This window comes from Photobacterium sp. DNB23_23_1 (assembly GCF_052873815.1).
Map to the genome: position 1 here is coordinate 56993 of NZ_JBNNXT010000003.1, position 115343 is coordinate 172335.

Annotated in this window: 111 protein-coding genes (1 of these 111 cut by a window edge); 60 read left to right on the forward strand and 51 right to left on the reverse strand. The window is 51.5% G+C overall.

The annotated features are described in order from the left end of the window. Positions 1-591 carry a YhgN family NAAT transporter gene (locus ACVA53_RS03160; protein WP_255040275.1) on the forward strand — a complete coding sequence of 197 codons (591 nt, stop codon included), beginning with the start codon at positions 1-3 and terminating at the stop codon, positions 589-591. Between the two features lie 54 nt (positions 592-645). On the opposite strand, the gene ACVA53_RS03165 is transcribed toward ACVA53_RS03160, so the two are convergent. After that, a complete protein-coding gene (locus ACVA53_RS03165; RefSeq protein WP_255040276.1) occupies positions 646-912 on the reverse strand; it encodes a DUF1145 domain-containing protein in 267 nt (88 codons plus the stop codon). Next, positions 909-1514 (reverse strand): 16S rRNA (guanine(966)-N(2))-methyltransferase RsmD, encoded by a 606-nt coding sequence (gene rsmD, locus ACVA53_RS03170; RefSeq protein WP_255040277.1) that lies wholly within the window; start codon positions 1512-1514, stop codon positions 909-911. Before rsmD ends, ACVA53_RS03165 begins: the two co-directional genes overlap by 4 nt. A 144-nt stretch (positions 1515-1658) precedes the next feature. On the opposite strand from rsmD, the gene ftsY reads away from it, so the two are divergent. The 9 genes from ftsY (at position 1659) to glpD (ending at position 11661) form a co-directional block, all read left to right on the forward strand. Continuing rightward, positions 1659-3074, forward strand: a complete 1416-nt coding sequence (ftsY, locus tag ACVA53_RS03175; protein WP_446504476.1) for a signal recognition particle-docking protein FtsY — start codon at positions 1659-1661, stop codon at positions 3072-3074. A gap of 3 nt (positions 3075-3077) precedes the next feature. After that, on the forward strand, positions 3078-3749 hold the full coding sequence (ftsE, locus tag ACVA53_RS03180; RefSeq protein WP_255040280.1) for a cell division ATP-binding protein FtsE: 672 nt from the start codon (positions 3078-3080) through the stop codon (positions 3747-3749). After that, entirely contained in the window at positions 3736-4662 is a 927-nt protein-coding gene (gene ftsX, locus ACVA53_RS03185; RefSeq protein ID WP_255040281.1) for a permease-like cell division protein FtsX, read from the forward strand. Before ftsE ends, ftsX begins: the two co-directional genes overlap by 14 nt. Positions 4663-4784: 122 nt before the next feature. Then, positions 4785-5645, forward strand: a complete 861-nt coding sequence (gene rpoH, locus ACVA53_RS03190; protein WP_255040282.1) for an RNA polymerase sigma factor RpoH — start codon at positions 4785-4787, stop codon at positions 5643-5645. A 471-nt stretch (positions 5646-6116) separates the two neighbouring features. After that, complete coding sequence (gene glpE / locus ACVA53_RS03195) at positions 6117-6446, forward strand: thiosulfate sulfurtransferase GlpE (RefSeq protein WP_255040283.1); 330 nt, start codon at positions 6117-6119, stop codon at positions 6444-6446. 80 nt (positions 6447-6526) lie between these two features. After that, positions 6527-7357 (forward strand): rhomboid family intramembrane serine protease GlpG, encoded by an 831-nt coding sequence (glpG, locus tag ACVA53_RS03200; protein WP_446504477.1) that lies wholly within the window; start codon positions 6527-6529, stop codon positions 7355-7357. Positions 7358-7625: 268 nt separating this feature from the next. Next, positions 7626-8996: a glycerol-3-phosphate transporter gene (gene glpT, locus ACVA53_RS03205; RefSeq protein ID WP_107349721.1), complete on the forward strand. Its 1371-nt coding sequence runs from the start codon at positions 7626-7628 to the stop codon at positions 8994-8996. Between the two features lie 166 nt (positions 8997-9162). Further along, positions 9163-9924, forward strand: a complete 762-nt coding sequence (locus ACVA53_RS03210) for a DeoR/GlpR family transcriptional regulator (RefSeq protein WP_446504478.1) — start codon at positions 9163-9165, stop codon at positions 9922-9924. Positions 9925-10149: 225 nt separating this feature from the next. After that, the gene (glpD, locus tag ACVA53_RS03215; protein WP_446504479.1) at positions 10150-11661 is read left to right on the forward strand and encodes a glycerol-3-phosphate dehydrogenase; all 1512 of its coding nucleotides are present in this window, start codon (positions 10150-10152) and stop codon (positions 11659-11661) included. Between the two features lie 83 nt (positions 11662-11744). On the opposite strand, the gene ACVA53_RS03220 is transcribed toward glpD, so the two are convergent. Continuing rightward, entirely contained in the window at positions 11745-12158 is a 414-nt protein-coding gene (locus tag ACVA53_RS03220) for a flagellar basal body-associated protein FliL (RefSeq protein ID WP_255040289.1), read from the reverse strand. A 169-nt stretch (positions 12159-12327) separates the two neighbouring features. Between ACVA53_RS03220 and ACVA53_RS03225 the strand changes: the two genes are divergently transcribed. Together ACVA53_RS03225 and ubiA are read left to right on the forward strand one after the other, a co-directional pair. Next, positions 12328-12873 (forward strand): chorismate lyase, encoded by a 546-nt coding sequence (locus tag ACVA53_RS03225; RefSeq protein WP_255040290.1) that lies wholly within the window; start codon positions 12328-12330, stop codon positions 12871-12873. Then, positions 12870-13724 carry a 4-hydroxybenzoate octaprenyltransferase gene (ubiA, locus tag ACVA53_RS03230; RefSeq protein ID WP_373689526.1) on the forward strand — a complete coding sequence of 285 codons (855 nt, stop codon included), beginning with the start codon at positions 12870-12872 and terminating at the stop codon, positions 13722-13724. Before ACVA53_RS03225 ends, ubiA begins: the two co-directional genes overlap by 4 nt. A 232-nt stretch (positions 13725-13956) precedes the next feature. Here ubiA and plsB read toward each other — a convergent pair whose 3' ends face one another. Then, positions 13957-16407 (reverse strand): glycerol-3-phosphate 1-O-acyltransferase PlsB, encoded by a 2451-nt coding sequence (plsB, locus tag ACVA53_RS03235; RefSeq protein WP_446504480.1) that lies wholly within the window; start codon positions 16405-16407, stop codon positions 13957-13959. Between the two features lie 276 nt (positions 16408-16683). Between plsB and lexA the strand changes: the two genes are divergently transcribed. The 6 genes from lexA (at position 16684) to ACVA53_RS03265 (ending at position 22745) form a co-directional block, all read left to right on the forward strand. Beyond that, a complete protein-coding gene (gene lexA / locus ACVA53_RS03240; RefSeq protein WP_255040293.1) occupies positions 16684-17301 on the forward strand; it encodes a transcriptional repressor LexA in 618 nt (205 codons plus the stop codon). An 84-nt stretch (positions 17302-17385) separates the two neighbouring features. Continuing rightward, positions 17386-18186: a class I SAM-dependent methyltransferase gene (locus ACVA53_RS03245; protein ID WP_446504481.1), complete on the forward strand. Its 801-nt coding sequence runs from the start codon at positions 17386-17388 to the stop codon at positions 18184-18186. Between the two features lie 285 nt (positions 18187-18471). Beyond that, on the forward strand, positions 18472-19617 hold the full coding sequence (coxB, locus tag ACVA53_RS03250) for a cytochrome c oxidase subunit II (protein WP_446504482.1): 1146 nt from the start codon (positions 18472-18474) through the stop codon (positions 19615-19617). A gap of 15 nt (positions 19618-19632) precedes the next feature. Next, positions 19633-21249: a cytochrome c oxidase subunit I gene (gene ctaD, locus ACVA53_RS03255; RefSeq protein WP_255040296.1), complete on the forward strand. Its 1617-nt coding sequence runs from the start codon at positions 19633-19635 to the stop codon at positions 21247-21249. 14 nt (positions 21250-21263) lie between these two features. After that, positions 21264-21833 (forward strand): cytochrome c oxidase assembly protein, encoded by a 570-nt coding sequence (locus ACVA53_RS03260; protein ID WP_446504483.1) that lies wholly within the window; start codon positions 21264-21266, stop codon positions 21831-21833. A gap of 9 nt (positions 21834-21842) precedes the next feature. Continuing rightward, entirely contained in the window at positions 21843-22745 is a 903-nt protein-coding gene (locus ACVA53_RS03265) for a cytochrome c oxidase subunit 3 (RefSeq protein ID WP_255040419.1), read from the forward strand. 15 nt (positions 22746-22760) lie between these two features. Here ACVA53_RS03265 and ACVA53_RS03270 read toward each other — a convergent pair whose 3' ends face one another. Next, the gene (locus ACVA53_RS03270; protein WP_446504484.1) at positions 22761-22967 is read right to left on the reverse strand and encodes a DUF2909 domain-containing protein; all 207 of its coding nucleotides are present in this window, start codon (positions 22965-22967) and stop codon (positions 22761-22763) included. Between the two features lie 50 nt (positions 22968-23017). Here ACVA53_RS03270 and ACVA53_RS03275 point away from each other — a divergent pair, with 50 nt between their 5' ends. The 6 genes from ACVA53_RS03275 to ACVA53_RS03300 all read left to right on the forward strand — a co-directional run bounded on the left by ACVA53_RS03275 (position 23018) and on the right by ACVA53_RS03300 (position 28239). Beyond that, positions 23018-23695, forward strand: coding sequence for an SURF1 family protein (locus ACVA53_RS03275; protein ID WP_446504485.1), 678 nt, complete (start codon positions 23018-23020; stop codon positions 23693-23695). Next, positions 23692-24240 carry a cytochrome oxidase gene (locus ACVA53_RS03280; protein ID WP_255040300.1) on the forward strand — a complete coding sequence of 183 codons (549 nt, stop codon included), beginning with the start codon at positions 23692-23694 and terminating at the stop codon, positions 24238-24240. The genes ACVA53_RS03275 and ACVA53_RS03280 overlap by 4 nt, the downstream gene beginning before the upstream one ends. 11 nt (positions 24241-24251) lie before the next feature. Next, positions 24252-25280, forward strand: coding sequence for a COX15/CtaA family protein (locus ACVA53_RS03285; RefSeq protein WP_446504486.1), 1029 nt, complete (start codon positions 24252-24254; stop codon positions 25278-25280). A gap of 31 nt (positions 25281-25311) precedes the next feature. Next, positions 25312-26232: a heme o synthase gene (gene cyoE / locus ACVA53_RS03290; RefSeq protein ID WP_446504487.1), complete on the forward strand. Its 921-nt coding sequence runs from the start codon at positions 25312-25314 to the stop codon at positions 26230-26232. 161 nt (positions 26233-26393) lie between these two features. After that, positions 26394-27743, forward strand: coding sequence for an MATE family efflux transporter DinF (gene dinF, locus ACVA53_RS03295; RefSeq protein ID WP_446504526.1), 1350 nt, complete (start codon positions 26394-26396; stop codon positions 27741-27743). 139 nt (positions 27744-27882) lie between these two features. Further along, positions 27883-28239: a 3D domain-containing protein gene (locus tag ACVA53_RS03300; protein WP_373689528.1), complete on the forward strand. Its 357-nt coding sequence runs from the start codon at positions 27883-27885 to the stop codon at positions 28237-28239. Between the two features lie 184 nt (positions 28240-28423). Here the strand turns inward: ACVA53_RS03300 and nfuA are convergent, their stop codons facing one another. Further along, a complete protein-coding gene (gene nfuA / locus ACVA53_RS03305) occupies positions 28424-29002 on the reverse strand; it encodes a Fe-S biogenesis protein NfuA (protein ID WP_255040422.1) in 579 nt (192 codons plus the stop codon). A gap of 129 nt (positions 29003-29131) precedes the next feature. Further along, the gene (locus ACVA53_RS03310) at positions 29132-29821 is read right to left on the reverse strand and encodes a phosphoribosyltransferase family protein (RefSeq protein WP_446504488.1); all 690 of its coding nucleotides are present in this window, start codon (positions 29819-29821) and stop codon (positions 29132-29134) included. Positions 29822-29857: 36 nt separating this feature from the next. Here ACVA53_RS03310 and bioH point away from each other — a divergent pair, with 36 nt between their 5' ends. From bioH to ACVA53_RS03325, 3 genes are all read left to right on the forward strand, one after another. Then, the gene (gene bioH, locus ACVA53_RS03315) at positions 29858-30622 is read left to right on the forward strand and encodes a pimeloyl-ACP methyl ester esterase BioH (protein ID WP_446504489.1); all 765 of its coding nucleotides are present in this window, start codon (positions 29858-29860) and stop codon (positions 30620-30622) included. Between the two features lie 150 nt (positions 30623-30772). After that, complete coding sequence (locus ACVA53_RS03320; protein ID WP_446504490.1) at positions 30773-31141, forward strand: hypothetical protein; 369 nt, start codon at positions 30773-30775, stop codon at positions 31139-31141. 74 nt (positions 31142-31215) lie between these two features. Then, positions 31216-31674: an ATP-dependent Lon protease gene (locus ACVA53_RS03325; RefSeq protein ID WP_446504491.1), complete on the forward strand. Its 459-nt coding sequence runs from the start codon at positions 31216-31218 to the stop codon at positions 31672-31674. Positions 31675-31799: 125 nt separating this feature from the next. Here ACVA53_RS03325 and ACVA53_RS03330 read toward each other — a convergent pair whose 3' ends face one another. Both ACVA53_RS03330 and greB read right to left on the reverse strand, forming a co-directional pair. Continuing rightward, a complete protein-coding gene (locus ACVA53_RS03330) occupies positions 31800-34142 on the reverse strand; it encodes a Tex family protein (protein ID WP_446504492.1) in 2343 nt (780 codons plus the stop codon). Positions 34143-34255: 113 nt separating this feature from the next. Further along, the gene (gene greB / locus ACVA53_RS03335; RefSeq protein ID WP_255040310.1) at positions 34256-34726 is read right to left on the reverse strand and encodes a transcription elongation factor GreB; all 471 of its coding nucleotides are present in this window, start codon (positions 34724-34726) and stop codon (positions 34256-34258) included. 327 nt (positions 34727-35053) lie between these two features. On the opposite strand from greB, the gene ompR reads away from it, so the two are divergent. Together ompR and envZ are read left to right on the forward strand one after the other, a co-directional pair. Continuing rightward, positions 35054-35773 carry an osmolarity response regulator transcription factor OmpR gene (gene ompR / locus ACVA53_RS03340; protein WP_107349746.1) on the forward strand — a complete coding sequence of 240 codons (720 nt, stop codon included), beginning with the start codon at positions 35054-35056 and terminating at the stop codon, positions 35771-35773. Positions 35774-35776: 3 nt separating this feature from the next. Continuing rightward, positions 35777-37141: a two-component system sensor histidine kinase EnvZ gene (gene envZ / locus ACVA53_RS03345; protein WP_255040311.1), complete on the forward strand. Its 1365-nt coding sequence runs from the start codon at positions 35777-35779 to the stop codon at positions 37139-37141. A gap of 86 nt (positions 37142-37227) precedes the next feature. Here the strand turns inward: envZ and recG are convergent, their stop codons facing one another. From recG to ACVA53_RS03380, 7 genes are all read right to left on the reverse strand, one after another. Continuing rightward, on the reverse strand, positions 37228-39309 hold the full coding sequence (gene recG / locus ACVA53_RS03350) for an ATP-dependent DNA helicase RecG (RefSeq protein ID WP_446504493.1): 2082 nt from the start codon (positions 39307-39309) through the stop codon (positions 37228-37230). A gap of 41 nt (positions 39310-39350) precedes the next feature. After that, positions 39351-40064: a tRNA (guanosine(18)-2'-O)-methyltransferase TrmH gene (gene trmH / locus ACVA53_RS03355; RefSeq protein WP_446504494.1), complete on the reverse strand. Its 714-nt coding sequence runs from the start codon at positions 40062-40064 to the stop codon at positions 39351-39353. A 78-nt stretch (positions 40065-40142) separates the two neighbouring features. Then, a complete protein-coding gene (spoT, locus tag ACVA53_RS03360) occupies positions 40143-42245 on the reverse strand; it encodes a bifunctional GTP diphosphokinase/guanosine-3',5'-bis pyrophosphate 3'-pyrophosphohydrolase (protein WP_255040314.1) in 2103 nt (700 codons plus the stop codon). Positions 42246-42263: 18 nt separating this feature from the next. Next, a complete protein-coding gene (rpoZ, locus tag ACVA53_RS03365) occupies positions 42264-42539 on the reverse strand; it encodes a DNA-directed RNA polymerase subunit omega (protein ID WP_107349751.1) in 276 nt (91 codons plus the stop codon). A 53-nt stretch (positions 42540-42592) separates the two neighbouring features. After that, positions 42593-43219: a guanylate kinase gene (gene gmk, locus ACVA53_RS03370; protein ID WP_107349752.1), complete on the reverse strand. Its 627-nt coding sequence runs from the start codon at positions 43217-43219 to the stop codon at positions 42593-42595. Positions 43220-43428: 209 nt separating this feature from the next. Beyond that, entirely contained in the window at positions 43429-44967 is a 1539-nt protein-coding gene (locus ACVA53_RS03375) for a bifunctional GNAT family N-acetyltransferase/carbon-nitrogen hydrolase family protein (RefSeq protein ID WP_255040315.1), read from the reverse strand. A gap of 221 nt (positions 44968-45188) precedes the next feature. Next, the gene (locus ACVA53_RS03380) at positions 45189-46052 is read right to left on the reverse strand and encodes a YicC/YloC family endoribonuclease (RefSeq protein ID WP_255040316.1); all 864 of its coding nucleotides are present in this window, start codon (positions 46050-46052) and stop codon (positions 45189-45191) included. Between the two features lie 269 nt (positions 46053-46321). On the opposite strand from ACVA53_RS03380, the gene rph reads away from it, so the two are divergent. Next, positions 46322-47038 (forward strand): ribonuclease PH, encoded by a 717-nt coding sequence (rph, locus tag ACVA53_RS03385; RefSeq protein ID WP_255040317.1) that lies wholly within the window; start codon positions 46322-46324, stop codon positions 47036-47038. A 122-nt stretch (positions 47039-47160) separates the two neighbouring features. Further along, complete coding sequence (gene pyrE / locus ACVA53_RS03390; protein WP_107349756.1) at positions 47161-47802, forward strand: orotate phosphoribosyltransferase; 642 nt, start codon at positions 47161-47163, stop codon at positions 47800-47802. 75 nt (positions 47803-47877) lie between these two features. Here the strand turns inward: pyrE and slmA are convergent, their stop codons facing one another. Both slmA and coaBC read right to left on the reverse strand, forming a co-directional pair. After that, entirely contained in the window at positions 47878-48495 is a 618-nt protein-coding gene (gene slmA / locus ACVA53_RS03395; RefSeq protein ID WP_446504495.1) for a nucleoid occlusion factor SlmA, read from the reverse strand. A gap of 193 nt (positions 48496-48688) precedes the next feature. Further along, positions 48689-49906: a bifunctional phosphopantothenoylcysteine decarboxylase/phosphopantothenate--cysteine ligase CoaBC gene (gene coaBC / locus ACVA53_RS03400; RefSeq protein WP_255040319.1), complete on the reverse strand. Its 1218-nt coding sequence runs from the start codon at positions 49904-49906 to the stop codon at positions 48689-48691. Between the two features lie 281 nt (positions 49907-50187). Here coaBC and radC point away from each other — a divergent pair, with 281 nt between their 5' ends. From radC to ACVA53_RS03430, 6 genes are all read left to right on the forward strand, one after another. Then, positions 50188-50862, forward strand: coding sequence for a RadC family protein (gene radC, locus ACVA53_RS03405; RefSeq protein ID WP_446504496.1), 675 nt, complete (start codon positions 50188-50190; stop codon positions 50860-50862). A gap of 173 nt (positions 50863-51035) precedes the next feature. Then, complete coding sequence (gene rpmB / locus ACVA53_RS03410) at positions 51036-51272, forward strand: 50S ribosomal protein L28 (protein ID WP_107349761.1); 237 nt, start codon at positions 51036-51038, stop codon at positions 51270-51272. A gap of 13 nt (positions 51273-51285) precedes the next feature. Further along, positions 51286-51453 carry a 50S ribosomal protein L33 gene (gene rpmG, locus ACVA53_RS03415; protein WP_004405486.1) on the forward strand — a complete coding sequence of 56 codons (168 nt, stop codon included), beginning with the start codon at positions 51286-51288 and terminating at the stop codon, positions 51451-51453. 186 nt (positions 51454-51639) lie between these two features. Then, positions 51640-52125 carry a hypothetical protein gene (locus ACVA53_RS03420; RefSeq protein ID WP_446504497.1) on the forward strand — a complete coding sequence of 162 codons (486 nt, stop codon included), beginning with the start codon at positions 51640-51642 and terminating at the stop codon, positions 52123-52125. Between the two features lie 37 nt (positions 52126-52162). Next, positions 52163-52972, forward strand: a complete 810-nt coding sequence (mutM, locus tag ACVA53_RS03425) for a bifunctional DNA-formamidopyrimidine glycosylase/DNA-(apurinic or apyrimidinic site) lyase (protein WP_255040323.1) — start codon at positions 52163-52165, stop codon at positions 52970-52972. Positions 52973-53151: 179 nt separating this feature from the next. Then, positions 53152-54159, forward strand: a complete 1008-nt coding sequence (locus tag ACVA53_RS03430) for an NAD-dependent epimerase (RefSeq protein ID WP_274124987.1) — start codon at positions 53152-53154, stop codon at positions 54157-54159. Between the two features lie 69 nt (positions 54160-54228). On the opposite strand, the gene coaD is transcribed toward ACVA53_RS03430, so the two are convergent. Together coaD and ACVA53_RS03440 are read right to left on the reverse strand one after the other, a co-directional pair. Further along, positions 54229-54714, reverse strand: a complete 486-nt coding sequence (gene coaD, locus ACVA53_RS03435; RefSeq protein ID WP_446504498.1) for a pantetheine-phosphate adenylyltransferase — start codon at positions 54712-54714, stop codon at positions 54229-54231. 27 nt (positions 54715-54741) lie between these two features. Continuing rightward, on the reverse strand, positions 54742-55779 hold the full coding sequence (locus ACVA53_RS03440) for a glycosyltransferase family 9 protein (RefSeq protein WP_446504499.1): 1038 nt from the start codon (positions 55777-55779) through the stop codon (positions 54742-54744). 91 nt (positions 55780-55870) lie between these two features. Between ACVA53_RS03440 and ACVA53_RS03445 the strand changes: the two genes are divergently transcribed. Further along, entirely contained in the window at positions 55871-56575 is a 705-nt protein-coding gene (locus ACVA53_RS03445; RefSeq protein ID WP_446504500.1) for a 3-deoxy-D-manno-octulosonic acid kinase, read from the forward strand. 35 nt (positions 56576-56610) lie between these two features. Here the strand turns inward: ACVA53_RS03445 and waaA are convergent, their stop codons facing one another. Then, complete coding sequence (gene waaA / locus ACVA53_RS03450; protein ID WP_446504501.1) at positions 56611-57897, reverse strand: lipid IV(A) 3-deoxy-D-manno-octulosonic acid transferase; 1287 nt, start codon at positions 57895-57897, stop codon at positions 56611-56613. 140 nt (positions 57898-58037) lie between these two features. Here waaA and ACVA53_RS03455 point away from each other — a divergent pair, with 140 nt between their 5' ends. Both ACVA53_RS03455 and ACVA53_RS03460 read left to right on the forward strand, forming a co-directional pair. Then, a complete protein-coding gene (locus ACVA53_RS03455) occupies positions 58038-59093 on the forward strand; it encodes a CDP-glycerol--glycerophosphate glycerophosphotransferase (protein ID WP_446504502.1) in 1056 nt (351 codons plus the stop codon). 77 nt (positions 59094-59170) lie between these two features. Further along, a complete protein-coding gene (locus ACVA53_RS03460) occupies positions 59171-60274 on the forward strand; it encodes a glycosyltransferase (RefSeq protein ID WP_255040330.1) in 1104 nt (367 codons plus the stop codon). A gap of 233 nt (positions 60275-60507) precedes the next feature. Here the strand turns inward: ACVA53_RS03460 and ACVA53_RS03465 are convergent, their stop codons facing one another. From ACVA53_RS03465 to rfaD, 4 genes are read right to left on the reverse strand one after another with little or no spacing between them, the layout of a single operon-like run. Then, a complete protein-coding gene (locus ACVA53_RS03465; protein ID WP_446504503.1) occupies positions 60508-61347 on the reverse strand; it encodes a glycosyltransferase family 2 protein in 840 nt (279 codons plus the stop codon). Positions 61348-61349: 2 nt separating this feature from the next. Then, entirely contained in the window at positions 61350-62600 is a 1251-nt protein-coding gene (locus ACVA53_RS03470) for an O-antigen ligase family protein (RefSeq protein WP_446504504.1), read from the reverse strand. Further along, entirely contained in the window at positions 62572-63522 is a 951-nt protein-coding gene (lpxM, locus tag ACVA53_RS03475; RefSeq protein ID WP_446504505.1) for a lauroyl-Kdo(2)-lipid IV(A) myristoyltransferase, read from the reverse strand. Before lpxM ends, ACVA53_RS03470 begins: the two co-directional genes overlap by 29 nt. Next, positions 63523-64479, reverse strand: a complete 957-nt coding sequence (gene rfaD / locus ACVA53_RS03480; protein WP_446504506.1) for an ADP-glyceromanno-heptose 6-epimerase — start codon at positions 64477-64479, stop codon at positions 63523-63525. A gap of 112 nt (positions 64480-64591) precedes the next feature. On the opposite strand from rfaD, the gene ACVA53_RS03485 reads away from it, so the two are divergent. After that, positions 64592-65236, forward strand: coding sequence for a TetR/AcrR family transcriptional regulator (locus ACVA53_RS03485; RefSeq protein ID WP_255040337.1), 645 nt, complete (start codon positions 64592-64594; stop codon positions 65234-65236). Here the strand turns inward: ACVA53_RS03485 and ACVA53_RS03490 are convergent. The 3 genes from ACVA53_RS03490 to gpmM are packed head-to-tail and all read right to left on the reverse strand — an operon-like array spanning position 65233 to position 68724. Next, positions 65233-65973 (reverse strand): divergent polysaccharide deacetylase family protein, encoded by a 741-nt coding sequence (locus tag ACVA53_RS03490; RefSeq protein ID WP_255040338.1) that lies wholly within the window; start codon positions 65971-65973, stop codon positions 65233-65235. The two genes, ACVA53_RS03485 and ACVA53_RS03490, sit on opposite strands and share 4 nt — an antisense overlap. Positions 65974-66019: 46 nt before the next feature. Further along, entirely contained in the window at positions 66020-67174 is a 1155-nt protein-coding gene (locus tag ACVA53_RS03495) for a peptidoglycan DD-metalloendopeptidase family protein (protein WP_255040339.1), read from the reverse strand. Between the two features lie 8 nt (positions 67175-67182). Next, entirely contained in the window at positions 67183-68724 is a 1542-nt protein-coding gene (gpmM, locus tag ACVA53_RS03500) for a 2,3-bisphosphoglycerate-independent phosphoglycerate mutase (RefSeq protein ID WP_446504507.1), read from the reverse strand. A 421-nt stretch (positions 68725-69145) separates the two neighbouring features. Between gpmM and ACVA53_RS03505 the strand changes: the two genes are divergently transcribed. The 4 genes from ACVA53_RS03505 to cysE all read left to right on the forward strand — a co-directional run bounded on the left by ACVA53_RS03505 (position 69146) and on the right by cysE (position 72187). Continuing rightward, on the forward strand, positions 69146-69595 hold the full coding sequence (locus ACVA53_RS03505) for a rhodanese-like domain-containing protein (protein WP_255040341.1): 450 nt from the start codon (positions 69146-69148) through the stop codon (positions 69593-69595). A gap of 130 nt (positions 69596-69725) precedes the next feature. Continuing rightward, positions 69726-70196 carry a protein-export chaperone SecB gene (secB, locus tag ACVA53_RS03510; protein WP_255040342.1) on the forward strand — a complete coding sequence of 157 codons (471 nt, stop codon included), beginning with the start codon at positions 69726-69728 and terminating at the stop codon, positions 70194-70196. A gap of 17 nt (positions 70197-70213) precedes the next feature. Next, positions 70214-71230: an NAD(P)H-dependent glycerol-3-phosphate dehydrogenase gene (gene gpsA, locus ACVA53_RS03515; protein ID WP_446504508.1), complete on the forward strand. Its 1017-nt coding sequence runs from the start codon at positions 70214-70216 to the stop codon at positions 71228-71230. A gap of 135 nt (positions 71231-71365) precedes the next feature. Beyond that, on the forward strand, positions 71366-72187 hold the full coding sequence (gene cysE, locus ACVA53_RS03520) for a serine O-acetyltransferase (protein ID WP_255040423.1): 822 nt from the start codon (positions 71366-71368) through the stop codon (positions 72185-72187). Between the two features lie 209 nt (positions 72188-72396). Here cysE and trmL read toward each other — a convergent pair whose 3' ends face one another. From trmL to ACVA53_RS03535, 3 genes are all read right to left on the reverse strand, one after another. Then, positions 72397-72861 (reverse strand): tRNA (uridine(34)/cytosine(34)/5-carboxymethylaminomethyluridine(34)-2'-O)-methyltransferase TrmL, encoded by a 465-nt coding sequence (gene trmL, locus ACVA53_RS03525; protein WP_255040344.1) that lies wholly within the window; start codon positions 72859-72861, stop codon positions 72397-72399. 117 nt (positions 72862-72978) lie between these two features. Next, a complete protein-coding gene (gene cpxA / locus ACVA53_RS03530; RefSeq protein WP_255040345.1) occupies positions 72979-74340 on the reverse strand; it encodes an envelope stress sensor histidine kinase CpxA in 1362 nt (453 codons plus the stop codon). Further along, positions 74340-75032 (reverse strand): response regulator, encoded by a 693-nt coding sequence (locus ACVA53_RS03535; protein WP_255040346.1) that lies wholly within the window; start codon positions 75030-75032, stop codon positions 74340-74342. The genes cpxA and ACVA53_RS03535 overlap by 1 nt, the downstream gene beginning before the upstream one ends. A 189-nt stretch (positions 75033-75221) precedes the next feature. On the opposite strand from ACVA53_RS03535, the gene ACVA53_RS03540 reads away from it, so the two are divergent. Together ACVA53_RS03540 and pfkA are read left to right on the forward strand one after the other, a co-directional pair. Then, on the forward strand, positions 75222-75725 hold the full coding sequence (locus ACVA53_RS03540) for a CpxP family protein (RefSeq protein WP_255040347.1): 504 nt from the start codon (positions 75222-75224) through the stop codon (positions 75723-75725). 572 nt (positions 75726-76297) lie between these two features. Then, a complete protein-coding gene (pfkA, locus tag ACVA53_RS03545; RefSeq protein ID WP_255040348.1) occupies positions 76298-77260 on the forward strand; it encodes a 6-phosphofructokinase in 963 nt (320 codons plus the stop codon). Positions 77261-77401: 141 nt separating this feature from the next. On the opposite strand, the gene tpiA is transcribed toward pfkA, so the two are convergent. Further along, positions 77402-78172, reverse strand: a complete 771-nt coding sequence (tpiA, locus tag ACVA53_RS03550; protein WP_255040349.1) for a triose-phosphate isomerase — start codon at positions 78170-78172, stop codon at positions 77402-77404. Between the two features lie 444 nt (positions 78173-78616). Between tpiA and ACVA53_RS03555 the strand changes: the two genes are divergently transcribed. Beyond that, complete coding sequence (locus tag ACVA53_RS03555; protein ID WP_255040350.1) at positions 78617-78964, forward strand: 5-carboxymethyl-2-hydroxymuconate Delta-isomerase; 348 nt, start codon at positions 78617-78619, stop codon at positions 78962-78964. Here ACVA53_RS03555 and ACVA53_RS03560 read toward each other — a convergent pair. The 7 genes from ACVA53_RS03560 to ACVA53_RS03590 all read right to left on the reverse strand — a co-directional run bounded on the left by ACVA53_RS03560 (position 78954) and on the right by ACVA53_RS03590 (position 85285). After that, on the reverse strand, positions 78954-79295 hold the full coding sequence (locus ACVA53_RS03560) for a DUF3135 domain-containing protein (protein WP_446504509.1): 342 nt from the start codon (positions 79293-79295) through the stop codon (positions 78954-78956). The genes ACVA53_RS03555 and ACVA53_RS03560 overlap by 11 nt on opposite strands. Positions 79296-79511: 216 nt before the next feature. Beyond that, entirely contained in the window at positions 79512-80255 is a 744-nt protein-coding gene (locus tag ACVA53_RS03565) for a ferredoxin--NADP reductase (RefSeq protein ID WP_255040353.1), read from the reverse strand. Between the two features lie 13 nt (positions 80256-80268). Continuing rightward, positions 80269-80886: a helix-turn-helix transcriptional regulator gene (locus tag ACVA53_RS03570; RefSeq protein WP_446504527.1), complete on the reverse strand. Its 618-nt coding sequence runs from the start codon at positions 80884-80886 to the stop codon at positions 80269-80271. Positions 80887-81074: 188 nt separating this feature from the next. Beyond that, positions 81075-82082, reverse strand: a complete 1008-nt coding sequence (gene glpX / locus ACVA53_RS03575; RefSeq protein WP_255040354.1) for a class II fructose-bisphosphatase — start codon at positions 82080-82082, stop codon at positions 81075-81077. A gap of 217 nt (positions 82083-82299) precedes the next feature. Further along, on the reverse strand, positions 82300-83817 hold the full coding sequence (gene glpK, locus ACVA53_RS03580) for a glycerol kinase GlpK (protein WP_255040355.1): 1518 nt from the start codon (positions 83815-83817) through the stop codon (positions 82300-82302). A gap of 111 nt (positions 83818-83928) precedes the next feature. After that, positions 83929-84777, reverse strand: a complete 849-nt coding sequence (locus ACVA53_RS03585) for an MIP/aquaporin family protein (RefSeq protein ID WP_255040356.1) — start codon at positions 84775-84777, stop codon at positions 83929-83931. Positions 84778-84940: 163 nt separating this feature from the next. Then, a complete protein-coding gene (locus ACVA53_RS03590) occupies positions 84941-85285 on the reverse strand; it encodes a hypothetical protein (RefSeq protein ID WP_446504510.1) in 345 nt (114 codons plus the stop codon). A gap of 149 nt (positions 85286-85434) precedes the next feature. Between ACVA53_RS03590 and zapB the strand changes: the two genes are divergently transcribed. Continuing rightward, positions 85435-85677 carry a cell division protein ZapB gene (gene zapB / locus ACVA53_RS03595; RefSeq protein ID WP_107349797.1) on the forward strand — a complete coding sequence of 81 codons (243 nt, stop codon included), beginning with the start codon at positions 85435-85437 and terminating at the stop codon, positions 85675-85677. A 94-nt stretch (positions 85678-85771) separates the two neighbouring features. Here zapB and rraA read toward each other — a convergent pair whose 3' ends face one another. The 7 genes from rraA to priA form a co-directional block, all read right to left on the reverse strand. Continuing rightward, complete coding sequence (rraA, locus tag ACVA53_RS03600) at positions 85772-86257, reverse strand: ribonuclease E activity regulator RraA (protein ID WP_255040358.1); 486 nt, start codon at positions 86255-86257, stop codon at positions 85772-85774. Between the two features lie 134 nt (positions 86258-86391). Then, positions 86392-87303 carry a 1,4-dihydroxy-2-naphthoate polyprenyltransferase gene (locus ACVA53_RS03605; protein WP_255040359.1) on the reverse strand — a complete coding sequence of 304 codons (912 nt, stop codon included), beginning with the start codon at positions 87301-87303 and terminating at the stop codon, positions 86392-86394. 144 nt (positions 87304-87447) lie between these two features. Continuing rightward, positions 87448-88779: an HslU--HslV peptidase ATPase subunit gene (gene hslU / locus ACVA53_RS03610; RefSeq protein ID WP_255040361.1), complete on the reverse strand. Its 1332-nt coding sequence runs from the start codon at positions 88777-88779 to the stop codon at positions 87448-87450. A gap of 9 nt (positions 88780-88788) precedes the next feature. Next, positions 88789-89313 carry an ATP-dependent protease subunit HslV gene (gene hslV / locus ACVA53_RS03615; RefSeq protein WP_107299002.1) on the reverse strand — a complete coding sequence of 175 codons (525 nt, stop codon included), beginning with the start codon at positions 89311-89313 and terminating at the stop codon, positions 88789-88791. A gap of 134 nt (positions 89314-89447) precedes the next feature. Further along, positions 89448-90047, reverse strand: a complete 600-nt coding sequence (locus tag ACVA53_RS03620) for an SPOR domain-containing protein (protein ID WP_255040425.1) — start codon at positions 90045-90047, stop codon at positions 89448-89450. 152 nt (positions 90048-90199) lie between these two features. Beyond that, positions 90200-91204, reverse strand: coding sequence for a DNA-binding transcriptional regulator CytR (cytR, locus tag ACVA53_RS03625; protein WP_255040362.1), 1005 nt, complete (start codon positions 91202-91204; stop codon positions 90200-90202). A 171-nt stretch (positions 91205-91375) separates the two neighbouring features. Next, the gene (priA, locus tag ACVA53_RS03630; RefSeq protein WP_446504511.1) at positions 91376-93577 is read right to left on the reverse strand and encodes a primosomal protein N'; all 2202 of its coding nucleotides are present in this window, start codon (positions 93575-93577) and stop codon (positions 91376-91378) included. Positions 93578-93809: 232 nt separating this feature from the next. On the opposite strand from priA, the gene rpmE reads away from it, so the two are divergent. After that, positions 93810-94022: a 50S ribosomal protein L31 gene (gene rpmE, locus ACVA53_RS03635; RefSeq protein ID WP_008988141.1), complete on the forward strand. Its 213-nt coding sequence runs from the start codon at positions 93810-93812 to the stop codon at positions 94020-94022. Between the two features lie 294 nt (positions 94023-94316). Then, positions 94317-95567, forward strand: a complete 1251-nt coding sequence (locus ACVA53_RS03640) for a malic enzyme-like NAD(P)-binding protein (protein ID WP_255040364.1) — start codon at positions 94317-94319, stop codon at positions 95565-95567. A gap of 99 nt (positions 95568-95666) precedes the next feature. Here the strand turns inward: ACVA53_RS03640 and metJ are convergent, their stop codons facing one another. Beyond that, positions 95667-95984 (reverse strand): met regulon transcriptional regulator MetJ, encoded by a 318-nt coding sequence (metJ, locus tag ACVA53_RS03645; protein WP_068330548.1) that lies wholly within the window; start codon positions 95982-95984, stop codon positions 95667-95669. Positions 95985-96161: 177 nt separating this feature from the next. Here metJ and ACVA53_RS03650 point away from each other — a divergent pair, with 177 nt between their 5' ends. The 3 genes from ACVA53_RS03650 (at position 96162) to metF (ending at position 100975) form a co-directional block, all read left to right on the forward strand. Next, the gene (locus ACVA53_RS03650) at positions 96162-97328 is read left to right on the forward strand and encodes an O-succinylhomoserine (thiol)-lyase (RefSeq protein ID WP_446504512.1); all 1167 of its coding nucleotides are present in this window, start codon (positions 96162-96164) and stop codon (positions 97326-97328) included. Next, a complete protein-coding gene (locus tag ACVA53_RS03655; RefSeq protein WP_446504513.1) occupies positions 97329-99752 on the forward strand; it encodes a bifunctional aspartate kinase/homoserine dehydrogenase II in 2424 nt (807 codons plus the stop codon). A 332-nt stretch (positions 99753-100084) separates the two neighbouring features. Further along, on the forward strand, positions 100085-100975 hold the full coding sequence (metF, locus tag ACVA53_RS03660) for a methylenetetrahydrofolate reductase (RefSeq protein WP_255040367.1): 891 nt from the start codon (positions 100085-100087) through the stop codon (positions 100973-100975). Between the two features lie 71 nt (positions 100976-101046). Here metF and ACVA53_RS03665 read toward each other — a convergent pair whose 3' ends face one another. Both ACVA53_RS03665 and ppc read right to left on the reverse strand, forming a co-directional pair. After that, complete coding sequence (locus ACVA53_RS03665) at positions 101047-101610, reverse strand: PadR family transcriptional regulator (protein WP_255040368.1); 564 nt, start codon at positions 101608-101610, stop codon at positions 101047-101049. Between the two features lie 417 nt (positions 101611-102027). Next, positions 102028-104658 (reverse strand): phosphoenolpyruvate carboxylase, encoded by a 2631-nt coding sequence (gene ppc, locus ACVA53_RS03670; RefSeq protein WP_255040369.1) that lies wholly within the window; start codon positions 104656-104658, stop codon positions 102028-102030. A gap of 629 nt (positions 104659-105287) precedes the next feature. On the opposite strand from ppc, the gene argC reads away from it, so the two are divergent. From argC to argH, 4 genes are all read left to right on the forward strand, one after another. After that, positions 105288-106301, forward strand: a complete 1014-nt coding sequence (argC, locus tag ACVA53_RS03675; RefSeq protein ID WP_255040371.1) for an N-acetyl-gamma-glutamyl-phosphate reductase — start codon at positions 105288-105290, stop codon at positions 106299-106301. A gap of 17 nt (positions 106302-106318) precedes the next feature. Next, positions 106319-107104, forward strand: coding sequence for an acetylglutamate kinase (gene argB / locus ACVA53_RS03680; protein WP_255040372.1), 786 nt, complete (start codon positions 106319-106321; stop codon positions 107102-107104). A gap of 94 nt (positions 107105-107198) precedes the next feature. Then, positions 107199-108407, forward strand: a complete 1209-nt coding sequence (locus tag ACVA53_RS03685; RefSeq protein WP_255040373.1) for an argininosuccinate synthase — start codon at positions 107199-107201, stop codon at positions 108405-108407. A gap of 59 nt (positions 108408-108466) precedes the next feature. Further along, positions 108467-110344: an argininosuccinate lyase gene (gene argH, locus ACVA53_RS03690; protein ID WP_255040375.1), complete on the forward strand. Its 1878-nt coding sequence runs from the start codon at positions 108467-108469 to the stop codon at positions 110342-110344. A 71-nt stretch (positions 110345-110415) separates the two neighbouring features. Here the strand turns inward: argH and ACVA53_RS03695 are convergent, their stop codons facing one another. Continuing rightward, a complete protein-coding gene (locus ACVA53_RS03695) occupies positions 110416-110682 on the reverse strand; it encodes a DUF3624 domain-containing protein (protein ID WP_255040376.1) in 267 nt (88 codons plus the stop codon). A 289-nt stretch (positions 110683-110971) separates the two neighbouring features. On the opposite strand from ACVA53_RS03695, the gene oxyR reads away from it, so the two are divergent. Continuing rightward, positions 110972-111871 carry a DNA-binding transcriptional regulator OxyR gene (gene oxyR, locus ACVA53_RS03700; RefSeq protein ID WP_255040377.1) on the forward strand — a complete coding sequence of 300 codons (900 nt, stop codon included), beginning with the start codon at positions 110972-110974 and terminating at the stop codon, positions 111869-111871. Positions 111872-111948: 77 nt separating this feature from the next. Here oxyR and ACVA53_RS03705 read toward each other — a convergent pair whose 3' ends face one another. Next, positions 111949-114477: a penicillin-binding protein 1A gene (locus ACVA53_RS03705; protein ID WP_255040378.1), complete on the reverse strand. Its 2529-nt coding sequence runs from the start codon at positions 114475-114477 to the stop codon at positions 111949-111951. Positions 114478-114625: 148 nt separating this feature from the next. Here ACVA53_RS03705 and pilM point away from each other — a divergent pair, with 148 nt between their 5' ends. Continuing rightward, positions 114626-115343 carry the 5' portion of a type IV pilus biogenesis protein PilM gene (gene pilM / locus ACVA53_RS03710; protein ID WP_255040379.1) on the forward strand. 281 nt of this gene lie beyond the right edge of the window, so 718 of the gene's 999 nt are visible here — the first part of the coding sequence; it begins with the start codon at positions 114626-114628; its stop codon lies beyond the right edge, outside the window.

Below are 115343 nucleotides of genomic sequence, written 5' to 3' on the forward strand. Positions count from 1 at the left end.
GTGGAAATTATTTCTGCGGCGGTCATGCTATTTCTGATCATGGATCCGCTCGGCAATTTGCCGGTTATGTTGTCTATCTTGCGGCATATTGAGCCTAAGCGTCGTCGCTTTATTATGGTTAGGGAGCTGTTGATTGCTTTGGTGATCTTGCTGTTGTTCCTGTTCGGTGGCCAGAAAATGCTGAACTTCCTGCATGTCTCGACAGAGACCGTCAGCATCTCCGGCGGTATCATTTTATTCTTGATAGCGATTAGGATGATTTTCCCACAGCCCGGTGGGGTAACTGGACTTGCCGCGGGTGAAGAGCCATTTATTGTGCCGATGGCGATCCCGATGATTGCCGGACCGTCAGTGCTGGCATCGCTGCTGTTGTTATCGAATCAGGATCCAGGCCGTACTACGGATTGGGTGATTGCCGTGTTGTTGGCGTGGGGAGCATCATTTGTGATTTTGATGTTCTATGAAGTGTTCAACCGCTTACTTGGCGAGAAGGGACTCAAGGCCGTTGAGCGCTTGATGGGGTTGTTATTGATCATGATATCGACCCAGATGTTCCTGGATGGGATCCGAAAATTTTTCATGATGTCTTAATGGAAAAAGAGCGAGGTTATTAATCTCGCTCTTTTTTTTCAATTTTTGCTGGTTTTACATCATATGCTTGCGTCGGATATCAAGCAGGGCAAAAATGCCGAAGATCAATATTGACCACTTTTCCCAGCGGGTCATGGTAATTTTGTCACCGAAAGCACCGATGAAAATCAGCATTTGCAGGCCATGCATCATGAACAAGAACCCGGTCATGATATAGAGTGCCATTGCTGCGACCCCTGGAAACGGGTGAAAAATGTTGATTAGCAAAATCAGCCAGACAAAGCCGATCGCCGCTTTAGCAAGTAAAATCAGTGCTTTCATGCTCCCTCTCTTTCGAATAAGCGGTAACAGACCTGTCCCGCTGTTTTTTCCCTGTGAAGTTGCCAGTGGGCTGGCGTCACTGGTTCTCCGAATTCTTTTTCTGCTTCAATGTAAATAACGGCATGGGGCGATAGCCAGTTATTTAGTTCAAGCAGAGCTATCGCTTCATCAAGCAGGCCTTTGCGAAAAGGAGGGTCGATAAACACCACATCATGCGGGGTGCCAGACTGCTTTAAGAACGCCAGGCTGTCGGTATTGAGTACCTTGGCGTTGTCGGCATCGAGCGTTGCTCGGTTTTTTTCTAGCTGTTCAGCGGCTTTTTTGTCGAGCTCTAGCATGGTGACATGGCTAGCTCCTCGGGAAAGGGCCTCAAAGCTTAAACTGCCGCTGCCGGTGAACAGGTCAAGGCAGCGGGACTCAATAATGTCTTGCGCCAACCAGTTGAAAACGGTCTCTTTGACTCGATCTGTGGTCGGGCGAAGGCCTTCAACGTCGTGAACGGGCAGTTTACGCCCGCGCCAGCGCCCGCTGATGATCCTTACGAACCCGTCACGGCCACTGTTTGGCGTATTTTGCCCTGATTGTTGTCTGCGTCTTGTCATAGATTTCTTCGACCGTTTAGAAAATGATAGTATACCTAAACCCCTCGGCAGTATGCGAAAACAAGCATGCCGAAATTATGCCGCTGAGGGAATACACCTGTGTTTAGGCCGCAAATTGTACCAATCAAGCTCTAGGATTTGCCAATGGCAGAAAAAAAGAAACGCGGATTATTTTCGTGGTTGGGTTTTGGCTCTGAGGAGCAAACCGAACAAAATCAAGAACAATCAACTGTTTCAGCTGAAGCTGACGCGGTAAAAGAACAATCGAATGAACAGCTAGATGTTGAGGCCGCAGCGAAAGCAGCGGCGGACGCCGAAGCCGAGGCGGCAGTGAAAGCAGCGGCGGACGCCGAAGTCGAAGCGGCAGCGAAAGCAGCGGCGGACGCCGAAGCCGAGGCGGCAGCGAAAGCAGCGGCGGACGCCGAAGCCGAGGCGGCAGCGAAAGCAGCGGCGGACGCCAAAGCCGAAGCGGCAGCGAAAGCAGCGGCGGACGCCGAAGCCGAAGCGGCAGCGAAAGCAGCGGCAGAAGCCGAAGCCGAAGCTCAAGTGACTGCTGAGGAAGAAGCCAAGGCACAAGAAACCCGGTTGCAAGAAAATCAGTTACAAGATGCTGAGGCCCTGCAAGAAAAACCGAAGAGCGAAGGCTTCTTCGCCCGCTTGATGCGTGGCCTGAAGAAAACTAAGAGTAATTTCGGCTCGGGCTTTGCCAGCTTGTTCCGTGGCAAGAAAATTGACGATGATTTGTTCGAGGAGCTGGAAGAGCAGCTGCTGATGGCTGATGTCGGTATGGACACGACGCTTAAGATCATCGAAAACCTGACCGAAAAAGCTGATCGCAAATCATTGAAAGATGGTGATGCCCTGTATGGCCTGCTGAAAGAAGAGTTGGCCGACATGCTGGCCAAGGTCGAGCAGCCGTTGCTAATTGATGATGCTAAGAAGCCCTATGTGATCTTGATGGTTGGGGTGAACGGTGTCGGTAAGACCACTACCATAGGTAAACTGGCCAAGCAGTTCCAGAGTCAGGGTAAATCAGTGATGCTGGCCGCCGGTGATACCTTCCGTGCCGCGGCGGTTGAACAGCTGCAAGTTTGGGGTGAGCGTAACAATGTCCCCGTTGTTGCCCAGCACACTGGGGCTGACAGTGCCTCGGTGATTTACGATGCAATCGAGTCGGCCAAGGCGAAAAACGTTGACGTGGTGATCGCCGATACTGCCGGACGCCTGCAAAACAAAGGCAACCTGATGGAAGAATTACGCAAGATTGTCCGCGTGATGAAGAAGGTTGACGTGCATGCGCCGCATGAAATTATGCTAACCGTCGACGCCGGTACTGGACAGAATGCGATCAGCCAGGCCAAGTTGTTCAGCGAGGTGGCACCGGTGACCGGTATTACCCTGACCAAACTGGACGGCACCGCTAAAGGTGGTGTGATCTTTGCGATTGCCGATCAGTTCAATATTCCAATCCGCTACATCGGTATCGGTGAAGGGATCGAGGATTTACGCCCGTTTGCGGCGGATGAATTTATCGAAGCGCTGTTTAGTGACGAGGATTAAAGTGTGATTCGGTTTCAGCAGGTAAGTAAGGCTTATCGGGGCGGACGCCAAGCCCTGCAAAAGGTCGATTTCCATCTGCAACCAGCAGATATGGCGTTTCTGACCGGGCATTCGGGTGCGGGTAAGAGTACCCTGCTGAAACTGATCTGTGCCATCGAGCGTCCAAGTGACGGCAAGATCATATTCAATGGGCATGATATAACTCGTCTTGAGAATAAGCAGATCCCGTTCCTACGTCGCAATATCGGTATTATATTTCAGGACCATAAGTTGTTGATGGATAGGACTATCTACGACAACGTAGCGCTGCCGCTGCGGGTAGAACTGGCCACTGAGAATGAGATCAAGCGCCGAGTATCGGCGGCACTCGACAAGGTCGGCCTGCTGGACAAGGCCCGTTGTCTACCGGTCCAGCTCTCCGGGGGCGAGCAACAGCGGGTGGGTATTGCCCGGGCGATAGTCAACAAGCCGATGTTATTACTGGCCGATGAGCCGACCGGTAATCTTGACGCGGCGTTATCACGCCAGATCATGTCATTGTTCGAAGAATTCAACCGGGTCGGAGTCACGGTGCTGATGGCGACCCACGACACTTCATTGCTGACCACCCATCACTACCGCCGGTTGGATCTGCATCAGGGACAATTGAGGGAGTTAGCCAGTGGCGCAAAATAAAACCGGCTTTTTTGCCTTGCACAAACAGCAATGTAAGCAGTCACTCGCTGACATGATACGCCGTCCGCTGGGCAACATCCTGACCTTGGCAGTATTGGCTTTTGCCTTGACCCTGCCGACCAGCTTCTATCTGTTTGCCAAGAATGTCACTCTAGTGGCGCAGGTGTGGCAGAACCCGACTCAGATGACGGTATATGTAGAGCCGGGTACGTCGGCAGGACGGGTTAAGCAATTGCATGATGAACTGGTCCAATGGCCAGAGATCGAATCGCTGGAATCTATTTCTCCTGAACAGGGACTGGTTGAATTTCGCCAGCAGGCGGGGTTTGAACAAGCCCTGAGTCTGCTTGATGACAATCCGTTGCCTGCAGTGTTGATAGTCAAGCCGACCGAGGCTTGGCAACTGGATGCCAAGGCGACCGAACTCGCCTCGCGTCTGCGCCTCGAGAACGGGGTGGATGAAGTGCGTCTCGACAGCGATTGGCTCCAGCGTTTGGCTGCGATTAAGCAACTTGTGGTTATTCTGGCTATGATTATCTCCGGGCTGATGCTGTTTGCGGTGTTCTTGATTGTTGGAAATACCCTGCGTTTGCAGGTACTTAACCAGCGTGATGAAATTCAGGTCATGAAGCTGGTCGGGGCTACCGACAGTTTTATCCTGCGCCCTTATCTCTATACCGGTGTTTGGTATGGTTTGATCGGCGGTGTGGCGGCATGGGTCCTGACTGCATTGGTTGCGATGCTGCTGGATGGCGCAGTAGCCCACTTGGCTAATTTGTATGACAGCCCGTTTAGAATGGTCGGTTTTAGCTGGGATGAATCATTGATTTTGTTGATGATATCGGTTTTTCTTGGCTTATTGGCTGCGCGTTTGTCTGCCGGGCGTCATTTGAAAGAAATTGAACCTATCTGACATTTTTAACTCTACAAATAGTGTAAATTACGCGGCTTACTTGCAATGGGGCCTATTTTACAGGCATCATTGGCGGTTCATGCAATTTCGCATTGGTACAAAAAATAAACGAGGTTTGTTGAATGACAAAAGAGATGACTTCAATGGCTCTGGTTACTGCAGATAGTCTGGATAGTTATGTCCAGAGCGTTAACGGCTATCCTATGCTGTCGGCGGAGCAGGAGCGCGAGTTAGCTGAGCGTCTTCATTTTGATGGTGATCTTAATGCTGCGAAAGCATTGGTTATGTCTCATCTGCGCTTTGTTGTTCACATCGCTCGTGGCTATTCTGGCTACGGCTTGCCAATGGCTGATTTGGTTCAGGAAGGCAATATTGGCTTGATGAAAGCCGTCAAGCGATTCAATCCGGAAGTCGGGGTTCGCTTGGTGTCATTTGCTGTTCACTGGATCAAAGCTGAGATCCATGAGTATGTTCTACGTAACTGGCGTATTGTTAAGGTTGCGACAACCAAAGCCCAGCGCAAATTGTTCTTTAACCTTCGTAAGGCCAAAAAGCGTCTTGGTTGGTTCAACAATGATGAAGTCGCGATGGTCGCCGAGCAGCTCGGTGTTGAGGCGAACGAAGTTCGTGAAATGGAGTCCCGCCTTGCAGCCCAAGATCCGGCTTTTGAAATGCCAGCCGAAGATGATGATCGCGGCATTAGCTACAGTGCTCCAGCGTATTATCTTGAAGATAAGTCATCGGATGTAGCCTTGAGCGTTGAGGAAAACAACTGGGAAGCCCACGCGAATAACCGTTTATCCAACGCCCTATCTGGCCTTGATGAGCGAAGCCAGCACATTGTGCGCTCGCGTTGGTTGGAAGATAGCAAGTCGACCTTGCAAGAGCTGGCAGAACACTACCAGGTTTCAGCCGAGCGGATCCGCCAGCTAGAGAAAAATGCGATGAAAAAGCTTAAGGAAGCAGTGGGGGATTTTGCCTGAGGATCTTCGGCAAACTATCCACAAATCGCGAAGAGATAAAACCAGCCATAGGCTGGTTTTTTTGTGCCTAAAATCCGGGAGATACCTCACAAAAACAAGGCGAAATGTGAAGTTAAAAGGGTTTTATCCACAGCTTTTTGCATGATCCGATCTACATGTAGTGGATCCAATTTTCACAAAACACATTATCAACGCAATCCACAGCGTTGTCCACAGCTGGTGGTGTTTTAATCATCTTGAGGTCGGGGGATTGGCTGCTCTTATTGTCAGCCCTTGCCATACGCGGCTTCAGCTTCGTTTTTCGTTTGGCTGATATCCCTATTTATTCGATGGGGTTGTGAGTAACTTGATCGGTTACAATGGAAAAATAAGATGGTGTGAGAGGGTTTCAGCCAAAACGGACGATCGTCACATTTTTCCTGGGCGGGTGTTCCCGCCTGTTGATCAATACCAATAAGAGTCAGCGTAATTATGGATCAATTTGAACATATTTCTGCCGAGCAGGCCCATGTCTTGCTTACGAAGGATGGCAGCGAAGCGGTGCTGGTGGATATCCGCGATCCTCAGTCCTATGCCCTTAGCCATCCTGAAGGCGCGTTCCATCTAACTAATGATACAATGGTCGCGTTTATGGATGAGGTTGATTTCGAGCAACCTGTGATTGTGATGTGTTACCACGGTGTCAGCAGCCAAGGGGCAGCCCAGTACTTGCTTCATCAGGGCTTCGATTGTGTCTACAGCCTCGATGGTGGGTTTGAGGCCTGGAAACGCAGCGCATTTCCGTGTATCCAGATGGCCTGATCCCAAAGACGGCGGCGGGACAGGTATCGCTTGGCTTCATCACTTGATGTAGCCGAAAGTCTTTCACTGTGGAGATTGATATGCACCGCTTAGCCGGATTGAACAACCCCCGCCAGGCGCAGGCGTTTATTGATTATATGGCCTCGCGTGGTATTTCGCTGGTAATGGCACCCGAACCCGAGGGGCTGTTTGCCTTGTGGCTGGAAGACGGACAGCATTGGGTGGAAGTAGAGGCTGAGCTCAACCAGTTTCTTTCCAATCCCTCTGATCGTAAGTACCAGGCAGCATCATGGGAGGTGGCTGAAAGTCGGACCGCCAAATTCCATTATCGCAGCCCTAGTTTACTCGGTTTGGTACGCGCCCAAGCCGGGCCGTTCACGCTCTTGGTGATGGCTGTTTCGGTCGTGATTTACCTGCTTTGGCTACTGGGATTGCAACAGCCCGTTTTTGCCCTGATGCACTTTCCGTTGATGGAGGGAGATGAGTGGCAGCTGTGGCGCTTTTTCTCCCATGCGCTGATCCACTTCTCGACCCTGCACGTGATCTTCAATTGTCTGTGGTGGTGGATCCTAGGTGGCCAGCTCGAACGGCACAGTGGCAGTGCTAAGCTTCTTCAGGTTTTTCTGATCTCGGCGTTGATCTCAGGGTTTGCCCAATTTTGGTTCCATGGCCCGAACTTCGGCGGCTTGTCTGGCGTGGTCTATGCCTTATTGGGTTATATTTGGTGGATGGGGTGGCTGGCGCCGCAACGCGGCTTATCCATTCCCAAGCCTTATGTCGTCTTTATGATCGCCTGGTTGGTGTTGGGGTTTGCCGATGTACTGGGCATGTCCGTAGCCAATATGGCCCACCTCTTTGGCTTGCTCAGTGGCTGTGCCCTGGGGTGGGTGGATGCGAAGTTACGCCGATAGGTCTATGTTGGCGCTAAAAGAAGGTGAATATCTGTAATAGGGTGTTCACCTTTTTTGTTGATATATCAAGCTAGTCCATACTTTCAGTAAAATCCCCCGCATATTGCTCCCAAGGCAGCGATTTAATCTGCATATTTGACATCATTCACATTTTCTTACCTTCATTAGAGCAATAATTTGCATACGTTGAGTGAAATTGATTACTTTCGCTCGCCTGGTATTCGTTTGTACCCATACCATCGAAAAAAATTATAAAAAGGAATATTCTATGTTTGGTCTTTTCAAACCGGCAATGCATCGGGCGCGTCTTCCTGATGGCCAGGTCGACTCCACCTACCAGCGTCTGCGTTGGCAGCTTTTCGCGGGTATCTTCTTTGGCTATGCCGGCTACTACCTTGTTCGTAAAAATTTCAGCCTGGCCATGCCTTACCTTATCGAAGAATACGGTTACAGCCGCGGTGACCTGGGTGTAGCACTGGCTGCCGTTTCAATTGCTTATGGCTTGTCGAAATTCTTGATGGGGAGTGTGTCTGACCGCTCTAACCCACGCTACTTCCTTGCAGCTGGCTTGAGTATGTCGGCGATTGTGATGTTGTGCTTCGGCTTTATGCCTTGGGCAACGAGCAGTATTGCGGCCATGTTTATTCTGCTGTTTTTGAACGGTTGGTTCCAGGGGATGGGCTGGCCTGCTTGTGGCCGTACCATGGTGCATTGGTGGTCGCGTAAGGAAAGGGGGGAAGTCGTTTCGGTCTGGAACGTTGCTCATAACGTGGGCGGTGGTTTGATTGGTCCGATGTTCTTGCTTGGTCTTTGGGCATTCAATGATGATTGGAGATCGGCGTTCTATGTACCGGCTTTCTTTGCCTTGCTGGTGGCCGTATTTACCCTGTTGGTAATGCGCGATACGCCGCAGTCTTGTGGCCTGCCTTCAATCGAAGAGCATAAAGACGACTACCCGGATAGCTATGACGCTTCCCACGAAAAAGAGATGACCGCCAAGGAAATCTTCTTCAAGTATGTATTTAACAACAAACTATTGTGGTTTATTGCGATTGCCAATGCCTTCGTTTATCTGATCCGCTACGGAGTATTGGACTGGGCGCCGGTGTACCTGAGCGAAGTGAAACACTTCACTGTCGACAAATCATCTTGGGCTTACTTCCTGTACGAGTGGGCAGGGATCCCGGGTACATTATTGTGTGGTTGGATGTCGGATAAATTCTTTAAGGGCCGTCGTGCACCTGCTGGTATTCTGTTCATGGCATTGGTGACCGTTGCGGTACTGGTTTACTGGTTCAACCCAGCAGGCAACCCAACCGTGGATATGGCAGCATTGGTTGCTATCGGCTTCCTGATTTATGGCCCTGTGATGCTGATTGGTTTGTATGCACTTGAACTGGCACCGAAAAAAGCAGCGGGTACTGCGGCAGGTCTGACTGGCTTGTTCGGTTATCTCGGTGGGGCGGTAGCCGCTAACGCTATTTTGGGTTATACCGTTGACCACTTCGGTTGGGATGGCGGCTTTATGGTACTGACGGCATCTTGTGGCATGTCTATCTTCTTCCTGACTTTGGCATTGATTGGTGAAAGCCGCTTGCACCGTGAGAAAGAAGCGGGTCAGCTGGAACAAAATGCATGATTGGGAGCGCCATCATTGGCATCTTGATTAGACCCTAGGTAAGATGACAAGGCTTCGCATTGTGCGGAGCCTTGTTGTTTTACAAGCTGAACTTGGCTTATTGATATCGATTGCATAAGACAGTTTGTTAGGTACCAGGCCATAGCGAAAGGGAGCCGCGTCAGTCGTGAAGCAGAGTAAACGTCACCAGGAAATAATTGATCTTGTCAAAACCCAAGGCTACGTCAGCACCGATGACTTGGTTGAGCGGTTTAATGTGAGTCCGCAGACTATCCGACGGGATCTCAACGAGTTGGCGGAAGACAATAAGATCCGCCGTCACCATGGTGGAGCGACTATCCCATCGAGCTCAGTTAATACCTCATACAGCACCCGTAAAGTGATGCAGCTGGCTGAAAAAGACAACATTGCCCAGGCCATGGTTGCCCATATTCCAGATGGTGCGACCTTGTTCATTGATATCGGCACAACGCCGGAAGCCGTCGCCCGTGCATTGCTCGACCATAATGATCTACGCATTGTGACCAATAACCTCAATGTCGCGAGCATTTTGACGGGTAAGGATGACTTCCGGGTGATCCTTGCTGGTGGCGAAGTGCGTAACCGTGATGGCGGCATCGTGGGTGAAGCAACGTTGGACTTTATTTCCCAGTTCCGCCTCGACTTTGGCATTTTGGGTATAAGTGGCATTGATCTTGACGGCTCGTTGCTTGACTTTGATTACCACGAGGTACGGGTGAAACAAGCGATCATCGAAAATAGCCGCTGTGTGATGCTTGGGGTCGACCATACCAAGTTCGGTCGAAATGCGATGGTTAACCTGGGTGATATCAGCCAGATCGATATGTTGTTTACCGACCATACTCCGCCAGAAGAATTGGCCAAGCGCCTGGCCGAGCATGAAACGCACATTGAAATTATTTGTTAATCCATCAATGTCATTGGCTTAGAGGCCAACTCACCCCTTCTGTACGAACGGGCTGCTGAATAAGCAGCCCGTTTTTTTTCACTAAAGTTCCATGTTGATCATAATTAGTTAAACATTCGAGCATAATAATGATGATCTCAATCAATTATTTGTCTATAGTGCTCGATATCGAGCATTTATGCGCGAAAAAGAATATTTGGCGAAAGTCGTAGTCGAGGTGGGGAAATGGCAGCAAATAACGAAGTGTTGGATCTGATTGTCGTCGGTGGCGGTATCAATGGAGCGGGGATTGCCGCTGATGCCGCTGGACGTGGCTTGCGTGTCGGCCTTTATGAGGCGCAAGATTTTGCTTCGGCGACATCGTCGGCCAGTTCGAAGCTGATCCATGGTGGCCTGCGCTACCTTGAGCACTACGAGTTTCGTTTGGTTGGTGAAGCGCTGGCCGAGCGAGAGGTACTGCTGAAAAAAATCCCTCACATTGCCCGTCCGATGCGCTTTCGTTTGCCGCACCGCCCACATCTGCGTCCGGCTTGGATGATCCGTGCGGGCCTGTTTCTGTATGACCACCTTGGCAAGCGCACTACGTTGCCAGCGAGCTGCGGTCTGAAATTCGGTGCCGATTCGGTACTGGTACCGGAAATTACCAAAGGGTTTGAGTATTCAGATTGCTGGGTGGATGATGCGCGTTTGGTGATCCTGAATGCGATGGAAGTCGCCCAGCGCGGAGGTGAAGTCCGTAATCGCTGTATGGTCGAAGCGGCTGAGCGGGACGGCGAGATATGGCGCGTCACGGTGCGCAATACCTTGACGGGCGAAGTATTCGAGCGTCGTTGCTATGCACTGGTCAATGCAGCTGGCCCATGGGTGAAAGCGTTTTATGATCAGAGCTTGTCGCTGCCATCACCGCGTAATATTCGTTTGATCAAAGGCTCGCATATTGTGGTGCCGCGGGTTCACGGCGAGGAGCAAGCGTATATTCTGCAGAATGAAGATAACCGTATTGTGTTCGTGATCCCGTATCTTGACCGGTTCTCGATCATCGGTACCACGGATGTGGAATACAACGGTGATCCGCGCGAAGTGGCGATTGATGAGAATGAAATCGGCTACCTACTTGAGGTCTACAACAATCACTTCGTCAACAAGCTTGGCCGTGATGATGTGGTGTGGACCTACAGCGGGGTACGTCCGCTGTGTGATGATGAATCTGACTCGCCGCAGGCTATTACCCGGGATTACACATTGGAGCTAGAGCAGGAAGGCCAACAGGCTCCGCTATTGTCGATTTTCGGTGGTAAGTTGACGACCTACCGTAAATTGGCCGAGACGGCGATGGTCAAATTGGCACCTTTCTTCCCGCAGATGCAGCCGCCGTGGACGGCGGATGCCTATTTACCGGGTGGGGCCGCGGGCTTTGATGCCAAAGCGCAGGCCGCTGATTTGCAGCAGCGCTTCCCGTGGTTACTGGCCGTAGCCGCCGAGCGAATGGCGACCAATTACGGTAATCTCAGCACGCAGCTGTTTGAGGGCGTCGCCAGCGAGGCAGATATGGGGCTGCATTTTGGGGCTGGTTTCTATGCCAAGGAGCTGGATTACTTACTGCGAGATGAGTTTGTCCAACAGGCTGATGATGTTTTGTGGCGCCGCAGTAAGCTCGGGCTGTATTTGGATCAGGAGCAGCAGCAGCAGATCGCCGACTACATTGCAAATTGGCTATCGGTTCAAAATGCGGCTTGATCAGTAAACCGTTACCCAACCAAAAAGGCGCCTTAGGCGCCTTTTTGGTTTTAGAAGAGTGTTTGCATCTAAAGATACCGGGCTTACTGGTAGAGATACTTGGTAAACAGCAATTCGGTCAGTAACCGTTTGTTGGTCTCGATAAGTAGTAGCTCGTTAACTTTGTTCAAGCAGGCCTGGCGGATTTCTTCTCGTCCAGCCAGTGATTTGATCCTAGCTTCTGGCTGCTGACCAATGATGCTGATGATAGCATCACGGATCAGCGGAGCATGGTGCTCAACTTCGGGGATCAGCGAAGGGTCAGCGACCATGAGGTCAACCTGCAAGCGGAGGTAACCGATCCGCTTGCCTTGGCTTACATAATTGGTCGTAATGTCTGGGGCCAAGGTGTAATAGGTATATTGTGGATTGGCCGTGGCCGCATCGTTGGCGTTGGCTGACATTGGCACCAGTAAACTCGCCAAGAGGAAAAGTAGTCTAGGTAAAGTTAATTTCATTATCATGCTCATAGAGTTATTGGTTTTTATGGCTGCAAATGAGTTTCTTTCGATCGTAACGATATTCGTACTGGTTACAGCTTGCTACAATGGTGTTTATTCATGGTAATAAATTAACCTTGATCTACCAAGCCCTTGTCGGTAATTGGGTAGAGATTTTGTTGGAAAGATGTCGAAATTCAAACAGTTGTACAAGCCCTTGTTAGATAGCGCCCAATGGCTGGCACCGGAAGATACCGTCATTGAAGGAACTGAATTTGGGCATTGGTTGTTGGAGTTGGACTCCTTGTCCCGCCGGTTTGAGCGTCACTGCCGGGCATTTACTGTCTCTCTGGAAGAGCAGGGACAGATCCACCGTGAGCGTTTGACCGACGACGAACGTGCCCTGATCGGTGATGTTGACTGCCTGCTACGCAAGGTTGTACTCAAGGGGGATGGTGTGCCGTGGGTATTTGCCAGAACCTTGATCCCGCTGACTACCCTAACAGGGCAAGAGCAGGATCTGGCCCAGCTGGGGGAAATGCCACTCGGGTTCCGCGTGTTTACTGATCGCAGTGCGCGTCGTGATGCGCTGGAGGTTGCCAATGTCGGGACTGAAAATAAACCGGTTTGGGCCCGCCGTTCGCGATTGTGGCTGAATAATAAGCCACTGCTGGTGGCGGAATTATTTTTGCAGGAAGCACCTATATATAAGGAGACCCTAAGTTGGAAATGACCAAGATGAAAGCGTTCTGGCAGCTGGCGCGCTTCGATCGTCCTATTGGTAGCCTGTTGCTATTGTGGCCGACACTGTGGGCGTTGTTTTTGGCCGCCGAAGGCATGCCCAATCCTCATGTGATGTTGGTTTTTGTACTTGGGGTGATTTTCATGCGGGCGGCAGGATGTGTGATCAACGACTTTGCAGACCGTAATTTCGATGGCCACGTCAAACGCACAGCCAAGCGGCCGATGCCGTCGGGCAAGGTATCAGAGCGTGAGGCGCTGGCCTTGTTTGGCCTGTTGGTGTTGGTGTCATTCTTGTTGGTTCTGACAATGAATACCCTGACTATCATGTTGTCGGTCGTGGGCGTGGTATTGGCCGCAGCTTATCCGTTCATGAAGCGTTATACCCACCTGCCTCAGCTGGTGTTGGGGATGGCATTCGGCTGGTCGATTCCGATGGCCTACGCGGCGCAGGCCGGGGAGCTGCCAGCGGTGGCATGGTTGCTGTTTGTTGCTAATATCCTATGGACTATCGCCTATGACACCCAGTACGCTATGGTGGACCGTGATGATGATCTCAAGGTCGGGATCAAGTCTACTGCCATCCTATTTGGTCGGTTCGATAAGATGATCATTGGCCTGCTGCAGCTGGGAACCTTGGTATTGCTGATTGCTGTCGGGGCGATTGAAAATCTGTCACAGGTGTATTACTGGTGTCTTTTGCTGGCCTCGTCATTGTTCGTCTATCAGCAAAAGCTGCTGCGAGGCCGTGAACGTGAGCCATGTTTCAAGGCTTTCTTGAATAACAACTATGTCGGCATGTTGATTTGTGTCGGTATCTCGGTCAGTACCTATTTGACATAAAAGCAGACAGTACAAACCAACCTGAGAAAGCGCCGTTAACGGCGCTTTTTTGTTTTTGTGTGCATATGATACCAACCTACATAAATATTTGATCAGCCTTGCACTGGAAAAATACTTGATCAACGACTTATCCTGATTGGTATGAAAAGTGGTACGGTTTGGTCGCTGGGCAGTAGATCGATATAGAAAAGGGCCGCAAATTGCAGCCCTTTTGGTGTGGTGGTGAGTGTGATTACTCGCCGCTGTTGGTCTCTTCGCCCCGGTCTTCGCGGTTCATGACGGCTTGGATAGTCAGCTTCACTTCCGGTGACACCAAGGCAGCCAACTGTTCGGCAAGTTGCTCGACCGGTTGTGATACTGCGTGGCACTCCTCATTGAGGTAGCCTTCGCTGCGCAGGGTTTTCACCAAGATCGCAAATACGCCCTTGTCGAAAAATTCTGGTGCATTAATGCCATGTAAGCGGCTCAGGCGCTGGGCCATCATCTGGCTTTGCTGCTCAAGGTCGCTTCTCATCAGCTGCGGCTCGGAGTTAAGCAGGGTCAGGGAAATCGCATAACGCTGCAAGGTTTCAGATATCGTGCGTGCCAGCAAATGCAGCGGGCCGATACGGGCGCTGTTAAGGCTTATTTGATCACCATTGCGTAATACCAGTCGCTGGCGAACCAGCTCGTCGACTTGTGCCTCAATTACTGTTTCCAGCTCTTCTTTGCTAAAGCGCAGGAACAGCTCGGCTTGAAGGAACGGATATAAGCGAGTGACCTGCTCGACAATTTTATCCACGCTTAGCTTTTGGTGGTGGATCATGATATTGGCGATCAGTGATGGCATCGCAAACAGGTGGATGATGTTGTTGCGGTAGTAGGTCATCAGGATCGCCTGCTGGCGGTTCAATGAGACCATTTCACCCAGGCTATCACGCTCGACAACGAACTTGTCCATGTCGATAGCGTGCTTAACCATCGCCTGGGCATTTTCATCCGGAACGGTGAATTTTTCCGAGTATGGCACGTTACGTAGCAACTGTAGGTAGCAGTCTATTTGCTGCTCGAGATCTTTACGGCTAAGGGCGCGCTGGCGTGCTGCAAGCAGTGCGACACCACATAACGTTAGGGCGTTAGTAGCGGCTGCATCGTTGATGTGGGTCATCATTTTCACGGCTAAGTCGTTCACTACCGGGGTCAACCATTGTGGGCGTTGAGGTTCGATAGGGTCGATATCCTTGTGCCATTCAGGTACATGCTCGTTGAGGTAGTGATTGAGTGGGATCGGCTCACCGAAATTGACATAGCCTTGGCCGAGGTTACGCAGTTTACGCAGGGTACGAATCACCTGACCGATGTTTTCCTTCTCTTTGCCCTTGCCGCGCAGCTCGTTGGCATAGGTCGCTACTTCCATCACGTGTTCGTAGCCGATGTAGACTGGTACTAGGGTAACCGGGCGGTTCAGGCCGCGCAGCATCGCCTGAATAGTCATTGACAGCATACCGGTTTTGGCTGGTAGCAAACGGCCCGTTCGTGAACGGCCACCTTCGCTGAAGTACTCGACCGAATAGCCCTTGGCAAACAATTCAGCCAAGTATTCGCGGAATACTGTCGAGTAAAGGCGGTTGCCCTTGAAGCTACGACGGATAAAGAAGGCACCGCCGCGGCGGAAAATCTGTCCGGCCGGGAAGAAATTGAGGTTGATGCCTGCGGCAACATGCGGCGGCACTAAGCCTTCTCGGTATAGTACGTAAGACAGCAGCAGGTAGTCCATGTGGCTGCGGTGGCAGGGTACATAAACAATCTCATGGCCGTCTTGGGCCAACTTACGAACCTGCTTGGCATTGTGGATGTTCAGCCCTTGGTAGAGCTTGTTCCACAGCCAGCCAAGGAAGCGCTCCCCGCGTTTGATCAGTGAGTAGGAGAAGTTGGCGGCAATTTCTTCCATCATGTCGACGGCTTCTTTGCGTACCTTTTCAACAGGTACATCACGGCTTGCGGCTTCTTCTGCGACGACTTTTTCAATCGCTTTGGAGTTAAGCAGGCGGTTAAATAGCACTTGGCGGTCAGGTAATTTCGGCCCTGACGCAGCCAACTGCTGGCGTGAGAAGTGGATACGGGCCACCCTCGCCAGTTTATTGGCAATTGAATCGTCGGTACCGTGGTGATCGGCCATGTAGCGTAGAGAAACCGCCGGGCTCAGGCGTACCATACAGTCGCGGCCATGACCGAGGATAGTGAAAAACTTTTCCGGGCCATTGAGCGGGCGCAGTACCGGTTTGTGATTCTCTTCCTTGCCGGGTTTGCGGCCCCAGAGAATAGAAGCCGGAACCACCTGGATATCCAGTTCACTATCTTGTGTGTGGTGCTCGAGCAGGGCGGTAAACAGGTTGATAGATTCCTGTGGTAACGCGTTCTTATCACCAAAGACACTCGGTCCATCGGAAATATAAACATAGCGGACAAATTGCTGCCCGTTAATCTCCAGTGGGGACAAGGGATCAGGCAAACCTAGCGCCTTAGTGCTGCTGCGCAGTGTCATCAAATCGGTGTTGGAGCGGAACGGCAGGATGTAAACAATCGGGCGTTCTAGGTCCAGTTCCAGATCCGCTGCAGGATCGGAAGGGATTGAGTGGGTTTTAACCAGCAGAGAAAGCGGCAAATCCAGTATTTTTTGATAGATTTTCTGCCAACTTGACATATCTTTTACTAGCCTCGAATTCTTAATGCGTGGAAGGATAGCAGAAAAAAACCAGTTATAAGCAGCGAAATAGCACAGACGAGTCTTTATATGACATTTTTATTGATTTCCCAACGTACTTTGACTGAACAACAGAGTATGAAAATGCTAAGACCACGATCGGTTACTTGCTGGTGAATTTGCGGCAAAATTGTTGTTTTCCTAAACAATAACCTTTTCAAGCGTGATAACACTGGATATACTCACAGTGAACTGTATAAAAAGACAGGGTGAGCTATGAAGCCGTTAACGCCGCGCCAACAAGAAGTCTTTGATTTGATCAAAGCAAAAATTGAAGATTCTGGAATGCCGCCAACACGTGCTGAAATAGCCCGTGAACTCGGCTTCCGTTCTGCTAATGCTGCTGAAGAACATCTCAAGGCATTGGCCCGTAAAGAAGTGATTGAAATTATTCCTGGCGCTTCGCGTGGGATCCGCTTGCTGGGTAACCGCGAGGAAGAAGAGAGCGGCCTGCCGTTGATCGGCCAGGTTGCTGCTGGTGAGCCTATTTTGGCTCAGGAACATGTTGAAACCCATTACGAGGTAGACCCATCTCTGTTCAAGCCGCGTGCAGACTTTCTGCTGCGGGTGAACGGTATGAGTATGAAGGATATCGGGATCATGGACGGCGATTTGCTGGCTGTGCATAAGACCCAGGATGTCCGCAATGGTCAGGTGGTTGTGGCCCGGGTTGAAGATGATGTGACCGTCAAACGCCTTGAGCGTAACGGTGCACAGGTCCTGCTGCATGCCGAGAACGAAGAGTTTGCCCCAATTGTGGTTGACCTCAATACTCAGCACTTGTCGATTGAAGGCATTGCCGTCGGTGTGATCCGCAACACCGACTGGATGTAACGCGCCCCGCTTAAAAAGATCCATTAACGCTTTACAAGTGTTAATGATAGTCATTATCATCTTTGTATTCAAAAGGAGATGATAATGACTGAGACTGTCCGCCATGATATTCCTGCTGATCTGCTCCAACCGCTTTGGCTCCGTAGCCGTGAAAGCCTGGCCGATGATCGCTTGATTTATGATCCCGTCGCTGCCGCAGCCTGCACCCAATGTAGCCTCAAGCCTGAATGCCTCCAGGGCAATATTTCCCAGCAGCAACGGCTGCATGCTAGCCTTACGTTGATTTGTGATCGCCAAATTCAACAATTTCTTCGTCGTCACCCCGATGGGCGGATCATCAATCTAGGTAGTGGCCTGGATACCCGTTTTTATCGGGTCGATAACGGTCGCTGTCGTTGGTTCGATATTGATGTCGGTGAAAACTTGCTGTGGCGACAACGCCTGTTTCATCGTAGCGAGCGATATCAGATGCTACCTGGCTCAACCACTGATTTGTCCTGGCTGCAGGCTTTACCGCCAATGTCCGGGGCGCCGATCATAGTGCTGTGCGATCACGCTTTGCTGGCATCAAGCGAGGTCGAGTTGGCCCATGTTGTCCAGTCATTAGCCTGTCACTTTGGCCGTTTTGAGCTGTGTTTGGTTGTTGCCGGGGATCTGTGTCATTCGCCTTTGTCTGGTGAAATGGGCGTCGATAAACCTTTCGGTCATGCCATGCGTGATCCGCGTCGTAAGCTGCTGCAATGGTTACCTTGGGCGTCGGCGGTTGGTCGCTATAGCCCGATGGATAGTACTTGTTCCCGTTGGCGAGGCTGGCAGCGTTGGTTAGCGCGGATCCCTGGATTGAAATTCCGCATCTTGCCGGTATTGCTGCATATTCATCTGTAATTCTTTACAAAGGCACGCTGTTGCTGCTAGTCGGTTTCCTCTTTGTGTCTAGCATGCAATATGCCAGTTTGGTTTTTTTCCCCACTTTTCCTGCCTATTTTTTTGCGTAATTTCACGATCCTGTCCTAAGTTAAATGTAAATAAACTGTTAACCATGTGACTGCGGGTGACACCTCATCTGCAATGTATGCAGGGAAGACTCTGACTCATTTTGCGCTGTCCCCATGAGCTATTTCGTGTTCATTGGGGGTATTTGATAGGAAAAGGATAGGAGGGAGCCGGGTGATGATTCGCCATCTGATGTGCTGTCTGTTTGCTTTGTTGGTTATGCCAGCACAGGCAGACGTTCAACCCATGCCGCTGAATATGACCCAGGGAGTGACCGAGGTCAGTCAGCGGGTGTTTGATCTCCATATGACGATTTTCTACATCTGTGTAGTGATCGGCTTGGTGGTTTTCGGGGTGATGTTCTGGTCTATCATCCATCACCGTAAGTCAAAAGGGGCGGTCGCCGCTTCCTTCCACGAAAGTACCAAGGTTGAAATCCTCTGGACGGTGATCCCGTTCGTTATTCTCATCATCATGGCAGTCCCAGCCACCCAGACACTGTTGGCAATGGAAGATACTACCCAGGCGGACATGACGGTTCAGGTCACCGGCTCGCAGTGGAAGTGGCATTACCGCTATTTCGATGAGGATGTCGAATTTTACTCCTTGTTGGCAACCAGCCAAGCCCAGATCACCAATGAACGTGAAAAACGCAGCAATTACTTACTGGAAGTTGATCGGCCACTGGTACTGCCGGTTGGCAAAAAAGTGCGCTTTTTGATCACCTCGCAAGACGTCATTCATTCTTGGTGGGTTCCCGATTTCGCGGTGAAGAAAGATGCCAATCCCGGTTTTATCAACGAAGCCTGGACCCGTATCGATGAGCCTGGGATCTACCGTGGTCAGTGTGCCGAGCTGTGCGGCAAGGATCACGGCTTTATGCCGGTGGTGGTGATTGCCAAGTCTCAGGCAGATTATGAAGAATGGCTGCAAACAACTAAGGTCACCCAGCAGCAGGCGCGGGAAGAAGAGCAGCGCCTGTTGGCGATGCAGATGGATATGGATGAACTGATGACGCTGGGCGAGCAGGTCTACAACACCCGTTGTGCGATGTGTCATCAGGCCAATGGCCAGGGTTTACCAGGGGCATTTCCTGGCTTGGCAGGACAGGGGCTATCGGTTGACCCCAACGCCAAGCTTGAGCACATCAGTATTGTGGTCCACGGCAAGCAGGGAACAGCGATGCAGGCATTTGGCCCACAGTTGAGCCTTAAAGAATTGGCAGCGGTGATCACTTATGAGCGCAATGCCTGGGATAACAATACCGGAGACACCATTCAGGCTGCCGAAGTGCAGGCTGTGATGGACGGTCAGGACCTATAAAGGGAGAGAGTGACGATGACGGATATGTTGCGTGAGCAAAACGAGGTCGAGGGTACCCAGACCGAGCATGAGCAGCATGAGCATCATGAACACCACCAGACCGGTCTCAAGCGCTGGCTGTTTACCACCAACCACAAGGATATTGGCTCGCTGTATTTGATGTTCAGTTTTGCCATGTTCCTGATTGGTGGGGCAATGGCGATGGTGATCCGGGCCGAGTTGTTTCAGCCTGGGCTGCAACTGGTAGAGCCTAATTTCTTCAACCAGATGACCACAGTCCACGGCCTTATCATGGTATTTGGTGCGGTGATGCCGGCGTTTACCGGGTTGGCTAACTGGATGGTACCACTGATGATCGGTGCGCCAGATATGGCCTTGCCGCGGATGAACAACTGGAGTTTCTGGATCTTGCCTTTTGCGTTCTCCATGCTGCTGGCTTCGCTGTTCATGGAAGGGGGCGGCCCTAATTTCGGTTGGACCTTTTATGCGCCGCTGTCGACAACCTATAGCCCGGAGAGTACCGGCCTGTTTGTCTTTGCCATCCATATCATGGGGATCAGCTCGATTATGGGGGCGATTAACGTCATCGTCACCATCGTCAATATGCGTGCGCCGGGCATGACCTACATGAAGATGCCGCTGTTTGTCTGGACATGGTTGATCACCGCATTCCTGTTGATTGCGGTGATGCCGGTGTTGGCTGGGGCGGTGACTATGGTACTGACCGACAAATACTTCGGCACCAGCTTTTTTGATGCGGCAGGCGGGGGCGATCCGGTGATGTTCCAGCATATATTCTGGTTCTTTGGTCATCCGGAAGTGTACATTATGATTTTGCCGAGCTTCGGTATTATTTCGGCGATAGTTCCGGCCTTTTCTCGCAAGAAACTCTTCGGTTACAGTTCGATGGTGTATGCCACGGCGTCGATTGCCGGACTGAGTTTCTTGGTTTGGGCCCACCATATGTTCACCACCGGGATGCCGGTGGCTGCCGAGCTGTTCTTTATGTATTGCACCATGCTGATCTCGGTGCCAACCGGGGTCAAGGTGTTCAACTGGGTGGCGACCATGTGGCGTGGCTCGTTGACCTTTGAAGTCCCGATGCTGTTTGCGATTGCTTTCATCGTATTGTTTACCATCGGTGGCTTCTCCGGGTTGATGCTGGCCATTACCCCGGCTGACTTCCAGTACCATGATACGTACTTTGTGGTGGCCCACTTCCACTATGTGCTGGTATCGGGGGCGATCTTCTCCATCATGGCGGCTGCTTACTATTGGTTGCCGAAATGGACCGGGCACATGTTCGATGAGAAGTTGGCCAAGTGGCATTTCTGGTGCTCGATTATCTCGGTCAATATCTTGTTCTTCCCGATGCACTTTTTAGGCCTTGCTGGTATGCCACGCCGGATCCCTGACTATGCGCTGCAGTTTGCCGATATCAATGCGGTGGTCAGTGTAGGGGGGTTCTTGTTTGGCCTGTCTCAACTTATTTTCCTTGCGGTGGTGATCAAGTGTGCCCGTGGTGGCGAGAAGGCGGCGGCTAAGCCGTGGGATGGTGCTGAAGGGTTGGAGTGGACGGTGGCTTCACCAGCACCGCACCATACTTTTTCCACGCCACCTAAAGTGGATTAAGCGGAGGGTTGCCTATGGATAAGCCTCAGACTGAATCAACTTCCGTTGCAGGTAACAAAAAGCAGCGCTCTATCTGGTCTTTGACCCTGATGGCCGTTGCGATGTTCGGCTTTGCATTTGCCTTGGTGCCTCTGTACGACGTGTTTTGCGATATCACGGGTATCAACGGCAAAACGTCGGACACGCAGGCCGAAGCCAGTGATCGGGTTGATACCAGCCGCGAGATCACGGTGGAGTTTGTCTCGTATATCAATCCCGGGGTGCAGTGGACATTTGAACCGGAGCTTAAACAACTGGTGGTTCATCCCGGTCAGACCCATACCATTACCTACCGGGCCAAGAACCTGACCGGGCAGGAAACTGTCGGCCAGGCCGTCCCCTCGGTCAGCCCGGGGATGGGGGCCCGCTACTTGAATAAAATCGAATGCTTCTGTTTCAACCGCCAGCCGTTGGCGGCTGGTGAAACGGCCAGTTTGCCTTTGGTGTTCTATGTTGATCCGGAGTTGCCGGATGATATCAACACCTTGACCCTGGCCTATACCCTTTACAACGCCCAGCCGGATGCGCCGGCACAAACGCAATGAGGTTGAATGATGGCGAATCCCTATTCTGAACATGATCAATCTGTGACTCCTCCCCACGAGAACTATTATGTGCCCGAAGCCAGTGGCTGGCCGATCATCGGTGCTGTAGCCCTGTTCCTGATTGCCATGGGGGCTGGGGCGACGGTCGGGGATCTCTTTGGTGGTCAGGGGCCGTGGATTTTGCTGGCCGGGGTTGGCTTGTTGCTGATCATGCTGGTGGGGTGGTTCCGCGATGTGATCACTGAGTCGATGGGGGGGCTCTATAGCAGCCAGATGGACCGATCATTTCGTCAGGGCATGAGCTGGTTCATTTTCTCTGAGGTGATGTTTTTCGCTGCCTTCTTCGGCACCTTGTTCTATGCGCGGATGATTGCGGTGCCATGGTTGGGGGGGGCTGGCAATAATGCCATGACCCATGAAGTATTGTGGCCTGAGTTCATTGCCCAGTGGCCTTTGGTCATGACGCCGGGTGGCGCTGAGACAACGGCGATGGGCCCGATTGGTTTGCCGCTATATAACACCCTGATCTTACTCGTGTCGTCAGTAACGGTACATATCGCTCATACGGCGTTGGAGCAGGACAACCGGCCCAAACTTAAACTGTTCCTATTGTTGACCGTGTTGCTCGGCTCGTTGTTTGTTTACTTGCAGGGGGTGGAGTATGTCCACGCCTATGAAGATATGGGCTTAACGCTCGATGCCGGGATCTATGGCAACACCTTCTTCATGCTGACAGGCTTCCATGGTCTGCATGTCACGCTCGGGACCCTGATTTTGTTTATTGTGTGGCTACGGGTATTGCGTGGTCATTTTACCCCCGAGAAGCATTTTGCCTTCCAGGCTGGGGCGTGGTACTGGCACTTTGTCGATGTGGTTTGGCTCGGTCTGTTTGTGTTTGTTTATATCCTGTGAGGCTAGAAGTGGCCTCTAGTAAGGCCTCGGATTCGGTGTTATGTAGCCGCTGGCCAGTGCGATAAGCAGTAGGGCAAATAGGAAGACGGAGAACAGTATCCGACGTCCAAGGTGACGTGACATCGGTTGGCTTTGCTTGCCTTTGAGCATAGCTGGCAGGGCACGGAACAGATTCAGCACGATAAACATCAACAAGCAAACAATCAGGGCTTTCAGCAACATAGGGGCTCCGGTTAGATATAGGTAGGTCTCCGGTCAGGACTGGGTGAATCATGCGTCGGATAGGTTTTATTCTTTTTACTGTGGCGGTACTGATGACATTGGTCAAGTTGGGATTTTGGCAAATGACCCGCGCTCAGGAAAAAGAAAGTTTGGGCCATGCGCTGAAATTTCGCAGCGATCAGATGTATTACAGCTTGGCGAGCTTACCGTCGGATCCGCGCTGGTACAGTTTGACCTTGAGAGGAGAATTTGATCACAGCAAGGCGGTACTGCTGGATAATCAACTTTACCAAGGTCGCCCGGGCTACCACGTGCTTTACCCTTTTGCTGTCGATGAGGGATGGATACTGGTGAATTTGGGCTGGATAGCGGCACCGGTATACCGGGAGCAGATCCCGGTACTACCGGAGCATCACGGTGAGGTGATGGTCAGCGGCATTATCGCCCCGCCATCTTCCCTGCTCGAGTTGGCGGCCGAGGTGATGGGACAGGGGTATCCACTGAGGGTACAGAACATCAGTATGGCGGACTTGAGTCAACACATGGATTTGTCCCTTCCATCCTGGGTGTTGCAGATAGACCCGGACAGTCCGCTGGCACTCAATCAGACTTGGATCCCGGTGGTAATGGGACCGCATAAACATTATGCCTACGCGCTGCAATGGTTTTTGATGGCGCTTGCGGTATCAGGACTTGCATTTTGGTGGCTGAGACGGAGTAAACCATGAAGAAACAGGGAACGTTGCTATTACTTTTCGGCGCCTTCGCCTTGCCGGTTATTTTGGCCAAGCTGGTGCTGGATCTCAACTGGTACCAAGGCGGGGTGACAAACCGTGGTGAACTGCTGGGCTCACCGATGGCATCTGAATGGCTGGGGGAGAACAAACAGTGGCAGTTGATCTACCTGCTGCCAGCGCAGTGCGATGAGCAGTGCCGAGGAGCCTTGTTCAATCTGCGTCAGGTGCCGCAAGCCGTCGGAGCTGACCAAGGCAGGCTCAATAGCGTATTGCTGATTGATGGTGACATGCTTGATGGGCAGCCCTCTGATGTTAAAAAGCAGCTTTCCGGCCTCGATCAGCGGCAGGTACCCGATTACGTGGTTAACCAGCTCAAGACGCTGGAGTACGGTGCCAAAGCAATCTATATTGCCGACCCGCTCGGTAATGTGATGATGGCCTACCCCTTGGTCAAGGGGCAGGTCGCGGTGTTGGCACAGGGCAAGGATGTGCTGAGGGATCTCAAGCGGCTGCTGAAAATTTCCAAAATCGGCTAGGGAGAGCGTGGATGAAACAAGATCATTATCGATTGTGGGTCGCTCTGACTTTTGCGTTGTCACTGTGTGTGATTGCCCTCGGTGCCTACACCCGTCTTACCGAAGCGGGTTTAGGTTGCCCGGATTGGCCGGGGTGCTATGGCTTTACCGGGGTGCCGAAGGATGAAACGCAGCAGGCGCTGGCGGCATCTCGCTTCCCTGATACGCCGCTGGAAGCTGACAAGGCCTGGAATGAAATGCTGCACCGCTATGTCGCCGGTAGCTTGGGGTTGATGATTTTAGCGCTCAATATTCTGGCGTGGCGTAAACCTTCCCGACCCAAGGGGCTGCCAGCCTTGCTGTTGGTAACCGTTATCTTCCAAGCATTACTTGGGATGTGGACTGTCACTATGGTGTTGATGCCGGTGGTGGTGATGGGGCACTTACTGGGTGGGTTTACTACCGCCTCCCTTTTGTTCCTGCTCTGGCTACGGCTGGGCAGGACATCGTTACACTCTTCTTCAGCTCAGATCAGCAGTGGCTTGCAGGCCTTTGCCCTGCTCGGCTTGCTGGTTGTTTTCGGTCAGATCGCGCTCGGGGGCTGGACGGCAGCCAATTACGCGGCCGTGGTATGTACCCAGCTGCCGTTGTGTGAAGTAGATTGGCAGCAGGGGTTTGACGCCTCGGCCTTTGCCTTGATCCAGCCAGAACATGATACCTATCAATATGGAGTGCTGGATTACCAGCAGCGGGTCACAATCCATGTGACCCATAGGATCGGGGCGATGGTCACAGCAGGCGTGTTGCTTGTTCTTGCTGGTTTTTTATGGCGGCAGAGAGCCCTTAGAGGGGGGACGGCGGTGATGCTGCTGGTATTGGCCGGTCAAATTAGCTTGGGCGTTACGAATGTAGTAGCCAGTCTGCCGTTGTCGGTTGCTGTAGCCCATAACATAACCGGTGTATTGCTGCTGTTGTCGCTAGTGGCGTTGAATGTGCAGGTTTACCGGATACGGCTGGCTGGCCGTTATCCCCATCGAATGGCATCCCGGATGGGTAGCTAATAGTAACGAATAGCCAAAGGAGGGCCTGAACATGGCAAAGAGTCAGGTTGTAGCAAAAGGGGGGTATAAGCCCCTGTCATCGGCTAAGGTGTGGCAGGATTACCTGACCATGACCAAGCCCAAAGTGGTTGCCATGTTGTTGCTAACAGCATTGGTTGGGATGTGTCTGGCAGTACCGGGGATCCCACCGCTCAAGGCGGTAGTCTTCGGTTTGGTTGGGATCGGCCTGCAGTCGGCAGCGGCGGCGGCTTTTAATCATGTATTGGATCGCCGCTTTGATGCCAAGATGGCAAGGACATATCACCGCCCGTTGGCAAAAGGCCGGGTCGAAACCCATAAAGCCGTCTTTTTTGCCTGCGTGCTGATGGTGGCAGGTTTTGTGGTGTTATGGCAACTCAACGCCTTGACTGCCTGGCTGACGTTTGCCAGCTTGATTGGCTATGCCTTGGTGTATACCGTTTGGCTCAAGCACGCGACACCGCAGAATATCGTCATTGGTGGATTGGCCGGGGCGGCGCCGCCCTTGCTTGGCTGGACGGCTGTAACCGGTGAGCTGCACTCCCATGCATTGCTGCTGGTGATGCTGGTGTTTACCTGGACCCCGCCGCATTTCTGGGCGTTGGCTATCCATCGTCGTGACGATTATGCCAAGGCCGGGATCCCGATGCTGCCGGTGACCCACGGTATTGGCTATACCAAGACCATGGTGCTACTGTATACCTTGATGCTGGCCCTGGTGGGCTTGCTGCCCTGGCTGACCGGGATGAGTGGTGGGTTGTATTTGGCTGGCAGCAGTGTGCTGAATCTTGGTTTCATCGGTTATGCGCTGAAGCTGAAATTTGCCGATGAACCTGGCCATGCATGGGCAACCTTCAAGTATTCGATTTGGCATTTGCTGGCGCTGTTCGTGGTCTTGTTGGCCGATCACTGGTTGGTAGCGCTGCTGGTTTAGCTGTGGGCTTAATGACTGCTTAGCTGCAGCATTGGCCCGCTCCCTGAATATTCCCATCCTGCAGACTGGGAATAGCCCCTGTGGATTTTGTCCATGGGGGCTTTTTATTTGCGCCTGAACACCAGATAATCGCTGGTCGGGTATCGAGAGTTGAGGTTGTTGTGCTGCAAGCGTTGCGAGATAGAACATTGCACCGTCAGGTGTTTGCCCTGGCGCTGCCGATGGTGCTGTCGAATATTACGGTTCCCTTGCTGGGCCTGGTCGATGCGGCGGTGATCGGGCACCTAGAGCATGCCTGGTATCTTGGCGGGGTTGCCGTAGGCGGGACCATGATCAATGTGACGTTCTGGTTGTTGGGCTTCTTACGGATGGCCACAACCGGGCTCAGTGCCCAGGCCTACGGTGCTTCTGATCGCGATGCTCAGGCAACGGTTTTTATCCAGGGTATCGCCTTGGCGTGGTTGATGGCGCTGGTGCTGATTGTGTTCCACCGACCGGTTGCCGATCTGATCTTCCATTTCAGCTCGGCCAGCGGTGAAGTAAAGCACTATGCCGAGCAGTATTTCTCCATCCGAATTTGGGGGGCACCTGCAGCGTTGGCAAACTTTGTCATTATGGGCTGGTTGCTGGGTAGCCAAAACGCCAAGTTACCGATGTGGCTGCTGATTGTGACCAACGTGGTCAATATCAGCATGGATGTACTGTTTGTCCTCGGTTTTGGCTGGAAAGTGCAGGGAGCGGCGGCGGCGTCGGTACTGGCCGAATATAGCGGCCTGGTGTTGGGGCTATGGTTTGTCTCCCGTCAATGGCTGAGCCAAGCGCTGCCGGCATGGCGAAGCAAATTGCGCAGCATGCGCAATGGCACTGGTCGGTTGCTCAAGCTCAACCGGGATATCTTCCTGCGCAGCCTGTGCCTGCAATTAACTTTCACCTTCATGACATTCCAGGGGGCCACACTTGGCGATAATGTGGTGGCTGCTAATGCGGTGCTGATGAGTTTTCTGATGCTGGTCTCCTATGCCATGGATGGGTTTGCCTATGCCATGGAGGCGATGGTAGGCAAGGCGATTGGTGCCCGTAACCGTGCCGAGCTTGGTCGCAGTTTGGTCGGCACGACGTTTTGGAGTTTGATGATATCTCTGATACTGACTATGGCGTTTACCGTTTTTGGCAGTGACATCATCGCCCTGATTTCTGATATTCCTGCCGTACAACATGAAGCGGCCCTGTACTTACCATGGTTGGCGGCAGTGCCGCTGGTGGCGATGTGGTGCTTCTTGCTCGATGGCATCTTCATTGGGGCAACAAGGGCTAGGGAAATGCGCAACAGCATGTTCGTTGCTACCTGTTGCTATTTTGCTTTCTGGTGGTTGCTGGCCGATTTTGGCAATCATGCACTATGGGGAGCCATGTTGGGATTCATGGCAATGCGGGGAATGGGTTTAGCCGTGGTATTTGCTTATCAATGGCAAAAAAATATTTTCCTGCAACCTGCCAGTGCAAACAAATAGTTAGGATGACATGACTTATTTTGCTCATTTTTTCGACTAAAAATGCTACCCATGTGGCAAAGTGCTGGTTAAAATGTAACCTTTTTGCCACCTGGGAGGACAAATGAGAAAAGCAGTACTGGTGTTTTTTTTAACGATAATGACGGTCAGCTGGGGCGTGCCGGCCATGGCAGCAGGCCAAGGTAAGTCATACAAGGTTACGGCAACGGCGTATAATTCGGTGAGGGGCCAGACCAACTCTAATCCAACGATTGCAGCTTGGGGCGATCGGCTTAAACCGGGGATGAAAGCCATCGCGATTTCCCGAGATTTTCTGGGAAGGGGATTCAAGCGCGGCACCATCGTTAAAATCTCCGGCCTGCCGGGTGAGTATGTGGTGCTGGACAAGATGAACAAGCGTTGGAGCAACAAGATTGATATCTACATGGGGCAGGATATCAAAGCGGCAAGGAACTGGGGGCGTCGCAATGTGACCATTACCGTTGTGAAGTCATAACAACGGCATCAAAAACCTGAAAATATAACTGTTCTAGCTAATCGAATAGAACCGCTATCTTTTCAGATTCGAGAGAATACCAAGCGTGTAACCTTTTTTTGAGCGGCACTATTCAGTTTGGTATACAAAAAAGCGAGAGCCTTGGCTCTCGCTTTTTTATGTATGTTACTCAGCAGGGAAGCGGCTAGTAGTAAGAGTGCTCACCACGTGCGTGCTCGGTGATATCGCGTACACCAGTTAGCTCGCCGGCAAATTGGGCCAGTAGCTCTTTTTCGATGCCTTCTTTCAAGGTCACGTCGACCATTGAACAGCCGTTACAGCCACCGCCAAACTGAAGGATAGCGACGCCATCTTCGGTAATTTCAGCCAGTGATACATTGCCACCGTGACCAGCCAGCTGCGGGTTAACCTGCGTTTGGATCACGTAGTCGACACGTTCCATTAGCGACGCGTCGTCAGACACTTTGCGTACCTTGGCATTGGGTGCTTTCAGTGTTAGTTGTGAGCCCATTTTGTCAGTGACAAAATCAACTTCCGCATCTTCGAGGAACGGTAGGCTAAGCTCATCAACGAAAGCTGAGAACAGGTCGAATTTGATTTCGGTGTCACTAGCTTCCACAGCTTCCGGTGGACAGTAGGACACGCCGCACTCTGCATTTTGGGTCCCAGGGTTTACCACGAATACACGGATGTTTGTCCCTTCCGGCTGTTGGGCCAGAAGTTTGCCGAAGTGCTGTTGAGCATTCTCAGTAATAGTAATCATAGACACGACGTAATACCTGACTTATTTAGTAAGATTAATTCTATTCTACTCTTTGCTGCCCTTTCTATCACCCATTAATATTTGCAACCATGATTTCGACACAGATCTCGGTGATTTTCTTGAAAATTTTCACGCCGGGGTATAGCACAGGCAATAGATATCGACTCGCTCCACTCCGTGATTGTGTAGTAGGGTCGCCGCTGAAGCAACGGTACTGCCGGTGGTGACGACATCATCGACAAGGGCGACATGGGAAGGCAGCGCCTTATCGGTAAGTATAAATGCCCGCTCAAGATTATGCTGACGCTGGACCTTGTTGAGGCGATGCTGGGGAGGCGTATAGCGCTGGCGCTTTATTCTCTGGGTATCAAGGTGACTGCCGGTATGCTGGGCGACGACTTGGGCGATAAGGCTGCTTTGGTTGAAACCACGCTTAAGGCGGCGAAGCGGATGCAGCGGGATGGGCAGCAATAATGGAGCGGGATCATCGATTTGTTGCGCCAGCAGCTCGCCGAGAGGATTGGCCAGCCAGAATTTTCGTTGGAATTTGAACTGGTGGATCACATGGCGTAAAGGGAATTGATATTCGCCGGCGCGGTAGAAGCGCTGCCATGGCTGAGGAGCGTTGAGGCAATGACCGCAGTGATCGGCATCCTCCAAGAGGGTGTGGCCGCAGTGATGGCAATATGGCGGGCATGGAAAGCGAGCCAGACAATGCTGGCACCATATTGAGTGTGGGCCCGCGGCAGGAAGGTGGCATAACTGGCAGCGGTGGCCGCGGCGGAGAAAGTTGGTGAATTGAGTAATAAACGATACCATCCGTGTGATCCCTAGGCGTAAATAAAGGAAATATAGATGACCGCAGAGCTGCATTGGCAAACCCAAGGGCAAGGTTCCGATCTACTTCTCATTCATGGGTGGGGAATGAATGGTGCTGTGTGGCAGCAAGTACTTCCTATGCTGGCTCAGCATTACCGGGTCCATGTGGTTGATCTGCCGGGTTATGGTCACAGCCAGCACTGCTCGGTTGCCGATGTTGATGAAATGGCCGGTATGCTGCTGGAGCAAGCGCCAGAGCAGGCGACGTGGCTGGGCTGGTCTTTGGGGGGCTTGGTCGCCACCAGCGCCGCGCTTCAGGCACCAGATCGGGTCGAGCAGTTGGTGACTGTCGCTAGCTCGCCGTGTTTTGCGGCTGAAAAAGCGTGGCGGGGGATCAAGCCGGAAGTCTTGGCCGATTTTCGCCGTCAGCTTGATCTGGATTTTAGGACTACGATAGAGCGTTTCATGGCCCTGCAGGCGATGGGAAGCCCGTCGGCAAGACAGGATATCCGCCATCTCAAGGAAGCTGTATTGTCCCGACCCGAGCCCGAGCCGGAAGCACTGGCTTTGGGGCTAGATATGTTGGCTCAGGTGGATTTACGGCCAGAGCTTGGTGCTATATCCCAACCATGGTTGAGGCTCTATGGCCGACTCGATGGCTTGGTGCCAGCCAAGGTCGCCCGCGATCTCGACAAGCTCGCCCCGCAGTCGCAGCAACATGTATTTGCGGCTGCCTCCCATGCGCCGTTTATCTCCCATCCTGATGAATTTATCGATACGCTAAAAGCATTTACAGGTTAGTATGATTTTACAGGCTAGCAAGCGTGGATGTTTATGATGTTCGTGACGTGTTCGGCCTAAACTTTTTGGCGTTTGTGCCGATAGCACTATTAGAGCAATTTTTCGATATTATTCCTGGCTTTAGCGCTATGGTGGAAAGGGAAAACCAACATGACAATCGGTACTATCAATACTTCGTCAACCTATACCCCAGCAAGTCTACAGGCTGCAGCACAGCCTGATATTCGTGCGGCAATGGATAACGCAGCCAAGCAAAGTCAAGATATGCCGGCTAGCCAGACTAAGGTGTCGATTTCAGACCAGGCTCGCCAGTTGCAGGCTGATGATGCCATGGCGCAGAAGACAAAACCGCAAGAGACGGAAAAAGATATGGGAGATAAGGCCGAAGCTTTTGCCTATGGTGCATTGGGAATGGATCATCCTGATGAGGTCAAATCCAATAGTGACGGCTTTTATAACGCCGGACAGTGGTTGGCTGCAGCGGGAACGGTCGCGACCGTTCTATTGGCTGTCGCCTGACAGCTTGAAAAATTACGCCCTACTTCAATACCGCCCGCAGCCTGATGCGCAGATGACAGGAGAGATGTACCAACATGTTAGTCACTCCCGTACAGGTGGGCGCGCCTGCCGTTGCCCCGACGATTAATCCGCCAACCGAGCAAACCGCGCGGGATAATCGTGTACGCGAGAAAATTGTCCCCACGACAGAAATGCAGTCATCAGCCCAAGAGCGGGCGCTGAGTAGCGAAGAAAAACAACTCAAGAAGCCGTCATGGGATCCTGCCGAACACCCCAACTACCAGCAAGCCGTTGAAGAAAAGCATTACGGCTATCAAGAATCAATGGAAATGTTGGTTAAAGTCCTGTCGGCTGACAGTTATTTAGCGGATGTCAATGATCTGGGGTATTCCATGCACATCAAGCTCCCCCGAGAACTACTTGAAGCGCTGGAGCAGATCAGCCAGTTCGCGCGCACCAAAGGCGTCGTTGCCCACAAATACGCGCAGGCAACAGTGCCGAACCCGCCAACGGAATATTTGGTGGTATTGTAACCGCGATCCTAGAGTCTAAAAAAAGAGCCAGCATGAGAATGCTGGCTCTTTTTTATATCCAGAGGTTATACCAACCGACATAAATATTTGATCAACTACTTATCCAGATTGGTATTAGCCTCTGGTTATTTCTTCTTGGCGTTGGCAAATGCGGCAGCGAATGCACCGCCCATCGCGTTGTTGCCATTGTCAGCCGGTTTGTTCTGGCGCTGACGTGGCTGGTGATTGCTCTGTGGACGGTTGCCTTGTGAACGCTCGCCCTGAGGCTTGCGAGCAGGCTTGTTGTCTTGGCCTGGCTCGTCGCTTAGGCGCATTGACATGCCGATCCGTTTACGTTGCAAATCCACCTCCATCACCTTGACCTTGACGATGTCGCCGGCCTTAACCACTTCACGCGGATCGGACACGAACTTGTCCGACAGGGCAGAGATATGCACTAAGCCATCCTGGTGGACACCGACATCGACAAAGGCACCGAAGTTGGTGACATTGGTGATCACCCCTTCAAGTACCATACCCAGGATCAGATCTTTGACCTCGTTGACCCCTTCGGCGAAAGTTGCGGTCTTGAACTCAGGGCGTGGGTCACGGCCTGGTTTGTCGAGCTCGCTGATAATATCAGTCACGGTTGGCAAGCCGAATTTATCATCAGTGTAGTCTGCGGCTTTGACTGTGCGCAGGAACTCGCTGTTGCCGATGATAGCATCGAGTGCCTTGTCGTTGGCGGCGGCAATGTTCTTGACCACGGCATAGGATTCCGGGTGAACTGCTGAGCTATCAAGTGGGTTCTTGCCTCCCATAATACGCAGGAAGCCAGCACACTGCTCGAATGCTTTTGGCCCAAGACGAGAGACTTTTTTCAGCGTAGTGCGGCTATCGAAGCGGCCGTTCTCATCACGGTAGCTGACAATGTTCTGGGCTATGGTGCTATTCAAGCCAGCTACGCGGGTCAGCAGGGCAGGTGAAGCCGTGTTGACATCGACACCCACGGCATTTACACAGTCCTCGACCACCGCATCCAGTCGTTTGGCCAGCATGCTCTGGCTAACATCGTGCTGGTACTGGCCCACACCGATGGATTTCGGATCGATTTTCACCAGCTCCGCCAGCGGATCTTGCAGGCGGCGGCCGATAGATACCGCGCCACGCAGTGACACGTCCAGATTCGGGAATTCATTGGCGGCCAGCTCGGAAGCCGAGTAGACCGATGCCCCGGCTTCGCTCACCATTACGCTTTGGATCTTGAGGTTGTTGTCTTTGAGCAAGTTGGCAACAAAACTGTCTGTTTCACGTGAAGCAGTGCCGTTGCCGATCGCAATCAAATCGACATCATGCTTGTTAAACAGTGCCAGCAAGGTTGCTTCGGCTTCGGCAACACGGGATCGGGCGGTGTGTGGATAGATAGTGGCAGTATCAAGGACTTTGCCGGTGCTATCGACAACCGCGATCTTACAGCCAGTACGCAAGCCCGGATCCAGCGCCAGCGTCACGCGCGGGCCGGCCGGTGCGGCCATTAGCAAGTCCTTGAGGTTGTCGGCAAACACCTGCATCGCGCCGTCTTCAGCTTTTTCCTTCAGTGCCGCCATGAGCTCGGTTTCCAGGTGCATGGCAATTTTGATCCGCCATGTCCAGCTAATGACTTGTTTGCGCCAGGTATCGGCCGCTTGGGTACCCAAGGTCACCTTAAGGTGGTCGGCAATCATCACTTCGCAGTAGGAGCCGCGAACGCCTTCGTCCTGATTCGGATCGGCATTGAGGCTAATTTGCAAGAAGCCTTCGTTACGGCCACGGAATAAGGCCAAAGCACGGTGGGAAGGGATATTCTTGAACACTTCGCTGTACTCGAAGTAATCCTTGAATTTGGCACCTTCCTGCTCCTTGCCTTCCACAACTCGAGAGGTGAGCTCGGCTTGAGATAGCAAATGGCGGCGAATTTTCTCCAGTAATGTGGCATCTTCAGCAAAGCGCTCCATCAAGATGGCGCGGGCACCGTCGAGCACGGCTTTGCTATCGGCAAAGCCTTTGTCGGCATCGATATAGGTTGATGCGCTTTCTTCCGGCGTTTGGCTTGGATCGGCCCATAACGAGTCGGCCAGAGGCTCAATACCGGCTTCAATGGCAATTTGCCCTTTGGTACGGCGCTTGGGCTTGTAAGGCAGGTAGAGATCTTCCAGGCGGGTCTTGCTGTCGGCATCGTTGATAGCCGCTTCGAGCACGGCTGTTAGTTTGCCCTGCTCGGTAATGGATTTGATGATCACCTGGCGGCGATCTTCGAGCTCGCGCAGGTAGCCAAGGCGCGATTCGAGGTTGCGGAGTTGGGTATCGTCCAGTCCGCCGGTCACTTCCTTACGGTAACGGGCCACGAAAGGCACGGTGTTACCATCATCGAGCAAAGTGATTGCCGCTGTGACTTGTTCCTGGCGAACATTCAGCTCGTTGGCAATCAACTGGTTGATCGTATTGCTCATCCGTTCATTTCTCTTGTTGTCTTGTATAAGCCCATTCTACGGGCGATTGGAAGGCAGGCAAGGCATTGTGTGTTAGCGATCTGTCAGTATCTGACAGCGTTATCAAACCGCCACTATTGATAGCGGATACTGTTGACAAACCACTCTTTTTTGCCTGCAGGTGTGTTGACCTCCACCTCGTCATCGACTTCTTTTTTCAACAGGGCACGGGCCATGGGGGAGTCAATCGAGATGTAGTCGTTGCGGCCGTAGATCTCATCCGGGCCGACAATACGGAAAGCCTTAGTCTCGCCTTCGTCGTTTTCGATCTCGACAAAGGCACCAAAGAAGATCTTGCCGTCTTGTTGTGGTGAGTAATCGACAACCTGTACTAGCTCCAGACGCTTGCGCAGGTAGCGCACTCGGCGGTCGATTTCACGCAGGCGCTTTTTATTATACTGGTAGTCGGCATTTTCGGAGCGATCACCGAGGCTGGCGGCCCAAGTGACTTTCTTGGTGACCTCTGGGCGTTCTTCCTTCCATAGGAAGTCGAGTTCACGTTTAAGCTTGTCATAGCCCTCGCGGGTAATGAGGTTGGTTTTCATTGCAGGGTCCGGTTATCTATCGGGTTGCTGAAACTGAATGTCTCACTTGTTTCACATAGTCGTTCGGTGCGAGTCACAGATCAAGTGTCAGCGACTCAGAATGCGTATTGTTTTGGATAGTTCATTGGATTTAGGTTAGTTTAAAAGGTAAGTAAACAAAGGGTGTCGTTGCGGTAACAGAGCAAAGCACCAGAAAACTGGCGTTTTTGACATAAACGGTAACAATTTAGTGGTTATTTTAGCTGCATTTTTCAGCTAACCGCTGGGTGCGTCGAGTAAAATACGGCCAAAGCACGATAACTTTGGTCGATGCAAGTAAGGTGAGATATGCAGGAAAATTATAAGATTCTAGTTGTTGATGATGACATGCGTCTGCGCGCGCTACTGGAGCGTTACCTGTCAGAGCAGGGATTCCAAGTGCGTAGCGTGGCCAACGGTGAGCAAATGGACCGCTTATTGTCCCGTGAAACTTTCCACCTGATGGTATTGGATTTGATGCTGCCGGGTGAAGATGGCCTATCGATTTGCCGCCGTTTACGTAATGCCAACAACATGCTGCCGATCCTGATGCTGACTGCCAAAGGTGACGAAGTAGACCGCATTGTCGGCTTGGAAGTCGGTGCGGATGATTACCTGCCTAAGCCATTCAACCCGCGTGAATTGCTGGCTCGTATCCGTGCAGTACTTCGCCGTCAAACTGTTGAAGCGCCTGGTGCCCCGAGTGTGGATAGCAAGGTTATCGAGTTCGGTGAGTTCCGCCTGAACTTGGGTACCCGTGAAATGTTCCGTGGCGAAGAGTCAATGCCGCTGACTTCGGGTGAGTTTGCAGTATTGAAAGCCTTGGTGACCAATGCTCGTGAGCCGATGTCCCGTGACAAGCTGATGAACATGGCCCGTGGCCGTGAATATTCGGCGATGGAGCGCTCGATTGACGTTCAGATCTCGCGCCTGCGCCGGATGATTGAAGAAGACCCAAGCCGCCCGCGTTACATCCAGACCGTTTGGGGACTGGGTTACGTGTTTGTTCCGGACGGCAGCGAGGCGTAAGCCATGCGACTGTCGCCACGCAGTACTTTTACCCGGACACTGATCCTTCTGGCTGGCTTGTTGATAGCCAGCCAGATTTTTTCTTACCTGGCTGTCCTCAACTATGCCTTGCTGCCGAGCTTACAGCAGTTCAACCGGATCCTTGCCTATGAAGTGCGCTTGATGCTTAAGGAGGATGTGGAGCTGGCCGACGGTAATACTTTCCACCTTGATACGCCACTGCGCCGTCAGTTGCTCGAGCAACTGGGTGTGACTTTGCATTCTGAAGACGGGACCGATCCGATCCATGATGAGGAGCTGAAGGAGTTTTCCAAGGCGACGGTGATTGAGTATCTCAGTGAGGAGATGACCCAGGAGCTGGAATCGCCGACGGAAGTACGTTTGGTTCTGGGGGCGGACAGTTATGTACTGTGGTTGAAAAGCGAGTCGATACCCGGCTATCTGATGCGGATCCCACTTTCTGAATTGCAGGAAGATGATTTCTCGCCGCTGTTCCACTACAGCCTGATCATTGCCTTTATGGTGATTGCGGGTGGCTGGTTGTTTATCCGGATCCAGAACCGACCTTTGGTGGCACTGGAGCAAGCGGCCTTGCAGGTTGCTAGGGGCGAAACGCCACCGGTGTTACCTGAACGTGGGGCATCGGAGATTCGCGCTGTAACCAAGGCGTTCAACAGGATGTCGGCGGGTATCAAACAGCTTGAAGATGATCGTGCCCTGCTGATGGCTGGGGTGAGCCACGACTTGCGTACCCCGTTGACCCGGATCCGCTTGGCGACCGAAATGATGTCACCGGAAGATGGTTACTTGGCCGAGAGCATGATTAAGGACACCGAGGAGTGTAACGAGATCATCAGCCAGTTCATGGACTACCTCAAGTCAACCAAGAAACAGGCAGAGGAAGAGCTGGAACTTAACTATCTGCTGGAAGAAGTCGCGGAAGCCGAAGGGGGCTATGAGCGCCAGGTTGAGCTTGAGCTGACTGAGATCCCCGGTGTCGTTACCGGTAATGGGGTGTCAATTAAACGCTCTATTGCCAATTTGGTGGTCAATGCCCAGCGTTATGGTAATGGTTGGGTTAAGATATCTAGCGGTACGGCTGCGGATCGCAAGAGTGCGTGGTTTTGTGTCGAGGACGATGGTCCCGGTATTGCGCCCGATCAGGTGGCTAGGATGTTCCAGCCGTTGACCCGTGGTGACACGGCACGTGGCACGGATACTGAAGGTACCGGTTTGGGACTGGCGATAGTCAAACGTATCATCGACCAGTACGAAGGGGTCATTCAGGTATCTAACCGCCGAGAAGGTGGCCTGCGGGTACAAATTAGCTTGCCCTTGCTCGTCAAGAAATTACCGGTCAAAAAGTAATAGTTGTTCGTCTGAACCAAGGCCGCGTGGCGTAAAAAAAGCGAAGGTGATATCACCTTCGCTTTTTTATTGCCTGTTGCTGGATATTAGGCATTAGAATAATTTTCTCGTTGGCCGAGCCAGCGGTCGATAATCGCCTTGGCGTTGTCCGGGTAGTTGTCGTGCAGGTAGCGGGCCAGTTTCTGGACTTGCGGGATCAGGTGCTGGTCACGGATCAGATCGGCAACCTTGAAGTCAGCAACACCGGTCTGCTTGGTGCCGAGCAATTCGCCGGGACCGCGGATTTCCAAATCGCGTTGGGCTATCACAAAGCCATCGCTGCTTTCACGTAATACCCCAAGTCGTTTCTGCGCCGTTTTAGATAGCGGGGCATGGTAGAGCAGAACACAGTGGCTGGCGACATTGCCCCGGCCAACCCGGCCGCGTAACTGGTGCAGCTGGGCTAATCCGAGCCGCTCGGGGTTTTCAATCACCATCAGGCTGGAATTGGGCACATCGACGCCCACTTCGATAACAGTGGTAGCAACCAGTAGGTGCAACTCGCCATCCTTGAAGCGCTTCATCACTTGCTGCTTTTCTGCCGGTTTCATCCGGCCATGGACCAAACCGATATTGAGCTCCGGCAACTGGGCCGTTAGCTCGTCGGCGGTATCGGACGCCGCTTGCGCTTCCAGTACCTCGGACTCATCAATCAGGGTACAGACCCAGTAGGCCTGGCGACCTTCATTGAGGCAGGCCGATCGAATGCGTTCGATGATTTCAGGGCGGCGTGAATCGGGCAGGGCCACGGTTTGGATCGGGGTACGCCCCGGTGGTAGCTCATCAATGACCGAGGTTTCCAAGTCGGCATAGGCAGTCATCGCCAAGGTACGTGGAATCGGGGTCGCAGTCATGATCAGCTGGTGCGGATAGCAACCGCCATTGGCCCCTTTCTCCCGTAGCTCTAGGCGTTGATGGACCCCGAAACGGTGCTGTTCGTCAATAATGACCAAAGCCAAGTTATTGAATACGACCTGCTCTTGGAATAAGGCGTGGGTACCCACTACCATTTTGGCTTCGCCACTTTCGATGCGGGCCAGCTCTTTATCACGGGCTTTGCCTTTGAGCTTGCCGGCTAGCCAGCCGACTTCAATACCCATCGGGTTGAGCCAGGAAGCAAAGTTGATGGCATGCTGTTCGGCCAGCAATTCGGTCGGTGCCATCAGGGCCACTTGATAGCCATGCTCGATAGCACGTAGTGCGGCTAGCGCAGCAACCAGAGTTTTGCCCGAGCCGACATCACCCTGAACCAAGCGCATCATAGGGTGTGGCACGCCAAGATCGCGCTCGATATCGGCGACTACCCGTTGCTGGGCGCCGGTTGGGATGAACGGCAGGCTCTCTAGCAGTTTGTTTTTGAGCGTATTACTTTCGGCAAGCGGCCAGGCGGCATGGCGCTGGCTTTTATGGCGCACGGCCAGCATCGACAGGTTCTGTGCCAGCAACTCTTCGAGGATCAGGCGCTGCTGGGCCGGATGCTTGCCTTCCTCTAGCTGATCGAGCGATACATCCGGTGTTGGCCGGTGCATCACATGCAGCGCTTGGGAGAGGGTCATCTGGCGGTCGTACAAGCCTTCCGGTAGCAACTCGCGCACCGCAGACTTGTCGAGCAGGCGCATGGCTTGATCGGTCAGGTTACGCAGGGTTAGCTGGCGTAGGCCATCGGTGGTCGGGTAGACCGGTGTCAGGGTTTCCTCGGTGCTGAGTTCGGTGGGCTCGGAGAATACTTTGTAGTCGGGATGAATGATCTCCAGCCCGTATTTACCGCGCTTGATCTCACCGTAGGCTTTGACCTGTTTGCCTTCGCTCAGGCTGTTTTTCATTGCTGCGTTGAAGTTGAAAAAACGCAGGGTGGCAGTGCCGCTCTGATCGCTGATTTTTACGGTCAGCATCCGACGTTTGCCAAAGGCGATGTTGCTGCTGAGTACCTCGCCCTGAATGGTCAGATGCTGGCCGGCCATCGCACTGGCAATTGGCCAGATCCGGGTGCGGTCTTCGTAGCGGAGCGGTAGGTGGAAGAGGAGATCCTGCACTGTATGCAGGCCGATTTTTTCCAGTTTTTCTGCCATTTTGGCACCAACCCCTGACAGTTCAGTCAGGGCAATGGTATCGAGAAGTTGTCCGCTCATTACTACTCCATTATGGCCACATCCGTTATGGCTACATCCGTTTAAGGTAAGGATTTTTTCTTTTTCGGTTCGGTCGCCTGCATGATGCTCCACCATTGCTCATCGGCAGCAATTTGGCCGTTCTCGTCCAGTGGCGGATAAGGCAGCCCCTTGCGGCGGGCAACCTTGGCCAGTACTGGATGGCCGCGCTCGAACAGGATGCGGTGAACCACCTCATCGGGCAGCGGGGTTTTATCCCTGTTATACATACCGGCATTTTGGCGCTGGCGCTGGGCTTCATACAAGATCAGAGCACTGGCCACTGAGACATTCAGTGACTGTACCATACCTACCATTGGGATGATGATATCCTGATCGGCCATCGACAGGGCTTCAGCGGTGATCCCATTTTTCTCGCCACCCAAGATAACAGCGGTTGGTTTGGTGTAGTCGATCTCACGAAAATCAACCGCAGTATCGGATAGGTTGGTTGCCAATACCTGCATCCCTTGCGCTTTTAGAGCGCCGACTGCATCGACCATTGTGTCGTGGGTTTCGAGTTCGACCCAATTCCGGGCTCCAGCCGAAGTGTGGCCCAGCACTTTCATGCCATCTTTGGGCCATACGGCATGGACCTTGTGGATCCCGACTGCATCTGCGGTACGGACAATCGCCGAGACGTTATTGGGTTTGTGGACTTCTTCCATGCACACCGTCAAGTCTGGCTGGCGGGTGGCAAGGACCTCGTGAATACGTTGGAAGCGTTCTGGGCTCATTGTTATATGTTACCTAAAGAAAACGCCCGAGAACGGGCGTTTTTAATTTTTGACGGGCCAAGCGAGATGCTGGCGCGATTAATTTTTCTGGCGTGAAACACGCACCACATTGGGCATGACTCGGATCCGGCGCATGATATCGGCCAGATGGATACGCCCCTTGGTGGTCAGGCGCACGGTAATGGTATACAGGCGGCCGTCTTTCTCTTCCGTTGCCAGGCCCTGAATATTGGATCCGGTCGCGGCTATGGTATTGGTCAAATCGGCCAGTGCACCTTGGTGATTTTGCATATCGACCTTGAGCGAGGTAACAAACTCTTGCTCGAAGTCTTCGCTCCACTCAACCGCCATGTATTTGTCTGGCTCTTTCTGGTAACCACGGATATTGGCACATTCCTCGCGGTGGATCACCAAGCCTTTGCCTGGGCTGACATGGGCCATGATCGGGTCACCGTGGATAGGGTGACAGCAGTTGGCAAAGGTCAACAAGATACCGTCAGCACCGCGGATCGGCAGGCGTTGATCGGTTTCTTTCGTTGTCAGCTCGTCGGCGTTGCCGAGTAGGCGACGAGCAATGACCACACTCATCAGCTCACCGAGGCCTATCTCTGCCAGCAATTCTTCGAGGCTTGCCAGACGTAGATCGGTCAATACCTGGCGCAGATTACCTTCATCAATCTGGTCGATGTTGATAGCACCGAGGGCATGGTTGAGCAGGCGGCGGCCAAGGGTGATGGACTCTTCGCGACGCATGGTCTTGAGCACTTGACGGATCTTAGTGCGGGCGCGTGACGTCACCACGTAGTTGAGCCAAGCGGCATTCGGGCGGGCACCCGGTGCGCTGATGATCTCAATGGTTTGGCCGTTTTTAAGCGGTTTGCTCAGCGGGTATGGTTGGCGCTCGACACGGGCACCGACACAAGCATTACCGACATCGGTATGTACTGCGTAGGCAAAATCGACCGCGGTGGCACCAACAGGCAATTCAACAATCCGGCCTTTTGGCGTAAAGACGTAAATCTCATCCGGGAACAGATCCGACTTAACGTTTTCAATGAATTCGAATGAGCTGCCGGCGCTTTGCTGAAGCTCAAGTAGGCTCTGCATCCAGCGCTGGGCTTTAACCTGCGCCGTGGTGCCAGAGCTCTCACCGTCTTTGTATGCCCAGTGGGCAGCGACACCTTTGTCGGCCATCTGATCCATATCTTCAGTACGGATCTGGACTTCCACCGGTACCCCGTGCGGGCCGACCAGTGAGGTATGCAATGACTGGTAGCCGTTGGCTTTCGGGATCGCGATATAGTCTTTCATCCGGCTCGGGCGGGGCTTGTACAGGTTATGGACCTGCCCCAGTACGCGATAGCAGGTATCCAGATCCTTGACCAGTACGCGGAAAGCGTAGATGTCCATGATCGAATGGAAGCGCTGCTCCTTGTTCTTCATCTTGTTGTAGATGGAGTACAGGTTTTTCTCGCGGCCTTGCACCGTGCCTTCAATCCCCGCGTCTTTGAGGCGACCCTCAATTTCGGCGTGGATCTTATTAATCATTTCTTTGCGGTTACCCCGTGCGGCAGCCACCACTTCCTTCAAAACACGGTAGCGGTTTGGATACAGGGCTTCGAAACCCAGCTCTTCCAGTTCGGTTTTGATATTGTGGATACCTAAGCGGTGCGCCAGCGGAGAGAAGATCTCCAGCGTCTCGCGGGCAATTCGACGACGTTTATCCGGACGCAGAGCACCCAGGGTGCGCATATTGTGCGTACGGTCGGCCAGCTTGATAAGGATAACGCGGATGTCATGGGCCATGGCCATGATCATCTTGCGGAAGTTCTCTGCTTGCGCTTCTTTGCGGTCGCGGAACTTCAGCTTGTCCAGCTTGGAAACCCCATCAACCAACTCGGCCACGGTGGAGCCAAAGCGACTGTCGAGATCATCTTTGGTGACCTCGGTATCTTCTATGACATCGTGGAGGAGGGCTGCCATCAAGGTTTCGTAGTCGAGGCGCATTTCGGCCAAGATACGGGCAACGGCAATCGGATGGATGATGTAAGGTTCGCCACTGGAGCGGGTCTGCCCTTCGTGGGCATCACGCGCAACTAAATATGCCTGCCTGAGCGCCTCTATTTGAGACTCAGGCAGGTATTCGATTGCGACTTCTTTCAGGCTATCAAAAAGATACAATTCGCCCGGTTCCCTGAATTAACGGTTGTCGCCAGCAATAGCGCTAACAGCTGCTAGCTCTGCTGCTTCTTGCTCTTGAAGTTCCTGACGCTCGCGAGCATCAAGGATATCTTTAGTGATTAGGCCTTCTTCGATTTCACGAAGTGCGATCACTGTGTACTTGTCGTTTTCTTCAGGTACCAGTGGATCCTTACCGCCAGTTTGCATTTGACGAGCGCGGCGTGAAGCAATTTGGATCAGATCGAAACGGTTGCCAATTTTATCAACAGCGTCTTGAACAGTTACGCGTGCCATGGAGGACTCCAGTGGTTATCTATAAGTAAAGAGGGAAAATTGTACAAAAATACTTACTGTTCTGCCAGTAGCGCATTCAACATGCTGCTATATTTAGCAGCTTGTTTGTCTTGCTTCAATCGTTCAGCGCGGATGATGGCTTTAAAATCCAATAAAGCAGCATCGAAATCATCGTTAACGATCACGTAATCGTATTCGTTGTAATGAGAGATCTCTGCGCGGGCTTCTTGCATGCGGCGGGCAATAACAGTTTCGCTGTCTTGACCACGTGCATTCAGGCGACGTTCCAGCTCTTCTTTTGACGGGGGCAGAATAAACAGACTTTTCGCTTGTGGCATCTGCTTGCGGATTTGACGCGCACCTTGCCAGTCGATGTCGAGGAATACGTCGATCCCTTTGTTTAGCTGCTCCTCAATCCAAAGGCGAGAGGTGCCATAGAAGTTACCGAAGACTTCAGCGTGCTCTAAAAATGCACTTTTTTCAGTGAGTTCAGTAAATTCTTCTACGCTGACAAAATTGTAATGAACACCGTGCTGCTCACCCGGGCGCATACCACGCGTAGTGTGAGAGACGGATACTTTCATGTCATAGGTCGGATTTGTTTCAAGAAGGGCGTTAATCAAACTTGATTTACCAGCACCGCTTGGGGCCGACACGATGTATAGAGTACCTTTGCTCATTGCCTATTTTCACTCAGTGATAGAAGGGCGCGCAGATTATCATGATCCGCGTGCAAAAGAAATTGGCTGGCTGCTTGAAAATTCAACTTTTTGTCTACTCTCAGAGAGCCAATAAACTAAGCCTAGTTGAATTTAGTGTTGTCGAGATAACCTTATTTCAGGTTATCTCGATCTTTATGATGAAAGATAGTGTGCCCCATGCCATTACTTTACTTGTTTTTTTCTGGTCGGGTAAAGCCGCCATAGAGGTCGAGCCGCCGGTGGCGCAAGTTTGTGACCGACCCTTCGGTGTTGAGGTACTTGAGCTTATCGAGCTCGACATCGGCAAAGATGATCATCTCTGTATTGGCGCTGGCCTCGGTAATGGTGGCATCGTGGGGGAAATAGATGTCCGAGGGTGAAAAGACCGCGGACTGGGCATATTGGATATCGACATTATTGACCCGCGGTAGATTACCGACGCTGCCACCGAGTGCGACGTAGCATTCATTTTCGATAGCCCTTGCCTGGGCACATAACCGAACGCGCAAATAACCATTTTTGGTGTCGGTCCAAAAGGGCACGAACATGATTTGGACGCCTTGCTCTGCCAGCATCCGGCCCAGTTCGGGAAACTCGGCATCGTAGCAGATGAGGATGCCGACCCGTCCGGCATCGGTATCGAACACTTTTACCTTATCACCGCCATCAATGACCCAGTCTTTTTGCTCGTGCGGGGTGATATGGATTTTGTATTGCTCATCGATACAACCGTCACGGTGGAGTAGGTAAGAGACATTATAGAGGCGGTCATTCTCCAGCACCGGCATACTGCCTGAAATAATATTGATATTGTAGGTGACTGCCATCTGGGAAAACCGTTGTTTGATCTCCTCGCTAAACTCGCTCAGAAAACGGATGGCCTCAACCGGACTGAGGTCGGGTCTGAGTCCCATCAGTGGGGCATTGAAAAATTCAGGGAATAATGCGAAGTCCGCTTGGTAGTTTGACAGTGAGGAGACAAAAAATTCGGCTTGGTCGATTAGATCGTCGAGCGAGACCATTTTGCGCATTTGCCATTGAACGATACCGATACGGACTATTTTTTTTTCGGATTCAATAATGGACGGCATTTCCTCGTCATAAAACACATTGTCCCATTCCAGCAAGGTGGCGTAGCCGCATGACTTGGCATCTTCCGGCAGGTAATTTTTCATGAGTCGTTTGACATCAAAATCATTGGCGAGCTGGAACGACAGGATGGGATCGTGAGTTTCCTTGCGTTTGACCTTTTCGATATATTCGATGACGGTGAATTGATCGGCGACTTTGTGATAGCCGGGAATACGGCCACCCGCCAAGATGGCCTTGAGGTTGACGCTGCGGCAGAGCTCTTTGCGTGCATCGTAGAGCCGTCTGCCGAGGCGAAGTCCGCGGTAATCCGGATGGACAAACACATCCAACCCGTAGAGCGCATCCCCCGCTGCTTGATGTTGAATGACATTTTGTTCGGTGATGATATCGGTATAGGCGTGGTTAAGTGAAAAGCGGTTGTAGTTAACCTTGATAGTGAGGGCTGCCCCTACTATCTTGCCACTGTCTTCAATACAGATTTGGCCGTCAGGAAATTGATGGATCAAATCCATGATCGTCATTCGCGGCCATGCCCCGCCGACATCCGCAAAGACTAAATTCATTAACGCAGCCAGCTCGTCATAATCACTAGGCTCTATTGCACGAAGGTTTAGCAAAGGGGTATTTGTATCCATTCTCACCATCTCTGTCTGTGTTTAAGCGCTGAGTACTGTCACTGGTTGTTGCTCAGCTGTTTATATTATGTATCACACATGTGGGGGGCGAGAATATTTAATTGTTCTCAACATCGTGCGATGAAGAGAAGGCGAGCTGCGAACTTGCGCTGTGCGCTAACCAAAAAAAGCCCTTGTTTCATTAACAGGGCTTTTGGTGTTCGGTGAGTATAGCGGGGGCTTTACTCGATGTTTTGAATTTGTTCGCGCATCTGCTCGATAAGCACTTTTAGCTCAACGGCGGCTGCGGTGATCTCGGTGTTGATTGATTTTGAGGCCAGGGTGTTCGACTCGCGGTTGAATTCCTGCATCATGAAGTCGAGGCGACGGCCACAGGCACCGCCTTTTTTCATGATCTTCTGGGTTTCTTTGACGTGCGAGTCAAGGCGATCCAGCTCTTCGGCTACGTCGCTCTTTTGCGCCAGCATGATCAGCTCTTGCTCGATGCGGTTAGCATCAAGCTCTACCTTGGCTTCTTCTAGGCGGGTCATGATGCGTTCACGCTGCCACTTAATGACTTCTGGCATCATGCTGCGAACCTTGGTTGCTTCCACTGAAATCGCTTCAAGACGTTGGTCGATAAGCGCCTTCATGTTCTCGCCTTCGCTAGCACGGGCAGCGATGAAGTCATCAACCGTGCTGTCAAATGCACTGAGCAAATCTTTGTTGATAGCATCGAGATCTTGCTCTGGCGCTTCCATCACACCCGGCCAGTTCAATACCTGGAACGGGCCAACATTACCTTCACCGGCAGTCTCTTTTACCCACTTGGCGGCATTGATCACCTGCTTGGCCAGATCTTCATTAATTTTCAGCTCGGTATTGGTGGCTGGGTTTACTTCGAAGCGCAGGTTGCATTCAACCTTGCCGCGGGCCAGGCGCTTGCGGAAACGCTCACGCAGAACAGGCTCTAGGCTGCGAAACTGCTCTGGCATACGTAGGTAAGTTTCTAGGTAGCGTTGGTTTACCGAGCGGATTTCCCATACGGCAGTACCCCAATCGGCTTTAACTTCGCGACGGGCGTAGGCGGTCATGCTATGAATCATTGGCTAGTGGCCTCTAATAGTGGTGGTTGATAACTGCTTTGGGTGGGTTGCTTGTGGCAAGCCACCGTCATAACGTGGAGGTGGTGCGCAGTTATCCGGATGCCAAGAGTATACTTAGCCTTAAGCATATACCCAAGTAACTTGGGTATATGCCGACTCTGCCCGCACTCGGTACGGGAAAAGCCATGCTGGTTGGGTTTCGCGTGCACAACCGGTTGGTTGTGGCTATAATCGCCGGTTAATGTCATCCAGCCAGAGGGAAGCCACTGATGCGTCCAAGCGGAAGAAGCAACAACCAAGTTCGTCCTATTACTATTACCCGTAATTTTACTGCCCATGCCGAAGGTTCGGTGTTGGTTGAATTTGGTGATACCAAGGTGATTTGTACCGCAAGTGTGGAAGAGAATGTGCCGCGCTGGCTAAAAGGTAAAGGTCAAGGTTGGGTGACGGCTGAATATGGCATGCTGCCGCGTGCAACCCACTCGCGCAATCGCCGTGAAGCTGCTGGTGGTAAGCAGGGTGGTCGTACGATGGAAATCCAACGCCTGATCGCTCGTAGCCTGCGTGCTGCAGTTGACTTGGAAGCGCTGGGTGAGCAGATGATCACGGTAGACTGTGATGTTATCCAGGCCGATGGCGGTACGCGTACTGCATCTATCACCGGTGCGATGGTGGCCTTGGTTGACGCTATCAACTATATGCTTGAAAAGGGGACGCTGAAAGCCAGTCCGCTTAAAGGTATGGTTGCGGCTGTTTCTGTCGGTATCTACAACGGTGAGGCGATTTGCGATCTGGAGTATGTCGAAGACTCGGCGGCAGAAACAGACATGAACGTGGTCATGACCGAAGAAGGTAAGATGATCGAGATCCAGGGTACTGCTGAGGGCGAAGCCTTTAGCCACGAAGAATTGCTGGCCATGCTGGCTCTGGCCAAAGACGGCATTGCCGATATCGTCAGCATTCAGAAGCAGGCGCTGGAAAGTTAATTTTTTGAAGCGGTTCCTATTGGAGCCGCTTTTTTTTGGCTTGGATGTCGCTTTGCCTGAAAGCGAGATCCGGGCCATTGATTTAAATAGTAATGACTAGTTGCATCTATTAAGGAGAAACCATGAAAGCATATCAGCGTCAGTTCATCGAATTTGCCTTGGAGAAAGGGGTATTGAAGTTTGGTGAGTTCACTCTGAAATCCGGCCGTAAGAGCCCGTACTTCTTCAATGCGGGTTTGTTCAATACGGGACGTGATCTTGCACGCCTAGGCCGTTTCTATGCTGAGGCATTGGTGGATGCAGGTATCGAGTACGATGTGTTGTTCGGTCCTGCGTACAAGGGGATCCCAATTGCGACCACCACGGCTGTTGCATTGGCTGATCATCATGATGTTGATACCCCTTATTGTTTCAACCGTAAAGAGGCCAAGGCTCACGGTGAAGGCGGTAATTTGGTCGGTAGTGCGCTGGAAGGCCGCATTATGTTGGTGGATGACGTGATCACTGCCGGTACGGCGATCCGTGAATCAATGGAAATCATCAAGGCCAACGGTGCTGACTTGGCCGGTGTGCTGGTTGCCATTGACCGTCAGGAAAAAGGCAAAGGCGAGCTGTCGGCAATTCAGGAAGTCGAACGAGACTTCGGTTGTGCAGTGATCTCTATCGTGTCGCTGGGCGATGTGGTGAGTTACCTAGCAGAGCAGGATGGCATGGAGCAACACCTCGAAGCAGTGAAGGCCTACCGTGCGGAATACGGGGTTTAAGGTGTAAGAACCTAAAATGTAGTTTATGGATAAAGCGAGAGGTGAAAACCTCTCGCTTTTTTATTGAATTGTTAATTAAGGAACGAGGATTTCGCGCCGCTCTTGACCCAGTTCAGCACTGAGAAGGTGCCAGTAATCGTCGAAGTTCGCCGTCGGCTTATACTTGAAGTTTGAGCGGACAAATCGGTTGAGGCTGCCTTCAACCTGACCGAGAAGCTGGGCGGCTAAGATGGATTCGTCAACCGGGAAGCCTTTGCCTTCACGCAGCTTGCGCTCACGCAGGATCTGTCGCAGCTGGGTTTCGATACGCTCAAACAGCTGGTTGATGCGAGCCTGAAGGCGGTCTTGTTCAAACATCAGGGCGTGACCGGTCATTATACGGGTCAGGCCCGGGTTGCGCTCGGCAAAACCGAGGATCAGTTGCAGCACCATGCGCAGGCGTTGAAGGGTGTCTTTTTCATCATCGAGGATGCGGTTGATTCGGGTGGTGATAGCGTCTTCGATAAACTCGATCAGCCCTTCGAACATTCTCGCCTTGCTTGGGAAGTGGCGGTAGAGGGCGGCTTCTGAGACACCAACCTGAGCTGCCAGCTTGGCGGTTGTAATACGTTGGCTGCCTTGGGCAGATTCCAACATTTGTGCCAGCGCTTGCAAAATTTCTTCGCGGCGGTTGTTTTTCTTGTTGCCAGCCATGAATAACCGTTCCTTTTCAAAATAAGACTGTCATTGGACAGGGTGAAACCCGCATATCTTAGCGGCGTAATCCGGTTGTGAAAAGCATTGCCCGCCGATACTGATCTCTTTATCGACAAAAAAAGCCCAACCTGAAGGGCTGGGCTTTATATTTGATCTTATTCGGTTAATTCCTCAGCACCGGCGGTGGGAATTAATCTTGTTGCCCAGCTTTGAATAGTTCGACTATTTCATCGATTAACTGAGTGCCAAGCTCTGCCTTATTGGCTAGCGGCAAGGCTTTATCACCTTTTGGCCAATATAGGTGCAGGGCATTTTGATCGCTGTTGAAGCCTTGCCCTTCGTTCGACACGTCATTGGCACAGATCAGATCAAGTTGTTTACGTGCCAGCTTACTGCGAGCGTACTGTTCGACATCCTGGGTCTCGGCCGCAAAGCCGACAGTGAACGGGCGGCCAGCTTCAAGCGCGGCAATACTGGCAATGATATCCGGGTTTTTCACCAAGCGGATCACCATGTCATCCTCACCATCTTTCTTTTTCATTTTCTGCTCGGCAACCTCTGCCGGGCGGAAATCGGCGACGGCAGCGCAGCCGATGAATATATCACTGGCTGGCGCATGTTCCTGTGCGGCCTGGTGCATTTGCTCGGCGCTGTCAATATTGATACGGGTCACGCCATGGGGCGTGGCCAAGTTGGTCGGGCCGCTGATAAGAGTGACGGTGGCTCCACGTTTAGCCGCAGCTTCGGCAATCGCGTACCCCATCTTGCCGGAACTGTGATTAGTCAGATAGCGAACCGGGTCAATGGCTTCACGGGTCGGGCCGGCAGTTATAGTCAGAGACATACCGCCGAGGTCGGCTGGCTTAAAGAAGTCTTCTGCCAAGTGAACCAGCTGCATTGGTTCGAGCATCCGGCCCGGGCCGACATCACCACAGGCCTGTTCACCGCTCGCTGGCCCCCAGATATGGCAGCCGCGCCGGGCGAGGGTGGCAATGTTTTCTTGGGTGGCCGCATGGCGATACATCTGTTGGTTCATTGCCGGGGCGACAGCTATCGGCGAGTCGGTTGCCAAGCATAGGGTGGTGAGCAAGTCGTTGCCCATACCTGCGGCCATACGTGCGATCAGATCAGCGGTTGCCGGGGCAAGCAGCACCAAGTCGGCCCATTTGGCCAGCTCGATGTGGCCCATTGAGGCCTCTGCTGCAGGATCCAGCAAACTGTCGGATACCGGCCTGCCGGAGACTGCCTGCATGGTGAGCGGGGTTATGAACTCCTTGGCGGCCTTGGTCATAACGACTTGTACCTGTGCGCCGCGCTCAATGAGCCGACGAGTTAGCTCTGCACATTTATAGGCCGCGATGCCGCCGCTGATCCCAAGGAGAATTTTTTTTCCTGCCAAAGTTTGCATCTTATTGCCTGCTCTCGATATCCGGAATGTTAATGCGCCACACCTTACCACCAAAAATTGGTAGTCACCAAAAAAAGCCAGCTTCCTTGCTCGGGATCAAATTTGGTGTGGGGCTGTTGTTAAGGGCTTATGGATGAGGCTTTTGGGTTGCGATCCAGTTGGCAGCTTGGTATCGGGTATTGCAACTCAACCATGCTTTTTTGTGCAGGTGGTAGGAGATACAGTGACGTACCTTGCTTAATACCGAGGAGGGAGCTTAGCTAAGGCTTCAGGAGGTAGATATGTCGCTCAAGTTATTACCGGTGCAGTCTCGGCCGAGGGAGAAGTTATTGGATCGCGGCCCCGGGGCCTTATCGGATGCCGAACTGCTCGCTATTTTCTTGCGTACCGGTATTACCGGGATGAATGCGATAGAACTAGCGACAGAGCTGCTGGACAAGTTTGGCTCGCTGCGGGCACTGCTGGCAGCCGATAAAGCCACGTTTTGCCAATATAAAGGGCTAGGACCGGCCAAATATGCCCAGTTGCAAGCGGTTTTGGAAATGAATCAGCGTCACTTTGAAGAGACGCTCAAGAAGGAAGATGCGCTGACAAGCCCTGCTCATACAAGACGTTATCTCAGCCATGTGTTGCGCGATCGCCACCGTGAAGCGTTTTATATTTTATTTCTTGATAACCAGCATCGGGTGCTCAATGGAGAGGTACTTTTCGAAGGAACAATCGATGCTGCGAGCGTTTATCCGAGGGAAGTTGTAAAAAGATCACTAGAACTTAATGCAGCCGCGCTCATTTTAGCGCATAATCACCCGTCAGGCGTGGCAGAGCCAAGTCAGTCAGATCGCCGAATTACCCGTCGCATCAGTGATGCACTGGCGTTGGTGGATATTCGAGTTCTGGATCACTTTGTTGTCGGTGACGGAGAAATCACTTCTTTTGCAGAGCGAGGATGGCTATAAAATCGTCATTTTTTGCTTAAAAAGTTGAGAAAGGACTGCTCGGGACTTGAGCAACTGGTTTTGACTTAGTATAATGCGCGACCTTTGATAGCTGTGGTTATGTGTGAGAATTGCTTTTCACATTGAAATAGCCACGGTAGATATCGAGCTGAAACGATTTGGAGAAGACAGTAATGTCCCGAGTATGCCAAGTAACTGGTAAGCGTCCTGTAACGGGTAACAACCGTTCACACGCACGTAATGCCACCAAGCGTCGTTTTCTGCCGAACCTGCAAACTCATCGTTTCTGGGTAGAAAGCGAAAAACGCTTCGTTAAACTACGCCTTTCTGCGAAAGGTATGCGTATCATTGATAAGAAAGGCATCGATGCCGTTCTTACTGATATGCGTACTCGCGGCGAGAACGTTTAAGAGGATTTGAACAATGGCTAAAGGCATTCGTGAGAAGATCCGTCTAGTATCATCTGCTGGTACAGGCCACTTCTACACTACCGACAAAAACAAACGTAACATGCCAGGCAAATTCGAGATCAAGAAATTTGATCCTGTAGTTCGCAAGCACGTTATGTACAAAGAAGCGAAAATCAAGTAATTGATTGATAACTTTTTTGATAAAAACCCAGTTTTCTAACTGGGTTTTTTTATACCTGAAATTTGCCACACCAACCCCAAAAACGCCTTCTCCTCCCTTTACCCGTGCCATTACACCTGCATTATTAGTACCTTAACGGTATAGTTTTAGGTATATCTTCCTATTTAGCTTTCAAGGAGTGCCGCAATGAGGCTATCTCGCCGTGGCTGGAACAATGTGATGATTATCGCTGTGATCTGCTTTATCGCCGTGGTACAGCTACCTGAGCTTGTTAAGCAGCGTTTTGGTCAAGAGGGTTTGGCGCGAGAAGGCTCAGGTATGGCGATGCTGCTGCCCTTCGAGTCGACTATTGAACAGTTGCATCTACCCCAGACCAGCCTCCAGCGAGAGGGCGGTGAATGGGTTGCCCGTCCGCGGGTTGCTCTGCCGGCCGCTCAATTGATCAGTCATTGGCAGGCATTGACGGGGACGGCGATAAGTAATGAGGTGGTCGGTAAGCTCAAGTCAACCCTGCCACCGCCAAGCAGTGTCGAGATTTGGCTTGCAGGTCAGGAAGAGCCGGTCAGGGTCACGGTCTACCAGCAGCCGCAATATTGGTTATTGCAAAACTGGCAGGGCGAATGGTTGGCGGTATCGGTGGAAGCAGCCTATTTGTTTCCGCCGGTGTTATAGTTGACAGCATAATAATATCGCCAAGATAGAGAATGTCATGCCTGAATTACCTGAAGTTGAAGTGAGCCGGATGGGGATTTCGCCCCATGTTACGAATCAGACCGTCACCAAAATTATTGTTCGCAACCCCAAACTGCGCTGGCCGGTGCCGCAAGAGATCAGCCAAATTGAAGGGCAAGTGATCCGCCGGGTTACCCGTCGCGCCAAGTATCTGATGCTCGAGACTGACGCCGGCTATGCCATTATCCACTTGGGGATGTCGGGCAGTTTGCGGGTTCTGCCGTCTGGGATCCCACCGGAAAAACATGACCATGTCGACCTTTGCCTGTCGAGTGGTGAGATCTTGCGTTATAACGATCCTCGCCGCTTTGGGGCTTGGCTGTGGCAGTCCGGAGAGGATGTGCATTCGGTCTTGGCTAAATTGGGCCCAGAGCCGTTGAGCGAGGCTTTTACGGTGGATTACCTGCAAGATAAAGCCAAGGGCAAGCGTACTGCCGTTAAGCAATTTATTATGGATAACCATGTTGTTGTGGGTGTCGGTAATATTTATGCCAATGAGTCGCTGTTTGCCGCGGGGATCCATCCCAAGCGTGAGGCCGGTAAAATTTCTGTCCAGCGGCTTGGCTTGCTGGTCGATGAGATCAAATCGGTGTTGGCCTTTGCCATCAAGCAGGGCGGTACCACCTTAAAAGATTTCAAAAATGCCGATGGCAAGCCGGGCTATTTTGCTCAGGAGCTTCAGGTTTATGGCAAGGGAGGAGAGCCCTGCCCACGCTGTGATAAACCACTTAGCGAAGTGAAAATTGGCCAGCGGGCCACGGTCTATTGCAGTGATTGCCAGAAGTAGTGACTCGTTTAACTTGTTATTCCGAGGTTGTTTCAATAGGGCTGAACATCAGTGTCAAGAATTTTGAACCGGCTTTAGCCTGGTGACTCTAGCCCTGTTTACATGCGGGTGCTATGATCCCGCCACACATCGTTATACTAAGTATGTATAACGAGTACAGTTTTGTAAGGTCTATGCAGATGAAGAAGTATTTGGTTACCGGCGCCGCCGGCTTTATCGGAAGTGCCGTGGTAGAGCGGCTTTGTGCCATGGGACATGAAGTGGTTGGGATTGATAACCTCAATGACTATTATGATGTGTCGCTAAAAGAAGCCCGGCTAGCCAGGGTTGCCCACCCGCAATTCACTTTCATTGCTTTGGATCTGGCTGACCGTGACGGTATGGCAAACTTGTTCGCCGAGCAGAAATTTGACCGGGTGATCCACCTTGCCGCTCAGGCCGGTGTGCGTTACTCGATCGATAACCCAATGGCGTATGCTGACAGTAACCTTGTCGGGCATTTGGCTATCCTCGAAGGCTGCCGCCATCATCATATTGAGCATTTGGTGTATGCCTCTTCGAGCTCGGTCTACGGCCTTAACCAAAAAATGCCGTTCGATACCGCGGACAGTGTCGATCACCCGATCTCCTTGTATGCTGCTACCAAGAAATCGAATGAACTGATGGCGCACACCTACTCGCATTTATACGGCGTGCCGACGACGGGCCTGCGCTTTTTCACCGTGTATGGTCCTTGGGGGCGTCCGGATATGGCATTGTTCAAGTTTACCAATGCGATTATCGAGGGACGTGAGATCGATGTGTACAACAACGGTGATATGCGCCGTGATTTCACCTATATCGATGATATTGTTGAAGGGATTATCCGTATCCAAGATGAGATCCCAGAAACAACACCAGACTGGACGGTAGAAACGGGTACACCGGCAACCAGCTCGGCCCCATACCGCGTGTTTAACATTGGCCATGGTAGCCCTGTGAAGCTGATGGACTACATCGAGGCGCTCGAAGATGCGTTGGGTATTGAAGCGAAAAAGAATTTCATGCCGATGCAGCCGGGCGATGTCTATGCGACCTATGCTGATACCAAAGATCTGTTCGACGTTACAGGCTACAAGCCGGAAGTGAAGGTCAGGGAAGGAGTGAAAGCCTTTGTTGATTGGTACCGTGATTACTACCAGCGCTGATAGCTAACGACGAGATAGGCAAAGATAAAAAGAAGGAGGCGAACGCCTCCTTCTTTTTTACCGTAAAAGTTATTTCTTACTGAGTTTTTTTTGTAGAGCGTCGCAGATCACCGGATCGACGAACTGACTGACATCGCCTTTATGCAGGGCGACTTCCTTGACGATGGTCGATGAGATGAAAGAGTTCTCTTCGGCCGGGGTCAGGAATACCGTTTCCAGTTCAGGCATCAGACGTCGGTTCATGTTGGCCAGTTGGAATTCGAACTCGAAATCCGAAACAGCCCGCAAGCCACGTACTAATATGTTGGCTTGGTACTCTTTGGCAAAATCGACCAGCAGACCTGAGAAGCCAACAATGTCTACGTTCGGCAGGTGCTGGGTGATCTGTTGGGCCAGTTCTACCCGCTCCTTGAGATCAAACAGTGGTTTCTTGCTTGGGCTGAAGGCAATGCCGACGACAACATGGTCGAACATAGCGGCAGCGCGCTCGATCAAGTCGAGATGACCGTTGGTGATCGGATCAAACGTGCCTGGGTAGATAACGCGGGTTGTCATAATGAGTTCCAGTTAGAAAAATCAAAATTAGGAAATAAGTTGGTCTAGGATGGCAGTGACATCATCTAGCTGGATGTCTTGCATCAGGGTTTCCCCTTTGGCCCGGGCGCCCCATGGCAGGTTTGCTACCGGCTTGCCGTGTTGCTGCTCGGCATGTTGTTCATAGGCGCTAGCGACATACTGTAGGCTGTTGTAAGGGCCGGTGCGCTTTGGGTTACTATGCGCATACAGGCCAATCACCGGTGTGCCCTGAGTTGTTGCCAAATGAGCCGGACCGGTATCCGGGGCAACCACGACAGTGGCGGCGCCCAACAGGGCTGTCAGCTGTTTGAGGCTGGTTTTGCCGATCATGTTAATCGGTGCATGTTGGCAGTGCTGGCTGATCGCCTCACCCAAGGCGATTTCGCGCGGGGCTGGCGATCCACACAGTATGATTTGCATCCCTTTCTCTGTGGCATAGTCGGCAAGTTGGGCATAACGCTCGGTCAGCCAGTTACGCTCGTCCTTGCTCGCGGCTGGCGAGATGATAAGAGTCGGCCTGCCATTGATATGCTGCGCCGCAAAGGCTCTGTCATCATCACTCAGTGGAATGTGCCAGTGTGGGGTCTCGAAAGGGACGCCAAGGTAGCGGGCAAAATCAGCAAAGTTATCCAGCACATGGAAGCTTTCGGTATGCGGTAAGTGACGGTTGGTGAATAGCCACTGTCCTTCTTTGGTGCGGTTTTTGCCAAAGCCGATGCGGTATCTTGCCTTGATCCCGAGCGACAGGGCGCTGGCGCGAATGGCGGCTTGCATATGCAATAGGGCATCAAACTTTTGGCCCTTAAGTGCTTGCCATACGGCTTTCATACCGGCCCATCCGGCTTTCTTGTCAAATACCACAACCTTGATGCCGGGCAGATCGCCGATCAGCTGGGCTTCGATTTTTCCGCTAACCCAAGTGATCTTGGTTGACGGCCAATGGGCCTGAATAGCCTGCACGACTGAAATGGCGTGGCAGACATCGCCGATGGCAGATAGCCTAAGAATACAAATTGAGCGTGGCGGGGTGGTAAATAACGCCATGACAAAGTCCTGTTAATCAATCAGAGATGAAATTATGCAGTTCAGGTAAGTGATTGTAAAATACTCTGTCCCTCAAGCTTGGAGATAAAGCGTGCAAGAAATAACAAGCAGTAACCAGAGGATCTGGTTTGCCCCTGAATTATTGGCTGAAGATCCGCAGCAATGCTTCGACCCGGCTTTCTGGCAGCAACAAGATTTGGTCATTGGCTCGGCCCAGGGCCGCGGGACGACATGGTTTGTCAAAGGCAAACGCATAGAGATGGCATTGCGCCATTATCGCCGCGGCGGATTGTTCGGCAAACTGGTCAAGGATGCTTATTGGTTTGCCGGGTGGGAGAAAACCCGCAGTGCCGAGGAGTTCCAACTGCTTGATAAGCTAGCCTGTGGTGGGGTACGAGTACCGCGTCCGGTGGCCGCCCGTGCGACCAAACAGGGGCTGACGTACCGAGCCGACCTCTTGGTGGAAAAAGTGCCTGACGCAAAAGACTTAGTCGCGCTGTTGGAGCGTGTCGCCTTACAGGAAGAAAACTGGCGGTCGATAGGGGCTATGGTCAGAAAGATGCACGACCTCCAAGTTTGCCATACCGATCTCAACAGCCACAACATCTTGCTAGATGGCCAGCAGCAGGTCTGGTTAATTGATTTTGATAAGTGCTATGAAAAAGAGGGGGAGAGCTGGAAGGAAGATAACCTGTCCCGCCTGCACCGATCTTTTGTCAAAGAGCAAGGCAAGCGGGGGATCAAGTTTGAATCACAATGCTGGCAATGGTTATTGAGCGGCTATCAGGCTGACTGATTTATTCGGCTGATGGCTGCGGGTGCTTAACGACTCTAACTATTGTCTGAAAGCTGCTTGCCAATCACTGCCAGTGTTTTGGCCACGGCCCCTTGGTTTTGCTGTACGACTTCAATTGCGGCCTTACCCATATGCTGGCATTGTTCTGGATCGGACAACAGAGCAGTTAGGCGCTTGCCTATCTGTTTGGCGCTATCGCAAACCTCTAATGCACCGGCAGCTTCGAGCTGTTGGGTAATATCGGTAAAGTTGTAGTAGCTCGGCCCGGTTAGTACAGGCTTCGCCAGAGCAGCAGGCTCAAGCATATTATGGCCGCCAACCTTATCGCCGATCAAACTGCCGCACATTACGGTGACATCGGCAGCCCCCATCAATAGCAACATTTCCCCCATGGTATCGGCCAGATAGACATCAGTTGTGTCATCGACGTTTTGTGCTGAAGTGCGGCGAACACAGTTTAGCTGCTGTGACAGACACAATTCAGCAACGCTGTCGAAGCGCTCCGGGTGGCGTGGTACCAATATCAGCAGGCATTTGGGGTGGTATTGTTTGACGGCCTTGAACGCCTTGAGAATTTGCTCGTCTTCTCCTTTGTGGGTGCTGGCGGCAATCCATACTGGTCGCGACTCTCCCAGTTGCTGGCGAAGCTGCTGGGACTGTTCAAGCAAGGCGGGCTCTATCTGTATATCGAATTTGACCGAACCGGTGACGCTCAGGCGGCTTGTTGGGATCCCCAAACCAGCAAAACGCTCGGCATCGTCTTGGTGCAGGCACAGTAGGTGGCTAAGGTTGGGTGCTATCATATTGAACACAGGCTGGAACTTGGCGTACCGCTTGGCTGAACGCGCTGACAGGCGGGCATTCATTACAATCACCGGGACCCCCGTGTGGTGAACGGTGGCTAGGGTATTGGGCCATAATTCTGTTTCCATGATCAGCAGAGCCGATGGACGGACAGCTTGTAGGAACCCTCTGACACACCAAGCAAAATCAATCGGCATGTAGCGGTGCTCAACCAAATTACCTAGCTTACCGATTTGCTCAGCCCCGGTGCTGGTGGTCGTGGTGACGACGATAGTTTGCTCTGGGTTCTGGGCTTTGATGGCTTTAATCACCGGGATGGCAGCAATAGATTCACCGACAGAGACCGCATGAATCCAAATGGGTCGGGTGCCATTTGTTGTTAGTGGTGACGTAAAGCCGAAATGTTCTTTCCAGCGCGGCCCAAAAGCGGGTTTGTTGGGTCGACGGCGGTAGAGGCCAAACAATAGCAATGGAGATGCCGTTGCCAGCAGCAAAGTGTACAGGGCTCTGATAAACATACGATAGCTTGTGGTCTTGGATTATCTGCCTATTATAACGGGATATATGCTTGATAACAGATAGGGATATTTCCCAATCTTTCTATTGATTGGGATAGAATGCATATTATTTTTTGTAATTTGACGCCGAGGGTGAAGCTGTGAGCCATCAGAGCAAGCGCTATTTAATGTATGTTGCTCAGAATTATTCTTATGCCATGCTGCGTCCGCTGCAGGCTACGATACGTGAACAGGGTGGTGACGTTCGCTGGTTTATTGAAGGGAATGAAGCAGACCCTAGCTATATCAAAGCAGATGAAACGCTACTGACGTCGGTAGAGGCTGTAAAAGCTTGGCGGCCGGATATCGTCTTTGTCCCAGGGAATGTGGTTCCAAGTTTTATTCCTGGTATTAAAGTCGGTGTGTTTCATGGTTTTAACTCTGGAAAAAGAGCTCGTAATGGCCACTTTCAAATTAGAGGGTGCTTTGATCTGTATTGCACTCAGGGGCCAAACACGACTGAGCGTTTCGAACAATTGGCTTTAGAGCATGGCTATTTCCGGGTTGCCCAAACAGGGTGGCCGGCGTTGGATCCGTTGTTTTCACCCATCATCGATAACCCTTATAAAGCGCCTGACGATGAGCGGCCGACAGTACTCATGTGCTCGACTTTTTCCCGTAACTTGACTTGTGCGCCTGTGCTTTTCGATAAAATTAAGGGACTAGCGGCAGCAGGTAAATGGCGCTGGTTAATTCAATTCCACCCGAAAATGGATCCAGCCATTGTTGAGCAATACAAACAACTGCAAAACGAGAATTTGCAGTTTGTCGAGACAGATAATGTTCTTCCTTTGCTACAAGCAGCGGATGTGATGCTGTGTGATACGTCTTCGATTTTGCTAATGTTTTTATTGCAGCGTAAACCGGTAGTCACATTTCGTAACCAGATCCCGAGTGGGCATTTATTGAATGTCACTGATGTTGAGCAGGTTGAATCGGCTCTGGAGCAAGCTTTGCAGCGCCCAGCGGCACTGATGGCTGAAATTGAGCAATACTGTCAGGAGCTACACCCTTATAGGGATGGCCAATCAAGTTTACGTGTATTGGCAGCTGCAAATCAGATGTTGGCTGATGGTAGGGCGGGGCTTAAACCCAAACCGCTTAATTTGCTGCGTCAATTCAAGATGCGGAAGAAACTAAGCTACTGGAAATTGTAGGGCTCATAGTCGAATAATCGTTTGGTAACGTTGTTGTGTGAGTGCAATTCAGTATTGTATAGATATGGTAATTTGAGATGAGTCAGAAAATTAAAGTTCTAGCGGTGACACACCATGGAAGAAAAAACATCAACCCTATTCGTCCTGAAGCGTCTCAGATAATAGGTATGCACAAATCAGGACTGGTTGATGTCACTGTGATGTGCAATCCCGGATCGACCTTGATCCCTTTCCTTGAAGCCGAAGGGGTCAAGGTGGTAACCGATCCTTTAGACAAGAAAGTGAGCATTGATACCATTAGGGCAATTCGCAAGTATATCACTGAAAACGATATTCAAATTCTGCACCTTTATAACAATATTGCTTGCTCGAATGGGTGTTTTGCTGCGATTGGCACAAAAGCTAAGGTCATTGCTTACCGTGGGCAGACAGGCAATATTAGTCGATTTGATCCGACGAGCTATTTAACTATGCTAAATCCTCGCTTAGATAAAATTATTTGTGTTGCCAAGGCGATTGAGGTCGACCTGCAAAATTATATCTGGGGGGATAAGGGTAAGGCTGTCACTGTTTATAAAGGCCATGATCAATCTTGGTACCAAAACCCGCCTGCTAACTTGGATCATCTCAACCTGCCTGAAGATAGCTTTAAGTTATCTTTAGTGGCGAACTTAAGGCCAAGAAAAGGTCTGCATGTATTGATGGATGCGATGAAATTATTGCCAGATGATATCAATATTGATGTTCTGCTTGTTGGTGCTGACCCTAAGTCGGAGAAAATTCAGCAGATGATAGCCCGCAGTGGAAAGCCTGCGAGGGTTCATGCCTTGGGTTATCGTGAAGATGCTCCAGAAGTGGCTGCGTCATCAGATCTCACTATCCTTCCAACAACTAAACGAGAAGGGCTATGTCGTGCAGTGCTGGAAGCAAACTCTTATAGCGTCCCTTCCATTGTGTCTGATACTGGTGGTAATGCAGAGTTAGTGGCGGATGGTGAAACCGGAATTGTGGTTCCACCCAGTGATGCAGAAGCCTTGGCCGATGCAATACTTAAGCTATATAACGACCGTCAGTTGTGTAAGCAATATGGCGTGGCTGCCAAACAGCGAGTTATTGATAAATTCAACGTAGAGCAGGGTGTTGAGGCAACACTAAAATGCTACAAAGAGTTGCTTAGCTAGAGCTTATACCAATCTGGATAAGTCGTTGATCAAGTATTTGCACTGGAAAAATCGTTGTTATCAAGGCAGATATTGCAGTAACTAGTTGCTCTGATTACAAAATATTTAACGCAGAGAACAGCGATTTTAACCTGCAAGACTGATCAAATATTTATGTAGGTTGGTATTACACACTATATAAAAGAGGGAGCGCTTGCTCCCTCTTTTTCACTCTATGTAATTAGTCGTTTTAATCACTTAGTCATTTTCTTGTATCTAGGTTTTAGCTTTACCGCTTGGCGCAATAAGCGTTGAGACCATTTCTTGCTGCTGTTGCCGAAGTTGTGTGGTCCTTGGGGGCCTAAGTAATGATAGAGTATGTCATCGAGATAATGTGCTTCCTCTCCCGCCATTTCCAACAGCGGTGAGGTTAAGTACTTATCACTGCATCGCCTAACATACTGTTTGTCTTCGGTTACTAGATCTTCATATTTAATTTTTTTGCACTCAAGCCAAGCTCTGAACCTGCCGGTATACAAGAAGAAATTAAGCGTACTTTTTACTTCTTCTTCACTCAGGGTTAGAGATGATGGATTTACTTGCTTCCATAATGAATGCTTGAATGTCTTTAAGTGGCTAGCTCGCCACTTTACATAACGGAATAGGTTGAGCTTATGGATAATGCCGGGATAGGCTGAGCAATTCGAACCTCGCTTACCGTCAACAGTGTAAGAACCAAATGTCATCAAACATTGTTGCTGCTCATAGGTGTTTCTCAGGCACTCAAATGAACCCGTACCAGCAAGAGAATCATCCCCATCAATCAATACAATAACATCATCGTCATCAGGCTGAGCGAGTTTGATGGTTTCAGCAATGTTGCCCATTGAATACAGCTTTTTTTGATGACGTATCAAGTGAAAACGTTCATCATCACGAATGTTTTCTTCAATGACTTCACAACTATTGTCGGTAGACAGGTCATCACCAAAATACACCTCGAAGTTTGTGTAAGTCTGCGCTTTTAATATGTCTATATTTTTTTTAAGGTGCTCTGACATATTATAGACAGCACTAATTACTATAAACTTCATAGTTACTTACACTCTTTCCTAGTTGTTGTTTTCATAACTTCATGTTTTCTAAGTAGCATGTACATGCAAAATATATAAAAAACGAAAGGATGGGATCTTTCAAGCGGTACATCCGTCAAGCTGACCGTTAGGTAAACGCTGATCAATACCCAGATCAGTGTTTTATTGTCTGTACCCTTTGATGAGCAAAGAGGGTATATAACAAAAAGTAATATAGCAAAAAGGCCGAAAACACCATAACTGGTTAAGTCATCCATCCATTGGTTGTGCAAATGCGAATGTCTAGCAGCTTTATGTGAGATAAAGTTCTCATTGGCCATTTGCTCTTTTACTTCTTGCTGACCAGTATCGCCAACACCCAGCAACCAGTGAGATTTAATGATCTCGACACCGGCTTTCCACATTTGCAGCCGCAAGCCAATAGAGGTTTCCATGTTGTTAGACTGAATTTGTTGAACTTCATATAAGGTTCTATCAACCCTTTTTGCAATTGGCTGCTTTAGCATTACAGTGATAGACAAAAGGACAAGAACGGAGCCTAAGACGACTTTATAATTCAGTACTTTTAAATTGACAGTACGGGCTATGAGCATTAGAGAGCCAGCTCCGAATGCTAACCATGGGCCTCTAGAGGCAGATAGAATTAATGGAAAGAGTGCAATAATTGCAAAAAATAGAGCAATAGACTTATGCTTTTTATCTTGTTCAGTAATAGCAAAGTATAAGTTTGCATTGGCCAAGAAGGCGCTGATAATGCCTATGCGTATCGGGTTTATTGACCAACTCCTTCTGCTGAATAATGATCCGTCAAAGTACTGGATAAACATAAATACAACAAGGCTACCTGATAAGATCCAGACTAAGTTTTTGAAGGTAATTTTCTCCAAGTAACTTGGTGGAAGAATAGCAAGATATAGGACACTTAAGCTAAGGATCCTGAAGCGGCTAGAGGAAACGCCGTAAGTAAAATAAGCGACGATGGCAAACAGCAGATTTGCGACCAAGAGCCATAGGAGCTTGTTTTGTTTTATATTGCTTAGGATGTCTTTGTACCCAAGAAAGTAAATACGGGCAATGACAACTAATGGCACGAGTACATTGAGTATCTTGTCGCCATTTGCGAAAGCAAAGACGCCACTGAAAACCCAAAAAAGCGGTAAGAGAATGATTGAATGTATAATCAAGTTCTTATCAAAATTCACTGTTTTTTGCATTGTTCCAACACTAACTGCGGTATGGATTGGTCCCGCCATTAGGCCGGGTCTTTAATAAACGTAAAATCCACATGTACTGCTCAGGACGTTCGGTGACGTACTGCTCGATACACTGGTTCATCAAGCGGGCGTCCTGCTCCTCGGTGTCCAGCGGAAACGGTGAGAGCGGTGGATAGATGTCTATCTCGTATTTTCCAGTCTCGCTGTTGTAAATCGAGTACAAAGGGACAATCTTGGCTCGGCTTAACTTCGCTAGGCGGCCCAGTCCGGCAATCGTCGCCTTGGTGGTGGCGAAAAAGTCGACAAATACACTGTGCTCGGCCCCCAAGTCTTCATCTGGCAAATAGTAGCCCAAATAGCCCTCGCGGATAGACTTAATAAAGGGTTTTATCCCGCCACTGCGCTCGTAAACGCGGCCGCCGTATTGTACACGCTGTTTATGCATTAACCAGTCAGAGACGATATTTTTCTGCTTTTTCGCCATCGCCGAAACGGGCAATCCGCGCGATGCAAGCAAAACTGCTGGAATATCAATGGCCCAGGTGTGAGGCACTAGCAAGATGGCACTGTCGCCATTTTCCTTCAATGCTGTCAGGTGTTCTTCACCTCGGACAACCGTGTTGTCTTCCAGCCACTGGCGGTTGCGAACGCTGAGCGCTGCGAACCCCATCAGAAAACTGCCGGCGGTAATGTAGCTTTCGAGCAGCATTGCTTCTCGCTCTTCTTCGCTTTTGTCGGGAAAACACATTTGCAGGTTTACCCGGGCGCGGCGGTTGGCTTTGCTGTTGAACGCCACCGCGCGTTTGGCAAATGCGCTCGCCATGGCACGACGGGTGCGGTGTGGCAGCAAGCACAGTAGCGCGGCGATCGCGACGGCCAACCAGGTTCCCCAGTATTTTGGGTGCAGGAATGCCCAGTTGAACTCTGGGTTGTAGGCTTTTTTATCGTAGTGGTCTTTCATCTAGTGTTTTGGTGCTTGGTTGATGGTTGCCATGTAGTCGGCCACGCCTTCGGCGACAGACTTGAAGGTGTCGGTATAGCCGGCGGCCCGTAATTTGGTCAAGTCGGCTTCGGTAAAGGCTTGGTAGCGGCCTTTCAGATGATCAGGGAAAGGGACTTCTTCGACCTCCCCCTTACCGTGATGCTTGATCACCGCCTTGGCGACCTCGCTGAAAGGTTCGGCCTGGCCGGTACCACAGTTGTAGATCCCCGAGATGCTATTCTGCCAGAACCACAGGTTGACCTTGCAGACATCGCCGACAAAGACAAAATCGCGTTTGAGGTTATCTGAACCCTCGAACAGTTTCGGGTTGTTACCTTGATTGATCTGGTTATTGAGGTGGAAGGCGACCGAGGCCATGCTGCCTTTGTGCTGTTCGCGAGGTCCATAGACATTGAAGTAACGGAAGCCAGTGATTTGCGATAGGGTTTCACCGTGCTCTTCGGCATCTTGCCACAGACGGCGGACATAGTTGTCGAACAACTGTTTGGAGTATCCGTAGACGTTGAGTGCACCCTCGTATTGGCGCTCTTCGATAAAGTCGTGGTCACGACCACCGTAGGTTGCGGCGGAGGAGGCATACAAAAACGGAATACTTCGCTCGAGGCAGTAATGCAGTAGCTCTTTGGAGTACTCGTAGTTGTTGAGCATCATGTACTTGCCGTCCCACTCGGTAGTGGATGAGCAGGCACCCTGATGGAATACCGCATCGATTGGACCGAAGTCGTCACCCGCCATGATCTGGGTGATGAAGTCTTCTTTGTCCATGTAATCAGCAATATCCAAATCGACCAGGTTGGCGAACTTGGTGCCGTCCTTGAGGTTGTCGACTACCAGAATGTCACTGCAGCCTTGCTCATTGAGTGCTTTTACAAGATTGCTGCCGATCATACCGGCACCACCAGTTACTATAATCATGGCTCTTCCAGTCTGTAGGGTGGATAACAAGGGTTAGACCCGCTGTTATAGATTATGTTTATGATAGTATTAGCAGATTGCCAAATGATCTGGGCAAAGAAGTGAGAAGCAAATGAAGACCCGTGACAAAATTATCCTGGCTGCACTGGAGCTTTTCAATGAAAGCGGTGAGCCGAATATTACCACTAACCATATTGCTGCCCATTTAGGGATTAGCCCCGGTAATCTGTATTATCATTTCCGTAATAAGGAAGAGATTATACACAGTATTTTCGATCAATACGCGCATGATCTCAGTGTTCACTTTCAACCCCTTGAAAATGCAAATATAACCGCAGATGACTTGCTGGTATATCTCGACTCAGTATTTATGTTGATGTGGCGTTACCGTTTTTTTTACGCCAACTTACCTGATATTTTGCAGCGTGACCCAGAACTTCAACAAAAGTACCTTGCGGCACAGGAAGGTCTGCATAAGGACATCACGGCGATGATGGCCAGTTTCCGTACTGGTGGTCTGCTGGATATCGATCAAGAGGAACTGGAGAATCTGGCTACGACCCTCAAACTTGTTGCGTCGAGCTGGATATTTTACCAGACCACCCAAGCGCCAGGTGCCAAGATCACCAAAGCGGTACTTTATCAGGGGGTGTTGCACATCCTAGGTATCGTTAGGCCGTTGACCACCGCCGAGGGTAAGTCACAGGTGCTGCAACTTAAAGCGCACTACCGCGATCAGATTGAGAAAGATATTTAAAAAGACGGGTCGAGTTCGGATAACCTGACCAGTTGGATCCCTTGCCCTTCAAGTAAAGGTAGTGCTCGACTCAACACGTCAAGCGTCACCGGGTAGGGGTGGCCGATTGCAATTGCATAGCCATTCGCTTTGGCTTGTTGGACGGCGCGGGAAAGTTGTTGGTTGACGAACTTTTCGGTACTTAGATGGTCGAGAAACACATGGCGGCGCAGGGCGGGCACATTCTGTTGTTTGGCCAGCTTGAGTGCGACCGAGCGGGCGGTCGTTCGGCTATCTAAGAAAAACAATCCCTGATCCGACAGGACTTCCATCACCCAGCCCATGGCTTGTGGATCTTGGGTCAGGGCACTACCCATGTGGTTATTGACGGCGATGGCATCTGGCACTCTTTCTAGCCCCCAGCGCAATACGTGCTGTAAGGTCTGTTGATCCATCTGCCGGGTCAGGGTCGCCATCTCGAGCGGTGCCCGATGTAGGGGCTCCATTGGCATATGGAGCAAGACATCGCGTTGCTGCTGTTGGGCTAATTTGCTGGTTGCTCTGTCATAGGGCGTATCTGGCAGGATGGAGACACTGATCTGTGGCGGCAGTGCAGATAAGGCGGCAGGCATAGGTTGATAGCCAAGATCATCGATGACGATGGCCAGTTTGGCCGCGAGGGCCATACTGGACGATCCCATACTGGCTAAAACAAGGGCAAGGCCAAAAGCCAACTTCCCGAATATACGACTCTTCACCACAAGCTATCCTTTGCTTATTCGGTACGAATGGAAAACGCGACTTTTATCTTGTCAGCCAACTGCGTGGGTTAGTCGGTGTGCCCTTACGGCGTATCTCAAAATACAGCGAAGACTGATCCTGCCCGCCACTGTCACCAATCAAAGCAATATTTTCATTGGCCTGTACGGTATCGCCAACTTTTTTCAGCAAGGTTTGATTGTAGCCATAGAAGCTCATGTCCCCTTTGCCGTGGTCGACGGCAAGCACCAAGCCGTATCCGCGCAACCAGTCAGCAAAAACAACTTTGCCGGGGTAGATAGCCTTCACCGGGCTCCCGGCTGACTGGGCGATCACCATACCTTTCCAGTGCAGCTCGCCTTGTTGGCTGGTGCCATAGTTATGTAGGATTCTTCCTTTGACCGGCCAGGGCAATTTGCCTTTCTGATTAGCCAAGCCATCCATCGGGGCACGACGTGCGGCTTCAGCGGCAGCTCTGGCTTTTTCGATTTCTTTGACCAAGCGTTGCTCGTTTTGCTTGAGCTCCGTCAGGTATTGGTTATCGGTCGTCAGTTGGCTTCGCAGGTTTCGCACGGTTTTTTGCCGTTGGCTACGCTCACTTTCCAGTTTGCGTTTGTGATCCTTGAGCTTGGTCAGCAGTGCCTGTTGTTCGTTTTGCTGCTCGCCCAACTGATGCTGTTTGAGCTGTAATTCGGTGGTAGTCGCTGCCAGCTCGTCGAGGGCGTGGCTGCGTGCTTGGCTCAGGCGCTCGGCATAGACAGTAAAGCGATCAAGCTGGCCGCTGTCTTCGCCACTGAGCATCAGTGCCAATTGGCTTTGCTTACCTTGCTTATAATGGGCGTTGAGTAGTTCTTTGAGCAGTTCTTGTTGACCCAGTTGCTGTTGGCGCAGTTGTTCGAGCTGTTGCCTTAGTGCGCGGATCGATGTGCTCAGTTCGGTTGAGCGTGATTCTGCCTGATGGATCGACTTGGCAGTGTCGGCGATGCCCACTTCCTGTTGGCGCAGGCTTTTTTGCAGTTGGTCGACTTTCTTGCGATTCGTTGCGACCTGGCCTTGCTGGCGGGAGATTTCCTGCTTAACCCCTTTGAGCTGGCCTTCATCAGCCATTACATGGGAGCTAAACTGCAGGCATAGAAAAACGCCAGTGCAAACTGCACTGGCGCGAAGACTATGGTGTAGGTGTTTGATAACTTCCCGCATAGGGGAGATTATTTCAGATCAAACAGCACCTGACCAGTCATCTCTTCAGGGATTTCCATATCTGTTAGGGCTAGCATTGTTGGTGCTAGATCAGACAGTTTACCGCCTTCTTTCAGAGTCAGCGCTTTGTCGCCGACGTACACTAGCGGTACAGGTAGGCTAGTGTGAGCCGTGTGAATGCCACCTGTTTCTGGGTTGACCATCATCTCTGCGTTACCGTGGTCGGCAGTGATCAGAAGCTGGCCGTCCATTTCACGGATGGCTTCAACTACACGGCCGAGACAGCCGTCAACCGCTTCGGTCGCTTGTACTGCAGCATCATAAACGCCAGTGTGGCCAACCATATCAAGGTTCGGGTAGTTACAGATGATGGTATCGAACTCACCGCTCTTGATGGCCGCAACCAACTTGTCAGTCAGCTCTGGCGCGCTCATTTCAGGTTGAAGATCGTAAGTCGCTACTTTTGGTGAAGCCACTAAACGGCGCTCTTCACCGTCGAACTCGTCTTCCACACCACCGTTGAAGAAGAAAGTCACGTGCGCATATTTCTCTGTTTCAGAGATACGAAGCTGCTTCTTGCCTTTTTTCGATAGCCACTCACCTAGCGTGTTAACCAAATCCGCTGGTGGGTAAGCGATAGGCAGGTTGATGTCCGCCGCGTACTGGGTCAGCATTACAACGTCCGCAAGGGCAGGGAACTGAGCACGCTCGAAGCCAGCGAAATCCACGTCGAAAGTACGGGTGATCTGGCGGGCACGGTCAGCACGGTAGTTCATGAAGATAACGGCATCACCATCTTCCATTGCAGCCGAGTCCTGGCCTTCGGCGCGGATCTCAGTGGCTTTAACGAACTCATCGTTTTCGTCACGGGCGTAAGCTGCTTCCAGACCTTCAACGGCAGAAGCTACGGTGAATTCTGCTTTCGCTGCGGTTAGCAGGTTGTAAGCAACTTCAACACGATCCCAGTTGTTGTCACGGTCCATTGCGTAGTAACGACCCACTAGCGAAGCAACACGGCCTTTGCCTAGCTCAGCAAACAGGGCGTCGAAACGCTCTAGTGATGCCTGTGCGCTACGAGGTGGGGTGTCACGGCCGTCTAGGAAGCAGTGTAGATAGATTTTTTCAGCGCCGCGTTTTGCTGCCATTTCTACAGCTGCTGCGATGTGGTCTTCGTGGCTGTGAACACCGCCCGGAGACATCAGGCCCATGATGTGTACAGCTTTGCCTGCGTTAACGGCTTTATCGATAGCGCCAGTAAGTGCTGGGTTTTCGAAGAAGTCACCGTCAGCAATTGACTTGGTGATACGAGTAAGATCTTGGTAAACGATGCGGCCGGCACCGATGTTGGTGTGACCTACTTCAGAGTTACCCATCTGGCCATCAGGCAGGCCAACATCCATACCTGATGCTGAGATCAGAGTGTTTGCTTCGTTTGCCATCAGGCCATCGATAACTGGCGTGTTGGCGTTAGCAATAGCGTTGTTGGCGTTGTCTTGGCGGTAACCCCAGCCATCTAGGATAACTAAAGCTAATGGCTTTTTAGCAGACATATGCTGTCCCTCGTATGTTAAAACCTGAAATGAATATCGATCAATTACCTTAGCCCTCAATACGCTAGGGCTAAGGTAATTGATCGTAGTGGACGTAATTTTACTACAGTTTATGGTGAAAACTGTAGGTCAAGATCAAACAATGCTGTAAATAGATTGTTATCTTTCTACGGAAATATATTCATTTCTGATGATAAGTGTAAGTCCTGAAGCACAGTTTTTTTACTTTTTCTTATGCTGCAATAATGCTCAAGGTAGTTAGGGCTTATACTGAGAGCGCCAAGGACCAGTGAGCCGCCGCGCGGATTTATTGCATCTAGCTGTACAACCAGGCTGTCGAGGGTATACTCAGGGTCTTTAAATTTTGTCGACTTGAGCCTAGGTTACAGCAGGCTGATATTAGGAATATAGAGCGAAGATCATGCAACAATACATTGATTTTGTAACAAGTAACCCTATCTTGGCATTGGTATGGGTTGGCTTGGTTGTGGCTATCATTTCGTCTTACGTCAAACAAAAGACGGCAGGCTATAAGATTGTCACTCCCAATGAAGCGACTGTAATGGTCAACCGTGAAGACGGTGTGTTTGTCGATATCCGCAGTCGTGATGAATACCGCGGCGGCCATATTGCTGGCGCACTTCACATTTTACCAAGTCAAATTAAAGAACAGAACCTGGCAGATCTTGAAAAATTCAAGCAAGCCCCAATCATCGTAGTATGCAAGACAGGACAAACGGCGCAAGAGAGTGCCAACCTGCTGAGCAAAGCGGGTTTCGAGAACGTAAACTTGCTTAAAGATGGTCTGATTTCATGGAACGAGGCAAACCTGCCATTGATCCGTAGCAAATCAGGCAAGGCGAAAAAGTAATCTCGCCGTCCCGCTGCACGCGAGGTCGGGCAGTGGGGTAACACTGAATTTTGTGCAGTTGTGATAGTCATCATGGTTGCGGTATTGATTGGCTCACGCTCGTGAGCATGAGAGAAAAAAGGACTCTAACATGGCTGAAGCAGCAAACACTGAAGCACAGCAGAACTTTCAAATCCAGCGTGTCTTCCTGAAAGATGTTTCTTTCGAAGCGCCAAACTCGCCACAGATGTTCCAGAAAGAGTGGAACCCTGATGTGAAACTGGATCTAGACACGCAGAGCCGTGAGCTGGGTGAAGGTGTTTTCGAAGTTATTCTTCGCCTGACTGTGACTGTTAAGAATGAAGAAGAGACTGCATTCCTGTGTGAAGTTCAGCAAGGCGGTATTTTCTCTGTTGCTGGTATGGAAGCGCCTCAGCTTGCGCATTGCCTAGGTGCATTCTGCCCGAACATCCTGTTCCCATACGCACGTGAAACGATTTCTAGCCTAGTGGTTAAGGGTACATTCCCTCAACTGAACCTAGCGCCGGTTAACTTCGATGCATTGTTCATGAACTACCTTCAGAACCAATCTCAAGCTAACCCAGAAAACACTGAAGCTTAAGCTTTAGGGTGGACACAATGAATCCAGGCTCTGAACAAGCAATTTCCATGACGGTACTGGGTGCCGGTTCGTACGGTACATCCTTGGCGATCTCGCTGGCCCGTAATGGCGCCAATGTGATCCTATGGGGTCACGAGCCTGAGCACATGGCGCAGCTGGAAATAGACCGTGCCAACGAGGCTTTTTTGCCGGGTGTGGCTTTTCCTGACTCTTTGATTGTCACTGCCGATTTGGAGCAGGCGGTCAAGGCCAGCCGTGATCTACTGGTGGTGGTACCTAGCCATGTCTTTGGCTTGGTATTAGGTAATGTCAAACCGCACTTGCGTGATGATTCTCGCATCTGCTGGGCGACCAAGGGACTGGAGCCAGAAACGGGACGTCTGCTTAAAGACGTGGCTGTTGAAGCGCTGGGTGAATCGGTTCCGCTGGCGGTATTGTCAGGGCCGACATTTGCCAAAGAGCTCGCAGCAGGTATGCCTACGGCTATCTCTGTAGCGTCGCCGGACGACGAGTTTGTTCGCGATTTACAGGGTAAAATTCACTGTAGCAAAACCTTCCGTGTATACAGCAACAGTGATTTTATCGGTATGCAGCTTGGCGGTGCGGTCAAGAATGTGATTGCCATTGGTGCGGGGATGTCTGATGGTATTGGCTTTGGTGCCAACGCCCGTACAGCATTGATCACCCGCGGTCTGGCCGAAATGTCACGTTTGGGTGCGGCGTTAGGGGCGCAGCCTGAAACCTTTATGGGGATGGCAGGCCTTGGTGACTTGGTACTGACTTGTACCGACAACCAATCCCGCAACCGACGTTTTGGTTTGGCGCTGGGTCAAGGTAAAGACGTTGATCAAGCCCAAGATGATATCGGTCAGGTCGTCGAAGGATACCGTAATACCAAGGAAGTCTGGGTTCTTTCTCAGCGGTTAGGGGTCGAAATGCCGATCACCGAGCAGATCTACCAGGTGCTTTATCAGGGCAAAGACGCCCGTGAAGCGGCCAAAGATTTGCTGGCTCGCGAGAAAAAAGACGAATAACAGCTTGGCAGCGATGCGCCTCCATTCTGTTTACTAAAATTACAACGCGGGCTGCTAAGGCCTGCGTTGTTTTTTTTTCAGGGCGCGTTAAAGTTAAAGCAAGCCGATACCAACCGTAATGAAACCGAGGGTAATGTGAGGGAATGTCAACAATATGCCGTTTGGCAGGCAATAAAGCAGGAAGCGAGAGAGCAGTCCGAGCAGGAGCCAATGCTCGCGAGCTTCTACCATGCCACCATTATCAAACACGATAACCTGGCGGCAGCACTGAGTTACATCTTGGCGAATAAATTGGCCACGCCATCGATGCCGGCGATGGCAGTACGAGAAGTGATAGAAGAGGCTTTTGCCGCCGATTGTTTGATCACCGAATCAGCAGCTTGTGATATCCGGGCTGTTGTCGAGCGGGATCCGGCGGTAGAGATGTTTTCTATCCCTTTGCTCTACCTCAAAGGCTTCCATGCCTTGCAAGGCTACCGGGTGGCCAACTGGTTGTGGAAGCAAAAGCGAGTGGCACTGGCGGTATATTTACAGAACCAAATTTCGGTCGCCTGCCAAGTAGATGTCCATCCTGCGGCACGTATCGGTCAGGGGATCATGTTTGACCATGCCACCGGGATTGTGATTGGTGAGACGGCGGTGATCGAGAATGATGTGTCTATCCTGCAGGATGTCACTTTGGGTGGTACCGGCAAGGAAGGCGGCGATCGCCATCCGAAGATCCGTGAAGGGGTGATGATCGGGGCCGGCGCCAAGATCTTGGGCAATATCGAAGTGGGTGAGGGCGCCAAGATTGGTTCTTGTTCGGTGGTGCTTAATCAGGTGCCGCCGCATACCACTGTCGCAGGTGTTCCGGCCAAGATTGTCGGCCGACCGAGTAGCGATAAGCCATCAATGGATATGGATCAGCAATTCAACGGCACCAGCCAGACGTTTACTGCTGGAGATGGGATATAGCTCAGACCTGAGGCGATGGGCTAGAGGCGCGAGGATGTGCGATGAGCATTGTTTGATAATGTCCTTGAGTAATACCAACCTACATAAATATTTGATCAACTATTTATCCAGATTGGTATAAATAAAGCCATCACCCAAAAACTAAAAAAGCGAGAGGAGAGCCTCTCGCTTTTTTTATAGCAACAATTCAATAGCCTCTAGCCTATTTATTACATTGCGCCCTTGAAGCCCAACTGACGCCACGCTTCGTAGCCGATGATTGCAGCTGCATTGGACAGGTTTAGGCTACGGCTGTCCGGATGCATCGGAATGCGCAGGCGCTGTTCCAGTGGCAGGCTTTCTATCAGCTCTGCTGGCAGGCCGCGGGTCTCTGGGCCAAACAATAGCACATCGCCTTGCTGGAATTCGGCATTGGTATGGAAGTTGGTGGTCTTGGTGGTACAAGCGAAGATACGGCGTTCGCCGATGTAGGCGAGGAACGCCTCGAAATTGGCATGGCGATGCACGTGTGCCAAGTCGTGGTAATCCAAGCCGGCACGACGCAGCTTCTTCTCTTCCAAATCAAAGCCTAGTGGCTCAATCAAGTGTAGGTTGGCCCCACAGTTAGCACAGAGGCGGATGATGTTGCCGGTATTCGGGGCGATCTCCGGTTCGTAAAGAGCGATATCAAACATAGTAGATAATCCGTGGTGACAATAGCGCTATTGTAGCGGAAAAGGCAGCCAAAAAGCACGACAGCGAGAGTGATGGCAGATACGGCGGCCCAGTGAGGGCCGCGCGTAGAATTGGAGTTAGTGGGAAAGCGGGAGGGTGATGGTGACCTTGAGGCCGCCCAGAGTGCTGCGCGATGCTTTGATAGTACCGCTGTGCTGGCGGATGGCACTTTCAGTGATCGCCAGTCCTAGCCCGGTGCCGCCACTGCTGCGGTCTCGTGCGGTCGAGACTCGGTAGAACGGCCGGAAGATATCCCCCAGTTCACTATCGGGAACACCCTCGCCGTTATCCTCGACCGTGATGCACAGTCTCATCGCCTGAGTTACGAAGCGGATCTGGATCGTATCATCACCATACTTGATGGCATTACGGACCACGTTTTCCAACGCACTGATCAGCAAGTTGGGATTACCATGCAGCGGCCACTCTTCCAATGGTGTGTAGCTCAGCTGCTTGCCAGATTGTTCGGCTTCGAAGCGGGCATCTTCCATCATGTCATACCATAGCGAGGCAGCATCGGTTTGCTCCCGTTGTTCATGACTGTTGACCTGCATCCGGGATAATTCCAATAGCTCACCGATCATAGTCTCCAGCCGCTCGGCTTCGGTATCGATGCGGGTGAGCTCGTTACTCTCGCCTTGCTTACGCTTAGCCAGTGCGGTAGCCATCCGCAATCGGGTCAGTGGTGAGCGAAGCTCATGGCTGATGTCGGACAGCAGGCGTTGCTGGCCGCCGATCATGTGGTTGATAGCCTGGACCATCTGGTTGAAGCTGGCGCCTGCCTGCTTGAATTCTTTCGAGCCGGACTCCAGTTTGGGATCGGCTTCGAACTCCCCCTTGGCTACGCGTTCTGCGGCATTTTGTAAACGGCGTGCTGGCAGGGAGATAGCCCATGCTAGCCATAGTAGCAAAGGGGTACTGACCAGCATGGTCAGCAGCAATAATTGAAAAGGTTTATCTAGGATCTGGATAAAAAACGGCGGCGGCTCTCTGACGATCCGGCCGATGTACATCAGCAAGGTGTCGCCTTTGTGTTTGACCTCGAATGGTCCGGCCATCATCCAGCGGCCATAGAGTTTTTGCTTGGGTACTTTGGGGCTGTCGGCCATGGTAATAAAATTACGCAGCGCCTTGCTGTTACGTCGTGGAGAGATGATATCGCCATCAGAGGTGGTGAAGTAGAGCTGGAACCCCTTGTGGCGGTCATTGTCGGTAAAGCGGCTGAGTTTCTTCTCTAGCGAACCGCCATCACGAGAAATCTGGCTGGATATGCTAGCCGCTGATTCCTGAAATCTATCTTGCTGAGCCTGGGGAATGGTGTGCTGGGTGCGCGGATCCAAATTGGGCAGCAATAGCAGTACCAAGACCACAATTAACAGGGTGAGCCAGAAGACCGCGAAGATACGGCCATACAGGCTGGAAAAGCGGGGCAGCTTCATTATACGTCCTCAACCAACAGGTAGCCCTTGCCGCGTAGGGTCTTGATCCACGGCTTACCGTCATCGCGGGCAGGCAATTTCTTGCGCAGGTTAGACACATGCATATCGATGGCTCGATCAAATGGGGCCAGCCTTTTGCCTAGTACCTCAAGGCTGAGATCGTTCTTGGCGATGATTTTCCCCGGGTGTTGGACAAAATAGCTCAAGAGTGCCAGCTCGGTACCGGTCATTTCAATTGGAATACCATGGCACAGGACTTCTTGGCGTCCTGGGTAGATTTCAATATCCTGATAGTTCAGGCATTCTGGGCCGGCCTTGGTCGAGGTGTTCTTGTTTTGGGTGCGGCGTAATATAGCGCGGATACGGGCCAGTAATTCACGGTCGCTAAATGGCTTGGGCATATAATCATCGGCGCCCAACTCTAGCCCGAGTACCCTATCAATTTCTTCGCCTTTGGCTGTTAGCATCAGTACTGGGGTTTCATATTTTTCGCGCAGTCGGCGCAGCATCTCAGTACCGTTCATTACCGGCATCATTACATCCAGTAAGATCAGATCGATGCTGTCATCCACCTTGGCTAGTCCTTGCTCGCCATTATTGGCTTCGACAACCTCGAACCCTTCCATATCGAGAATATCGGAAAGCAGAGAGGTGAGTTCTGTATCATCATCAACAAGCAAAATTTTGACCATGGTGTCTACCTTTAATAGCAACAGCGATAGGGTAAGTATCCCTAATCAATGTAGGGCAGCCAAGTAAAATTGGTTTAGCTTTACGCAGTTTTACGTTTTCCGGACAGCCCTTTACCTTGCATGGCGTATTCTATAACCGTACCTGAGAACATGGCGCTGCAACAGCAGCCTCTATTGGAGAAGAACATAATGATGACTTTTAAAAAAACAATGGCTCTTGCAATTGCCCTTCCTCTAGCCCTAGGCTCTGCCTCTGCATTGGCATACGGTGGTGGTAAAAACCACAACGGCCACGGTGGCAAAGGAGGGTGTGGTATGGACGATAGCCGTATGTTCCGTCAGTTGGATCTGACCGATGCGCAGAAAACAGAGCTGAAAGACTTGCGTCAGGCCAACAAAGACAATAAGCGCGGCAAGAAGGGCGAGCGTCATAGCGACATGCAGGCGCAGCACCAGAAAATGCAGCAGCTTGTCCTGAGCGAAGATTTCAATGAAGCTGAAGTGCGTGCTCTGGCTGAAGAAATGTCTAAGCAGCAGGTTGAGCGCCGCGTCTCTATGCTTAAGCAGCGCCATGAAATGATGCAAGTACTGACCGCCGAGCAGAAAACCAAGCTGCAGGAGCTTCAGGCCGAACGCGGTGAAAAATGCCAAGCGAAAATGGAAAAGCGCATGGAGCGCAAGCAATCTAACTAATTGCTCTGATTAAACAGAGAAAAGCCGCCAACGCTCTTGGCGGCTTTTTTGTTATTTACGCCCAAGCAATTTGAAGTCACTTGGTGTACTGCTTTGTAAATCATCAATTTGAATAATTTTGTTATTAATTTTCGTCATAAAAAAGCTATACTGCGGTGTATTGCCAAGTCCAGTGCTGTCTGTCTGGTGTGATTATCATGGATGAATTTATAATCACCCGCGGTCATCATTATCACCGGGCACAACTGGAGGCTCTGGTGCCAGCCGTTATACTGAATTCGTAGAGTTATAGCGGCCGAGCGGTGTATTGCTCATGCTACCAGCCTAAAGGCTAACTGTTTTAAATATCCCGATAGTGTTTGAGGCGGCGATAGTTTCAACGCCATGCTGCAGTTGCAGGCTATCGTGATATGAATCAACAAATTTTTTTATCAAAATTGTAATACTCCTACATTAGTAGGAAAGTTACAGTTTACATAAGTCAGGGCCACTTTAAGGCCTGTGGTCGAGTGGGGAACCTCGGCCGCTTATGTCGGATTTGAATTTTCATTTCCCAAAGTCAGAGGGTAACCATGATTAAGAAGATTGGTGTATTGACCAGTGGTGGTGACGCACCTGGTATGAATGCGGCGGTTCGCGGTGTTGTACGTGCAGCATTGTCTGAAGGCGTTGAAGTATACGGTGTGTATGACGGCTATCAGGGCCTGCACCAGAACCGTATTGAAAAACTGACGCGCTCAAGCGTATCAGATGTCATCAATAAAGGTGGTACATTCCTGGGTTCTGCGCGTTTTCCTGAATTCAAGGAAGAGAAAGTACGTCAGCAGGCTATCGAAAACCTTAAGATCCACGGCATCGAGGCTTTGGTTGTGATCGGTGGTGACGGCTCGTACATGGGTGCGAAGAAGCTGACTGAAATGGGCTACCCATGTATCGGTCTGCCAGGTACGATTGATAACGACGTTGCAGGTACTGACTACACGATCGGTTACCTTACAGCGCTGAACACGGTTATCGACGCGATTGACCGTCTGCGTGATACGTCTTCTTCTCACCAGCGTATCTCTATTGTTGAGGTAATGGGCCGCCACTGTGGTGATCTGACCCTGATGTCTGCGATTGCTGGTGGCTGTGAGTACATTATCACACCAGAAACCGGCTTGAACAAAGAAGAGCTGCTGGCGAAGATCAAAGAAGGGATCTACAAAGGTAAGAAGCACGCGATCATTGCACTGACCGAATTGATGACCGATGCCAACGAACTGGCGAAGTATATCGAAGACGAAACAGGCCGTGAGACGCGTGCAACGGTACTTGGCCACATTCAGCGTGGCGGTCAGCCAACAGCATTTGACCGTATCTTGGCATCTCGTATGGGTGCGTATGCGGTAGATCTACTGATGGAAGGCCAAGGTGGTCGTTGTGTGGGTATCCAGAACGAGAAGATGGTTCACCATGATATCATCGACGCGATTGAGAACATGAAGCGCCCAGTACGTAAAGATCTTTACGCATTGGCTGACAAGTTGTTCTAAAGGGTATTCCCTGAATAAAAAAACCGGCTGTCAGCCGGTTTTTTTGTGCCGGCATTGCTAGAGTTGATGATCAGCTGGCAACAAAAAAGCTACCCGAGGGTAGCTTTTTTTATTAATCAGCCTTCGATAAAGAAGCGGTGATTATTTTTTCGCTTCAGCAGCAGCTTTAGCAATAGCAGCGAAGCTTTCAGCGTTCAGAGCAGCACCGCCAACTAGCGCGCCGTCGATGTCTGGCTGTGCGAAGTAAGCTTGTGCGTTTTCTGGTTTAACAGAACCGCCGTACTGGATCACAACTTTCTTCGCCACATCTTCGCTCTTCTCAGCAATGTGCGCACGAATCGCTGCGTGGATGCGCTGTGCATCGTCAGCTGTAGCGGCTTTACCAGTACCGATAGCCCAGATTGGTTCGTAAGCGATGATTGCGCCTTCTAGGGCCTCAACGCCTTGGGTGTTGATCACTGCATCGATTTGACGAGCACAAACAGCAACTGTTTCGCCAGCTTCGTTCTGTGCTTCAGACTCACCGATACACAGTACTGGTGTTAGGCCGTGCTCTTTTAGGAAAGCGAATTTCTTAGCAACGAACTCGTCTGATTCATTGTGGTATTCACGACGCTCAGAGTGACCGATGATGATGTGGCTTGCACCAAAATCTTTCAGCATCTCTGGAGAGATATCGCCAGTGAATGCACCGCTAGCGTTAACGTCAACGTTCTGTGCACCTAGGATGATTTTGCTCTCACCTTTGCTGATTAGTTGCTCAGCTAGGTCAAGGTACATAGCTGGTGGCGCAACGGCAACGTCTACGCCTTCAACACCTTTAAGTTCAGCATCAAGGCCCTTAAGAAGGTTAGATACCATTTCTTTGCTACCGTTAAGCTTCCAGTTACCCATAACCACAGGATGGCGCATAGCTTTTCTCCATATCAAATTGACTTAAAAAATACTTAATAGCGTAATACACAGCCCTTGGGTGTAACCCGTTATCGGCGGCGCTGAATACTAGGCTATAAAGTATCATCCGGCATGCTGGCAGTCTTATTCGTTAACACCGCCAGCAGCGCCAACATTACCACAGCTTAGGAAATCAATTTCCTGTCCGAAATCATATCAGTGCTTGGTTGTACCTTTTTCGCCGGCAAAAGTGAACCGCTGCGGGAGAATTTTTTTCACCTTGGTGCGACTCCCTGCGTGGAGAGGAGAAAAAGACAGTGATCCGTGACTGAAATATAGCCTCTATCTTTGGCGTCGTGGGATTAGATCCGCTAAGGTTGGTGGCTATTTTAGGATAAAGCCATGCCAAACATGGGTTTTCCCAACAAAAATAAGTGAAGTGTAAAGCACAAGGAGGAGCGGATGCCTAACTTAGTGATGGAGTACGCCGAACCCGTTGTTGAGCGGGTCAATATTTCGGGGTTACTCGATGATCTACATACCATTTTGCTCGAGTGCGGGATTTTCGAGCCGGATTCGGTCAAGTCGCGAAGCTACCGGTGCCATAACTGGCTGGTTGGAGAGAATCGCGATCTCGATACCTTTATCCATATCGAGTTGACGATGCTGTCGGGCCGCAGTACCGAGGTGAAACGCGACTTATCCCGCGCCCTGATGAGTGCGCTTGAGCAGCATGCCCGCTCCATCAATAGCCTGACCATCGATATTCGTGATATGGACAGTGACTGCTTCCTTAAGGTCAGCTGCTAGGCTGACTCGATTCATCCAGTGAACCCGGGCGGCGGAAAGGTTTTATATCAGCCTGGTGTTCAGTCAGGGTTTCTGGGGCATTGAGCGCCTGAGCAAACCGTTTGAGCTGCTGTTGCAGCTCTGCCATCAGTAGGATGTTGGTATGGTTGGGATTTTTTCCCAGGTCTATCACCTGATTGATATGGCTCATCTGCGCTCGTAGTCGCGGCTGCATCTCTGCACTGGCATTGCTAATGATCTCTTCACTCATTGTCAAACGCAGTGCTTCGAGTTTCTCCGGTTCGTTTTCGGCCATGGCTTTCAATTCGTCAAACGGTGGCAGTGTCTGCATCTTGCTCTCCTTATCCCTAAATGCTTACCCCAAGCCCTATCAGGTTAAAGGCCGAAGTAGTACCTACCAGCATGATTGCTATGCAATAAAGTTAGTTGCCAACAAGGCTGGCGACTGGCTCAGGAGTGAGAAAAATGAGAGGTTTATACACAGAGACAGAGAGGGTGAAACGAAAAGCCCGGCTTCCGGGCTTGTTTGAGGAGTCGTGGTTATCGCTTACCAGTAGTGCTCCATGGTGATTTGGCCGGGGTTGCGGCGCAGGTTTTTGGTGAAGCCTTTTTGCTCCAATACCGCTTTGGTTTCCCGGACCATTTCGGGATTGCCACACAACATAATTTGACTTTTCTCTGGTGCCAGCGATAGGCCAACATGGCGTTCTAGCATACCGTCTTCGAGCGCTTGGGGGATCCGGCCTGACAGGGCGGGGGGAGCCGGCTCACGGCTAACGAAAGGCTGAACAATCAGTTGCTCAGGGTAACACTCTTTGAGAGCATTGATTTCGGCCTGGTAGCTGAGATCAGCCGAAAATCGTACCGCATGAACCAAGATAATTTTACGAAAGCGTTTCCAGGACGATGCTTCGCGCAAGATAGAAAGGTATGGCCCGATGGCGGTACCGGTCGCCAACAGCCAAAGTTGCTCGGCATCGGGGACTTCGTCCAAGGTGAAATAGCCGTTAGCACGGGCAGAAATGAAGACTTCCTGACCCGGCTCAAGGGCGTGGAGCCTCGGTGACAGCAAGCCGTCAGCAACTCGGGTAGCATAGACTTCGATTTGATCGGTCGAAGGGGGGTTAACGAAAGAGTAGGCGCGCTGGATCATTTTGCCATCAATCTCCAGTCCCAGCTTGGTAAACTGGCCGGCTTTGAACGGCTCGATGTTGGCTTGCAGCACAAGACTGAACAAGTCATTGTTCCAATGTCGGTTACTGATGACTTTCGCAGGGATCCAGTCAGCCATAATGTTCTCCTCGTTATGATTTTATTATTCGATACGCGCAGCGCCTTTCTCCGGCAATGATGTGTTCGTGTCGGTTAACCTGGTATTCGTTGCCTAGCAAGCGTTGGAAAACGGCCAGTTCGGACTGGCAAAGTGATGGGCAACGTTGGGCTGCGTGGCAGATAGGGCAATGGTTTTCGATCAGCACGAAATCTTCGCCATCCTGGTGAAGTTCGGCCATATAACCCTCCCGCTCCCTGAGTGTAGTAAGGATCTGCAGTTTTTCTGCGATATTTTCTACCCCGGACAGCTGGGCTTGGTATTGTTCAAAGGTTTGATCCTCCCGCCGATCGACTACCTTGCTTAGCCCATCTTGGCCAAACAACTCCTCAACAGAATCAAGCATTTGAATAATAAAATCGCCATGACGGTCGGCAAAGCGTCGATGTCCCTTTTGAGTCAGGTGCCAGTGTCGGGTCGGTCTGCCGACTTTGGCCTTGATGTCTTCGAAGTCGACCAAGCCTTCCTCTTCCAGCCCCTGCAGGTGTTGTCTAACTCCCATGGTGGTAAGTTGGAAATCCTCGGCAAGGATCTTGGCGGTGACCGGGCCTTCGCGTTTCATCCGATAGAGTATTTTGTCGATGGTTTTCATAGTCACCTTTGGCAGCAAATTGGCATAGTTAATTATGTAGTCAGCTTTCTAAATAAAGCAACAACTTTACAAAGTAAGAGCTGCAGGGGAAGGAAAGGGGGATAAGGCTGTGAAGGCGAAACTGGAAGTATAGCGATAAAAAAGCGCGCCGGATGGCGCGCGAGATAATCGTTCAGATATGTCGAATCTTACAGGATATGACCCTTGATGGCGTCGTCTTTGCGATCCAAGTAGTGGGTCGACTTGATACGGCGGATAGTACGGCACTTACCGCGGATCAACAGGGTTTCGGTGGTGGCAATATTGCCCTGGCGGCTGATCCCTTCAAGCAGATCACCCTTAGTGATGCCTGTACCGGCAAAGATAACATTATCGCTACGTGCCATGTCTTCCATGCGCAGTACCGTGTTTGTCTCAATGCCCATTTCGCCACAGCGGTCGATTTCCATCTGGCCGTGTTTGCGGTTTTCTTCGGTGTCACCTTTTACTTCGTGACGAGGAAGCAGGCGACCGTGCATGTCACCGCCAAGCGCGCGAATTGCAGCGGCAGAAACAACACCTTCTGGCGCGCCGCCGATACAGTACATCACATCGACTTCGCTATCAGGCATACAGGTTAGAATTGATGCGGCAACATCACCATCAGGGAAGGCAAACACACGTACACCCATCGCTTGCATTTCAGCAATAATGCCATCGTGACGAGGTTTCGCCAGCGTAGTCACGACCAGCGTATCAAGGGTTTTACCCAGTGCTGCTGCGATGTTCTCTAAGTTTTCAGTTAGTGGTTTAGCCAGATCAATAACGCCTTTAGCGGCAGGGCCGACAACCAGTTTTTCCATGTACATATCAGGTGCTTTAAGGAATGAGCCTTTCTCGCCAGCAGCCAATACTGCCAATGCGTTGTTCTGGCCCATTGCTGTCATGCGGGTCCCTTCGATTGGGTCTACCGCAATATCTACAGCATCACCACCAGTACCGACTTTCTCACCGATGTAAAGCATAGGGGCTTCATCGATTTCACCTTCACCGATAACAATTTCGCCTTCGATTTCTGTTTGGTTTAACAGGGTACGCATAACCTCAACGGCAGCGTTATCCGCTGCAATTTTATCGCCACGGCCTAGCCATTTATAGCCTGCAAGTGCTGCACCTTCAGTGACACGGGAAAATGCCATCGCCAAATCGCGTTTCATGGTAACTCCAGAAATAGAAATCAGTGGGCTAGGGCCTGTAGGCTACAGGCCCAGAATAAATCTGGCGGCGATTTTAACACAGGTTGCAAGGAAACGTTTGCGTTAGCGCAAAAATGTTTATTTCTTGTCATTTCGCCACCAATGAACGAAAAAAGGCCTGCTTTCGCAGGCCTTGATGGGGCGCAGAGGGTCACGCGAGGGTTAGGCTTTCGCCTGATTAAATGTCGTCACCATCAACCGCCCAGCCTTTGGCACATTCGACTGCACGCTTCCAGCCGTTGTAGCGACGGCTTCGTTTGTCTTCATCGCTGCAGGCGATGAATTTACGGTCCAATACTGCTTTGTTCTTCAACTCATCGATGCTGCCCCAGAAGCCAACCGCAAGACCTGCTAGGTAGGCTGAGCCAAGTGCCGTCACCTCGGTAACCACAGGGCGGTGTACCTCGGTATCCAGAATGTCAGATTGGAACTGCATCAAGAAGTTGTTGGCAACGGCGCCGCCATCGACACGCAGAGTCGCTAGCTTGATGCCAGAGTCAGCCTGCATCGCATCCAGTACGTCGCGGGTCTGGTAAGCCACACTTTCCAGCGTTGCACGGATGATGTGGTTACTGTTCACACCGCGGGTCAAGCCGACAATAGCACCACGGGCATACGGGTCCCAGTATGGTGCGCCAAGGCCGGTGAAGGCTGGTACCACATAGACACCATTAGCACTGCCGACTTTCTCGGCAAAGTATTCGGAATCCCCGGCATCGCCAATCAATTTCACTTCGTCACGCAGCCACTGGATGGAAGCGCCGCCCATAAAGACAGCCCCTTCCAAGGCATAGGCCACTTCACCTTTCGGGCCACAAGCCAGGGTGGTCAATAGGCCGTTATGCGAGGTCACTTTTTCCTTGCCGGTATTCATCAGCAGGAAGCACCCTGTGCCGTAAGTGTTTTTCGCCTGACCTGGTTCGACACACATCTGGCCGAACAGTGCTGCTTGCTGGTCACCAGCGATACCAGCGATTGGGATACGGGTACCGCCCTTACCACCAATGTTGGTCTTACCGTAAACTTCAGACGACGACTTCACTTCCGGCATCATCGATAGCGGGATATCCAGTGCTTTAAGCAGTTTTTCATCCCACTGAAGGGTGTTGATGTTGAACACCATGGTACGGGAGGCATTGGTGAAGTCGGTAACGTGAACGCGTCCTTGGGTCATCTTCCAGATCAGCCACGTATCAACGGTACCAAACAATAGGTTACCGGCTTCGGCTTCTTCGCGGGCCCCTTCGACATTGTCGAGGATCCACTTTATTTTGGTGCCTGAGAAGTATGGGTCGACAACTAAGCCGGTGTTTTCACGGATGTATTCTTCAAGGCCGGCTTTTTTCAGTTCTTCGCACGTATCTGCTGTACGGCGGCATTGCCAGACAATCGCGTTGTAAACAGGCTTACCTGTGTTCTTGTCCCAGATAATGGTGGTTTCGCGCTGGTTGGTGATACCGATACCAGCAACCTGATCGGAGCGGATCCCTGCCTTGGCCAGCACTTCAACCAGCGTTGAGCTCTGGGTGGCATAGATTTCTAGCGGATCGTGCTCGACCCATCCAGCCTTGGGGTAAATTTGGGTGAATTCACGCTGTGACGAGCACACAATATTGGCGTTGTGATCAAGCACCACTGCACGGGAGCTGGTCGTACCCTGATCCAGCGCAACAATGTACTTTTGCTCAGTAGTCATAACGGTTTCCTCTCATTGTCATTATATAAGGGTAGTAGAGTGTGGTGTTCTGATCGGCCTGTGCGGGGCAGGCCGAAGATGTTCTAGGGTGTAGGGTTCAGGTGTTCGTTTTTAAGCATTCGCTGCTTGTTCGCCAGTCTCTTCGCACTGGTTCGGTAGGGTACAGCGATTGCCCGGCAAGTAGGTGCCGATAGCTTTAGGGTATAGCCAGCCACCGAATGCGGCACCCATGATTGGTGCCAGGATGGGGACAATCATGTATGGGATATCTTTACCACCGGTCAGGGCCATATCGCCCCAGCCAGCCAAGAAGGCGAAGAATCTAGGTCCGAAATCACGCGCTGGGTTCATGGCAAAGCCCGTCAGTGGACCCAGTGAGCCACCAATTACGGCAATCAATAGACCGATAAGTAGCGGTCCCATCGCGCCGCGAGGGGCGCCGTTTTTCTGATCACCAATGGCTAGGATAGCGAACACCAATACTGCGGTGATCACAAACTCCACCGCAAATGCGCCGGCAAATGACAGTGCGGCATGCGGGTAGGTTGAGAAAATCCCCGCAGTCGCCAAGCTGGCTTCGCTGCCGCGGACAATACCGTTGGCGCTTTCGAATTCAACAAACAGGTTGCTGTACAGGCCGTAGATCAATGCCGCGGTACAAAAAGCACCGAGCATTTGTGCGGTGATATAAGGCAAGACTTTGCGTTTGTCGAAGCCGTGAAAAAGGGCAAGGGCAATGGTAACTGCAGGGTTGATATGGGCACCGGAAACGCCGGCGGTACAGTAGATCGCGATGGCAACGCCAAGGCCCCACATGATACTAACCTCCCACTGGCCAAATTCGGCCCCGGTCAGTACCAGTGCGGCAACACAACCGACGCCAAAGAAGATCAGTAGCCCAGTACCTATGAACTCGGCCAGGCATTCGCCGAGCAGGGTATGTTGTTTTTGGGTAGTCATGGTTCAGTCCTTTTGTCTAATGTCGTAGGGGGAAAGCTATTTTTGTATTTATGTGTGGCTAATGTACTCGAATCTACCAAGAATAAAATCGGATTGAACGAAAATTGTGCGTTCGAGCATAGAATGGGTTTGTTTTTTGCGCGTTCGCGCAAACGGTTGCCATTTAACGGGGAATTTCCCCAGTGCCACTGTTGCTTAAAGGTTGGCGAGGTGAAAACACGAATTGCGGAGGTATGTATTTGTTTCTGAAATAAAAAATCCGACCTGAAAAGGTCGGATGTGCCAGAGGGGCAAATTCTTGGATTTTTCCAAGAGAGATACGATCATGATAAAAATTAGCACGCCGCCGCTGCATTAAAATAGAGTTTGATCGCAATTTTACGCATTTGGCTGCGATGCAGAATGAATTTTGCACGGCTTGCTCATTTCTTTTGCCAATCTTCTTGGCATTACATTTAGGCGGTATAGCAAGCGCATGGAAAGCAAGGATTTGATGAATTTCGTGCAAAATTTCCCCATTTGCTAAAAAGCATGGTATTTGTAGATGTCAGAAGGCGGTAGCCTCGTTAGAATAGGTGATAATCAATCGTAAACGTGCCTGTGGAACGTTGCCTTAACTGTTAGGGCAAATAGATAGGCTGAATACAGGTGGACAATATGTCATTAGAAATGTTCGAAAAGCTGGAAGCCAAAGTACAAATGGCTGTTGATACAATTTCCCTGCTACAAATGGAAATTGAAGAACTAAAAGAAACAAATAATGGTCTGGCGGGCGAAGCGCAAGCATTGCGTTCTAGCCGCGAAGAGCTTGAGCAAGAGAACAGCAAACTGCGTCATGACCACGAGGCATGGCAAGAGCGCGTACGTGCGCTATTGGGCAAGATGGAACACGTTGAATAAACGTATTGTTGCCGGGCAGTCAATGAGCCTGCCGTGCAAGAAAAAACAGAGCCATTGGCTCTGTTTTTTTATGGGGGTTACTGACTGCAATGGATTAGTCGATATCGAGCGGCTCGGGGGAGAGGATCACCCCGGTATTGTCGGCATAGATATGATCTTCCGGCAGGAAGGTGACCCCACCAAAATTGACCGCAACATCCACCTCGCCGATGCTGTTTTCATCAGCACCAACGGGAATCGAGGCTATGGCCTGAATACCGATATCCAGTTCGTCGAGATCATCAACGTGGCGGACACAGCCATAAATGATCAACCCTTCCCATTCGTTCTCGACGGCTAGTTGGGCAAGTTCGGCATCGATCAACGCCCGGCGCAGAGAGCCGCCGCCATCAACCAGCAATACCCGGCCAGCCCCTGCTTCTTGCAGGGCAGAACGGATTTGCCCGCAATCTTCGAAGCATTTAACCGTAGTAACCTGGCCGCCAAAGGAGCTACGACCGCCATAGGAGCTGAACATGGGTTCGACGACGTCAACTTTGTCGAGATAGATATCGCATAACTCGGACGTATTGTATTCCATAAGCGCGCTTCTTCTGTGGCAATTGAAAAGGGTGGACTGGCCGCTGGCAGCAGCGACCAATCTTAACTTGTTGAAAGTATAACCAGTTGTTTAGCCTTCGTACAAGGATATATCCCTGTTAACTTCAAGGATATTCAGGCAGCAGCCAATACTACGCCAGCGGCGAACAACAAGTTGGTGAGTAATGCACATTTGACCATGGTGGCCATCATTGGGCGCAGTGCGGCACCGTCTGCCGACTGCAGTACCTGTTTACCGTGCTTGAACAGTAGCGGTAAGCTGAGGATAAACAACCAGCCAAACGGAGAGTGCAGCTCCAGCAAGGCAAACAAGGCGAGGCAGAGTACGCTGCCAAAAAGTAGGAACAAGTGGTATTTACGGCCCCACTCTGGTCCCATGCGTACTGCCAGTGTCAGTTTTCCACATTCGCGATCGTTGTCGATATCACGTAAGTTATTGATATTTAGAACGCCTACCGCCAGCAGGCCGCAAGCCGTCGCCGGTAGCATGATGATTGAATCAATTTGTCCGGCTTGCAGGTAATAGGTGCCAGCCACGCCCAGCCAGCCGAAGAACATCAATACTGACAGATCGCCCAAACCCCGGTAGCCATAGGGCTTGTTACCGACGGTATAGGCAATCGAGGCGGCAATAGCCATTAGGCCAAGCAGTATGAAACCGACCATATCCTGTAGGTTATTGGTGGCGATAAAAATCAGGCTCAGGCCGCTGGCTGCGGTCAAGATGGTGTTGAGGATCATCGCCTTACGCATCGCCGTCTGGGTGACCATGCCAGATTGGATCGCACGCTGGGGGCCCAATCGCTGGTCGTTATCTGTGCCTTTGACGGCATCACCGTAGTCATTGGCGAGGTTGGAGAGTATTTGCAATAACAGTGCGGTCAGCAGGGCAAGACCTGCAATGACTGCGGAGAAACTTCCTTGCCATCCTGCTACTGCACTGCCACAAACAATTGAGGCGATGGCCAGGGGCAGGGTCTTCGGCCTTGCCGCATCGAGCCAAATTGCGAGAGAAGATGATTTCATAATGTGATCTTAAACCGGTAAACAAGTAGGTGCTTATTATGGCGTAACTGTAGCAGGGGGCAACTTTATCGCCACTTTGTTTGTTTGAGAACAAAAAAACGGCACCTCTAAGAGTGCCGTTTGATAGGATCAGCGAATGCCGAGCTACAGGATAAAGCGGCTCAGATCTTCGTCTTCAACCAGTTCACCCAAGCGTGAAGTGACATAGGCACCGTCAATCACAATCTGGTCGCCGGATTTTTCTGAGGCATCGTAAGACAGCTCTTCCATCAGGCGTTCCATGACGGTGTGAAGACGGCGGGCTCCGATATTTTCGGTACGCTCGTTCACTTGCCATGCGGCTTCGGCCAGCTTGTCGATACCGCTCTCGTCAAAATCTATGTTAACCGATTCGGTCGCCATCAAGGCTTTGTACTGCTCGGTCAACGAGGCATTCGGCTCGGTCAGGATACGTTTGAAATCGTTGCTGGTTAGTGCTTCAAGCTCAACACGGATTGGCAAGCGGCCTTGCAGCTCAGGGATAAGATCCGATGGCTTGGCGACCTGGAACGCGCCAGAGGCAACAAACAGGATGTGGTCGGTACGGACCATACCGTGCTTGGTTGATACCGTGCTGCCTTCTACCAACGGAAGCAGGTCACGCTGTACCCCTTCGCGAGATACATCTGGGCCAGAGGTGTCACCACGCTTGCAGATCTTGTCGATTTCATCGAGGAATACGATACCGTTATTCTCGACAGCAAAAATCGCCTGCTCTTTCAGCTCTTCTTGGTTGACCAGTTTTGCTGCTTCTTCCTCGGTCGCGGCTTTCATCGCGTCCTTGATTTTCATCTTGCGCTTATTGGTGGTGTTACCCGCCAGATTCTGGAACATGCCCTGAAGCTGGTTGGTCATCTCTTCCATGCCAGGAGGAGCCATGATCTCGACGCCCATCTGTGGGGCCGCTACATCAATTTCGATTTCCTTGTCATCCAGCTTGCCTTCACGCAGCTTTTTGCGGAATGACTGACGTGCCGATGAACTGTTGTCCGCTTCTTCGTTCTGTCCCCACGCATCGCGTGCCGGTGGTAGCAGGATGTCGAGGATACGGTCTTCGGCCAGCTCTTCAGCACGGAAACGGACTTTTTCGGTTGCCTGCTGGTGGGTCATTTTTATCGCCACATCTGTCAGATCGCGGATAATGGTTTCGACTTCTTTACCCACGTAGCCGACCTCGGTGAACTTGGTCGCTTCTACTTTGATGAATGGCGCATTGGCCAGTTTTGCCAGGCGACGGGCGATTTCAGTTTTACCGACACCGGTCGGGCCGATCATCAGGATATTTTTCGGTGTTACTTCAACACGCAGCTCTTCGGGTAGCTGCATGCGGCGCCAGCGGTTACGCAGGGCAATGGCCACCGCACGCTTGGCTTTGTCCTGACCGATGATATGGCGGTCAAGCTCGTGGACGATTTCGCGAGGAGTCATATCAGACATAGCCCTTCCTTATTCTTCAAGCTCTTCAATGGTGTGGAACTGGTTGGTGAAGACGCAAATATCACCGGCAATAGTCAGTGATTTTTCGGCGATTTCACGGGCGCTGAGATCGGTGTTTTCCAGCAGTGCGGTTGCTGCCGCCTGGGCGAAGTTGCCGCCTGAGCCAATCGCAATCAGATCGTTTTCAGGCTGAACTACATCACCGTTGCCGGTGATGATCAGTGAGCCGGTTTCATCCGCGACAGCCAGTAGGGCTTCCAGTTTGCGTAGCATACGGTCGGTACGCCAGTCTTTTGCTAGTTCCACAGCTGCTTTTAGCAAGTGGCCTTGGTGCATTTCCAGCTTGCGCTCGAAACGTTCAAATAGGGTGAAGGCGTCCGCTGTGCCGCCAGCAAAGCCAGCCAGAACTTTGTTGTTGTATAAACGGCGTACTTTGCGGGCGTTACCTTTCATGACGGTGTTGCCAAGGGACACCTGGCCATCACCTGCGATAACGACTTTACCGTTTCGACGAACAGATACGATAGTTGTCACGGTCTTACCTCTTGTGGTCTGCTCCGGTCATCATGCCGGTTTCGATATATTGCAGATCTGGGGACGGCTGGGAAAAGTTTCAAGGGGGAAAAGAAAAGGATGCCACAGGCATCCTTATTTATTCGACTGCTGGGCTACTCCCAGAACCAGATAGCGCATGGCTCGATACCGGCCCGGCGTAACTGGTTACGGTCGCTTTCGGCCTTGCGTTTTTGCGGATAAGGCCCGAGAACCACCCGGTACCAGTTGCCTTTTTCACCCTGGCTGACCTTGATTTGGCTAGTCAGTCCCTGGAAAGCAATCATGGCCTTACGTTCTTCGGCCTGACTCTGGCTGCGGTAGGCACCGCACTGCATCAAGTATGGCTTGGTCGGGGCTTGTTCTTTCTTGGCATCGACCTGCACTTCCTTGTTTTCCAGCTCTTCGATATAACGCCATTTCTCTTCCGGCTTAGGCGGTAGCGGTTTGGACGCTTTTGGCGGCGTCACAGGTTCCGCCTTCGGTCTTACCGGTTTGACCGGCTCGGGCTTGGTAACCGACGGGCTGGTGGGTTGTTGGGGTTGCGGGGCCGGGTTGGCGGACAGGTAATACAGCCCATAGCCCAGGGCTCCAACCAAGCACAGGGCGATAGCAGCCCATTTGATCGGGAAGCCACTGCTTGAGACTTGATTGCGGTTGCCACGGGGTTTCTTGGCGGCGGCTCTGCCGCGTTTGACGTAATCTTTGGTAGCCACGATGTCAATCAGTATTAAGGTGAGTTGAATAAACCTATGGTACAAATTTGCGTCAGCTCTGACCAGACCTTGCGATGCATCCTGACTTTTAGGTTGCACCGTAAGGTATAGGTTTTGTGAGCTTGTACCCAAAAATTGCGTGGTAAGCCGGCTTAGTTGGCGGGTGGCGCGGCACTTTCGCGGATCACCAGCTTAGCATCGAGCAGACGTGAGCCAGAGGCAATGTCCTTACCCTTGAGGATATCGAGCAGCATCATCATCGACTGTCGCCCGATCTCGTAGCGTGGTTGGGAGACGGTGGTAAGCGGTGGATCGCAGTATTCAGCAAACTGAATATCATCGAAGCCGACAATTGACAGATCTTGTGGCACCCGAAAGCCAAGGCGCTTAGCTTGCTGCATAGCACCGATCGCCATTACATCGTTGTGGCATAACAGAGCTGTTGGAGGCTCGGGTAGCGACAATAGGGCTGTAACCGCACGGGCACCACCGGCAAAGCTGAAGTCGCTCTTGACCGTATACGCGGGGTTGAGTTCAACCCCCGCCCGACGCAGCGCCTGCTGGTAACCCTGAGATCGGAACTGGCACAAGGCTGCATTGTCAGGCCCGGTGACTTGGGCAATGCGTTTGTGCCCCATTTGGGTCAGATAATTGACGGCCTCAAAGGCTGCGGTCAGGTTGTCGATATGGACCGTTGGCAGTTCGAGCTCCGGGGCAAACTCACACGCCATGACCATAGGCGGTAGGTTCTTTTGCTCAGGCTTGCTGACATCAAAGGGTAGGTCAGTACCGAGCAGTAACATACCGTCGGCTTGTTTGGTGAATACTAGGTTAACAAACGAATTCTCACGGGTTTTCTGTTGCCCGCTATCGCCAAGCAGGACCAGGTAACCATGTTCCATCGCCGCTTCTTCGATACCCCGGATGATCTCGGTGAAATAGGGATCACAGATATCGGGCACAATAGTGACGATAGTTTTTGATTCGTTGCGACGAAGATTCCTAGCCAGTGAATTGGGTGAATAGCCAGCATCCATGACAGCCTGTTCGACCTTTTTTCGGGTCGAGGCTGACACTTTTTCCGGGTTCATCAGGGCACGGGAGACCGTGGCCGTCGAGACACCGGCGAGCTGGGCAACATCCTTCATTGTCGCCATAGTTAAGGTTCCTCTCTATTATTTTTCTCTCTTTTTCCGCTGGGGATCATGGCCAAAGCAGCCGATACCTAAGCCAGCGAGCTTGTTATTGTAGGCTGTATGCCGGGGATTAAACATGCTTTAAACAGCATAAATTACATCCAATATGTGACATATGTCGCATTGTTCATTTTAAGTTAAATCCTGCGGTTCGACATCAATCGACCAACGGATTTTCTTGGCAAGAGGAAGCAAAGCGATGGCAGGCTTGGCAACAGACAGCCACTGTTGCAATGCCCTGCGGCTAGGTGCTTGTAGTAGTAACTGCCAACGGTAGCGGCCCGCCCGGCGTGACAGCGGAGCAGGATTGGGGCCCATTACCATTGTTTCTTGGCTGGCGACAGGACTGGTTTCGAAAATTCCTCTCACCTGTTGGAGGAACTGCTCGACCAGCTCGCTTTGGTTGGCTTCGGCCCGCAGCAAGGCCAAGTAGGTGAACGGTGGCAGCCATGCTTGCTTGCGCTCGCTCAGGGCACCCGAGGCGAAGTGATCGTAGCCCTTGTAGAGCAGGGCCTGGAGCAGACCATGCTCAGGATGATGGGTTTGTAATACCACTTCTCCGGGTTTGCTGGCCCGTCCCGCACGGCCGGCGACCTGGATAAACAATTGGGCCAAGCGTTCGCTGGCCCGGAAATCGTTGCTGAACAGTGCACTGTCGACATCAAGTAGGGCAACCAGGGTGACATCGGGAAAATGGTGACCCTTGGCCAGCATCTGGGTGCCAATCAATATTTGGTATTCGTTGTTGCGAATGGCCTCGAGGTAGTGCTCAAGGCTGCCCTTACGGCGGGTACTGTCGCGGTCGATACGCACGGTCCTGTAATTCGGAAACAACATCTCGAGTTGCTGCTCGAGCTGTTCGGTACCAACACCCACCGCATTGAGCTGGGTCGAACCACACTGGCCGCACTGGTGCATCATCGGACGCTGGGTGGCACAGTGGTGGCAGCGTAGCTCACCGCTTTGCTGGTGGAAGGTATAGTAGGCGTCACAGCGCTTGCACTCGGCCAGCCAGCCACAGTCATGGCAGATCACCGCCGGTGCGAACCCACGGCGATTGAGGAACAGCATGACCTGGTTACCGGCCTCGAGGTGCTGGCGCATTCGGGCGATCAGTGGGGCAGATAATCCCGCCTCTAGGTATTGCCCTTTGACGTCCAGCACGCCATGGCGGGCAGCCTGGGCAGCGCCTGCTCGGCGTGACAGAATAAGGTGGTGGTATTTGCCACTTTTGGCGTTGTGCAGCGTTTCCAGTGCCGGGGTTGCGGAGCCGAGCACGATCGGAATATTGGCCTGGCTGGCACGCATCACGGCCAGATCACGGGCATGGTAACGCAGGCTGTCCTGCTGCTTATAGGAAGCGTCATGCTCCTCGTCGACAATGATAATGCCGAGGTTGGCAAACGGGGTGAACAGGGCCGATCGGGTGCCGATGATGATCCCGGCTTGGTTATCACGCCCGGCAAGCCAGGCTGACAGCCGTTCGGTGTCGTTAAGCCCGGAGTGGATCGTCTCCAGCGGCACATTGAAGCGGCGGCGGAAGCGGTTGATAGTTTGTGGAGTCAGGCCAATTTCCGGCACCAGGATCAACGCTTGCTTGCCGGCCGCTAGCACGGGCTCAAGCAGGTTGAGGTAAACCTCGGTCTTGCCCGAGCCAGTAACACCTTCTAGCAGGTAGCAGCCAAATTCCGGATTGGCGTTGACACTGGCAATCGCCAAGGCTTGCTCCTCGTTGAGACGGGGTTTCTCCTCGGTAACCGCGAACTGCGATTGCCAGTGACGCATTGCTGGTGCTTGCTCGAGCGCTTCAATCCACCCTTTTTCGGTCAAGGCTTTCAACGTGGCATTGCTGACCTCTTCGGCAAGCAGGGCTTCATGGCTCAAAGCCCCCTGACGCAGCATCGTCAAGGCCTGGACTTGGCGCGGTGCCCGCTTGAGGGCCGTCAATGGTTGGTTGTGCCCCGCGTCAGTCAACTGCCACATTTTTAGTGTCGATGGTGATGCCTCACGGCCTTTTCGCAAATAGGTTGGCATCGCATTAGCCAGCGTATCGCCAAGCGGATATTGGTAATATTGGCTGGCCCAGTTCAATAGCTTGAACAGGCTCGGCTCCCACAGTGGCGAGTGGTCAAGTACGCTGTAGATCGGCTTGAGCTGGTTAAGAGGGAAATCAGACTTGTCTGTAAGGGTCATCACGATCCCAACTAACTGCTGGCGCCCAAACGGCACTTTGACCCGCCCACCGATAGCAGGCTGCTGGCCGGGCTTGACCAGGTAATCAAATTGCTTGTCCAGGGGAACAGGAAGGGCCACTCGGGCAATATTGGGCGTCATATATAACCGCTAAATCCGCATGTACTAAGATAGAGAAGTGTACCTTGCCCAGCCTCGGGCAGCAAAGCGGCGAAAAAAGGCGCATATTGGTTGATCTGAACTGTTTGATTGATTACTATACGCCGCCTAATTTGGCGTATTGGCAGTTCAGCCGTTACGTATATTTATTAACGCGTGTGGTGCCCGGCTTTGGATCGGGAGAGCGACACGGCCTTACTTTTGAGGTTATCCCATGAAACAAGGTATTCACCCAGAGTACACTGCAGTAAACGCTCGTTGTTCTTGCGGCAACACTTTCGTATTTAACTCTACTATGGGTAAAGACATCAACCTAGATGTATGCGACAAGTGTCACCCTTTCTACACTGGTAAGCAGCGTCAGGTTAGCTCTGGTGGCCGTATCGACAAATTCAACAAGCGTTTCGGTGCGCTTTCTAGCAAGTAATTGCCAGATGAATGTCGAAAAAGGGGATGCGCAAGCATCCCTTTTTTTTATGTCCATTTTTTCTACCGTAGTTTTGCCAGCCCTATTCCCTATTAGCATCTTGTTGCCTTCAAAGTTGGCAATTCCATCTTCTAGCCATCGCCTAATACGCTATATTCCCCACCCACCTCGGCGACTCACTCTGGGAATCATTGGATCGACCAGATGTTCGGTGCTAGGATTTTGTGCTGCCATAGAATATGATCTATGTCCAAAATCTAAAATAAAGTCACCCAAGTCAGGATTTCGAACACTATGTCTGAAGATTTTCGCCAACAGGCCCTTCACTACCATGCTTACCCTGTACCAGGAAAAATTGCCGTTGAGCTCACCAAGCCGGCCAATACCGTCGAAGACCTGGCGCTAGCCTACAGCCCGGGTGTGGCTGAGCCAGTGCGTGAAATTGCGCAAAACGCAGAGAATGTCTACAAGTACACCGGTAAAGGCAACATGGTCGCGGTGATCACCAATGGTACCGCTATCCTTGGCTTGGGTAACTTAGGCCCATTGGCGTCAAAACCTGTTATGGAAGGTAAAGCACTGCTGTTCAAACGCTTTGCAGGCCTGGACTCGATAGACATCGAAGTGAAGCACCGTACTATCGATGAGTTTGTCGACACGGTGGCGAACATTGCCGATACGTTTGGTGGGATCAACCTAGAAGATATCAAGGCACCTGACTGTTTCGAAATCGAAAAGCGCCTGATTGAGCGTTGCCATGTACCTGTATTCCATGACGATCAGCACGGTACGGCGATTGTCACTGCAGCGGGTATGCTCAATGCACTAGAGCTGCAAGACAAGAAAATCAATGAAGCAGTGATTGTCTGTTTGGGGGCTGGTGCTGCGGCCGTAGCGTGTATGGAGTTGCTGATCAAGTGCGGCGCCCAGCGAGAGAAAATCTACATGCTTGACCGCAAGGGGGTGATCCACACCCGCCGTGATGATATTAACGAATACAAGCAGCTGTTTGCCAACAATACTGACAAGCGTACGCTAGAAGATGTGATTGAAGGTGCGGATATTTTTGTCGGCGTATCGGGCCCCGATCTGTTGGCGCCGGAATCACTGAAACTAATGGCCGACAAGCCAGTGGTATTTGCGTGTTCTAATCCCGACCCAGAAATCAAGCCTGAGCTGGCTCATGCCGTTCGTGATGATTTGATCATGGGTACTGGCCGTTCGGACTACCCAAACCAGGTAAACAATGTTATCTGTTTCCCGTTCATCTTCCGCGGGGCATTGGATGTTCGCGCGAGCGAAATCAATGACGAGATGAAGCTCGCTGCCGTTGATGCTATTCGCTCACTGGCAAAAGAGCCTGTACCGGCAGAAGTGGTTGCGGCGGCAGGTGCCGACAAGCTTGAATTTGGTACCGAATACATTATCCCTAAACCGATGGATCCACGCCTGTTGCCACGTGTTGCCAAGGCTGTAGCCCAAGCGGCGGTAGACTCGGGCGTTGCGCGAATCGATATGCCTGTTGGCTATATGGAAGTGAAGTAAATCCTCCAGGCTGTAGCGCATACAAAAAAACCAGCCATGTGGCTGGTTTTTTTATCGTCATAAAATGCTGGCATTATGCGTAGCAGTTTACTTGGATTCTTATTCGTTGATATCTTCGTATGTGATGCCCATTTCTTCCATTAGCGCTTTAGCTTCAGCGGGAAGGTCGTCCGGTCGGTCTTTACGGATATCATCGTCAGTTGGGAGTGGCTGGCCGGTATAGGCATGCAGGAAGGCCTCACACAGTAGTTCACTGTTGGTGGCATGGCGCAAGTTGTTGACTTGGCGACGAGTTCGTTCATCTGTCAGGATTTTCAGGACCTTCAATGGAATCGAAACTGTAATTTTTTTGACTTGCTCGTTTTTCTTACCATGTTCCGCGTAAGGGCTGATGTATTCGCCATTCCACTCTGCCATTTGTTACCTTCTCAGCGATATAAAAGTGATGAAATATAGTATGCCTGAATTTTAGCGGGATTTACTGCCATAAGCAAAGACATATAGACGTCTAGAAGTGTTGACGTCTTCACTAATTGTCGCTATGTTGTTGCATAAAAGTTATTCGGCAGGGCCGCCCTGACAAGGAAAGTAATAATGAGTGACAAGAAGCTAGCCACCGTCGCTGTTCGCACCGGCATCGAATCCGATACCCAGTATAATGCTGTGGTTCCCCCTCTCTATTTAACCTCGACCTATAGCTTCTCGCAACTAGGAGAGGTGCCGCAATATGATTATTCCCGTTCTGGCAACCCTACCCGCAATACGCTGGCCGATGCGCTGGCAGAGCTTGAGGGGGGCGCGGGCGCGGTCGTGACCAACTGTGGTACGGCGGCGATCAACTTGCTTGCCTCAGCATTGATTGGGCCGGAAGATTTGATCATAGCGCCGCATGATTGTTATGGCGGCACCTATCGCTTGTTCAATACCCGTGCGGCAAAGGGCGACTTTAAGGTTCGTTTTATTGACCAAACTGATCCGACTGCGGTCGCCCAAGCGTTGGCACTGCAGCCCAAGTTGATCTGGGTGGAAACCCCGTCAAACCCATTGTTACGTATTGTGGATGTGGCGGAGCTCTGTGCTGCAGCGAAACAAGCTGGGGCATTGGTGGCTGTCGACAATACTTTCCTGTCTCCGATCCTTCAGCAGCCTATTGCGTTGGGGGCCGATTTTGTTGTTCATTCAACCACCAAATATATTAACGGCCATTCGGATGTGGTCGGTGGCGTGTTGATTTCCAAGACTGAAGAGCATGCCGAAGAGATCGCTTGGTGGGCAAATTGTATCGGGGCGACTGGGGCGCCGTTCGATGCCTATATGACATTGCGGGGGTTGCGGACCCTGGCACCAAGAATGCGGATGCATGAAGAAAATAGCCGTCAGATCTTGGCATACCTGCAGCAACAGCCGCTGGTTGGCAATATTTACCACCCGAGCCAGCCTGAGCACCCGGGCCATGACATTGCGCTCAAGCAGCAAAAAGGGTTTGGGGCGATGCTGAGTTTCGAAATTGCCGGTGATATGGCGCAGCTGGAAGTGTTTGTAAAAACGCTCAACAGTTTCTCATTGGCTGAGTCACTAGGCGGAACGGAGAGCTTGATTTGTCACCCGGCGAGTATGACGCACCGTGCGATGTCGGATGAAGCCCAGGCCGAAGCGGGCTTGAAGCCGACCCTGTTGAGGCTCTCGGTTGGTCTGGAGGATCCAGACGATTTGATTGCTGATCTTGAGCAGGCTTTCAACAAAGCCGCGGAGGTGGCTTGAATGAGCGTTTCTCTTTCACGTCAATTGCATAAGTTCGGGGGCAGTAGCCTGGCTGATCCCGAGTGCTACCTGCGGGTAGCTGACATTTTGCGGGAATATTCGAACGATAATGACTTGGTGGTGGTGTCGGCAGCTGGCAAGACCACTAACAGCCTGATTGAATGGCTTGAACTGCTGGATAAGGACGGTCGCCAGGCCCATGAAGCTTTGCAGTCCTTGCGCAGTTACCAGCAGACATTGATCGAATCGTTGCTGGACGGAAAGGCGGCCGATGAGCTGCTGACTCAACTGCATCTTGAGCTGGGAGTCTTATCAAACCTGGCGGAAAAGCCTCGGGATGAAGCCGAGCAAGCCAAGGTGCTGGGCCATGGTGAGCAATGGTCAGCTCGTTTGTTGGCTGCCTTGTTGAGCAAGCAGCAACTGTCTGCGGTGAGTGTGGATTCGCGTTGTTTCCTACGTGCTGAGCGTTCTGCACAGCCGGAAGTTGATCGTGCCCTATCACGACCGCTGCTCAAGGAGCAGTTAGCCCAATATAGCCAGCAGCGGGTGGTGATCACCGGTTTCATGGCCCAGAATGGTGCTGGCGAAACCGTGTTGCTTGGGCGAAATGGTTCTGATTATTCGGCGACGGTGATTGGTGCGCTGGCCGATGTTGATCGCGTCACCATCTGGAGTGATGTTGCTGGGGTCTACAGTGCCGATCCTCGCAAGGTTGCCGATGCCTGCTTGTTGCCACTGTTACGTCTTGATGAGGCCAGTGAATTGGCCCGCTTGGCGGCGCCGGTACTGCATAGCCGTACTTTGCAGCCTGTCGCCCAAAGCGCGATTGATTTGACTCTGCGCTGCAGCCATCAGCCGGAGCAAGGCTCGACCCGGGTCGAGCGGGTTCTGGCCTCTGGGCGCGGTGCCAAAATTATTACCTCGCTCAATGAGGTGTGCCTGATTGAGCTGTCGGTGACCCGGGCCCATGACTTCGCGCCTATCGCCTCTGATATCGAGCGCTTCTTGCAGCGTACCCAATTACAGCCGCTCGCCCGCTGTTTTGAACCGGATAAAGGCCGGGTTCAGCTGGCCTATACGGCCGAGGTGGTAAATAGCGTATTGGCCCAGTTGCAAGACAGCGGCATTGCCGCGGATTTACGCTTGCGTGAGGGCTTCTCGTTGGTGGCGGCCGTGGGAGCTGGGGTGGTGAACAATGCCGTTCATTGCTATGGCTTCTATCAGCAGATCAAAGGCCAGGCGTTGGAATTTATTGCCGAGTCTGAATCGGGTTTGAGCTTGGTTGCCGTACTGCGTAAGGCTGATACTGACAGCTTAATCCAGGGGATCCACCAGAGTTTATTCCAAGCCCAGAAACGCATTGGTCTTGTCCTCTGTGGCAAGGGGAATATCGGTAGTCGCTGGCTGGAGTTGTTCGAGCGCGAGAAGGCGACGCTGGAAAAGCGCCATGGCATGAGTTTTACCTTGATCGGCGTGGTTGATAGCCGCCGCCACTGGATTGATTTTAACGGCATTGATGCCGGCCGGGCCCATCATGCTTTTGATGATGAGTCGGTTGGGTATGATCAAACCGATGGCGATTGGCTATCGGTGCTGGCCCATCATACCTATGATGATGTCATGGTGCTGGATGTGACAGCGAGCAGCGAACTGGCTGCGCGCTACCCGCAGGTGGCTGAAGCTGGGTTGCACCTGATTTCGGCTAATAAAGTGGCGGGCTCTGCGTCTGGCGAGTATTACCATCAAGTGATCGATGCCTTTGCCAAGAGCAGCCGTTTCTGGCTATACAACGCCACGGTGGGGGCAGGGTTACCCGTCAATCACACGGTACGTGACTTGCGTGAGAGCGGCGATGAAATCATCGCCTTGTCAGGAATTTTCTCCGGTACCTTGTCTTGGCTGTTCCAGCAATACGATGGTTCGGTGCCTTTCTCGCAGCTGGTCGAACTGGCTTGGCAGCAGGGCTTGACCGAGCCGGATCCGCGCCATGACTTGGATGGCAGTGATGTGATGCGTAAGCTGGTTATTTTGGCGCGAGAATCGGGGTTGTCGCTGGAGCCCGAGCAGGTCAAGGTCGAAACCTTGGTACCGGATTCGCTGGCAGCGCTTGGTGTTGATGACTTCTTCGAGCAGGCTGCAGAGTTGGATGAGTTGCTGCATGAACGCCTGCTCAAGGCCCAGAAAGAAGAGAAAGTACTGCGCTACACCGCCCGTTTGGATCGCCATGGTAGGGCGGCAGTGGGGATAGAGGCGTTGTCTCGAGAGCATGCCCTGGCCAATTTGCTGCCGTGTGATAATATTTTTGCCATCGAAAGCCACTGGTACCGTGATAACCCGCTGGTGATCCGTGGACCGGGGGCTGGCAGAGATGTGACGGCGGGTGCCTTGTTGTCGGATATCAACCGTTTGGCTTCGATGCTGTAAATACTTTTAATTTTGAAGAATTCCTGGCTGTAAACTGAGTGCTATATGCTGGGTGATTGATGGTTAGCCGGCGTATTAGTCCAGCTTTGTCCATCTAAATAGCTCAAATCTCTGCAGGAGTATCCTATACTCTCAAAGCCCGCTATTTGCGGGCTTTGTGCTATCAGGGAATGTTGAAGATATTGCAATTTGAAGTTGAAAATTATTCATGATCATCATGTTGACAATAAATTGTTTACAAGACATTCTGTAGACATATAGACGTCTAAACGGTTATTTTGATGTCTCAGTTTAGGGAGTGGCCGCGAGCCAACAAGAGTAAGGAAAGGATTATGGGCTATTCACACGCAAGCAACCTGGATTCACTGAATCAGAATATTGCTGACATTGACGGCAACATCAATGTGTCATTCGAGTTCTTTCCGCCAAGCAGTGAGCAGATGGAGCAGACGCTGTGGAATTCCATTCATCGCTTGAAGACGCTGCAACCTAAATTTGTCTCGGTCACCTATGGTGCCAACTCCGGTGAGCGTGACCGCACCCACTCAATTATCAAGGACATCAAAGATCAGACTGGGCTTATCGCGGCCCCGCACCTGACTTGTATCGATGCTACCCGTGATGAGCTGCGAACCATTGCCCGTGACTATTGGAATAATGGTATCCGTGACATCGTTGCCCTTCGTGGTGACCTTCCTGAACAAGGTGCCAAGCCTGACATGTATGCGGCAGACTTGGTTGAATTACTGCGTAAGGAAGCCGACTTTGATATTTCGGTTGCGGCCTACCCGGAAGTGCACCCTGAAGCCAAAAGCGCCCAGGCGGATTTGATCAACCTCAAGCGCAAGGTCGATGCCGGTGCTAGCCGTGCCATTACTCAGTTTTTCTTTGATGTCGAAAGCTACTTGCGTTTCCGCGACCGCTGTGTGGCGGCAGGTATCGATGTTGAAATCGTACCGGGGATCTTGCCTGTCTCCAATATGAAGCAAGCTAAGCGTTTTGCTAATGCCAATAATGTGAAAATTCCAGGCTGGCTCGAGAAGCAGTATGAAGGGCTGGATGAGGATCTGCTCAGCCGTCAGATGTTGGGAGCTAGCAACGCGATTGATATGGTACGGGTACTTAGCCGTGAAGGCGTGAAAGATTTCCACTTTTATACCCTAAATCGTGCCGAACTGACCTATGCGATTTGCCATACGCTAGGGGTACGTGCCAAAGCCTAATCTTGGATATCCAAATAGCAGATAAAAGAAAAGCCGCATTGAGCGGCTTTTTTATGTTTGGTAGTCAGCGCTTAAAGTGCAACCGGGCTACCCGCTGAGTCCATGTCTTTCAGCTCGATCAATACTTCCTCGGCCCAGTCAATCCAAGCCTGGCGATTGTGGATCGCACGGCGAAGGGTTAGGCGGTCAAGACGGGATTGGCGATCGAGGTTTTTGTGGTCAGCAAAATGGATTTTTTCCATTTCGTTGTAGTGGTTGATAAGGGTATGCGACTCTTCAATCAGGCCTTCGAGCTGGTGCTGCATCGGCTCTGAATTGTGCACACCACAAACGACCAGCTTAGCTGAAAACTCATCGCGGATGGTTGGGTTACGGGCAGGCTCTTGGAACCATTCAAACAGTGCTTGACGGCCCAGATCAGTAATGGAATACACCTTACGATCAGGTTTGCCTTCTTGTGGTTCAAGTTGACAGGTTACTTGGTCGTTGCCGGCCATTTTGTTCAGCTCGCGGTACACTTGCTGGTGGCTGGCTTTCCAGAAATAACCAATGCTGTGGGAAAACTCTTTGGTGATATCGTAACCAGTGGCATCGCGGTTACTCAACACAGTTAAAATAACGTGTGGTAGTGACATCTCTTCTATCCGTTAAAATACTACATAAAAAAATAACTCGACTGGCATGGCCGGAACTGGCCGCAACGTACCCATCGCTCATTGGCGTTTTTATAATCGTATTGTTGCAGTGCCTGATCGAGATCACGTAGCATACACATCAACGGACTATTTTTCGACATCAGAGCGTGATATCAACGAAAACTGGTGCAACCAATTGCCCGTCTTGTGATGCTGGTCTATATATTGCGTGATAATTTGTATTTGTTCTTTACTGCAATTTGTTTTCTATCAAGTGGTTTCAGTGCGTGCGGTTTTATTCTAGCTAACGTTATATCCGTAGAGGTGTATCAATAATGAGGCAAAGAAAAAATAGCGGAAAAAAAGGCTACCGAAGTGTCGGTAGCCTTTTGTGTTGTGGTTTGATGTTTTTGCCGCTTAACCGGTGTTACGCATACCCGTTGCAATACCAGCAATGGTCACCATCAAGGCTTCTTCCAGCATTGGTGATGGTGTTTCTTGGCGGCGGGTACGGTATAGCAATTCGGCCTGCAGCATATTCAGCGGCTCAACGTAGATGTTACGAAGACGGATAGACTCGGCGCCCCAAGGGTTTTGTTCCATTAGGTGGGCGCTGTTTTCTACCGTTAGCACGGCTTTAATGTCTTGCTGTAGCTGATCGCGTAGCTTCTGGCCCATAGGCCATAGCGACTTGTCGGTCAGGCGCTGGTCGTAGTATTCGGCAATTCCGATATTGGTCTTGGTGAACACCATCTCCAGCATCCCTAGACGGGTTGAGAAGAATGGCCATTCGCGACACATTTCTTCCAGTTGAGGGGCGTGGCCCTTGTCAATCGAGAACTGGATCGCTTCACCGGCACCCAGCCAAGCAGGCAGGATCAAGCGATTCTGGCTCCAGGCGAAAATCCATGGGATAGCACGCAGGCTTTCCACGCCACCCTTCGGGTTACGCTTGGCAGGACGTGAGCCTAGCGGCAGCTTGCCCAGTTCCAGCTCAGGCGTTGCAGCACGGAAATACGGGACAAACTCCTCATTGCCACGAACCACATCGCGGTAGGCATCGCAAGATACTTCTGACAGTACATCCATCAGCTCGCGCCATTCTTGTTTCGGCTGCGGTGGTGGCATCAGGTTGGCTTCGAGGATCGCGCTGGCGTATAGGCTCAGGCTATTGACTGCCACTTCCGGTAGACCCAACTTAAAGCGGATCATCTCACCTTGCTCAGTCACTCGCAGGCCGCCTTTCAGGCTGCGCGGTGGCTGCGATAATAGTGCGGCGTGGGCAGGTGCACCGCCACGGCCAATAGAACCGCCACGGCCGTGGAACAGGGTCAACTCAACCGCTGCTTCTTCACACACGTTAACCAGAGATTCCATTGCATGGTACTGGGCCCAGCCTGCCGCCATGACGCCGGCATCTTTGGCTGAGTCGGAATACCCAATCATTACCATCTGGTGGTTCTGAATGTAGCCACGGTACCAGTCGATGCTCATCAACTGTTTGATCACGCTCTCGGCATTGTTGAGATCTTCTAGGGTCTCGAACAGCGGGCAAACGTCCATCCGGAACTTGCAGCCGGCTTCTTGTAGTAGGAGATGAACCGCCAGCACATCGGAGGCGGTACGGGCCATGGAAATGACATAAGCGCCCAGTGCTTCGCGAGGTTGGTCTGCAATCGCCTTACAGGTATCGATGACTTCTTTGACTTCGGCTGAGGGCTCCCAGTCGCGTGGTAGCAGCGGACGTTTGGACGACAGTTCACGAACAAGGAAAGCGACTTTATCCTGCTCGCTCCACTGATCGTAGTCACCCAAGCCTAGGTAGCGGGTCAGCTCTGAAATGACATTGGAGTGGCGGGTACTTTCCTGACGGATATCAAGGCGAACCAGATGCACACCAAAACACTTGATTCGGCGCAGAACATCAAGCAGTAGGCCGTCGGCAATGATCCCCATGTCGCAATCGTGCAGTGATTGGTAACAGGCGTACAGCGGGTTCCATAGTTGTTCGATATCATTAATGATCCCGAAACTTGGTGCATCGAGGCCTTTGATCTTGGCATCAAGTACGTCACGGGTATTGGTTAGCTTGGCGCGGAGATCCTTAAGGATGGCGCGGTACGGTTCATGCTCGTCACCAGCCAGCTCACGTACCTCGTCGTTACATTTAACCATCGACAGCTCACTGACCAGCTCCTTGACATCCTGCAGGTAGAGATCGGCCGCTTTCCAACGTGACAGCAACAATACCTCGCGGGTCACCTCCGAGGTCACAAACGGGTTACCGTCGCGGTCACCGCCCATCCATGAGGAGAAGGTCACTGGCGCGGCATCAATCGGCAGCCTTTCACCGAGGTGAGCCGTCAGCTTCTCATCAAAATGGCGCAGGAACTCAGGTACGGCGTGCCATAGTGAGTTTTCAACGACCGCAAAGCCCCATTTTGCTTCATCAAGCGGCGTTGGACGTTGCTTGCGGATCACATCAGAATGCCATGCCTGAGCTATCAACTGCTCTAGGCGGCGCTCAACGCGTTGGCGCTCGCAGGCCGACAGTTCGCTTAGCTCCAGTTTGGAGAGGCATTTGTTGATCTGTACCAGCTTGTGGATCATGGTACGGCGGGCAATTTCCGTCGGGTGGGCTGTCAGTACCAGATCAATATTGAGGTCGCGAATCGCCTGAATAGAATCGAATTGGCTGATGTCTTGCTCATCCAGTTTGGCAAAAAGGGCATCGATAGAATCTGGGCTGCAGATATGTTCTTCGCTATGGCGAGACACCGTATGGTACTGCTCGGCAATATTAGTCAGGTTCAGGAACTGGCTAAAGGCCCGGGCAACAGGCAGTAACTGGTCGTCTGGTAAGTTCTGCAGTTCGTCGATCAGCTTGGCACGATCGTCCTGGCTACCTGCTCGAGCAGATTTGGACAGTTTGCGGATGGTTTCTACTTTACCCAGTAGCGCTTCACCATGCGCATCCTTGATTGTCGTGCCCAGCATGTGGCCGAGCATACTGACGTTGCTTCTAAGCGCGCTGTACTTTTCGTTCATATCGCATCCATCTTGTAAATTTATTACATCCAATTAACTCAATAGACAACAATCTAGCCGTGTTCAGGCTTTGAGGTCAACATTGATCGTCATAACTGGTAAGAAAACGACAGTACATTGATTTTTATCATGTTATGAAACTGGGGCTGTAACAAAGTGTCACTGAAGTGGCGTGATAAGGCACAAAATACGCGTGCTTGTTGTGCAATATGTCGTGAAAGGAGGCACTTTGCGGCCATTTTAGTGCTTTGTGCTGCAGTATATAGAAGGGGGCTTGGGTGACGAGGAGAGGATACTGACGAAAATATGATTTTTTCTCTACCAAGAGTTGACACCGGTAGTAAATATCGGTAAAAACATATTAATTCAATATGTGTGAATAAAAATATCCATGTTGAACGATGGTTAACGAACAAGAGCTGTTAACCGAACGGTAGCGAAAATTGTAACGAAACTGAAGTAACGTAACTGAGAAAGGTACGAAGCCCCATGAACCAAGCGAATAGCCAATCACAACACGCCCTCCGACGACGCTGAGTTTCGCTTGGTGCCTCTGCGCACCCCATCCCGAGACAGCCCTGCTGTCAGTAATACCCCAAAAACCCATAAATCAAACAAACGGACTTACTATGTTGAACGCCCATATTATCGGTGCCAGCGGCTACACCGGCGCAGAGCTGGCCAAAATGGTACATCTGCATCCACACCTCAACTTGGCTGGTTTGTATGTCTCAGCCAACAGCCTAGATGCTAACAAGCCTATCAGTGCTCTGCATGGCCAGCTCAAGGGCATTGTTGATTTACCGTTGCAGCCTTTGGTGGCACCAGCTGAAGTCGCGAAAGCTGGGGATATTGTGTTACTGGCAACGGCCCATGAAGTGAGCCATGACTTAGCCCCGACATTTTTGGATGCTGGCTGCCAGGTGTTTGATTTATCGGGTGCGTTTCGGGTCCAGGGGGATACGTTCTATACCCAGTATTATGGCTTCGAACATCAGTTCCCGGCTTGGCTAGAGCAAGCGGTTTATGGCCTTGCTGAGTGGAACCATGATGCTATCGCTACCGCCCAGCTCATTGCTGTACCGGGCTGTTATCCGACGGCTTCACAATTGGCGTTGAAACCGTTGCTAGAAAATCAGTTATTGGATACGCAGCAATGGCCAGTCATTAATGCAGTCAGTGGTGTGTCAGGTGCAGGTCGTAAGGCATCAATGACCAACAGTTACTGTGAAGTCAGCTTGCAGGCTTACGGCATCTTCACCCACCGTCACCAGCCTGAGATCGCCACTCACCTTGGTCAGGAGGTGATTTTTACCCCGCACCTTGGCAACTTTAAACGCGGTATTTTGGCCACTATTACGGCCAAACTGGCTGATGGTGTAACGGCTGAGCAGGTCGAGGCAGCAATGGTTGCGGCTTATAGCGAGAAAGGCGACAAGCATGCCGTGCGCTTACTGGGCCAGCAAGCGGCTAAATTACAGAGTGTCGTTAACACTTGCTTCTGTGATATCGGTTGGCAGGTACAGGGTGGACACATTATTTTAACGTCTGCGATTGACAACCTGCTCAAAGGGGCGTCATCGCAAGCGATGCAGTGCATAAATATTCGAAATGGTTTCCCTCAGCTTACAGCGTTGGTATAAAGGTTAGGAGAGTCGCGATGAATCAGGTTCCTTTGGTGATAAAGCTAGGCGGTGCAGTACTGTCTTGCGGTGAAACCCTAGAAAAATTGTTTGGTGCCATCAATGCTTACCAGCAGCAGGCGCAGCGCCCTTTGGTTCTGGTCCATGGTGGTGGTTACCTGGTTGATGACTTGATGGTCAAGCTCCAACTGGAAACGGTGAAGAAAGAAGGGCTGCGGGTGACCCCTACTGAACAAATCCCCTATATCGCCGGTGCGCTGGCGGGGACAGCCAATAAGTTGCTGCAGGGGCAGGCGAAAAAAGCGGGCGTTGCAGCCGTAGGCCTCAGCCTTGCTGACGGCGGGCTATGTAACGTGACTGAGTTGGACCCTGAACTTGGGGCTGTGGGCAAAGCACAGCCGGGTGACAGTAGCCTGATCAATCTGATTATGCAGGCTGGTTTCTTGCCGATTGTTAGCTCAATTGGCCTTGATAGCCAGGGCCAGCTAATGAATGTTAATGCTGATCAAGCCGCTGTCGCCGTGGCTGCGGCGCTCGATGGTGAGTTGGTGTTGCTGTCGGACGTCAGTGGGGTATTGGACGGTAAGGGGCACCTGATCAGCGAGCTGACCGAGCCTGAAGCTGAAGCGTTGATCACCCAGGCGGTGATCACCGATGGCATGGTGGTTAAAGTCCGCGCTGCTTTTGAAGCGGCGAATGCTCTGGGGCGTTCAATCGAAGTCGCGACTTGGCGCTATCCCGATAAGTTGGCTGCACTGTTTGACGGTCAGAGTATCGGAACCAAATTTTCACCTCAGGCGTAATGCCTGCGGTTATTGAATACATAAGATGTAGTACACACGGATTGATAAATCGCCTGAGCGGGAAGACCGTCGAACAGGCAATCAGGAGAGAATTATGAGCAAAATAAATAAAGTAGTATTGGCTTATTCCGGCGGTCTGGACACCTCGGCGATTATTCCTTGGCTCAAGGAAAACTATGACTGTGACGTGGTGGCATTCGTGGCCGATGTCGGTCAGGGTGAGGAAGAGCTGGAAGGCATCGAAGAAAAGGCGCTGGCCTCAGGTGCCTCCGCTTGCTACATCGCCGATCTGAAAGAAGAAATGGTCAAGGACTATATCTACCCAAGCTTGAAGACTGGGGCGATTTACGAAGGTAAATACCTGCTGGGTACGTCAATGGCTCGCCCTATTATTGCCAAAGCGCAGGTTGAATGTGCGTTGGAAGTCGGGGCTGATGCGCTATGCCATGGCTGTACTGGTAAAGGTAACGATCAGGTGCGTTTCGAAAGTGCCTATGCGGCATTGGCGCCACAGTTGGAAGTGATTGCGCCATGGCGTGAGTGGGATCTGCGTAGCCGTGAGGCTTTACTGGATTACTTGGCAGAGCGTAATATCCCGTGCTCGGCTTCGTTGGAAAAAATCTACTCGCGTGATGCCAATGCGTGGCATATCTCCACCGAGGGTGGTGTGCTGGAAGAGACCTGGAATCAGCCGAACGAGCTGTGCTGGGTTTGGACTAAGGATCCTGAAGATGCGCCGGAAAAACCTGAGCAGGTTTCAATTCTGGTTGAGAAAGGTGAAATCATCGCAGTCGATGGTGAAGCAATGTCACCCTACAATGCTTTGGTTTACCTCAATGAGAAAGGTGCTGAGCATGGTGTAGGACGTATTGATATCGTCGAGAACCGTCTGGTCGGGATCAAGTCTCGTGGCTGTTACGAAACGCCGGGGGGGACCATCATGAATGAAGCTCTGCGCGCCGTTGAACAACTGGTACTGGATAAAGATGCGTTTGAATTCCGTGAAAGTGTCGGCCTGAAAGCGTCGCACCTGATCTACGATGGCCGTTGGTTTACCCCGCTGTGCAAGTCTTTGTTGGCGGCAGCGGAAGAGCTGTCACAAGATGTGAGCGGTGAGGTTGTCGTGAAACTGTATAAAGGCCAAGCTACGGTAGTACAGAAGCGCTCTGTCAACAGCCTGTATTCCGAAGAGTTTGCAACCTTTGGCGAGGATGAGGTATACGATCACAGCCATGCGGGTGGCTTTATCCGCCTGTACTCGCTGGCAAGCCGTATCCGTGCGCTGAATGAACAAAAAAAATAATCCAGAACACGACATTATAAATCACCAGCAAGTCGAGCAAGATACATAGGAGATAGGCCATGGCACTATGGGGCGGACGGTTCAGTCAGGCGGCTGACACACGGTTTAAGCAGTTCAACGACTCATTGCGTTTTGATTACCGTTTGGCGGAGCAGGACATTGTCGGCTCGATCGCCTGGTCGAAGGCGCTGCGCCAAGTCAATGTGCTGTCGGATGAAGAGCAGCAGCGGCTGGAGCTGGCGCTCAATGAGCTGAAGCTGGCAGTGATGGAAGATCCGGAGCAGATTTTGCGTTCTGATGCCGAGGATATCCATAGCTGGGTTGAGCAGCAGCTGATTGGCAAAGTCGGTGATCTGGGCAAGAAGCTCCACACCGGTCGCTCGCGTAACGATCAGGTGGCAACGGATCTCAAGCTGTGGTGCCGCCAGCAAGGCCAGCAGTTATTGCTGATGTTGGATCAACTGCAGAGCCAGCTGGTGACCGTGGCCCGAAAGCATCAAGCGACGGTCTTGCCGGGCTATACTCACTTGCAGCGTGCGCAGCCGGTCACTTTTGCTCATTGGTGTTTGGCCTATGTTGAGATGTTCGAGCGTGATCACTCGCGTTTGTCTGATGCGTTAGATCGGTTGGACACCTGCCCGTTGGGATCTGGTGCTCTGGCCGGTACGGCCTATCCGATTGACCGTGAAGTGCTGGCCCATAGCCTGGGCTTCCAGCGCGCGACGCGTAACAGTCTCGATTCGGTATCAGATCGGGATCATGTGATGGAGCTGCTATCTACCGCATCGATTTCCATGCTGCACCTCTCCCGGATGGCAGAAGATTTGATCTTCTATAATTCCGGCGAGTCCAACTTTATCGAACTGGCGGATACTGTGACTTCGGGATCGTCCTTGATGCCGCAGAAGAAAAATCCGGATGCTCTGGAGCTGATCCGTGGTAAGTGCGGCCGGGTCTACGGTGCGATGACCGGTATGATGATGACGGTTAAGGCACTGCCGCTGGCCTACAACAAGGACATGCAGGAAGATAAGGAAGGCTTGTTCGATGCGCTGGACAGCTGGTACGAGTGCATGGAGATGGCGGCCTTGTGCTTTGAAGGCATTAAGGTCAACAAGGACAGAACACTGGAAGCGGCCATGCAGGGCTATTCGAATGCGACCGAATTGGCTGATTATCTGGTGGCTAAAGGGATCCCGTTCCGTGAGGCTCACCACATCGTCGGTGTCGCGGTGGTGGCGGCTATCGCCAAAGGTTGTGCCCTCGAGGAGTTGTCTCTGGACGAGATGAAAGCATTCTCCGAGGTAATAGATGACGATGTCTATCCGATCCTCACCATTGAATCCTGCCTCGAAAAACGCTGTGCCTTGGGTGGCGTGGCACCGAATCAGGTTGATTTTGCCATTGGGCAAGTCGAGAAGCGTCTTGAGAAGCGTTACTCACCGGGTGTGAAAGTACGTGGTGCTCGCTTGACCGATCTCGATGCCATCGAGGGTATGGTGGTGTACTGGGCCGGCCTTGGTGAGAACTTACCTCGGATGCGTAATGAATTGGTACGGGATATCGGCTCGTTCGCGGTTGCCGAGCATCACGGTACGGTTACTGGTTGTGCATCCCTTTATGTTTATGATTCCGGCCTGGCTGAAATTCGCTCCCTTGGGGTTGAAGCGGGTTGGCAGCATCAGGGGCAAGGTAAGGCTATCGTTGATCACCTGATCGAAAAAGCGAGCCAGATGGCAATTAAGAAAGTATTTGTACTGACCAGGGTGCCGGAGTTCTTCATGAAACAGGGCTTTGTGCCGACATCGAAGTCCTTGCTGCCTGAAAAGGTAATGAAAGACTGTGACCGTTGCCCGCGCCAGCATGCCTGTGATGAGGTGGCGCTGGAAGTGCGGATGGATCGAGAGCAGGCTATCCCGACAGTAAATGTGGCTTAGGCCTCTTGAGGCTTTGAGCCCCAATAAGTGAGTTATCTTCGTCTATTTGCCCGGCTTTATGTCGGGCTTTTTTATGGATTTTGTTTGGGAGTGTCGCCTGGGTGGGTTACTTGGCCTCTGAGTTGCCAGGCGCGAATGCCATGGGCAAGCAGTAGTAATGTCATACAGGTGGCTGCAACAAAAAGGGTGATAGCCTCGAGGGTTGTCGGTTGATGGCGATAGAAAATGGCCCAAACGATCCAGCCCAGCGGGCTCAATATTGATAGCTGGTAAGTACAGCGCTGGCAGCGTCCCAGCTTTTGCCAGAAAACAGCGTTTGTGCAGGCTTGGCATCTCATTTTGGTATTATCCGTTGGTCCCTTTCCATTCTCGATAGTCTACTCTTGCCTGGTCCTATCGGGAAACAGGTAATTACGTATTTTGGTTAAGGGGAAAGTAAAAAAAGCCCTCACGAGGAGGGCTGTTCGGTAGTGCAAGGGAGTGGTTATTCGTTAATTTTTTCCAGTCAACTGGAGCGTGATCGTTATTGCTTCCTGTTGGTGTGACGATTGTGCTACTTTGATATTGATAGCTCTAATCGTTTGGTGTTATGGTTTTGATAGTTATTTCCTATCAATATGGTGAGTGATGAATATTCGGGATCTTGAATATTTGGTGGCGCTGTCGGAGCACAAGCATTTCCGCAAGGCGGCAGAAACCTGTTTTGTCAGTCAGCCGACCCTGAGCGGTCAGATCCGTAAGCTGGAAGAAGAGTTGGGTGTGGCATTGCTGGAGCGAACCAGCCGTAAAGTGTTGTTCACCGATGCCGGTTTGGCGCTGGTGGCACAGGCACAGAAAGTGCTACTCGAAGTCAAGGTGCTGACAGAGCTTGCCAGTGAGCAGGGGGGAAGCATGTCCGGTCCTTTGCATATTGGCTTTATCCCGACCGTCGGACCTTATCTATTGCCGCATATTATTCCCAAGATAAAGGCGAACTTTCCTGAGCTAGAGCTGTTTCTCCATGAAGCGCAAACCCATCAATTGGTACAGCAATTGGAAGACGGTAAGCTTGACTGTATTATTCTGGCGGCTGTCAAAGAGAGCGAGCCGTTTATTGAATTGCCGCTGTACCATGAGCCGATGGTATTGGCGGTGCCGGAAGATCATCCTTGGTCAGATCGCCAATCACTGCCAATGGCAGAGCTGCATGGCCATACGCTATTGATGCTGGGCGATGGACATTGTTTGCGTGATCAGGCTATGGGGTTCTGTTTTGCGGCTGGGGCGCAGGAGGACGGAAGCTTTAAGGCCACTAGTCTGGAAACCCTGCGTAATATGGTTGCTGCAGGTAGCGGTATCACCTTGATGCCGAAATTAGCCACACCAAAGGATCAGCGCCGGGATGGCGTTTGTTATATCTCGGCAGAAGAGCCGGTACCAAGCCGGTTGATCACTCTGGCGTACCGTCCCGGTTCGCCACTGAAGGGACGTTACGAGAAACTGGCTGAATTGATTCAATGTCACTTAGAAGAGCAGTTGCCTGCTTAGTCGTCTCTGGTGGAGATATAAAAAAAGAGCGCCGAGGCGCTCTTTTTTTATTAGGATTTAGGTTTGGCTAACGAGGGTTAGAACAGCTCGTCAGAGCTATCAGATTCGAAAATGCCTTCGGAAGCTGATTCGCTGGCCGCCTCGGTCGGCTCGGTACCTTCCTCAAAATATTCGAACATCGATGTGTAATCATTCTGGTTGCTGAGCTTACCGCTATCGCGGTCGATACGAACTTGAATAATATTTTCCGGCAATTGCTTACGTTGGACCGGAACGCCATCCAAGGCATTCTTCATAAACTCGATCCAGGCCGGTTGGGCTGTCTTGGCACCAGCTTCAGCTCCGGAGATTTGGTTCTTGTCCTGATTGTTGTTCCACGATGTACGGCCGAGGTTACGGCTGTGGTCATCGAAACCAACCCATGCGGTTGCGACGATGCCCGGACCGAAACCGGAGTACCAAGCATCTTTCGAGTCATTGGTGGTACCGGTCTTGCCACCGATATCTCGGCGCTTGAGCACCTGGCCACGCCAGCCCGTGCCGTTCCAGCCTGTACCATGGCGCCAGTCACCGCCACCCCAGACATTGCTTTCCAGCATTTCACGTACCAGGAAGGCATTCTGCTCGGAGATCACCTGCTGGGCATAGTGAGGGCCTTGGGGCTGCTGATCATCACCCAGTACCTCTTCGCTGATCGCGATATCATTGAGGATCGGGTTGGTTGTGTTTGATTGTCCAGCCATTCCTTGCTCTTGCTGGCACTCGATGCTGCAGACGACGCTAGGGTTGGCTTGGAAAACTACATTGCCATATGGATCTTCTACGCGCTCAATAAAGTATGGGTCGACGTAGTAACCACCATTGGTAAATACCGCAAAACCTTGCGCTACCTCCAGTGGGGTTAAGCTACCGGCACCCAGCGCCAATGGTTCAGCACGTGGAAGATCTTTCTTCTTGAAGCCGAAACGGGTCAGGAAGTCGATGGTTTCATCGAGACCAACATTTTGCAGCACGCGGACAGCCATGACGTTCTTGGACTGAGCCAAACCAATCCGTAGGCGGGTAGGGCCATTGTAAGTGGGTGGTGAATTCTTCGGGCGCCATGATGTGCCCATACTTTGATCCCAGCGGTTGATTGGTGCGTCGTTGACCAGGCTGGCCAGCGTCATACCGTTATCCAAAGCTGCCGAATAGATAAATGGCTTGATCGCCGAACCGACCTGGCGGACTGACTGGGTGGCACGGTTGAACTTGCTGTGGACGAAGTTGAAACCGCCGACCATGGCTTTAACTGCACCGTCTTGCGGCGAGACAGCCACGAACGCAGTATTGGCATCCGGCACCTGACTCAGTACCCAATTGTCTCCACGTTGCTGAATCCAGATCTGCTGGCCAGCCGCCATAATATCGCTGGCCGTTTTCGGCGCGGGCCCCTGGCGGTTATCGGTGATGAACCTGCGCGCCCACTTCATGCCATCCCACTCCAAGGTGTGCTGGCTGCCGCCTTTGGCTTGTACCGAAGCTGTTTTTCCTTCGACCTGGATAATGACAGCGGGTTGAAGCTGACCGTAAGTCGGTTGCTTGGCAAGATGCTCATTGATTTCATCGCTTGACCATGCGGCTTGCTCCGGCTTCCACAAGGTCGCAACAGCACCACGGAAACCGTGGCGCTGGTCATAGCCTAGCAGGTTATCAATGGCTGCCTGCTGGGCCGCATTCTGTAGTTTTGGATCGACCGTAGTAAAGACACGCATACCCGAAGTGTAGGCATCTTCACCGTAGCGGCTGATCATCCAGGCACGGGCCTGCTCGGCAAAATACGGAGCGCTGAGCTCAATTTCAGCGGTGTGATAGCGAGCAACTACAGCTTCGGCGCGTGCTTGGTCAAACTCAGCTTGGGTAATGTGGTTTTCAGCCAGCATTCGACCCAGAACGACATTACGACGAGATGTTGCTCGACTGACCGAGTAGATAGGGTTCATGGTCGATGGGGCTTTAGGCAAGCCGGCGATCACCGCGATTTCACTCAGAGTCAGCTCACTGACCTCCTTACCGTAATACACTTGTGCGGCGGCACCCACCCCGTAGGAGCGATAGCCTAGGTAGATCTTGTTTAGGTACAGCTCAAGGATTTCATCTTTACTGAGCAACTGCTCGATGTGGATCGCGATGAAGATCTCTTTCACCTTACGCATGATCTTTTTCTCGTTAGAGAGGAAAAAGTTACGCGCAAGCTGCTGAGTGATGGTACTCGCCCCTTGTTTGGCCGAACCGGATGTAGCAACAACAAATGCGGCACGGGCAATACCAATTGGGTCAATGCCCGGATGATCGTAGTAGCGGCTGTCCTCTGTCGCGAGAATCGCATTGATCATTTGCGGTGGGATCTCATCCAGCGTGAGCGGGATTCTGCGCTGCTCGCCGAATTGGGAAATCAACTTTCCGTCTGCACTGAACACCTGCATAGGTGTCTGTAATTCAACATTTTTCAGGGTGGCGACATCAGGTAACTCTGGCTTTACGTAGAGGTAAAAGCCAAAAATTGTAGTGACTCCAAGAATAATGCAAATCAATGCAAAAGTTAGTAATCGCTTTATGAACTTCACTTGAGATTTCCCGTTACACCAGTATTCATGCGTTTCTTCGGTTTCCGCGAGTAGTATAAAGGTAACTTAAGGAAAATTAACGCTAAAAAGCTGGTGTTTGTTTTAAATAAGTAATTTGCTTTTCTGTCTAAAGGGAGCATAGCACGGTATGTTTCGTAACCCACTAACAATTGGGGTTGATATTGGTCATCACAGCATTAAAGCCGTGGTCTTACGACAGAAGAAGTCAGGGCTCGAGCTAGTCGCTTTTGCCGAAGTTGTATTACCAGCCCCTGTTTTGAATAAGCAGCATAGCGTAAATGCTCCTGCTTTGTTGTCAGCAATGCGTAAATTAAAAAAAGCCCTGCCTTATGGTGCGAGGCAGGCGGTATTGGCGCTGCCTGACAGTGCTGTGATCAGCAAGGTTGTCCAACTTGATAGCCACCTAACTGAAGATGAATCGTTATTTGCCGTCGAGCAGGCTATCAGTGCTTCATCTCCCTTTCCTGTTGAAGAGCTACGGCTGGATTTTTCCCCGATGACGAGGGAGACATTCGGCGAGCAATCACAAACCCACCCAGTACAGGTTTACGCCACCCGTAAAGAAACGGTTGATAGCCGGGTGGCAGTAATGCGTCAGGCTCGGTTGGAGCCGACAGTGATGGAACTACAGACCCATGTTCTGGTATGGCTTGAGCAATATCTCGCCGAGCAACAAGGTATCGAGGGGGACTGGGGGATTGTTGACATTGGCCACACCATAACGGCCATCGGGATCAAAGCGCCTGCCGGTACTGTTTATCGGCGTGAAGTGTCATTCGGTGGCGAAGCGATGGAGCAGATCGACAATACATTTTCTGGCAGCGGGGATAGCACTGCCCGGGCTG

Bases quoted from the DNA above. Each gene is read 5' to 3' on its own strand.
- ACVA53_RS03165 (WP_255040276.1), bottom strand. From the start codon at position 912: ATGAAAGCACTGATTTTACTTGCTAAAGCGGCGATCGGCTTTGTCTGG.
- rsmD (WP_255040277.1), bottom strand. From the start codon at position 1,514: ATGACAAGACGCAGACAACAATCAGGGCAAAATACGCCAAACAGTGGC.
- ftsY (WP_446504476.1), top strand. From the start codon at position 1,659: ATGGCAGAAAAAAAGAAACGCGGATTATTTTCGTGGTTGGGTTTTGGC.
- rpoH (WP_255040282.1), top strand. From the start codon at position 4,785: ATGACAAAAGAGATGACTTCAATGGCTCTGGTTACTGCAGATAGTCTG.
- glpE (WP_255040283.1), top strand. From the start codon at position 6,117: ATGGATCAATTTGAACATATTTCTGCCGAGCAGGCCCATGTCTTGCTT.
- glpG (WP_446504477.1), top strand. From the start codon at position 6,527: ATGCACCGCTTAGCCGGATTGAACAACCCCCGCCAGGCGCAGGCGTTT.
- glpT (WP_107349721.1), top strand. From the start codon at position 7,626: ATGTTTGGTCTTTTCAAACCGGCAATGCATCGGGCGCGTCTTCCTGAT.
- glpD (WP_446504479.1), top strand. From the start codon at position 10,150: ATGGCAGCAAATAACGAAGTGTTGGATCTGATTGTCGTCGGTGGCGGT.
- ACVA53_RS03220 (WP_255040289.1), bottom strand. From the start codon at position 12,158: ATGAAATTAACTTTACCTAGACTACTTTTCCTCTTGGCGAGTTTACTG.
- ACVA53_RS03225 (WP_255040290.1), top strand. From the start codon at position 12,328: ATGTCGAAATTCAAACAGTTGTACAAGCCCTTGTTAGATAGCGCCCAA.
- ubiA (WP_373689526.1), top strand. From the start codon at position 12,870: ATGACCAAGATGAAAGCGTTCTGGCAGCTGGCGCGCTTCGATCGTCCT.
- plsB (WP_446504480.1), bottom strand. From the start codon at position 16,407: ATGTCAAGTTGGCAGAAAATCTATCAAAAAATACTGGATTTGCCGCTT.
- lexA (WP_255040293.1), top strand. From the start codon at position 16,684: ATGAAGCCGTTAACGCCGCGCCAACAAGAAGTCTTTGATTTGATCAAA.
- ACVA53_RS03245 (WP_446504481.1), top strand. From the start codon at position 17,386: ATGACTGAGACTGTCCGCCATGATATTCCTGCTGATCTGCTCCAACCG.
- coxB (WP_446504482.1), top strand. From the start codon at position 18,472: ATGATTCGCCATCTGATGTGCTGTCTGTTTGCTTTGTTGGTTATGCCA.
- ctaD (WP_255040296.1), top strand. From the start codon at position 19,633: ATGACGGATATGTTGCGTGAGCAAAACGAGGTCGAGGGTACCCAGACC.
- ACVA53_RS03260 (WP_446504483.1), top strand. From the start codon at position 21,264: ATGGATAAGCCTCAGACTGAATCAACTTCCGTTGCAGGTAACAAAAAG.
- ACVA53_RS03265 (WP_255040419.1), top strand. From the start codon at position 21,843: ATGGCGAATCCCTATTCTGAACATGATCAATCTGTGACTCCTCCCCAC.
- ACVA53_RS03270 (WP_446504484.1), bottom strand. From the start codon at position 22,967: ATGTTGCTGAAAGCCCTGATTGTTTGCTTGTTGATGTTTATCGTGCTG.
- ACVA53_RS03275 (WP_446504485.1), top strand. From the start codon at position 23,018: ATGCGTCGGATAGGTTTTATTCTTTTTACTGTGGCGGTACTGATGACA.
- ACVA53_RS03280 (WP_255040300.1), top strand. From the start codon at position 23,692: ATGAAGAAACAGGGAACGTTGCTATTACTTTTCGGCGCCTTCGCCTTG.
- ACVA53_RS03285 (WP_446504486.1), top strand. From the start codon at position 24,252: ATGAAACAAGATCATTATCGATTGTGGGTCGCTCTGACTTTTGCGTTG.
- cyoE (WP_446504487.1), top strand. From the start codon at position 25,312: ATGGCAAAGAGTCAGGTTGTAGCAAAAGGGGGGTATAAGCCCCTGTCA.
- ACVA53_RS03300 (WP_373689528.1), top strand. From the start codon at position 27,883: ATGACGGTCAGCTGGGGCGTGCCGGCCATGGCAGCAGGCCAAGGTAAG.
- nfuA (WP_255040422.1), bottom strand. From the start codon at position 29,002: ATGATTACTATTACTGAGAATGCTCAACAGCACTTCGGCAAACTTCTG.
- ACVA53_RS03310 (WP_446504488.1), bottom strand. From the start codon at position 29,821: ATGGTATCGTTTATTACTCAATTCACCAACTTTCTCCGCCGCGGCCAC.
- bioH (WP_446504489.1), top strand. From the start codon at position 29,858: ATGACCGCAGAGCTGCATTGGCAAACCCAAGGGCAAGGTTCCGATCTA.
- ACVA53_RS03320 (WP_446504490.1), top strand. From the start codon at position 30,773: ATGACAATCGGTACTATCAATACTTCGTCAACCTATACCCCAGCAAGT.
- ACVA53_RS03325 (WP_446504491.1), top strand. From the start codon at position 31,216: ATGTTAGTCACTCCCGTACAGGTGGGCGCGCCTGCCGTTGCCCCGACG.
- ACVA53_RS03330 (WP_446504492.1), bottom strand. From the start codon at position 34,142: ATGAGCAATACGATCAACCAGTTGATTGCCAACGAGCTGAATGTTCGC.
- greB (WP_255040310.1), bottom strand. From the start codon at position 34,726: ATGAAAACCAACCTCATTACCCGCGAGGGCTATGACAAGCTTAAACGT.
- ompR (WP_107349746.1), top strand. From the start codon at position 35,054: ATGCAGGAAAATTATAAGATTCTAGTTGTTGATGATGACATGCGTCTG.
- envZ (WP_255040311.1), top strand. From the start codon at position 35,777: ATGCGACTGTCGCCACGCAGTACTTTTACCCGGACACTGATCCTTCTG.
- recG (WP_446504493.1), bottom strand. From the start codon at position 39,309: ATGAGCGGACAACTTCTCGATACCATTGCCCTGACTGAACTGTCAGGG.
- trmH (WP_446504494.1), bottom strand. From the start codon at position 40,064: ATGAGCCCAGAACGCTTCCAACGTATTCACGAGGTCCTTGCCACCCGC.
- rpoZ (WP_107349751.1), bottom strand. From the start codon at position 42,539: ATGGCACGCGTAACTGTTCAAGACGCTGTTGATAAAATTGGCAACCGT.
- gmk (WP_107349752.1), bottom strand. From the start codon at position 43,219: ATGAGCAAAGGTACTCTATACATCGTGTCGGCCCCAAGCGGTGCTGGT.
- ACVA53_RS03375 (WP_255040315.1), bottom strand. From the start codon at position 44,967: ATGGATACAAATACCCCTTTGCTAAACCTTCGTGCAATAGAGCCTAGT.
- ACVA53_RS03380 (WP_255040316.1), bottom strand. From the start codon at position 46,052: ATGATTCATAGCATGACCGCCTACGCCCGTCGCGAAGTTAAAGCCGAT.
- rph (WP_255040317.1), top strand. From the start codon at position 46,322: ATGCGTCCAAGCGGAAGAAGCAACAACCAAGTTCGTCCTATTACTATT.
- pyrE (WP_107349756.1), top strand. From the start codon at position 47,161: ATGAAAGCATATCAGCGTCAGTTCATCGAATTTGCCTTGGAGAAAGGG.
- slmA (WP_446504495.1), bottom strand. From the start codon at position 48,495: ATGGCTGGCAACAAGAAAAACAACCGCCGCGAAGAAATTTTGCAAGCG.
- coaBC (WP_255040319.1), bottom strand. From the start codon at position 49,906: ATGCAAACTTTGGCAGGAAAAAAAATTCTCCTTGGGATCAGCGGCGGC.
- radC (WP_446504496.1), top strand. From the start codon at position 50,188: ATGTCGCTCAAGTTATTACCGGTGCAGTCTCGGCCGAGGGAGAAGTTA.
- rpmB (WP_107349761.1), top strand. From the start codon at position 51,036: ATGTCCCGAGTATGCCAAGTAACTGGTAAGCGTCCTGTAACGGGTAAC.
- rpmG (WP_004405486.1), top strand. From the start codon at position 51,286: ATGGCTAAAGGCATTCGTGAGAAGATCCGTCTAGTATCATCTGCTGGT.
- ACVA53_RS03420 (WP_446504497.1), top strand. From the start codon at position 51,640: ATGAGGCTATCTCGCCGTGGCTGGAACAATGTGATGATTATCGCTGTG.
- mutM (WP_255040323.1), top strand. From the start codon at position 52,163: ATGCCTGAATTACCTGAAGTTGAAGTGAGCCGGATGGGGATTTCGCCC.
- ACVA53_RS03430 (WP_274124987.1), top strand. From the start codon at position 53,152: ATGAAGAAGTATTTGGTTACCGGCGCCGCCGGCTTTATCGGAAGTGCC.
- coaD (WP_446504498.1), bottom strand. From the start codon at position 54,714: ATGACAACCCGCGTTATCTACCCAGGCACGTTTGATCCGATCACCAAC.
- ACVA53_RS03440 (WP_446504499.1), bottom strand. From the start codon at position 55,779: ATGGCGTTATTTACCACCCCGCCACGCTCAATTTGTATTCTTAGGCTA.
- waaA (WP_446504501.1), bottom strand. From the start codon at position 57,897: ATGTTTATCAGAGCCCTGTACACTTTGCTGCTGGCAACGGCATCTCCA.
- ACVA53_RS03460 (WP_255040330.1), top strand. From the start codon at position 59,171: ATGAGTCAGAAAATTAAAGTTCTAGCGGTGACACACCATGGAAGAAAA.
- ACVA53_RS03465 (WP_446504503.1), bottom strand. From the start codon at position 61,347: ATGAAGTTTATAGTAATTAGTGCTGTCTATAATATGTCAGAGCACCTT.
- ACVA53_RS03470 (WP_446504504.1), bottom strand. From the start codon at position 62,600: ATGGCGGGACCAATCCATACCGCAGTTAGTGTTGGAACAATGCAAAAA.
- lpxM (WP_446504505.1), bottom strand. From the start codon at position 63,522: ATGAAAGACCACTACGATAAAAAAGCCTACAACCCAGAGTTCAACTGG.
- rfaD (WP_446504506.1), bottom strand. From the start codon at position 64,479: ATGATTATAGTAACTGGTGGTGCCGGTATGATCGGCAGCAATCTTGTA.
- ACVA53_RS03485 (WP_255040337.1), top strand. From the start codon at position 64,592: ATGAAGACCCGTGACAAAATTATCCTGGCTGCACTGGAGCTTTTCAAT.
- ACVA53_RS03495 (WP_255040339.1), bottom strand. From the start codon at position 67,174: ATGCGGGAAGTTATCAAACACCTACACCATAGTCTTCGCGCCAGTGCA.
- gpmM (WP_446504507.1), bottom strand. From the start codon at position 68,724: ATGTCTGCTAAAAAGCCATTAGCTTTAGTTATCCTAGATGGCTGGGGT.
- ACVA53_RS03505 (WP_255040341.1), top strand. From the start codon at position 69,146: ATGCAACAATACATTGATTTTGTAACAAGTAACCCTATCTTGGCATTG.
- secB (WP_255040342.1), top strand. From the start codon at position 69,726: ATGGCTGAAGCAGCAAACACTGAAGCACAGCAGAACTTTCAAATCCAG.
- gpsA (WP_446504508.1), top strand. From the start codon at position 70,214: ATGAATCCAGGCTCTGAACAAGCAATTTCCATGACGGTACTGGGTGCC.
- trmL (WP_255040344.1), bottom strand. From the start codon at position 72,861: ATGTTTGATATCGCTCTTTACGAACCGGAGATCGCCCCGAATACCGGC.
- cpxA (WP_255040345.1), bottom strand. From the start codon at position 74,340: ATGAAGCTGCCCCGCTTTTCCAGCCTGTATGGCCGTATCTTCGCGGTC.
- ACVA53_RS03535 (WP_255040346.1), bottom strand. From the start codon at position 75,032: ATGGTCAAAATTTTGCTTGTTGATGATGATACAGAACTCACCTCTCTG.
- ACVA53_RS03540 (WP_255040347.1), top strand. From the start codon at position 75,222: ATGATGACTTTTAAAAAAACAATGGCTCTTGCAATTGCCCTTCCTCTA.
- pfkA (WP_255040348.1), top strand. From the start codon at position 76,298: ATGATTAAGAAGATTGGTGTATTGACCAGTGGTGGTGACGCACCTGGT.
- tpiA (WP_255040349.1), bottom strand. From the start codon at position 78,172: ATGCGCCATCCTGTGGTTATGGGTAACTGGAAGCTTAACGGTAGCAAA.
- ACVA53_RS03555 (WP_255040350.1), top strand. From the start codon at position 78,617: ATGCCTAACTTAGTGATGGAGTACGCCGAACCCGTTGTTGAGCGGGTC.
- ACVA53_RS03560 (WP_446504509.1), bottom strand. From the start codon at position 79,295: ATGCAGACACTGCCACCGTTTGACGAATTGAAAGCCATGGCCGAAAAC.
- ACVA53_RS03565 (WP_255040353.1), bottom strand. From the start codon at position 80,255: ATGGCTGACTGGATCCCTGCGAAAGTCATCAGTAACCGACATTGGAAC.
- ACVA53_RS03570 (WP_446504527.1), bottom strand. From the start codon at position 80,886: ATGAAAACCATCGACAAAATACTCTATCGGATGAAACGCGAAGGCCCG.
- glpX (WP_255040354.1), bottom strand. From the start codon at position 82,082: ATGAAACGCGATTTGGCGATGGCATTTTCCCGTGTCACTGAAGGTGCA.
- glpK (WP_255040355.1), bottom strand. From the start codon at position 83,817: ATGACTACTGAGCAAAAGTACATTGTTGCGCTGGATCAGGGTACGACC.
- ACVA53_RS03585 (WP_255040356.1), bottom strand. From the start codon at position 84,777: ATGACTACCCAAAAACAACATACCCTGCTCGGCGAATGCCTGGCCGAG.
- zapB (WP_107349797.1), top strand. From the start codon at position 85,435: ATGTCATTAGAAATGTTCGAAAAGCTGGAAGCCAAAGTACAAATGGCT.
- rraA (WP_255040358.1), bottom strand. From the start codon at position 86,257: ATGGAATACAATACGTCCGAGTTATGCGATATCTATCTCGACAAAGTT.
- ACVA53_RS03605 (WP_255040359.1), bottom strand. From the start codon at position 87,303: ATGAAATCATCTTCTCTCGCAATTTGGCTCGATGCGGCAAGGCCGAAG.
- hslU (WP_255040361.1), bottom strand. From the start codon at position 88,779: ATGTCTGATATGACTCCTCGCGAAATCGTCCACGAGCTTGACCGCCAT.
- cytR (WP_255040362.1), bottom strand. From the start codon at position 91,204: ATGGCGACAATGAAGGATGTTGCCCAGCTCGCCGGTGTCTCGACGGCC.
- priA (WP_446504511.1), bottom strand. From the start codon at position 93,577: ATGACGCCCAATATTGCCCGAGTGGCCCTTCCTGTTCCCCTGGACAAG.
- rpmE (WP_008988141.1), top strand. From the start codon at position 93,810: ATGAAACAAGGTATTCACCCAGAGTACACTGCAGTAAACGCTCGTTGT.
- ACVA53_RS03640 (WP_255040364.1), top strand. From the start codon at position 94,317: ATGTCTGAAGATTTTCGCCAACAGGCCCTTCACTACCATGCTTACCCT.
- metJ (WP_068330548.1), bottom strand. From the start codon at position 95,984: ATGGCAGAGTGGAATGGCGAATACATCAGCCCTTACGCGGAACATGGT.
- ACVA53_RS03650 (WP_446504512.1), top strand. From the start codon at position 96,162: ATGAGTGACAAGAAGCTAGCCACCGTCGCTGTTCGCACCGGCATCGAA.
- ACVA53_RS03655 (WP_446504513.1), top strand. From the start codon at position 97,329: ATGAGCGTTTCTCTTTCACGTCAATTGCATAAGTTCGGGGGCAGTAGC.
- metF (WP_255040367.1), top strand. From the start codon at position 100,085: ATGGGCTATTCACACGCAAGCAACCTGGATTCACTGAATCAGAATATT.
- ACVA53_RS03665 (WP_255040368.1), bottom strand. From the start codon at position 101,610: ATGTCACTACCACACGTTATTTTAACTGTGTTGAGTAACCGCGATGCC.
- ppc (WP_255040369.1), bottom strand. From the start codon at position 104,658: ATGAACGAAAAGTACAGCGCGCTTAGAAGCAACGTCAGTATGCTCGGC.
- argC (WP_255040371.1), top strand. From the start codon at position 105,288: ATGTTGAACGCCCATATTATCGGTGCCAGCGGCTACACCGGCGCAGAG.
- argB (WP_255040372.1), top strand. From the start codon at position 106,319: ATGAATCAGGTTCCTTTGGTGATAAAGCTAGGCGGTGCAGTACTGTCT.
- ACVA53_RS03685 (WP_255040373.1), top strand. From the start codon at position 107,199: ATGAGCAAAATAAATAAAGTAGTATTGGCTTATTCCGGCGGTCTGGAC.
- argH (WP_255040375.1), top strand. From the start codon at position 108,467: ATGGCACTATGGGGCGGACGGTTCAGTCAGGCGGCTGACACACGGTTT.
- ACVA53_RS03695 (WP_255040376.1), bottom strand. From the start codon at position 110,682: ATGAGATGCCAAGCCTGCACAAACGCTGTTTTCTGGCAAAAGCTGGGA.
- oxyR (WP_255040377.1), top strand. From the start codon at position 110,972: ATGAATATTCGGGATCTTGAATATTTGGTGGCGCTGTCGGAGCACAAG.